Origin of the sequence: Paraburkholderia nodosa, from assembly GCF_001718195.1 — a bacterium.
Taxonomy (GTDB): domain Bacteria; phylum Pseudomonadota; class Gammaproteobacteria; order Burkholderiales; family Burkholderiaceae; genus Paraburkholderia; species Paraburkholderia nodosa_A.
This window is the reverse complement of sequence record NZ_MCNV01000013.1, coordinates 113,793-202,997: the sequence shown is the minus strand read 5'-3', so window position 1 is coordinate 202,997 and position 89,205 is coordinate 113,793. Positions and strand designations below refer to the sequence as shown.

Sequence of the window (89,205 nt, the reverse complement as noted above, 5' to 3'; positions counted from 1 at the left end):
TCCAGGTATTGCCGCCATCGGCCGTGTGGAGCACTTCCCCATCGTGTCCGACCGCCCAGCCCAGCGTCGAGGACTTGAAGGTCACCGCAACAAGATCGGCGCTCACTGGCACGTTCACCTGGCGCCAGTGCGCCGCGTCGTCGTCCGAGACGAGAATGACGCCGCGTGGCCCCACCGCGACCAGTCGCTGGCCGGCCTGGGCAACGGCCATCACGGGTTCGTGTGCAGCGCGTGGGTTGGTGATTGCCGGCGAGTGCATCGGGTCGGCAAACCCCGCATAAACCGCACTGCTCGCGAGGCCTGCTGCCGCCACCAGGGCGAGCCAACGAAACATGGTATTGCGCATTGCGTCTCCTTCACAGTTACTGCCGATCGACTCCGCGAACTGTCCTGGGCTTTATGTAATTTTGGCGTGCAGTGCCGGGTCGAACCGGCACTGCAAGTTTGCTGCGCTTACTGCTTTACCGCCTGCTACCGGATACCGCTTGACTGCATGTGTTCCGGCGTAAAGAAGTCATGCGAAAAGCTGCTATTGAAGAAGACGCCCGGCGATTCGGCCGGATGGCTTCCGAAGATATACACACCGCTATTGAAGTCGTAGAACCAGTTGCCCAGCGAATACGGCACTTTGTAATCGTAGGCAGGCACCGTGGTCTGGAAGCCCCCACGATAGAGCTTGCCCGACTGGTCGTACGCGTCCATCATTCCGCCGCCGCCGTCCTCGTCGAAGTACATCGTCTTCTTGCTGTAGATGTGGCGCGAGCCCGGCTTGAGCGTCAATTCCACGACCCACACCCGGTGCAGTTCCCAACGCACATCGTCGGGATTCACGAAGTGCGGCGTCAGGATCTTGCTCGCAGGCGTCTCGTACTGTTGCTTGTAGTCGTTGTACGGGATGTACATCTCCTTCTTGCCGATCAGCTTCGCATTCCAGCGATCGATCTTCCCGTAGAACAACTGAATGTCGTCCATCGTGATCGCGCCCGAGTAGCCGGGGTTCGGAGTGTCATAGGCCAGGTCTGGCGCGACTCGTACGCGACGCTGACCGGGGTTGTACTCCCACGATTGCTGGTCGTGATCCGCAGTGTCCGTGAAGAACCAGTAAAGCGTGGTATCACCAATCATTCGCGCCGGCGCTACGAAATCATTGTTGATGTACTGCCAGACGGCAGTGCCACCCTTCTTCTTGAATGCATCTTCCTGCTTGAGGTCGAAATACGGGTAGTAAATCGAACTCTTGAATTGCGCCGCGAGGATCGGCGTGCCGCTGGTGTCGACGAGCCACGTCTTTACGTTGTTGCGCTGCGCCGTACCGACGTAGCGCAGTTCCCAGTCCCACATCGCTTCCTGCCCATTGCTGGGCACAGGAAACGGTTTTCCGCCGAATGCGTCTGCCACGAACAGACCGTTCTTTTCGAGCTTCGCACTCTGCGCATTCTTTTCCGAGTTCGCCAGATACCAGTCCGGGTACGAGACGGAACGATGCGTCGGGTAAACATCCATGCGGTACGTCGGGTAGCGCTTGAACAGCTCGAGCGAACTGGCACTCAATTTGTCGGCGTATTGCTGGTAGTTTTGCGCCGTTATCTGCATCGTCGGCTTCTCACCGGCAAACGGATCCGCCCACTTTCCCGAGTCGGGCTTAAAACCCGCCGGCGCCTGCGTAATTCCGCCCGTGTACGCAGGAATCGTCCCGTCCTTGCTGCCGGCAATTTGCGCGCCGAATGGCGTCATCCCGTTCTCGAGCGCGCCAGCCATCGGCGCCATGCAAACAGCCGCTGCAAATGCGAGCGCCTTCATCAACATCAGGTGCTTCTTCAAAGCCTTCACCATCCCTTTCCTGATTAACTCAGAACCAAAAGCAACAACGCTACTTTCGATACCCAACACCCATGTAGAACTTCGTTGCCGAAGCGTCCTGCCCGGCGGGGCCACGCAGGACGCTACTAATTACCTCACTCCTGCATCGGCAGGCAATTAGCGCACACCCGCAGACTGCATGCGTTCCGGTGTGTAGTAGTCGGACGGGAAGCTCACGTTAAAGAGAATCCCCGGCGTCTCGGCAGGGTGACTGCCGAAGATGTAAATGCCGCTATTGAAGTCGTAAAACCAGTTGCCGAGCGAATACGGAACCTTGTAGTCGTAGGCGGGCACCGTCGTCTCGAATCCACCGCGATAGAGCTTGCCCGACTGGTCGTAGGCGTCCATCATCCCGCCACCGCCATCTTCATCCAGGTAGAGCATCTTGCGGCCGTAGACGTGGCGCGCACCCGACTTGAGCTTCAGGTCAACGACCCACACACGGTGAAGCTCCCAGCGTACGTGATCCGGATTGACGAAATGCGGTGTGAGGATCTTGCTCGCCGGCGTTTCATACTGCTGCTTGTAGTCGTTGTACGGGATGTACATCTCCTTCTTGCCCACGAGCTTGGCGTCCCAGCGATCGATCCGTCCATAGAACAACTGGATGTCATCCATCGTGATTGCCCCCGAATACCCGGGGTTCGGCGTATCGTAGGCCAGATCCGGCGCCACCCGCACACGACGCTGCCCCGGGTTGTATTCCCAGGACTGCTGATCATGATCCGCCGTATCCATGAAGTACCAGAAGAGGGTCGTATCGCCAATCAAGCGCGCCGGTGCCGCGTAGTCGTTGTACACGTAATACCAGTTTGCGAGGCCCGCTTTTTTCCGGAATTCATCCTCCTTCTTGATATCGAAGTACGGGTAATAGAGCGAGCTCTTGAATTGCGCCGCAAGGATCGGCGTACCACTCGAGTCCACCAACCACGTTTTCACGTTATTGCGTTGGAGCGTACCGACGTAACGCAACTCCCAGTCCCACAACGCTTCCTGCCCATTCTTCGGCACCGGAAACGGCTTTCCGCCAAATGCTCCAGATAGGTAAAGGCCGTTCTTTTCAAGCTTCGCGGTTTGAGCGTTCTTGGTGGAGTTCTCCAAATACCAGTCGGGATACGAAACGCTGCGGTGAGTCGGATAGACATCCATCCTGTAAGTCGGATAGCGCTTGAATAATTCGATTTCCGACGCACTTAATTTGTCCGCGTATTGCTCGTAGTTTTGTGCCGTGATCTGGAGAATGGGTTTTTCACCGGGAAACGGATCCGCCCATTTTCCTGAGTCCGGTTTGAATGCGGCCGGAGCCTGCGTGATGCCCCCGGTATAGGCAGGAATTGTCCCGTCCTTGTTTCCTGCGATCTCGGCGCCAAACGGCGTCAATCCGCTATCGGCGGCTAGCGTGTATGGCGAAGCCCAGATTGCCGCAAGAACCGCAAGCGCCTTAAGAAGCTTTGGGAATCTTTTCACAGCTGTCTCCATTATCAAAACGTCGTCTGATACGTGATGCCGAGCCACGACTTGTCGCTGTACGGCGCGCCGAGAGCGGTTGCGGCGCCCGCCGTCGAGTACCCCTTCTTGTTCATGTAATAGGTGTAGGTGATGTCCACCTCGTGCTTGTTGTAGATTGTGAAGTCGAGCCCGACCACGAACGTATTCTGGCCTTGCGCCTCGGCGGCCGGCGAGATAACGGACGAGTAGCCCTTCAGGTTCAGATTGACGAACAGCGGCATCGTCAGGTCGACCCCAGGGAATACCTGATACCACTGCGGGCTCGCACCGATCCCTAGACCGGCCCAGAAGCGCGTCGAGCAGTTATTGAATGCAGAATTGCCCGATGCCGAACACTGGCCGGTGGTGTCATAGCTGGAATTCGCAAAATTTCCCGCATTCGACTGCACGCTCAACAACTGATTGAACGAGAATTCCGCCTGCAGGAACATGTTGTCCCACAACGGCGACTTGCCGAACGACTGCGTAACGTTCAAAAGACCATGCAGCGTACGGCCGGTCGGCGCGTCGTTGACCGTCGTCGTGTTGACTGCATTGAGCGGCATGTTCCAGCGGTATGAGACTTCCCCAGCCACGGCGGCATTGCCGATAGCACTATTGAAGCCCAGACCGATCAGGTTGACGTCGTTGCCGTATTTCGCCGTGACGCCCGGCAGATTGGTGCCCGGGAAGAGTTGCGGCCCAGCGCCCGGCACGAGCACGGCCGCCCAAGGCATCTTCATGGCGAAGTGGCGATACGTCAGTTCGTAGGTGGTTGCCAGCGAATCAACACGCCACTTGCCGTCAAGACCGATATCACCGATCTGACCTTTGGTCGGCGGTACACGCGGAATCGCGAACGTGCCCAGTCCGGGAATCGTCGTGTAACTGGCCACCGGCGGCCCATAGAGAATCGGATCCGCACCGCCGAAATAGGTGCCGCCTTCTGGCAGGCGATCGTGGTTCCACTCGAAGGTGTATTGCGCCCCGAGGGTGATCGTATCCGTAATGTTCGTCGTCACGTCAGCCTGAGCCGTCGGCAACACGATTTCCTTCAGCGATGCGCTCGGGCTCTGCGTCAGCTTCATCAGATCGAGCGGCGCCTGGCCAATCGCCACCGAGTTGGCGCCGCCCAACGTAGCAAACGCCGACTGCCCCCAGGTTACCGCCGTACGGCCTAGCTTGACGTTGACAGAATGCCCGCCGAGGTCAAAGGTGTTGAACACGAAGGCATCACGCAACTCGGCGCTCGGTCCCTGGTAATACTTCTTGATGTAGCTTGTGTACTCGTTGTTGGGATAGTTCGGCGGAAATGCAGGATTGCTCGTGTTGTGATTCTTGAACGTCGGGTCGTACCACGCATCCATACTGATGCGGAAGCCCGACGTCTCCTTGTACTTGAAATCGAACTCGCTATAGAGGTTCAGCATCGCCTGGATCGTGCTGAACCTCGGCGTCGACAGATCACCTTCGTCGTAGGTCGGACTGTTCGTGTAGAAGTGATCCGGGTTCTGAAGCCGAATGTCGTAATCCGCACGCACCGTGTTATCCCATTCCATGTCGATGTCCGGGTTCGGCACATCGAAGTGAAATGCATTGGCGTTCGCGCTCCACAACCCGCAAGCCGCCGCGATACAGGTTGCATGCACGCCAAGGCTGATCGCACTTGGCTTCAGGCTCTTCATTTTCATGCGTCTCCTCTTTTCTTTGTCGAACTGCCGCAGAAAAGGCCAAGGCCGTTGGACTGCCGCAGACTTTTAGCTATGAAGCGAAACCGGCCTCCCTACCTCGTCAGCATCGCGTCTCGGGGTCCCCCAAGCGCATCACCAGAATGCGAATGCTGTTCGCAAAGATAAACGCTCGAAACCTGACTGTCAACGCTCGCTCACCCCTATGCGGTACATTTTCTCGAACGCCGTTCACAAACCTGGGTAAACGAGGGTTCGATTTTTGTCATCGGCTTAACTCGGTACATGCATGCCTCGGCCAAGTGGCGCCGACTGCATACGGCGCGCGCGCGTTGTGCCCACGCGTGTTGGCGGCGCTCGCATTTGCGGGGCATTCGCCTCGCCTGTGCGGGTTGGCGATGCGATCTATGGGAGGTTTCGCTGCAACAACCCGGCGGCGGTTCATCAATCGACATGCAGGCCGGACGCGGCCAGGTACCGCCGACCCAAAGCGGTACGCGGTACCGGTCATGGAAGACGCGGCGTTTAGTCTGTCGATTCAATGGTGAACGGAGGAAGAATTGCACGAGCGACCAAAGCGCTTACGGGACCAGGCCGTCTTCCTTGGCAGTCCTTCCATATATGCCGGCTGTCGGCCGCGACTTTCGTGATCCGCTACCCCGTTCCTGCGCGAGAGTGCATTGCTGGTTTTCGGGGAGCAGGAGGGAACACGCGCCAGGCCCCATCGTCATGCCGAAAGAAGAATATCGAAAGCCCCCCCTCCGAGGCGGATGACCGTGCGAGCACACACCTCGTCTGGCTCGAATTCGCGAAGTTATATCGGGTCACGTGCACCGGGGTGGTCGCAGAGGGCGCGAACCATTTTTCGATGAGCGCACGCAAAGAACTTTCTCCAAGTTTCATGCCCTGCTCCTTCAACCGCTCTGTGCGCGCCTCTGACGATCACACTCACGAGTGCAAATGGAGGCACTCACCAGTCAGCCCAGACACCCGGATTCCTCGTGCTCCGGTTGCCGTCGCGAAAGGATCCGTGTGATTGGACGCAAATGTGTCTACTGACTAAATATTAGTAGTCAGCAGACCCATTATCAAGATTCAACCGTACCAGGGGAAATGCCGGTATGGACAAGTCCACCCTATTTTCTAGTAGCATGGGTGATGCTACGGGGCGAGAGCCGCATGTGATCTGGAATCAATTAGTCGTCGGACTACCGTTTATTCGTCGCCTGACTAGCAGTATCATCAGATCAAACTTGCCGCCGTCCGTGTCGAATCGGAAGACGTACCTATCGGGGGCGGGAACAGTTGCCAGTCTTGTTCGTCTCGCCCTTACAACGCGCGCGAGAGGGACAGGAAACGCCAAGGAGAGCACAACAGATGAAAGACCTGACCATCTCATCGGCAGACCTCGACAAGCCGGCAGCAGACGCGCCTCGGCGGCGAGGGAACAGATCTACACGTGTGCCAGCCATCATTGAAGTGGCGATCGAAGTCTTCGCATCGGAAGGCAACGCTGGATTCACGCAACGCCGCATCGCCAGCGACGCAGGCATCCGGCTGAGGACGCTGCAGCACTATTTCAGCACCCGCGAAGAACTATTGCGGGCCACGATAGAGGCATTCACGAATCGCTATTTCGAACACTATCAGGCGATCACGCAGGACAAACACCGGCCACCGGAGGCCCGGCTGGACATGATCGTCGAAGAGGCATTCTCTGTGCTGACGGCACCCGGCGGCAATCGCGTTAGCGCCTTTGTGCTGGAAACCTGGAGCCTGGCTGAACACGAACCGTATCTCCATGCCCTGATGGCCAAATCCACTGCGGATTTCCAGGTTCTTCTCGCGGAACTGATCGCGGAAATCAACCCAACCTTGGCGTCGGCGGAATGTACGCTGCGTGGCGCCCTGCTTCTTTCCCATCTGCAAGGTCTGGTCGTCTTTCTTCGCCGGTCGGGGACGAATACACCCGAGCGGGATTCATTCCGTCACGCCATGAAGGTCGTCTGGCGTGCGCTGAGCAAAGCGTCTCCATGAATCTGAAGTTCAGGTGCGCGCAGCACGGGTAGCGGTCTGCGCGCACCGCCTTCTGCAGATGTGGACGCTCAGCCGGCAACTTTCCACACAAGAGGCAAGTGGTACAGCGTGCCGTTCACCCCTCCGTGGACACCCGCCTTCTCACCCGGCTTGATCTGGAAGTCAGGAATACGCTTAAGCCATTCCTGGAGGAAAACCTTCAGTTCCACGCGCGCAAGGAACGAGCCGGGACAACGATGCGCACCATTGCCGAACGTCGAATGAATCGGCGTGGGCCGGGTAAAATCGACGGTAAGCGGATCGTCGAATTTTCTCTCGTCGAGGCCATGCAGCGTGGTCGGCATGATGATCATGTCTCCCTCTTTGAGCCGCACGCCCTTATATTCGAAATCGTGAGTGATCCGCCGACCCTGGTTGACCACCGGGAAACGCCGTAATAGCTCGTCAACGGCCTTTTGGGTCAGTTCGGGATTGTCGATGAGCTGTTTGCGGTGCGCGGGACTGCCGGCCAGAAAACTGGCGATGAATCCCATTGCGGACGCAACGGTATCGAGGCCGCCGATCAGCACGAGTCCGCACAGACCGCGAACCTCCTCGTCGGTCAAGGCTCGCCCGTCGATTTTCGAATTCACGATCTTGCTGATGAGATCGTCGCCCGGATTCGCGCGCCGTTCGGCGATCTTCACGCCCAGGTACTGGAAGATTGCGCCTAGCGCGCCGAGCTTCTCCCTGGCGTCCACCGGGCGCACCATCTTGTCGGCGAGACTCAGGAGGTACTCGCGATCCTCAGCGGGCAGCGCCACCATGTTCATGAAAATGCCGATCGGCAGATGCTGCGCGAACCCAGAGACGAATTCCACTTCGCCCTTCGGGTAAAAGTCTTCGATCAACTCGATCGCCATTTCGCGCGCTTTTTCTTCGAGCTTGCTGATCGCCTGCGGCATGAACGCGGGCGCGATCAACGCACGATACGCCGTATGCTGCGGAGGATCGAAGAAGATCGGCGGCAACGGCTGATGCTCGACCAGGGGAACGGTGAGCTGCTTCGACGAGAAGTTCTCGTAGTCCTTCAGGATGTGATAGATGTCGTCGCCGCGCGTGGCGATCCAGTGCCCGCCGTTGCGAGGCGTCCAGAAAATGTCGGGAATCCCTTCGGCGTGCAGCTTCTTGAGCGAGAGATGGTAGTCGTCTTCTGCGCCGGGCGGGTGATAGATATCGATATCGAATACCCGTTCCGGCGAAACGTGCGCGGGTACCGGCGCCAGCTCCGGAGTCACGCCATGGCCAGTTGCTGACATAAGGTTGTCTCCTTTCTTCGAATTGACCGCTCTACGCGGTCGGATGAATCGTTCTTGTTGCCATCGAGCCGCAGTTACAGGAACGCGCCGTATAGCTCGATATGGTGCTCGGTGTTTCCCCACGTCATGTCGATGCAGGTGAGGCGCTTTACATACCAACCCACCGCCAGCTCGTCCGTCATGCCCATCCCACCGTGAAGCTGCACTGCCTGCTGCGCGACGAAGCGCGCGCTGCGCCCGATCAGCGCTTTCGCAGCGGTCACAGCGCGATGAGCGGCAACGTCATCGTCTTCGCCGAGCCTGGCAGCCGCAAAATAGACGATCGATTTCGCCTGCTCCACCGCGGTCAAAATATCGGCGGCGCGGTGCTGCAGCGCCTGGAACTTGCCGATGGGCGAGCCAAACTGCTTGCGTGTGCGCAGATACTCGAAAGTCAGTTCGCTCAGCCGCGACATCGCGCCCACGGCTTCGGCGCACAGCGCGAATATGCCTTGATCGACAGCCCATTCGAGCAACGGGTAGCCTTGATCGATCGTGCCGATCACCGCCTGTTGGTCGACTCGCACCCCGTTCAGCACCACTTCCGCGACACGCTGGCCATCCAGTGCGGGAAACCCCTTGACGCTCACACCTTGCGCGCGCGCATCGACAGCGAAGAGCGTGATGCCGTGCTTGTCCGCCTGCTCGCCTACCGTGCGCGCCGAAACCAGCAGAATGTCCGCGCAGTCGCCGTGCAGCACGACGCCCTTGCGGCCATCGAGGATGAACCCGTCGCGCGTTGCCTCGGCCCTCGTCGCGACGTTCCACAAATCGAAACGCGCGCCAGGTTCGAGCGTTGCAAGCGCCGTCTTCAGGCTTCCGTCTGCGATACCGGCCAGCAGCTCCGCCTTGCGCGCCTCGTGTCCCGCGCGCCCGATGAGCTTCGCGCCGATCACAGCCGACGAAACGAACGGCTCCAGCACGAGTCCCCGGCCGAAGGCTTCCATTACGAGCATGGTCTCGACCGGGCCCGTGCCAAGCCCGCCGTGGTCCTGCGGCACGTTCAGCGCGAGCACGCCCATTTCGGCGAGCGTGGACCAGTGCGCATCCGACCAGCCCTGCGGCGTGGCAGCGAGACGGCGCCTCGCCTCGAAATCGTATTCCCTTTCGACGAAACGACCGACCACGTCGGCCAGCATCTGTTCCTCTTCAACCAGCGTGAAGTCCATGGCGTGTCCTCAGATGCCGAGCGCCTGCTTGGCGATGATGTTTTTCTGCACTTCGGTCGAACCGCCGTAGATCGAAATCTTGCGCCAGTCCAGGTAGTGCGCGGCCAGCGCGTTGAGCAATTCGCCGTTCGCGGTTTCGCCCTGCCAGTCCGCCTCCAGCGCTTCGCTTACGAAGGGCACTGCATACGGGCCTGCGCATTCCATGATCAGCTCGGTGAGTTCCTGCTGAATCTCCGACCCGCGGATCTTCAGCACCGAGGCTTCCGGCCCGATGGGGCGCCCTGCGGTTTCAGCGGAGACCACGCGCAGAAGCGACCATTCGTGAGCGATCAAGTCGATTTCCACCTTGGCGATGCGATCGCGAAAGCGCACGTCCTCGATGAGCGGTTTGCCGTGCTTGCGCTCGGTGCTCGCAATCTCCTTGAGACGCCGCATGAAGCGCTTGCAGTTGCCAAGTCCGGCGATATTCGTGCGCTCGTGTCCGAGCAGATACTTCGCGATCGACCAGCCGCGATGCTCCTCTCCGACGAGATTGCTCACCGGCACTTCCACGTTGTCGAAGAACACTTCGTTGACGTCGTGACCGCCGTCCAGCGTGCGGATCGGCCTGACCGTGATACCGGGCGTCGACATATCGATCAGCAGGAACGAGATGCCTTCCTGCGGGCGGCCGCTTCCGTCCGTGCGAACCAGACAGAAAATCCAGTTCGCCCATTGCGCGAACGAGGTCCAGATCTTCTGGCCGTTGACCACATAGAACGATTGACCGTCACGCTCGATACGCTCTGCACGCGTTTTGAGCGAGGCCAGATCGGAACCCGCGCCCGGCTCGGAATAACCCTGGCACCACCAGTCCTCCATCGAGACGATGCGCGGCAGGAAGCGCTCGCGCTGCGCCGCAGTGCCGAACTTCTGGATCACGGGTCCGACCATCGAAAGGCCGAACGGCATCTGGCGCGGCGCGCCAGCGGTAAAGCATTCCTCGTCGAAGATATTGCGCTGCGCGGCATTCCAGGCGGCGCCGCCGAATTGCGTGGGCCATGCGGGGGCGCCCCAACCCTTTCCAGCCAGAATTCGTTGCCAGCGCACGTAGTCTTCGCGCGGCACATGGCGGAAGTTCAGCACGCGATCACGAATGTCATCAGGCAAATGCGTCGCTACGAATTCCCGCACCGTGGCGCGAAACGCCTTCTCGGCGGGGCTTTCTCTCAGGTCCATCGTCAGGCTCCAGTCGCTGCCCGGCAAGTCGCGTTGTCGCTGCCAGGCGCGGTTTCAGGCAATTTCCACGATGCCGTTGTTCAGCACCACCACATCGCGCGCGTCAACACGCGCGCGCAAATGCAGGCGGGTGTCGCTATCCCTCCAGAACTGGAAACGCACTTCTTCGCCCGGATAAACCGGCGAAGTCAGACGCAGGGCGAGCCGCTTCAGACGGGTGGCATCGTTGCCGGCGAAGGTGCGAATCGCGGCGTAGCCCGCCATGCCATAGGTCGCGAGGCCGTGCAGAATGGGGCGGCTGAAACCCGCCTTCGAAGCCACTTCAGGATCCGCGTGCAGCGGGTTGGCATCGCCCGAAAGGCGATAGATCAACGCGGCATGGGCGCCGGTGGAGAAGACGTATTCCGCATCCGGCGCGCGCTCCGGCACCGGCGGAAGCGCTTCGGGCGGCACATCGCTCACGCCCGACTCCGCGCTAAACCCGCCGTCGCCACGCAGAAACGACACCTGGCGGACTTCGGCGAGTTGTTCGCCGCTCGAAACGTCGATGATGTCACGCATGAGCTCGACGATCGCGCCCTTTCCCGCGCCTTTATCGGAGATGCGGCTCACGCGCGTCTTGCTGACGATGGTCGCGGCAACCGGCATCGGCCGCACGAAACGGACGTCCTGCTCACCGTGCACGAGCTTCAGGTAGTCGATGCCCGTACGCGGATCGCGCATCCACGATTTCGGCCACGCGAACGCGGCCGCGCAAGTCGGCATTGCCTGCAGGTCCTTTTCATAGACGTAGCGCAGCTGGTCTGCGTCCAATGGGTCTCCGCCGAGGCCAAGGCCCAGCGAATACAGCATGACGTCGCGTTCGCTGTACGTCTGCGTAACATCTTCGATAGGCCAGTTCTTGACGACTTCGTAGTTCAGCATGAGGGTGTCCCGTAGGTGCTCAGTAGTCCGTGAAGTTTGGCTTGCGCTTCTCGAGGAAGCTCGCCATGCCTTCCTTGTAGTCGTCGCACTGGTTGGCGATCGGCATATCCAGACCGGCCGACATGATCGCCTCGTGGGGCGTCTGGAAAGGCACCTCCCAGACCTGTTCCTTCATGATGCGCATGGAGCGCGGCGAGCAGTAATCCGCCATTTCGCGCGCGTAGGCATAAGTCTCTTCGACCAGTTTCTCCGCCGGGATCGCACGATTCACGAGTCCCATGCGCTCGGCTTCGCGCCCTTTGATCTTGCGGCCCGACAGCAGCAGGTCGAGCGCATGCGCCTGGCCCACGTGGCGCGCGAGGATCCACGCCATGCCGTATTCGGCGGTCAGACCGCGCCGCGCGAATGCCGTGGTGATGGTGGCGTCTTCCGAAGCAAACCGGATGTCGCAAAAGAGCGCGTGAATCAGGCCAATACCGACGGTCGCGCCATTGAGCATGGCGATCACCGGCTTCGGAATGGCCGGGTAATACGAACAACGCGTCTGCCAGTCCGCGCGCTTGCGCATGTCGAACGGACGCGGCAGCTTGGTCATGAGTGCGGCGGGGTCACCACCGAAGCTGTGAATATCGCCGCCCGCGCAAAACGCCTTCCCCGCGCCGGTGAATACGATGACACGCACACCGCGGTCCGTGCCCGCGGCCTGCATTGCCTCGTACACGTCCGTCGCCACCTGGTCGTTCCAGGTGTTCATGTGTTCAGGACGGTTGAGCGTGATCGTCGCGATACGGTCCTTGACGTCGTACAGAATGGTCTCGAAGCGCATGAGATCCCCTCTCGATGATCAGAATGAACGCGGCAGGTCGAGCACATGCTCGGCGACGTAGGACAGAATCAGATTCGTCGAAATCGGCGCCACCTGATAAAGCCGCGTTTCGCGGAACTTACGTTCGACGTCGTATTCGCAGGCGAAACCGAAGCCGCCATGCGTCTGCAAGCAGGCATTCGCGGCTTTCCACGAAGCCGTGGCCGCCAGATGCTTCGCCATGTTCGCTTCCGCGCCGCATGCCTGATGGTTGTCGAACAGTTCACAGGCTCTGTAGCGCATGAGATCCGCCGCGCGCACGTCGATATACGCCTCGGCGATCGGAAACTGGATACCCTGGTTCATGCCGATTGGCCGGTCGAAGACGATACGCTCGCTGGCGTATTTCGATGCGCGTTCAACGAACCAGTAGCCGTCGCCGATACACTCGGCCGCGATCAGCGCACGCTCGGCATTGAGCCCGTCGAGGATGTACTTGAAGCCCTTGCCTTCCTCGCCAATCAGGTTCTCTTCGGGAATCTCCAGATTGTCGAAGAACAGTTCATTGGTCTCGTGATTGACCATGTTGGGAATCGGCCTCACGGTCAGACCGTTGCCGATCGCCTGGTGCAGGTCCACGAGAAAGCACGACAGCCCATCCGACTTCTTCTTCACGTCAGACAAGGGCGTGGTGCGCGCGAGCAGGATCATCATGTCCGAATGCTGCACGCGCGAAATCCAAACTTTCTGGCCGTTGACCACATAGCGGCCGTCTTTCTTCACGGCGGTGGTCTTCAGCTTCGTGGTGTCCGTTCCCGTGGTCGGCTCGGTCACGCCCATCGACTGCAGGCGCAATTCGCCGCTCGCGATCTTCGGCAGATATTTGCGCTTTTGCGTTTCCGAGCCGTTGCGCAGCAGCGTGTTCATGTTGTACATCTGGCCGTGGCAGAACCCCGAGTTGCCGCCGTTGCGGTTGATCTCCTCCATGATCACGGACGCCTCGGTCAACCCGAGGCCGGAACCACCGTACTCCTGAGGAATCAGCGCCGCCATCCAGCCGGCCTTCGTCAACGCGTCGACAAACGCCTCCGGGTACACGCGTTCGTGATCGATGCGGCGCCAGTACTCATCGGGATATTCCTTCGAAAGGTCACGCAGCGCGTCGCGCAGTTCCTGATATTGGTCGGGAGAGGTAATTCGGCTCATGAATGTTTCCGTATACTTGGCTGGACGCGGCTCACGCTGCTGCATCGATCAGCCCGCCGGCATTGGCGAGCTGGGTCAGATGATGTTCGGTCGAGCCGAACTGGATATCGATCACGCTCAGGCGTCGCATGTAGTGGCCGATCTTGCACTCCTCGGTCATCCCGATGCCGCCGTGCAGTTGCACGCCTTGCTGGCCGACGAAGCGGCCCGAGCGTCCGATCTGCACTTTCGCGGCGGACAGGCTGCGATCGCGCTCTCCCGCATCGGGTTCCTCAATCATCATGGTCGCGAAGAGCGCCATGCTGCGCGCCTGCTCCACCATGACCAGCATGTCGACCGCCCGATGCTGGAGCGCCTGAAATGACCCGATGGGTACGCCGAACTGCTTGCGGACCTTGAGATACTCGACGGTTTCTTCGTGCGCGGCGGTCATCGCGCCTACAGCTTCCGCGCTCACCGCGGCGATTGCGTGCGCAACGACTGTTTCAATGAGCGGGAACGCGGCACCCGCGACACCCAGCACGTCGCTATCCGGAACTCGCACGCCGGAAAATTCGATGTCTGCCGCGCTCAGCCGGTCCTGTGTCGGATACACGCGGCGTGTCACGCCCGCAGCGTCGCCCTTCACCACAAACAGGCCGATGCCGTCACGCTCGCGCCTGCCGCCCGACACCCGCGCCGACACCACGAGGAGATCGGCATTGCCGCCATGCAGCACGACGTGCTTGGCGCCGTCGATCACCCATGCGTCGCCTTCGCGCCGCGCAGTGGTCGCCACGTCCGCCAGGTCGTAGCGCGACTGCGCTTCGCTGTGCGCAAAGGCCATCAGCAATTCGCCCTGCGCGATCTGCGGCAGAATCGCCGTGCGTTGCGCCGCGTTGCCGCCAAGGCGCACGAAGCCGCCGCCCAGCACGACCGTTGCGAGGTACGGCTCGACCGCGAGGCCGCGGCCGAGCGCCTCCATGACGATCATCGTCTCGACAGGACCGCAGTTGCTGCCGCCGTATTCCTCATCGAATGAAAGACCCAGCAGCCCCATCTCCGCATAGCGCGCCCATTGCTCGCGGCTGAAGCCGTCCGGCTCCACGAGGTACTTCGCACGCTGCTCGAAACCGTACTCGTCCTTGACGAGACGCTCGACGCTGTCCTTGAGCATGCGCTGCTCATCGGTGAAATCAAAGTCCATAGCCCATGCTTCTCCGCTGTTCGACCGTCGCTCAAAGTCCCAATACCGACTTGGCGAGAATGTTCTTCTGAATCTCGTTGGAGCCGCCCACAATCGAAACGTGACGCGCAAAGTAGTGGTTCGGCGCGATCGTCAGCGCCCATTCGGGCTCGCGAACCGCGTCGCCAAGACCGCGCAGGAAGTCGATATCGAGCGGCAACGCATCCGGCCCCGCCACTTCCAGCAGCAGTTCGGCGGAAAGTTGCTGGAGTTCCGAACCCTTGATCTTCAGGATCGAAGTCTTGGGGTCCGGCACATGGCTCTCTTGCGCACGGCTTTCGGCGATCACGCGCATCTGCGTCATTTCCAGCGCCTTCAACTCCACTTCCACGGCCGCGACCCGCTCCCGAAAGCGCGGGTCGTCCCACAGCACGCCGTCCCCGCAGGGCACGCGCTTCGCGAGGTCCTTCGCATGCCGCACGCGCATCTTCGAAACGCCCACGCGTGCAATGCCGCTGCGCTCGTTGCCGAGCAGATACTTGGCGTAGTCCCAGCCCTTGTTTTCCTCGCCGATGCGATTCGCAACCGGCACGCGCACGTTGTCGAAGAACACCTCGTTGGTTTCGTGGTGGCCGTCGATCGTGATGATCGGGCGCACCGTCAAGCCCGGCGTCTTCATGTCGATCAGCAGGTAGGTAATACCCTGTTGCTTCTTCCCGCTCGAATCCGTGCGCACGAGACAGAACATCCAGTCGGCGTGATGCGCCGTAGAGGTCCAGAGCTTCTGCCCGTTGATGACGTAGTGGTCGCCTTCTCGAATCGCCTGGGTGCGCAGTGCGGCCAGATCCGAACCCGCGCCCGGCTCGGAAAAGCCCTGGCAGAACCAGTATTCGAGGCTCGCGATGCGGGGCAGGAAGTGGCGCTTCTGCTCTTCGCTGCCGAACGCGATCAGCACCGGGCCGATCATGTTCACGTTGAACGACAATGTTTCGGGCGCCGGGGCCATGTGCAGCTCTTCCTTGAAGATGTATTGCTGCACCGCGCTCCAGCCGGTCCCGCCCCACGCCTTGTCCCACGCGGGCGTCGCCCAGCCGCGCTCGTAGAGAATGCGTTGCCAGCGGCGCAGGTCGGCCGCCGAATAGCGCTGCCCCAGGGTGGCCTTGCGTCGAATGTCGGCGGGCAGCGCTTCCTTGAAGAAGGCTCTCACCTCATTGCGGAACGCCAGTTCTTCGTCGGTATATCGCAGATCCATGAGTGTCTCGTTTCGTTTTCTTAGGCTCGCCTGGCGTGTGCCACTCAGGCCAGCGTTCCCGCTTCTTTCAGCTCGCCAATGCGGCCCGGTTCGAGCCACGCAGCCAGCGCGGCGTCGACCGTTGCCGCGTCGGGCGCTTCAGGCGCGGTCGGTTTCGCGGGCACCGTGGTGGAAAAGCGCGGCGCCGGAGCGGGCTGCACGATGCCGTCGACTTCGATGAACGTGCCGCGCGCCTTCAGATGCGCATGCTCGGGTGCCTCGGTCCACGACAGCACCGGTGCGAAGCATGCGTCCGAATGCTCGAGCAGCGTGGTCCATTGCTCGCGTGTGCGGCTCTTGAATTTCAGCGCAAACAGGGCGCGCGCGGCAGGCCAATTGCTTTCGTCAAGCTGAGCGCCGAGGGTTCGCGTGTCGATGTCGAGCAAGCGCAGCAGTTCGAGATAGAACTTGTCCTCGATCGGGCCGATGGTAATCCACTTGCCGTCCGCACATTCGTATACGTCGTAGAAGTGTGATCCGGAGTCCGTGATATTCGTCCCGCGCCCGTCACGCCAGATACCGGCTGCCTGCATGCCGAAGAACGTGGTGGCAAGGTTGGCCGTACCGTCGACGATCGCGGCATCCACGACCTGGCCTGAGCCGCCGTTACGCGCGTGCAGAATTGCCGAGAGCAGCCCCATCGCGAGATACAGCGAACCGCCCGCATAGTCGCCGATCAGGTTCAGCGGTATCGACGGCGGCTGATCGCAGCGCCCGATCGCGTTGAGCACACCGGTGATCGCGATGTAGTTCAGGTCATGCCCCGCGTACTGCGCGAGCGGTCCGTCTTGCCCCCATCCCGTGATGCGCCCATAGGCGAGCTTCGGATTGCGTTGGAGGCAAACCTGCGGACCGAGCCCCAGGCGCTCGGTCACACCAGGGCGGAAGCCTTCGATCAAGGCGTCGGCGCGCTCCACCAGAGAAAGCACGAGTTCGACAGCCTCCGGGTCTTTCAGGTCGAGCGCGATCGTCTTCCGGTTGCGCAGCAACAGGTTGTAGCGCAGCGGGCGCTCGATACCGAGCTTGACCGGCTGGCGACGCTCGATGCGCAACACCGTCGCGCCCAGGTCGGCGAGCAACATCGCGGCCATGGGGCCCGGCCCGATGCCGGCCAGCTCAATGATTCGGATTCCCGCGAGCGGACCCATCGTTCAACCCTTGCGCGCATGGGCGCGCATGGCGTCCCATTGTTCGTCGGTCCAGTCCTGCATGGCACGGAAGGTCGGGCCGCCAACGCCCTGCATCCAGCGGCCGCCGTCGATCACGATCATGTCGCCGGTGATGTAGCCGGACCCATCCGATGCCAGATACGCGTAAAGATCGGCAAGCTCCGTGTGATCGCCAAAGCGGCGCAGCGGAACGGAGCGCTCCTGCGGTTCGACCTGCGAGCCCGGCGGATACAGTTGCTCCCAGGCGCCGGGCGTAGGGAAAAGTCCGGGCGCCACCGCGTTCAGACGGATGCCCTTCGGGCCCCACTCGACCGCAAGGCTACGGGTCATCGCAAGAACGCCCGCCTTCGCCGCGGCGGAGGGCACCGTAAAGGCCGAGCCGGTCATCGTGGGCGTAGACACCGTGCTAATCACGTTGCCCGCGTGGCCCGCGTCGATCCAGCGCTTGCCCGCCGCGATCGTGCAATAGAAGCTGCCGTGCAGCACGATGCCGAGCACCGCGTCCACCGCGCGCGGCGAAAGGCTCTCCGTGCGCGCGATGAAATTCGCCGCAGCGTTGTTCAGCAGCACATCGAGCGGGCCGTCCTGCCAGATCGTATCCATCATTGCCTCGACGGATTCCGCGCTGCGCACGTCCGCCTGCACCGTCGTGACGCGTGCGCCGGGCACCGCGCCGCGAAACTCGTCGGCGGTCGCGTCGAGCACTTCCTTGCGGCGGCCGCAGATGACAAGATCGGCACCCAGTTCGAGATAACGTCGGCCGATACTCTTGCCGAGCCCCGTGCCACCGCCGGTGATCAGGATTCGTTTGTTCTTCAGCAGGTCAGGCGTAAACATTGGCATTGAACTTCCTGTAGAGACAGCAATGAAGAACGTCGGCTTCAGGCGCCCGTGAAAACCGGCTTGCGCTTTTCCATGAAGGCCTTCACGGCTTCCGTGTGATCGCTCGTTTGACGCGCCAGCGGATTGAGATCGGTCTCCAGACGGCATGCGTCCTCGATCGAGTTGCCGGCGTTGACGAGGCTCGCCTTCAGGAGCGCCAGCGTCACCGGCGGATAGCTCGCAAAGCGAGCCGCGGCCTCGATCGCCGCATCGAGCGCGTGTCCGCTCACCGTCAGCTCGCTGACGAGGCCGATGCGGCGCGCCGTGGTTGCATCGATGACATCGCCCTTCAGCATCAGTTCGCGCGCCTTGCCGCCACCCACCTTTTGCGGGAGCGTCCAGAGAATCCCGGTGTCGGGCAGCAGGCCTACCTTGCCGAAGGCACATGAGTATTTCGCCGTCTCGGCGCTGACCACGACATCACAGGCAGCAGCCAGCGAGACGCCCGCTCCGTAGCACGTGCCTTCCACTGCCGCGACGACGGGCTTCGTGCCGGTATAAATCAGCTTGAACAGACGCACGCCCACCGCAATGCGCTCACGCAGCGCGAGCAATGGCGGCGTGGCCGCGTGCATTTCCGAGAGGTCGCCGCCCGCGCAAAAATGACCGCCCGCTCCCGTCAGCACGATGGCGCGCGTATCGGGGTCGTCGTTCATGAGCCGCTGAAACACCTCCGTCAACGCGAGCCGCATCTTCATGGAGAACGCGTTGCGGCGCTCGGGATAGTTCATCGTGACAACGCTCACGTCGCCTTCACGGCGCACCTGCACGACCTCGTCGGCGCCCGCAGTCATTTCCTTCTGCTCGATACTCATCGCATGGGTCCCCGCGCTCATTCACCGGTGAAGACCGGCGTGGTCTTTTCCATAAATGCCTTGCAGGCAGCCTGATGGTCTTTCGACTGACGCAGGATGGGCTGATAGTCGATCTCGGCGCGCAGCGCGCCTTCCATGGTCGTCGCGGCGTTGGTGAGCGACTCCTTCAACAGCGCCACGCCGAGCGGCGGCAAGGCCGCGAGGCCGAGTGCAACTTCAATCGCCCTGGCGCGCGCCGCGCCCGACTCGACCACTTCGTTTGCGAGGTCGATTGCCGCGGCCTTGTTACCGTCGATCTCCGTGGCGAGCGAAAGCATCTCGCGCGCGCGGGCCATGCCAATGCGCTTCGGAAGCGTCCACAGAATGCCGGTATCTGGAATCAGCCCCACGCGCAGAAACGCAGCGCAAAAACGCGCGCTCGACGCTGCGACGACGTAATCGGCCGCCACCGCGAGCGACAGGCCGGCGCCGAAGGCCACGCCTTCCACCGCCGCCACAACGGGCTTCGGACCCGCTTGCATTTCGCGCACCACCATGCACGATTCCGCCAGAATTTCGCGGCTTTGCAGGATCGTGCGCTTCGTCATCTCGGAGATGTCCGCACCCGCGCAGAAATGCTCGCCCGCGCCAGTGAGTACAATTGCGCGCGACTCTGGGTCGTCGACCATGAGACGATGCACCGTGTCACGCAGCAACTGGCGCATCTGGCGCCCCATCGCATTGCGGCGTCGCGGATTGTTCAACGTCACGATCGCGACCGGCCCCTCGCGGGTCACCTCGATCAGCGCCGCCGTTTCGGTTGCTGCCGTTTGTTTTTCGCTCATGTTGGCTCCCTTCAGTCGGCCACGAACACCGGCTTGCGCTTTTCCATGAAGGCGCTCACGGCTTCCTGGTGTTCGCGGCTGCGGCGCAGGATGGGCTGCAGGTTGACTTCGGCTTCGATCGCCTCGTCGAGCGTGCGGATGCCCGTCGCGAGCGCGGCCTTCAGATGCGCGGTGGCGACCGAGGGCAATTCGGCGTACTGTTGCGCCACCTTCAAGGCCGCGTTCAGCGCCTCGCCGGGCTCGACGACCTGATTCGCAAACCCGGTCTCGCCCGCTTCTACTCCGTTGAACTCGCGCGCGCTCAGCATGAGTTCACGTGCGAGGCCGCCGCCCACGCGTTGCGAGAGCGACCAGTAGAGCCCCGTATCGGGCAAAAGCCCGACTTTCACGAACGCGCTCGCATAGCGCGCCGCCGACGATGTGACGACGTAGTCGCAAGCCGCTGCGAGCGAGAGGCCTGCACCAAACGCAAACCCTTCGACCGCGGCAACAACCGCTTTCGGGCCTTCGACCATCAGTCTGAAGATATCGAGCGGCAGTTCATTGCGTTGCCGGTACTCGAGCACCTTGCGCGTCTGCATCTCCGAGATGTCGCCGCCCGCACAAAACGTATTGCCGGCGCCGGTCAGGACAATTGCGCGGCAACTTTCCTCGTGATGCATCAGACGATAAAGTTGCGCATACAACGTCTGACGCATCTTCAATGAAAATGCGTTGCGGCGTTGGGGGTAATTCAATGTGACGATCGCGATTGCGCCGTCTTGCTGGACCTGGACGATCTCTGTCGCGTCGCTGCCGATCTCTTCGCTCATCTGTCCGTCTCCCATGCAACACTGTTGACCGTGGCCTGTGCGGCCGCCGTGTCTTACAGCGTTTCCTCAGTTCCGAGAATCACCGTGGCCTGGCTCGAGAGCACGCCGCCGTTGCCGTGTGCGATGGCCAGCTTCGCGCCGGGAATCTGGCGTTCGCCGGCGCGCCCCGTCAGCTGCCGCATCGACTCTTCGATCAGGAAAAGCCCATACATGCCGGGGTGAACGCAGGACAACCCGCCGCCGTTGGTATTCACCGCGAGCCGGCCGCCCGGCGCGATGGCCCCGTCCGCGACGAAGCGGCCGCCTTCGCCCTTGGGGCAGAAGCCGAGGTCTTCCAGGAACAGAATGGTGTTGATCGTGAATGCGTCGTACAGCATCGCGACGTCGATATCGCTTGCCTTCACGCCCGCCATTTCATACGCGCGCCGGCCCGATTGCGCGGCCGCCGTCACCGTGAGATCGGGCATGCTCGCAATTTCGCGGTGTGACGTGGCCGAAGCCGCGCCGAGCAGATAGACGGGCTTGTCGGTCAGATCGCGTGCGCGGTCGGCGCGCACCATGACGACGGCCGCCGCGCCATCCGTCACGAGGCAGCAATCGCGCACGGAAAGCGGGTCGGATACGAGACGCGCGCCCATCACGTCATCGATCGACAAGGGCGTGCGCATGTACGCATCCGGATTGAGCTGCGCCCATTTGCGCGCGGCGACGGCCACCTCGGCCAGATGTTCGCGCTTCGTGCCGAACTGGTGCATATGCCGCGCCGCCGCGAGCGCATAAGACGAGACCGGATTCATCGGCTTGTACGGGCTCTCCCACGGCGAGGGACGCGACGACTGCACGAGCTTGCCCGCCGCGCTGCGCTGGTTGCTCCCATATGCGATCAGCGCGACGTCGATCTGGCCCGTACACAACGCCATCGCCGCAGTGTGTGCGTAAATCTCGAACGCCGAGCCGCCGCTTCGGTTGTTATCGGTGAACTTCGGGTTAATACCGAGGTACTCGGCAAACGTGAGACCCGAGAGCATGTCGTCGGGCGTGCACACGAACAGGCCATCCACATCGCCGGGCGTGAGCCCTACCTGGGCCAGCGCGTCGACGCAAGCGCGCGCAGCAAGGTCCATCGACGACAACCCAGGTGCTTCCCCCATCCCATAAGTGGCGCCTGCCACCAGTGCGGTACGCCCGCGCAAGTTGAATTCCATTCGATCTACCTTTCATCAGGTGCGACCGGCTCTTGACGGCCGGTTGCGGGTTAGCGGGCGTCAGGCTGGTTCGAATACGAGCAGTGCCGCATCCCCCCGGTAGACGATCTTCGCCTGCACGGGCATGCCAATGCGCACGGCCTCCGGCTCGATGCCCTCAACGCAGCTGAGCATGCGCACACCTTCTTCCAGATCGATCACTGCGACGTTGTAGCTCGGCGTGGGCGACTTCTGGCGCACGACCGTGGTGGAATAAACCGTGCCTTTCCCGCACGCGTCGACCCATTCCAGATCGCGCGCCCCGGTGACCGGCTCGGCCACGCGCGGATAGAACACATAGCGGCCGCTGCTGCGGCTGCGCTGGATCATCAAGCGGCCCTCGGCCAGAAACTTCTGATAGTCGACTTCAGGACAAAGAGAGTCCATTCCCCGCTCCTCCAAATCGTTTTTGCCTTAGGGCTCCCGCGAATCGAGCCGCTATGTCGGGCCAAAATGGAACAAATAACCGAACACTGTTCTAAATATTAAACGCATCGGAAGCGTGCTGTCAACGGTGGGAAAGCCCTGTCGTGCCCCGCCCCACAAGGCTGACACTACATCCCGGCGAAATTCCGGACGCACCTCGGACAAACCCGCGCCAGCCGGTTTCTGCGCTTGACGGCCACCTGATCCATCGTTTACTTTATCGAACATTGTTCAACATTTTGAAGAGACCGGGGTGATTCGGGAGTGGTCAGCGGGGCAACCTGGCCCGCTCCGAAAGACGAATCCTGGCCCGATCCGGAAAACCGCCAGTAAGAGAGCTCGAAGTGACATACGAACTAACAGACGACCAGGTTCAGATCCGCGATCTCATCCGTCGCGTCGCAAGGGAGCGTGTGGCACCGCGCGCCGACGAGATCGACCGTACGGCCGAGTATCCGCATGACATGTATGCACTGCTTAAGGAACTGGGCCTCTTCACGTTGCCGTTTCCGGAAGCGTATGGCGGCGCCGGCAGTGTGATGTCGGCCTGTATCGCCGTCGAGGAGTTTGGGCGAGTTTGCTACAACACCGGCTATTTGCTGGTCGTGCAATGGACGCCCTTTGGCGCCATTCTCGAAGGAGGCACGGACGAACAGAAGGCACGCCTTCTGCCCGGACTCGCATCCGGCGAATTGCGCGGCGCGCTCTCGATTACCGAATCTCAAAGCGGCTCCGACGTATCCGGCATTCGCACCACAGCGCGCCGCAAGAACGGCGGCTATGTGCTCAACGGCTCAAAAATCTGGTGCACGAACTCGCATATTGCCGACTTCATTCTCGTCGCGGCAAAGACGCTCGATGAGGAAGGGCAGCCGCTGGGGATCAATCTTTTTATCGTCGATCGCAACACGCACGGGCTCACCATCGGTAATGAAGAAGACAAGATGGGCGCGCGAGGCGTAGCGTCTTGCCCCCTCTATTTCGACGACGCCTTCATTCGCGCGGAAGACCGTCTCGGGCCGGAAGGCGGCCAGGGATTCAAGGTGGCCATGGAAGCGCTCAACACGAGCCGCCCCATCGTTGCCGCGCGCGCGGTCGGCATTGCGCAGGGGGCGATCGACCATGCCGTCAAATTCATTCAGGATCGCGTAGCGTTCGGCCAGACCATCAGCAACTTCCAGGGTGTGCGCTGGATGATTGCCGACATGGTCACGCAGACCGAAGCCGCGCGCCAACTTGTCTACCGCACCGCGTCGCTCGTCGACGCGGGCGTAAGCGGACGCGAACTCGCTCCAATGGCTGCGATGGCGAAGATGTTCGCATCGGATGTCGCCATGAAGGTCGCGACTGACGCCGTACAGCTTTTTGGCGCTGCCGGCATCTCCAACGAGTACCCGATAAACCGGTATTTCCGCGACGCAAAAGTTGTTCAGATCATTGAGGGCACGAATCAAATCCAGCGCAACATTGTCGCGGACAACGTGCTGGGCCGCATCAAGAAGAACTGAAAAAGACAGTTGAGCTAACAAGCGAGCGACAACAACAGAGGACAGGCAATGGAAGAAGTCGAAACGGTTGGTTTGGGTATCCACTGGGAGGACCTGCCCGTTGGACGCAAGTTCAAGACCGTGGGCCGCACAGTCACCGAAACGGACGTCGTGAATTTCGTATCGGTGACTGGCATGCTGGAAGTGCTGTTTACCAACACAGAGTTTCTAAGGGAGCAGTCCGCGATCAAGGGACGCGTCGCGCCGGGAGCACTCGTGTTTACGCTCATGGAGGGGCTGCTCACGCAGGCCACCATGCAGGGCGTCGGCTTCGCGTTCCTCAACATGGAGCTGGATATCAAGGGTCCCACCTACGTGGGCGACACGATTCATGTGGAATGCGAAGTCATCGAATGCCGGCCCAGCAACGGGCGTCCAGGACTGGGTCTCGTACGCACGCGTAATCGCGTGATCAAGCAGGACGGCACGGAAGTGATGGTGTACACGCCGCTCAGACTCGTGAAGGGCAAAGAATACAAGGCCTGAGCATGGAAAATCCACAACAACCCCTCGAACGGGCCACGGGCCCGTTAGCCGGTGTGCGCGTGATCGACCTGACCATCAACGTGCTCGGTCCGGTCGCCACACAGCTGCTCGGCGACATGGGTGCGGACGTCATCAAGATCGAACCGCCCGAAGGCGACCAGAACCGCAAGAACGGCCCCGGCCGCAATCCCGACATGGCCGTGTTCTATACGATCATGAACCGCAACAAGCGGAGCGTGATCCTGAACCTCAAACAGGCCGAGTGCCGCGAAGCGCTGCTCAAGCTTGTCGAATCGGCCGACGTCATCGTGCACAGCATGCGTCCGAGCGCCGCCGAACGGCTCGGCATCGGCTACGAAGCCGTACGGGCGCGCAACCCGCGCATCGTCTACGCGTCGGGCGCCGGCTACCGCATCGACGGCCCCTACAAGGATCGCCCCGCCTTCGACGACGTGATCCAGGGCGAAACCGGCATTGCCGCGATGAACCGTGACGCTGACGGCTCGCCGCGCTACTTCCCCACCGTGATCGTCGACAAGTTCTGCGGTTACGTGCTGGCCTCCTCAATTGGCATGGCGCTCTATCACCGCGAGCGTACCGGCCTCGGTCAGCTCGTCCATGTGCCGATGTTCGAAACGATGCTGCAGTTCAATCTTTTCGAGCATCTCTGGGAAGGCGCGCTGGGCTCCAATGACGGCACGGGCCTCGGCTATCCGCGCATGTTCTCGCCGTATCGCCGCCCGTATGCGACGAAGGACGGCCATATCTGCCTGCTTGCGGTGAACAACGAGCAATGGCGCCGCGTGCTGTGCGCGATCGATGCGGCGCATCTGCTGGATGACCCGCGCTTTTGCCACATGACCGAGCGCATGCGCAACATCAACGAGTTGTACCGCATCGTTGGCGACGCCATCCGCAATAAGACCACGGCTGAATGGAACGCCATTTTTGCCTTGGCGGACGTTCCGCACGGTCCCGTGCGCGACCTGAAAGACCTGATGCACGACGCGTACGTCAAGGAAACCGGCTTCTTCCAGCGCTTCGATCACCCGACCGAAGGCGACATGGTCATGACCTCGATCCCGGTGCATTTCTCCGAGTCGCCCGGCAACGTTCGCTATCTGCCGCCGAATCTCGGCGAGCACAGCATCGAAGTCCTGATCGAAGCGGGCTATAGCGCAAGCGAAGCCAGCGCGCTCGTCGCCCGTGCCACGGGAAAAGGCCAAGCCGTTACGGAAGCGTTGAGCAAAGACTAACTGGCGCGAACGCGCCTCGCACATCACGGAGGGGAACCAATGAAGGGGCTCAAGGAGAAGGTCGTCATCGTAACCGGCGCCGCGGGCGGGATCGGAACCGCCATCAGCAAGCGATTCGGCGAGGAAGGCTCGACCGTCGCGCTGTTCGATCTGAACGAAGAAGGCGCAGCACGTGTCGCGGCAGAAATCGAGGCGGCGGGTGGCAAGGCGCGTGCGTACCGTGTCGACATCACGGATCACGAAGGCGTGCATGCCGCGGTGGCCAAAGTCGAGGAAGACCTCGGTCCGATTGAGGTCCTCGTCAACAACGCGGGCTGGGACATGGGTTCGTTCTTCCTGCAAACGGAGAAGCCGTTCTGGGACAAGGTCGTCGCGATCAACCTGTACGGCCCGCTGAATATGCACCACGCCGTGTTGCGCCGCATGGCTGAGCGCGGCCGTGGCCGCGTCGTGAACATCTCGTCCGATGCGGGACGCGTGGGCTCCTCGATGGAAGCCGTCTATTCGTTCTGCAAAGGCGGTCTCATCGCGTTCACGAAAACCATGGCGCGCGAAATGGCGCGCCAGCATATTCCCGTCAACGTCGTGTGCCCCGGCCCCACCGCGACCCCGCTGCTCGACAACCTCGCGCAAGGTGAGAAAGGCGAGCGCATCAAGGCGGCGCTCGTGAAGGCCGTGCCTTTCGGCCGCATGGGCGAACCGGGCGATATCCCCGGCACGGTTGCCTTCCTCGCGAGCGACGACGCCGCTTTCATCAGCGGCCAGGTCATCAGCGTGTCTGGCGGCCTGACGATGGCCGGCTAACCGCGTCTCGAACCTGCTCAATAAACAACATCGGAATACGACATGGAATTCAGGGACATTATCTACAAGGAAGCGGATGGCGTCGCGACGATCACCATCAATCGCCCCAACGTCTATAACGCGTTCAACGCCAACACCTGTGAAGAACTGATCAAGGCCTTCGGTCTCGCGGGATGGAACAAGGACATCGGCGTCGTGGTGCTCACCGGCGCCGGCGAAAAGGCGTTCTGCACCGGCGGCGACCAGTCCGGCGACGGCTACAACGGCCGCGGCACCGTGGGCCTGCCGATCGAGGAACTGCAAAGCATTATCCGCGACATTCCGAAGCCGGTGATCGCACGCGTGAACGGCTACGCGATCGGCGGCGGCAACGTGCTCGTGACGATCTGCGACCTCGCGATCGCTTCCGAAACCGCGATCTTCGGCCAGGTCGGCCCGAAGGTCGGTTCGGTCGATCCGGGTTTCGGCACCGCGTACCTCGCGCGCATCATCGGCGAGAAGCGCGCACGGGAAATCTGGTACATGTGCCGCAAATACAGCGCGAAAGAGGCACTCGACTGGGGTCTCATCAACGCAGTCGTGCCCCCCGAGCAACTCGATGCCGAAACGAAAAAGTGGTGCGACGAGATTCTGCAGATGAGCCCCACGGCCATCGCGCTGGCGAAGCGATCGTTCAATATCGATACCGAGAATATTCGCGGCATCGGTGCGTTCGCAATGCAAGCGCTCGCAATGTATTACGAAACCGACGAGTCCAAGGAAGGCGGCAATGCGTTCCGCGAAAAGCGCAAGCCGGAGTTCCGCAAGTACGTGAAATAAGACGAAGCAAAAAATGCGGCGACGCGCCTGCCTGCCGTCGCCAGCCCACCTCATTTCAATTTTCGCGCGTGTACGTCGATAGTGAGGCACCCGTAAACGCTCATTGCCTCGGCCAAGACTCATGGTAAATGGAGGTCGGTGTCTGCCCGTCATTTTCCACTGCACGGCGGCCAAAGACCGGACTGGATTTCGGATAGCCATCATGCTCCATGCGCTGGGCGTCTCGCGCGATACGATCTATCGTGATTATCTGAGGAGCACACGCAATGGACTCTTGCACGAATCCGCTGCGCAAGCGATGGCCATCCATTTCGGTGCAGCACTCGATGCGTCGATGATCGATGTTGTAGCCGGCGCCGATGCGCTCTATCTCGATGAGGTTTCTCGGCGATGGCCGCCAGCCACGGCTCGGTCGAGCGTAACCTCGAAGCGCTGCCCGACTCGACCCGTCTCAACTACATCGGTTGCGCGACGCCCTGCTGGAGTGAAGGAGAAGGTGGCTGGAACAGCGACCGCGCTGTCCCCGCGAACCTCAACGACCGCCGATCTCGATCCACCGCCCGCTACGGCCGGATTCGATCACCGCCTCCACCACCCGGTGCGCGTGCGTGGCTTCCTCGAAGCTGGGTGACGGTGCCCGTTTTTGCTCGATGGCCTGGAGCATGTCGTGAAACATCCATCCCATCGACACCATATACGAAGGCGCGTTCTCCTTCGAGAACCCAGTTCCAGGCACCTCGAAATAGCGTGCGGGCGTTTCGAGCCACTCGCCTGCCGCAGTACCGAATTCGAATGGCTCCGGCTTTCCCGCGTAAAGACGCGACGAAACCCCATCGCCAAACGTGGGATCGACATAGAGCAGGCGTCCTTTCGTTCCCCAAAGTTCTGCGCGAATGCCCGGACCGTCGGCCACGGCCCAACTCGTCTGGACCGTGCCTAGCGCGCCGTTTTCCATGCGCAGCACGCTACAGCCGAGATCGGCGGTGTCCGGCGTGAATACGCTGCCGTCCGGCAGGCGCCATTGCTTGAGGCCCGTTGTGTCCGAACCGGCGGCCGCCTTCACCCGCCCGAGCAGCGGCATGAGCAGCAGCACCATGTGGCTGCCGAAATTGCGCCATGCGCTGCCACCGCTTTGCGCATCGGCAAGCCACTTGTAGGGCGAGACGCCGCCGCCGGGATAGGACGCGTGGGGATAGATGAAACCATCGTGGTTGCGCAGCGGCTGAAGCAGCTGAAAATTGAATCCGAGCGGTTCGCCGAGGAACCCTTCTGCGATCAGCGCCTGCATGTGCATCGCTGCGGGCACCCAACGAAACTGTGCATCGACGACCCCAACCAATCCTTTCTTCGCCGCGAGTTCGCTCTGCGCAACGGCATGCTCCGTATCGACCGCAAAGGGCAGCGCGTCATACACGTGTTTGCCGGCGTTGAGCGCAGCCATGACCATGTCGTAGCGATATGCAGGCCTGCTGCCGACATCGATGATGTCGAGCGTCGGATCGGCGACGAGATCGGCGACGTTCCAATACGCGCGCGGCACGCCGAATGCCTGCGCCGCCGCTTCGGCGGTCTCGCGGTGCGCGGTGCAGACCGCCGCCACCTCCACATCCCGCAGCAGCCGCCAGGCGCTGCCGTGCACTTTCAGGCTCCAGTTGGCGCCGATGATGCCGATTCTGCGTGTCACGATCGCTTCTCCATGTCTTGCTTCCGATGGGTTTATTGCACTCACGTCTGCACTCCGACATCGACGCGCAGTCGCTGCAGTTTCATGCTCTTGATAAGCCACTGGCCGTCGATCTTCTCGTAGGTCTCGACATAGTGGCCGTAGCCATGCAGCGTGCGATTCGGATACGCCGACTTCGCCCCCCAGCGCAACATGTCTTCCATTGCCCAGGTGCCGTTGGCCGTGGTGCTCGATGTGATATCGATCTCGGGGCAATGGCCGTGATGAACGCTTACGCATCCGGCAAGCGGGACACTGACCGCGCGCACGATGTTCTCCCTGCCCGCAAGAATGCATCCCGGGACATCGTCGCTGATGTCGAGTTGGCCATCAGGCGCGAACACTGCGCCGAATGCTTCCCAGTGCTTCGTATCGACACAGCGCAGATAACGCGCTTTGAGCTGCTTGATTTCCTCGATTGCAAGGAGTCGTTCGATGTCGGTCACGCAGGTTCCTCCATGGATCGACGTCTTCGGCACATTGCTTTGATACCCTTGAGAAACAATAGCACCGTCGGTACCATTATTCAATACGCGGATTCTGCCGTGTTCTTCGCTCACTCACATCCCAATGAAAGGAGAAGTCGATGGAATTTCTGGATCGCAGGGGCGCACTCGAAGGGCGCAGAGCCGTGTTGATTGGTGGTGCGGCAGGAATTGGCAAAGCGGTCGCGCTTGCGCTCGGCGAGGCCGGCGTTGACATCGCGTTTTGTGACATCGATGACGAAAGCATTGCAAGCACATCGGCGGCGCTAAGGGAGATGGGACGCCGCGTGTTCGACATGCATGCGGACGCCACACGAAGTGACCAACTCGCGCAGTTCTATGGCGAGACCGCGCGCTTCTTCGACGGTATCGATGTGCTTGTCAACGTGGTTGGCGGCACGTGCATGCAGCCATTCATGGAACGCGCGGAGCGCGATTGCGCCGACGACGTTCAGCGCAATTTTGGCTACGTAGTCGAATCGATGCGTCACGCGGTGCCGCTATTACAGCGCAGCGGGCGCGGCGGATCGATCGTGAATTTCACGACCATCGAAGCACATCGCGGTGCCGGCGGTTTTGCCGTCTACGCGGGCGCGAAAGCGGCAACGACGAACTTCTCGAAAGCGATGGCATGGGAACTCGGCCCGCACGGAATACGCGTGAACCTGATCGCGCCCGATACGACGCCCAGCGCGGGCAACGCCGCAGCCATTCCCGAACCATGGCGCTCGCTCAACGCCGACGCCCCGGCCGAATGGTGGGCGAAGGCCTTTCAGATGTACATCCCGCTGCAAACGCCTCCTGCCGCGGACGACCTCGCCAATGCCGTGCTGTTCCTCGCATCCGACCTCGCGAGGTCGATCACAGGTCAGGTACTGCACGTGGACGGCGGTGCCGCAGCCGCCCTCGGCATGTTGCGCTGGCCTTACGACGAAGGCGCGACGCTCCCCGTTCCCATGGGCGGCACGTTGTGCAAACTGTTTGGTTAGCGCCGCAGCGCAAGCTCTCACTTATTTCCGTGCAGACGCACGCGGCAGTATGCCGTCCAGAAACAGCGTGAGCGCAAACTCCAGCGCGCCTCGCCGCTCGTTCTCGCGAGGCGGCTCGCCGAGGAAGCTGGCGAGACCGCCACTCGTCAGCGCGCCGAAACACGCAGCGGCCGCACGCGGCTCGGCAACAGCGATCTTTCCGTTGCGTGCCAGCGTAGCGAGATAGTCGGCGATGGGAGCCAGCGCCCTATCCTGCTGTTCTACGACGTGCCCCAGCATGTCGCCCAGTTCTTCCCTCGCCTCACTTACCGCCCGCCACATCGCGCGTATGCTCGGATCGGCGTGATAAGACTGAATGATTTCGCCGTAATCGCGCAGAACCGAGCGCGGCGAGCGGCGAGCATCGGTGGAGACCTGGGCAAGCGGATCGAGGAGCAGCGGAACGCCGCGCTCCATCGCCGCGCTCAGCAGACCGGCCTTGCTTCCATAGCGCCGGTAGATCGTGGACTTGCTCGCGCCAAACGAGGCCGCAATGCCGTCCATGGTCGCGGCTCGATAGCCCACGGCCATGAACTGCTCCAGTGTGTGATCGAGCAGTTCGTCCTGGCGCTTCGCCGCGTCGGCCTTGAATGGGCGCCCCCGCTTCGCACCTGGCAAAGCCTCGTCCTCAAGCGTGGCCTGCGGCCTTTTCACTGCGTTCATGGCGTGCCGATAGAGATTGCGTATGCATTACAGGTATTGAAACCAGTACGCCTGAGATTGTAGCCCAGGGGCCACGTGTGCCGGACCTGCCAGACCCCTGCACGCTCTATCGTCGCCATGACAACTTTCTACGTCATCAGTTTGCCCAGCCGGTCCGACGCAGCTACCGCGTCGTCGATCATCTCGTCGAAGATGGCTTCGACGTTCCTCACCGCATCGGCAAAGACCGCCGCGTGGCCGTAGTCGATCATGCCCTTGCGGGTGTCGCCAGTCACGTAGGCATCGTGTGCGAGCGCGCCCATCACGTGAGGACGGAATTGCTCGAATTCGGTCACCTGCGCGCGATCCAGCTCCAGGACCGCCTCAGCGCTCTCGTTGCGCAGCACGCGGTGGTGATCACGGATCGCAGACTTGACCACGACGCTCTCGCTGCCGTCGCCCGCCACCACCTTCGCCTTGACCTCGGGATGAATCCACAGCTCCTCTGCAACCATCATGCGCGTGCCCATGATGACGGCGTCGGCCCCCATCGCCAGCACGCCTGCAAGCTGGCGCCCCGTACCGATGCCGCCGCCAATCACGACAGGCAAGCCAACTTCCCGCGGCGCCTGCGCGGCCTGCACGATACTGCCGATCTGATAGATGCCGGGGTGGCCGCCGCATTCGTTGCCGACGACGATCACACCGTCGACGCCCATCCGCACGGCCGTATGTGCATAGCGCACAGCGGGCACCTTGTGCAAAACCTTGATGCCCGCCTCTTTGAGGATGGGCACGACCGCTTCCGGACTCGCGCCCGCCGTTTCCACGCAAGCGACTTTCTCTTCGATCAGAATGCGGATCTGTTGCTTGACGCGCTCCACGCCACTCGCTTGCCGTGATATGTAGAGATTGACGCCGAAGTTCTTCGCACCGCTGAGTTCACGGCAGGTCCGCAACTCGTTGCGAAATTCGTCGGCATCGGGAAAGCCGGCGCCGACGATGAACCCCATGCCGCCTGCGTTGACGACGGCGGCGACGTATCGAGCGTCGGACACGCGTGGCCCGAGACCGCCGCAAAGAATGGGGTGGCGAATGCCGAGCAGATCGGTGATTCGCGTCTTGAACATCTGTGGGCGCACGATGCGGTTTCCTCGCGCAAATCAGCGAAACGAAATCGTGTGGCCACCGTCCACCGCGATCGTCTGGCCATTGATATAGCCACCCGAGGGCGACGCCAGAAGCACGGCGAGCCCGGCAATCTCCTCGACTTCGCCGAAGCGTTGCGACGGATTGCGGCCACGGTACCATTCGACCATCGCCTCGTCTTCCCATTGCGAACGCGCCATCTCGGTCTTGAATGTGCCCGGCGCAATGCAGTTGGCAGTGACCCCCTTCGCTGCGAATTCCATCGCGAGGTTTCGCACCAGTTGCATATCGGCGGCCTTGGTGAGCCCGTAGGTTCCCGTCACGGCGTCGCCGAACAGACCGACCACCGATGCCACCGAAATGAAGCGGCCATAGCCGCGCTCGATCATGCCCGGCATGGTCATCTGCGCGAGCCAGATATTGCTCTGCACGTTGACTTGCATGAACTTGTTGAACGTTTCGTCCGGCAGATCGCGGATCCGATCCAGGGATGAATTGCCGCATTGGCCATCACGATATCGACTCTGCCCCACTTGCCGTTCGCTGCCTCCACGAGATTTTGCAGCTCGGCCTTGCGCCCGATGTTGCAGGCAAACGGCATCGCCACCCGGCTGCCGATCTTTTCGTTGATGGCTTGCGCGGCGGTTTCGCACGCGTCGGCGTTACGGCCGGAAATGACGACCTTTGCACCGTGCTCTGCCATGCCGAGCGCGCTGGCGTACCCAATGCCGCGACTCGATCCCGTGATGATGGCGACCTTATCGGTCAAGTCGAAAAGCGAAGAGCCCATGCGTACTCCACATAAGAATGGGGTGCCGATGAAGGAGAATCACCGTGCCAATTAGCCCTGTTTGCGTTTCTGCTGAGCGATGAACGCCGAGGCAATCTCGTGATGCTCATCGCTGAGCGTTGCCGCAAGCTGCCGCGCAAGCGTCGTGTCGAGCATCTGCGCGGCACTGCGATGGAGGTGGAGATTCATCAGCTTCTTGGTTTCGCGCAGCGCGTGACGCGGTTGCTTGAGCAGCTTTTCGGCAAGCGCCAACGCTTCGTCCATCAGCTTGCCCGGCTCCACGACGCGGTTGGCGAGTCCGTATTCAACCGCCTGCTGCGCAGTGATGCGATCGCCCGTAAAGATCAGTTCCTTCGCCCGCAGCAGGCTCGTGTAGAGCGGCCACGCTACGGAAATACCATCGCCCACGACTAGACCGATGTTGATATGCGGTTCGGCCAGAAACGATTCCTCGGTCATCAGAACGATGTCGCACAACGTGGCCATCGTCGCGCCCCACCCCACCGCAGGGCCGTTGACCGCTGCGATAATCGGAATCGGTACGTCGATGAAACCGTGTATGGTCTGGCGTGCGTTCTCTTGAACCCGCCGGGCGAACTCGGGGTCGTCGAGCGTCTTGACGAAATGGTTCATGTCTCCGCCTGCGCTGAATGCCCGCCCCGCACCCGTGAGAATGGCCACGCGCGCCTCGGGATCGTCAGCGAGCGCCGCGAATAGCTTTGGATAGCTAAACAACATCTCCGTAGTCGACGCGTTCAGATCGTCGGGCCGGTTGAGCGTGATGATGCGCAGGCCGCCATCTGCCGTGACTTGAATATCGTCTGGAAGGCCGTATAGATTTGTCATGTTTGGCGCCGTAGGGCCAGAGTTGCTGGATGAGCCGGCGCTACCGCGCCCGGGTTACGCGCCTTGTTCGGCGAATCGATTATTTCTGAACTTGCCACGCCATGCTGCCGCGTTGCTTTCGTTCCGCCAGCGCGGCCTTCTCGATGCGCAAGGCATCCTGGAGTGTTGCCAGCGCGCCCTGATCGATCACCTGCTTGACGGTTGCGACGAGGTCGGGACGACGGCTCGCAATCGTCTTCGCAACCGCCTTTGCCCGCTCCATCAACTGATCGTGACCCACCACCTCGTTCACAAGACCAATGCGCAACGCGGTTGCCGCGTCGATCGGCTCGCTCGTCAGGCTGATCTGCTTGGCCCACCTCGGGCCCACGATATAGGGCAGCCGCGCTGTCATGCCGCCGCCTGCGAGCGCGCCGATTTTCGTATGCGTGTCGGCAAAGCGCGCTCGCTCGGACGCAAGGATGAAATCGCATCCCATTGCAAGCTCGAACCCGCCGGTAACGGCGGCGCCGTTCACCGCCGCGATCACCGGCTTGGTGATGTGCGGCCACACGTCGATCATTTCTGCGACTTGCGCGCGCGGCGCATTTGGCGCGGAGAAGTCATTGAGGTCGAGCCCCGAGCAAAAGGCCGGATCGGCGCCCGTCACAATCAGCACGCGCAGGCTTTCGTCGGCTTCGAAGCGGCGCAGTGCTTCGACCAGCGCTTCGGTCAACGCAAGGTTCAGCGCATTGCGCGCCTCGGGCCGGTTCAGTGTAAGCGTGAGAACGGCGTCCTCACGCGTCGTGCCGAGCAGATCGGTTCTTGTTGCGTCCATGGCAGTGCCTCGATAAGGTTCAAGCCGTCGCCGCCAATGCCTCGTGTTGAATCTGGCACGCGTAGCGATTCAGGTGATAGTCCATGTTGCCGAACAACGCGTCGAGCACGAGATGGCGGCGATAGTGATGACCTACCTTGTATTCGTTCGTGATGCCATAACCGCCGTGCAACTGAATGCCTTGCTGCGTGACGAACTTCGCACTGCGCGTGGTCTGCGCCTTGCAGCCTGAGATCTCCACGCTTCGCTTCGTGCTGTCCTCGCTGAGCGCAAGCAATGCACGGTGCAGTGTTGCGCGCGCCTGCATGGCATCGATCGCCATGTCGGCCATACGGTGTTGCAGCGCCTGGAAGCTGCCAATAGGAACGCCGAACTGCTTGCGTGTTTTCAGGTAGTCCGAAGCGAGTTCAATGGCGTCTTCCATATCGCCCACCAGTTCCGCGCAAATCGCAACGATGGCTTCGTCAACTGCGGCCTGTAGTCCTTCGTAAGCGCGCCCTGGCTCGCCGACGACATCGGCATCTGCCACGATCACGCCATCGAGCAGCAGATCGGCCGACGGCGTGCCGTCGAGCAGCGCGCACGTCTTGAGCGTCACGCCCGCCTGCTTCGGATCGACGAGAAAAATACCGATGCCGTCCTTGTCACCGGCCGCACCCGCGGTGCGAGCGACGACAAGCAGCCGGTCGGCAACGGGTGCACCTACCACGAGCGTTTTGTAGCCGTCCAGGCGCCAGGCGCCGTCTGCCGTCTTCTGCGCCGTGGCCGTGACGTAGTGCACCTGGCCTCGCGCCTCGCGCTCGCTGTGCGCGACCGCATAAACGGCTTCGCCGGAGACGATTTCCCCGAGCATGGTTTCGCGCTGTCCTTCGCGCCCGCAGCGCGTGACGAGCGAGGCCGGAAAAACGCCACACATCACGTAGGGTTCGAGCACCAGTGCGCGCCCGATCTGCTCGGCCACGATGGCGCTCTCCACCGGCGAGAAACCGAGCCCGCCCATTTCCTCCGGCACCGCGATGCCAAGCCAACCCATTTCTGCGAGCACGCGCCATGTCTCACGCGAGAAACCGCCGCGTTGCGAAGCCAGATTGCTGCGATGTTCGAACGTATAGCTCTTTTGCACGAAGCGCTGCGCGCTTTCCTGCAGCATCCGCTGTTCGTCGCTCAACTCGAAGTCCATGCTGCACCCTCTATCTACCGGCAATTGATGCGATCACCCGTAACGGGGATCGACGGCTGTTCCTGGATCGACGCAGGCGTCACAGGTCGAACATCGCCTTCGCGATGATGTTGCGCTGGATTTCGGCCGTGCCGCCGTAGATCGTGCACGCGCGCCGGTAGAAAACCTCGGCGGCGAGGCCCGGCGCGTATTCGGGCCCGATAAACGACGCGTCGCGCAGTGCATGTTCCTCGTTCGGATCGGGGTAGAACACGGCGCCGTAGTCGCCAATCACCTCCAGCAACATTTCCGTGAGCTTCTGGTGAAGTTCCGAGCCTCGCACCTTGAGCATGGACCCGATTGCCATGCCGCCGCTACGCTCGTCGATCCCTTGATGCAGAATCTTCTGCACCGCCATATCGATCGCCCGAACCTCCAGTTCATGCTGCGCGAGACGCGAGGCAAACGTGGGGTCCTGGATCAATGGCCTGCCCGCCACGCGCTCGCGCGACGCGTAGTGCCGGATCTTGCGCAGATAACGCTTGAGCGCCGGTGCTTCGGCGCCGAGGAACGCACGTTCGTTAAAGAGCAGAAACTTCGTATATCCCCAGCCTTTGTTCACTTCGCCGATCAGGTTTTCGGCGGGCACGCGCACGTTGTCGTAAAACACTTCGGCCAGGTGATGACAACCGTCGAGCGACCCGATGGGCCGCACTGTGACACCCGGCGTCGCCATGTCGAGCAGGAGGAATGAAATGCCCTTCTGCGGCTTCGCTTCGCTGTCCGTTCGTACCAGCACGAAGTTCCATTGGCCATAGGCGCCAAAGCTCGTCCAGATCTTTTGTCCGTTGACGATGTAGTGGTCTCCATCGCGAACCGCCGTCGTGCGCAGCGACGCGAGATCGGAGCCCGAACCCGGCTCCGAAAAGCCCTGCACCCAGAACACTTCGCCGCGCTGAATCGGTGGAAGAAAGCAGCGCTTCTGCTCTTCGTTTCCGAACTCGCAAATCACGGGTCCGACGAGCGATACACCCGCCTGATTCTGCGTTGGAGCGCCCGCCAGATAGCACTCTTCCTCGAAGATGTAGCGCTGCATCGCGGTCCAGCCCGTGCCGCCATCGGCGACGGGCCAATGCGGCACCGACCATCCGCGTGTTTCATGCAGAATGCGGGTCCAGCGCTGCGAATCGTCGTCGCCTGCGAGGAAGCCCTGCTGGCCGCGAAACGCCATATCCGCCGGCAGGTGCGCTTTGAGAAAAGCCCGCACTTCTTCGCGGAACGCAATGTCGGCGGGGTCTACGCGAAAGTCCATATTCTTTAGCTTCCAGCGTTTTCGATACGTTGAACAGGATCTGCTTCGGCAGCGCCGGCATTGCCGACCAGCGTGCGCGGCGTGGGCGGCATGCGATAAAGCTCCTCTACGACGCCGCGACGCCGCTCGAGCACGTTGCGCTGGCTAATCGCGCTCTTCGCGCTCAATTCACCGCTGTCGAGCGTGGGCTGCTCGCTTTCGAGCACAATGCGCGTGATACGGGCAGAACTGCCGCCGGGCCGCGCAGCGAGTTTGTCGATGCCCTTCTGGAAGAACGCCAGCACACCACGGCTGTTGACGATCTGATCGACGCTCGGCGTGAGTTCGTGAAGGTCGTCGCACAGCGCACGGCACGCTTCGATGTCGGGGAATACGAGCGCAGTCAGGTAATCGCGGTCGTGCCCCGCAATGACAATGTCGCGCGCATACGGGCCGAAAATGTTCAACGCGTGCAGACGCAACTCGGCGACGTTGACCCACGTGCCGGTGGACAGTTTAAAATTTTCCGCAATGCGGCCATCGAAGCGCAGGCCGAGTTCGATACGCTGCGGGTCGATGAACGTTGCGGCGTCACCGGAGCGGAAATAGCCCTCCTCGTCGAACGAGGCGGCGGTGCGCTCGGGATCTTTCCAGTACCCGGGCGTGACACAGTCGCCAAGGAAGCGGATTTCCAGCTTTGCGCCAACCGGCGCCACCTTCACTTTGACGCCGGGCACGGGCAATCCCGCGATCGCCTCGCGCCGCGGATCCCAGGCTGCCGACATCGGCGTGGGGCCCGCTTCCGTGCCACCGATGCCCGACATGATGAGCACGCGCTGGCCTATCGTGCGTACGGCGAGTTCGTCGAGTTCGGCCCAGATGTACTCCGGCAGACTTGCGCCGCCGTAGTAGATCAGCGCGAGCTTGCTGAAGAATTTCTCGCGCAATGCCTTGTCGGCCTGAAGATGCGGAATGAGCGAGGCCAACCCTTGGGGCGTATTGAGGTAGACCACCGGCGCGATTTCACGCAACGCCTGCACAGTCGGGCCAATTTCCTCCGGCGTTGGCTTGCCGGGGTCCAGGTAGTACGTGCCCCCGCCGTACAGCACCATGCCGAAGTTATGTGTGCCGCCGAAGGTGTGATGCCACGGCAGCCAGTCAACGAGATCCGGCGGGCCGTCCTGAAGAAACGCGAACACCTGCGCGACCTGCTGGCGATTGCTGCACAACATGCGCTGCGGGTAGATCACACCCTTCGGTGCGCCCGTCGTACCCGAGGTGAACATGATCTTGCCCACCGTGTCCGGGCCCACTGCGTTGAACGCCTTTTCGACATCGGCGGTAACCGGCGTCTTCAGCCACTCCGCGACACGCGAACCGGCCCGGCCCTCCGGCAACGGGCCGACGACGACGCACTCCACGTCACCGAATACCTCGCGCAATGCGCGGCCATACTGCGCGCCGTCGTCCGCGAACACGAGCCCAGGTGTGCACACGGCCGCCAGTTGCTTGAGCTTCGAAAAGTCCTGCGATAAAAGCGAGTACGCGGGCGTGACCGGAATATAGGGAATGCCGACGTGCAATGCGGCAAGCGCAAAGAGCGCATGCTCGAAGCTTCGATCCGAAAGAATCATCAACGGACGCGACTGGGACAAACCGCGATCGAGCAGCGCCTGCCCCAGCGCACGCGCATCGTCGAACGCCTGCTTATAGGTGAGGGACTCCCAGGACTTGCCGTCCGGCGTGCGGCGCGCGAGCAGCGCGCGCTCGGGCGTAACACTCGCCCAGTGTTCGAGCCGCTCCGTCAAGCGGACGGGATACGGTTCGAGCGGTTCCTTCAGTGCGTACACCACGCTGCCATCGGGTCTGCGCTCGACAATCGCTTCCATGCTGCCAAGGCGAATCGGGCGAAACGGTACATCCATGAGGGCATCGTGCGAAGCCGTACCTGCATCCATCTGAATCGTCCTGTTGTTATCTGGCAGGCCATGTCCTGAGAGCGTTCGCATCATCTTCCAGCAGACGCAATTCTTGCAGCTCCATAGCAACCAATAATTGAACGTTGATCATCATGTTGAACTAGCATAACGCGAAATCGAACGGACGTCTATCCGGTTGTCACCCGCAAGGAAGGTCAGATGCGCAACTCGCATCTGACGCGAATACGCGTCGAAATGCGCGGCTCGATTGCATCCTTGCGCACTGCACAATAACGTGGACATGAAACAAGAAATGCGCTACTTTATGAATGTCATTCATATTGTTAAACGCGATGCGCAGGTCGTAGCCGAGCGCCGGATCAAGGAGCCATCATGTCGGATGAGGTTGTCGTCACCGCTGCCGTTCGCACGGCGATTGGAGATTTTGGTGGTGCCCTGGCGAGCGTTCCGCCTACGCAACTTGGCGCGACGGTCGTTCGCGCGCTGCTCGACCGCACGAATCTGCCGGGCGACGATGTCGGCCACGTGGTGTTCGGCAATGTGATCCATACGGAGCCTCGCGACATGTACCTCGCGCGCGTGGCGGCGCTCGAGGGCGGCGTGAGTGCGGACGCCCCGGCGCTGACACTCAACAGGCTGTGCGGCTCCGGCCTCCAGGCCATCATTTCCGCCGCCCAGGCCATCGCGCTCGGCGAGACCGAAATCGCCATCGGCGCAGGCGCGGAAAGCATGTCGCGCGCAGCGTACGTTGCCACTAGCGCGCGTTGGGGCTCACGCATGGGCGACATCCGCCTGATCGACATGATGGCCGGCGCGTTGACGGACCCGTTCAGCGCTTGCCATATGGGCGTGACGGCGGAGAACGTCGCGAAGAAGTACGGCGTTTCGCGCGACGACCAGGACCAGCTCGCCGTCGAGTCGCACCGGCGCGCCGCACGAGCCATACATGATGGCCACTTCCGCGAGCAAATCGTGCCTGTAGCACTCCGCACGAAAAAGGGCGACAGCGTGTTCGATACGGATGAGCATGTACGGCCCGGCACGACCGCCGCGGATCTCGCCAAGTTGCGTCCCGCATTCCAGAAGGACGGGACCGTGACGCCCGGCAACGCGTCTGGCCTCAACGACGGCGCTGCGGGAGTCCTGCTGATGGCGCGCCGCGCTGCCGAGCAACGCGGCCTTCGTCCACTCGCGCGGCTCGTGTCCTGGGCTCACGCAGGCGTCGATCCTCAATACATGGGCATTGGCCCGGTGCCTGCAACACGCAAGGCATTGCAACGCGCGGGCTTGACCGTGGCGGATCTCGACGTGATCGAAGCGAACGAAGCATTCGCCGCGCAGGCTTGCGCCGTCGCGAAGGAGCTGGAATTCGACAGCGCCCGGGTCAATCCAAACGGCTCGGGCATCTCGCTCGGCCATCCGATCGGCGCGACCGGCGCCGTCATTGCGGTGAAAGCGATTCACGAGCTGCACCGCTGCGGCGGCCGCTATGCGCTCGTCACGATGTGCATCGGCGGCGGCCAGGGCATCGCAGCAGTCTTCGAACGCATTTAGCGCTACACGCAAGCGGCTATTCATTGAATCAGAGGGAGTGACGTGGTACGCCCCGAACAGCTGCTCGACGCGCAGCGCCAACCCGTTTCACCGCGCCCGGCGGCAACGATGCTGTTGCTGCGCGACGCTCAATACAAAGGTGCGCCGGCCATTGAAGTGCTGATGACGCGGCGCTCGGCGCAAGCGAGCTTCGCACCGGGCGCCTTTGTCTTCCCTGGTGGCGCGATCGATCCGTCCGATGCACGCATCGCCGCGTGCGCGTCACGACGCGGCACGCAAGACGAAGCGCAGGCAGTTCAGGCTGTGGCCGCCATACGCGAGACATTCGAGGAGCTAGGCGTGTTGCTCGCGCGGCGAAGCGATGGCGCGTTCGTCGACGACAGCGATATGGCGACGCTCGACCGAAGCGCGGCGATCGGGGAACATTGCGCGCAGCGAAGCCTCACGCTCGCCGCCGACTGCATTTATCCGCTTGCGCATTGGATCACCGACCGCGACCTGCCTCGGCGCTTCGACGTGCAGTTTTTCGTGGCGCGCATGCCTGCCGGACAAACCGCTGTCGCGGATGGCGCCGAGCAATTCGAACCGGTGTGGGTCAATCCCTCCGACGCCCTCGCGCGCCACGCTGCGGGCGACTTCGCCATGATCTTCCCAACCGTGCGCACGCTCGAACGCCTTCGTTCGTTCGACTCGGTCGAAGCGTTGCTTGCGGCATGCGCCGGTGAAAAACCGCTGTGGAGCAGTTGTCCGCGCGGTGGCCTGAAAGCCGGCAACGTCGTGCGTTGCATGGAAGGCGACGCGCCGTACGGGGAGCTTCGCCTCGTGTGCCCTGACGGCCAGGTACTTCACGCGCTCGACTGGCGATCAACCGAGGCCGTCCCGCTGCTGAAAAACGTGATGCGGCTGACCGTCGCGAACGGCGGCATGATGACGGGACCCGGCACGAATAGCTATATCGTCGGCACAGCGGCAACCGGCTTCATCGTGATCGATCCGGGGCCTGACGATCGGGCGCACCTCCAGCGCATTCTCGCCGCAACGGGTGGCGACATACGCATGATCGTCTGCACGCACTCGCACGCGGACCACGCGCCCGGCGCGCGGCCACTGCAAGCCATGTGCGCGAACAAGCCAGCGATCCTCGGCCTGCCGTCCGGGTCCTTTGCGAGGGCGAGCAGCCATTTCGTACCGGACCGCGAACTGCGCGACGGTGAATGGCTCGCGCTTGCCTGTGACGGCGAGACACATCGATTGCTTGTCGTTCCGACACCGGGGCACGCGAGCAACCACGTGTGCCTCGTCCTCGTCGAGGACGGATTGCTATTCAGCGGAGACCACATCCTGAATGGAAGCACGACCATCATCGATCCGCCCGACGGCAACATGACTGCGTACCTCGCGTCGCTGGACCGGCTGGACGCGATCTGCGCCGAACATGAGATCGACTTCATTCTGCCTGCACACGGCTACGTGCTCGACCGAGCGCGTGAGCAGATCGCGCGCCTCAAGGCGCACCGCATGGCGCGGGAAGCAAAGATCGCGCAGGCAGTGAAGACACTGCCGAACGGCTCGATCGATGACTGGCTACGCCATGCTTACGACGACGTACCGGCAAAGCTCTGGCCAGCCGCGGCCCGCTCGCTGCTTGCTCATCTCGAACGGTTAGACGAACAAGCCCCGCGTTGCTGAATGCAAACTGCCTGCGCGCGCCCGTTTTCAATCCGGGCACGGGCAGACGATTCGAAAGGCGCCTTAGCGCACGCTCAGTTATCTTCTGCAAATGCGGCCAGCCGGCCGTGAATGAGTGCGCGCGCCTCAGCAACCATCCGGCTCACGAGTTCCGCGCAGGTGGGAATATCCTCGATCAGCCCGATCGCGAGACCGGCAGGGAACGTCCCATCTTCCGTATCCCCCGTTTCGTACATACGCTTTCCGCGCTCGCCACTCACGAGTGGTTTGAGATCCGCGAACGTCGCGCCTTCCTTGTATTCGAGTTCCAGCACCTTCTCCGCAACTGAATTTCTGAAAATGCGCGAGGTGTTCTTCAGCGTGCGGAAAATCAGCGCCGTGTTGCGCTCGTCGTTCTCGACCAGCCTGCGCTTGACGTTCTCATGAATCGGCGCTTCCTGCGTGGCCATGAATCGCGTGCCCATGTTGATGCCGTCCGCACCGAGCGCGAGTGCGGCGACCATGCCGCGCGCGTCGGCAATACCGCCCGATGCCAGCATCGGAATACGCAGCTTCGCGGCGACCGCGGGCAACAGAATGAGGTTGGGCACGTCGTCTTCGCCTGGGTGGCCGGCACATTCGAAGCCGTCCACGCTCACGGCGTCACACCCCAATGCCTCTGCTTTCAGCGCGTGCCGCACGGAGGTGCATTTGTGGATGACCTTGATTCCCGCAGCCTTGAACGCCGGCATGTGCGGCTCGGGATTACGCCCCGCCGTCTCGACCACCTTCACGCCGTTCTCCACGATCGCTTGCACGTACTCATCGTACGGAACCGGTTTGATCGTCGGCAGAATCGTCAGGTTCACCGCGAACGGCTGGTCCGTCATCGATCGAACGCGGCCAATCTCGTTGCTCAGCGCCTCCGGCGTGGGTTGCGTGAGCGCGGTGATGGTGCCGAGCGCACCGGCGTTCGAGACGGCAGCGGCCAGTTCCGCGCGGCCCACCCACATCATGCCGCCTTGAACGATGGGATATCGAATCCCAAGCAACTCTGTAATGCGCGTTTTCATGTACTGATCCTGTGATGTAAGTGCAACCTGCTTCTGCAGCGCGCGGCACGTCGAGCGAGGTACACGCGTTTGTATTTACGAACACCGTGCAATTATATACACTTTATTCACGTTGCCGATACGGGTGCGCAGCACACGCGCACGCGCGTCGGATTGCACGAGGCATGAATGATCAGGAGAGTTGATGAACACGCGAGACAAAGAAATTGGCACTGAGGTAGCGTCGGTTCGCCCGACGCGAGATCAGGCGGAAGAAGCCGTGCGAACGCTTATCCGATGGGCGGGCGACGACCCCCAAAGAGAAGGTCTCACTCAAACACCCGCACGCGTCGCGCGCGCGTATCGCGAGTTCTTCTCCGGATACGAATCCGATCCGATGCAGATTCTTGCTACGACGTTCTCCGAAGTGGATGGCTACGACGAGATGGTGGTGCTAAAAGACATCCGCTTCGAAAGCTATTGCGAGCACCATATGGTGCCCATTATCGGGCGCGCACACGTTGCTTACCTGCCCGAGCATCGTGTGGTCGGCATCTCCAAGCTTGCTCGCCTCGTCGACGTGTATGCCAAGCGTCTGCAGATTCAGGAGAAGATGACCGTTCAAATCGCCGATGCGTTGAACACGGTGTTACAGCCCAAGGGAGTTGCCGTGATCCTCGAAGCCGCGCATCAGTGCATGAGCACGCGCGGCGTGCATAAACCCGGCGCTTCGCTGGTGACGAGCCGGATGCTGGGTGCGTTTCGCGACGATCCCTCAACGCGCCGTGAGTTTCTGTCGATCGTAGGCCACAGCACGAACATGCCGCTGCCCCATAGCTAAAAAGCCAACGTCGGCTCCACGCCGACGTTGGCTTGCATGAGATGCTGGTTATTCGTGACGAGCTTCGCGCGACGCTTACGCAAGCCCCTAAACCTCGCTGGGCTGACGTGTCGTGAGAGGCCGCTCGTAAGAAACGTCTTCGCGATTTCTCGAACTCACGCCATTGCTCATCAAGATTGCGCGCCAGGCAGCAGGCACTACGGCAGGCGTGAGCTCGTTGATCGCCTCCGAGATACAGACGCGGGCGGCAATCGCCCACACGCCATTGCGCTTTTCGAAGCGGTCGATATAGCGCCCCACCGCAAGCGTGTCCGGCTTGACGCGATTCTCGCCGAAGAAAAGCCAGTACGTTTCCCCGTGCGCTTCGTTGCCCTGCAGCTCGACACTGTGATTGAAAACCATGTGGTGGTGCGAGAGCTGATGCTCGGCATGGTACGCAAAGGCCCAATCTACGAATTCCTTTGCATTACCAACGAATGCGCCGTGGTCATCGATCCCGTCCGGATGGTACGCTGACAGCGTCAACTCACGGTCCATGCGGTCGACCCCGCGGCAATAGCGGTGCACGCATTCGAGTATGGCCTGTTTGTCCAACAGCGCTTCCACGCGTGCGCTCAGCACTTCGTTCATGGTTTCTACCGTTAGTAAGTCATAGCGACGAAAAAGACCACCGCGCCGATCACCGCGCCAATGAAGCAATACCCTTCACCTGTCGACAAATCGGTTTCCTCTTCCTGCGCGCGACTCGCAATCGCACACCCAACGAGGCCCGCGAATGCCGTTGCACCGAGCACGGCAATCGTCATCACAACGTCGAACAGCGCCGAACGGCCCAACTCTTCCATGCGCAAGTCGCGTTGCAGCAGCCAGATCGCCGCTGCCGAAATCGACAAGAGGATAAGCGGGAGCCATACCTTGCGCGCCTCTCGAGCGCGCTCGCCAGGCATCGTTTTCATCGTGCCGCCCCCTCCATGCGCAGCTTGCCGAAGATACGGTGCGCCATCGCACCTAGCGCACGCGCCGCCCAATTCGATTGTTTTGCACGATCCGATTCGTCCGACGAGGGAGGATGGCTGCCAGCAGGCTGGCGCCGATGGTGGAACGTGTAGTCCGCGAGAGGGCCACGTAAATCGCTGTCGAGCAGGTACATCGCATGTCTCCGATCAGGCTTGTGCCACGCGGGCGCATTCGCGGCGCCTCTATGTCGACATCGTAGGTGACGAAGTTCCGTTATGCAACAACTCGTTCAATTAACTGTGTCGGTGTTTTCACCAGCCGCCAGGGCGTAGCGTGCAGCGTATGCGCGAGCGCAAGCTACGCACACGGTCAATTGTGCGCAACGGATCGTATGCAATTTGGGCAAAGCAAAAGGCAGCCCAGGCCGCATCGCCGATGCGGCCTCGCAACGCGAAAAACGGGCCGCCGAGGGGCGATCAGGAAACCTGGAAACCGCCGTCGACAGCCAGGAGCTGGCCGGTGACATAGTCCGATGCCGGCGAGGCAAAGAACAGCACGGCGCGCGCGATATCGGAGGCGACGCCAATGCGGCCCAGGGGCATACGGCCGGGCTGCGTAATCGGGCCGCTTGCCTGATGGACCTTGGTCGATGCAGCTGCGCCCTCGGTCGCCACGCCGCCGGGCAACACTGCGTTCACACGAATTGCGTCTGCTGCAAATTCGAGAGCTGCCACTTTGGTGAGGTTATTGACGCCCGCCTTCGATGCGCCGTAATCGCCGTTGTCGAAGATTACGGGCTGCAGCGAAGCCACCGACGAGATATTGATGATGGAACCGCCGCGCTTGGCCGCTTGCATGCGCTTGATCGCTTCGCGCATGCAAAGGAAGGTGCCGCGCAGGTTCACGCCGAGAACCTTGTCCCACTTCTCGGCCGACGTTTCGAGGAATTGCGTCTTCGGATAGATACCCGCATTGTTGACGAGAATGTCGAGACGCCCGAGCTTTGCCTGAACGGTTTCGTACATCGCAAGAATCGAAGATTCATTGCCGATGTCCACCTTGACGGCGATCGCCTTACCTGAAGCGCTTTCGATTTGTTTGACCGTTTCCTGCGCCGCTTCCTCGTTCAGGTCCGCCGCGACCACAGCGGCGCCGGCCGACGCCAGCAACAGCGCCGTCTCGCGGCCGATACCCGAACCTGCCCCTGTCACCACCGCCACTTTCTGATCGAGACTGAAAAGACTCGCCACATTCGTGCTCACTGCTCCTCCTTTGGCTCGCCATGCGAGCGGGTTGTTTTGTGAACGTCATTCGCAAAGATAAACACCCCATCGTGGGGTGTCAAGGTGAACGCAGAAACGAATGGCGCGAGGAGCAGCGAGAATGAATCGGTTCAACGGCGCGGCTGCGCGCGTCACACCGGAGTCGGCGACGCGATCTCGCGCATGATGTCGAGCATCGCGCGGTGCCAGGGCTTGTGGGGTCTATCCGCCCACACCAGCGACACTTCCGTTTCGCCAGATGCCGGGACATCTTCTATATCGACGTAAGCAACGCCTTCCACAGGCAAGTATCGCGCCGAGTCCAGCATCAAACCGACACCCAGCTCGTGAGCGACGAGGTTGAGCATCGTATAGGGGTGGCGAGCCTGCTGGGTCACTCGCGGCGACAAGCCCTCCTCGCGCCGTGCTGCTTCGAACGCGGCGAACAGCGGTTGCGACATCTGCTGAGGGAACATGATGAGGGGATATCGAGCGAGATCCGCGATGCGAATCGAACGCTGCGTCGCGACCGGCCATTTAGCGGGAACCGCAGCCACCACGCGCAGGCGCTCGATCACCACGCTTTCCAGACCCGAGACGTCCGCCGCGCTGGTTACGACCACGCCCAGGTCGATGCTGCCGTTTTTCACGCTCGCGACAGTCAGGGCACTACCACGCTCGATCAACCGGACATCGACACCCGGCCATTGCTTGCGCAGCCCCTGAATGGCGAGCGGCATGATGCGTAGGGCGCACATCGGCACGAACGCCACGCTCAAGCTCGCCAGTTCATCGGCTGCCTGACGCACCCGCCGCTCGGCCAATTCCGCCTGCGCGATGAGCGGCTTGGCTTCCGCGAGCAAGGCGGATCCCGCGGGCGTGAGGGTCACACCGCGCGGCGTGCGTTCGAGCAGCTTGATGCCAAGCTGTTCCTCCAGCCGCATGATCGACTGGCTGAGCGGCGGCTGAGCCATGCCAAGGCGTGCAGCCGCACGCCCGAAGTGCTGGGTCTCCGCAACCGCTACAAAGTGCCTGAGATGCCGCAATTCCATGGCTTGATATGACTTCGATATCGAGGGTGCCGCCAGCATATCGCCTTTGTCCTATTGCGGTGCACTGCGGATGAACCCTGGTCACATTGTTGAACGCAGGTGGTATCGGGTGCATACGGACTTGACGTAGACCTGCGTTAAACATACATTTTTGAATATCGTTCTAAATTATGAATAAAACGAGCCGCCCGGATGAACTGGAAGAGGCATGGGGCAAGAGAACATTTCGAAGCGTGAATACGAACTGCAAGACGGTTCGTTGGTCCGGCCTCCTCGAGGCGCCGAAAGCTTCGCGCCCGCGCGCGTGGCCCCATCTCCATCCACACGCGTTGCGCCACCCTGGCAGCCTTCACGGCGCGGTCGATATCGCTCACGCTGCCGAGGGGCACGACGGCTTGAGGCCGCCCTGTTGAAGGGTTGACATGTTCGACGCTGGCTGCGCCGTCAGCTTCGACGAATGCACCGCCGATATAGAGGCGCCCGGGGACGTCGAGCGGGCGCCGGTGCGATTGGGAAAGTGCCGTGTGCCGTTCCATTGTGCGTTTGACTGCTACAGGCAGGAGACGCGTGCAGGAACCGGCGCCGGTCACGCGCCGTCGAGGTCAGTCGTGTCGTCTCCTGAGCATTTTCGTGGTCGGCCTGGCGCGCGCAGCGCGGGCCGCCTCTGATAAATTCGATTCTAGCGTCGGCTCAGGCTCTACACTGCTTACTAAACGGAACATTTAGAGTGACTTTTTTTCATTAATCGACGATGCCAGAAATCCGGAATCTGCAGCCTTTCGTTCAGGCCGTCCGTTGCGGCAGCTTCATCGCGGCGGCAACCCGCCTACAGGTCACGCCGCCTGCCATCAGCAAGAGTATCGCGGCGCTGGAGCGTGAACTCGGCGTGCGCCTTTTCAACCGGACCACACGCAAGTTGAGCCTCACGAGCGAGGGGCGGCAGTTCTATCTACGGGTGGCGCCGTTGTTGAATCAGCTCGACGAAGCCGTCGCCGATGTGCGGCGCAGTCCCGAGCATCCGGAGGGCATGATCAAGGTATCCGTCACGCCGACGTTCGGGAGGCATTGCCTGACTCCGGTGATCGCGGAATTTCTGCAACGCTATCCGCTCGTCGAAATCGATATCAGCTATGACGAAATTGCGCCAAGCCTCGTCAACGACGGCGTCGACGTCAGTATTCAGCACGCGCGGGGACGCGGAACCAATCATGTCTGCCGTCCGCTGTGCGACTACCCCATCGTACTGGTCGCGAGCCCGGGCTATCTGGAACGCAAGAGCGTTCCTCAAACACCGGAGGAACTGGCGGAACACGAATTCGTCGGCATCCGTATGCCGTTCGGACTCGCCGCGCTTCATCTCGAACGCATGCCAGGAAGTACGCGAAAGCGCGGCGCCCGGAAGGACAGGACATTCGTCCACCATCCCCGCGGGCGTCTAACCGTGGCAGGCCAACCGGACACCGGCCTCGTCGCAGCGCTCAGTGGCGCAGGGATCACGCCGTCTTCCGTGCCCGTGGTGCTACCGTATCTGCGTAGCGGGGCACTCAAGATCGTGCTTCCCGAATACCGGGTGCGCGGCGACGAGGCTGATGGCACGGGGCCGCGCATTTACGTGCACTACCCCCACCGCCAGTATCTGCCCGCGAAAGTCAGGGTTTTTGTGGATTACCTGCTCGAACGGTTTCGTTCGACCGATACCGGCAAAGCGGAACTCGACACCTTTGCCGCCTGAATGCCGGGCAGCTTCATTCTTCATTCGTGGGCGGCACCGCGCCGTCGATACGCGGAAGGACTCATCGCAACGTATTTGTGGAAGATGTTGCGAAACGCGCGCACATCTGAATAGCCCACCATGACGGCGATCTGCTCGATTGAGACCTGAGTGTTGCGCAGCATGCGCTTTGCTGCCTCGATTCGCAATGAGCTTGCATAAGCCCGCGGCGTCATGCCGAGGCTTCGTGTGAAGCGGCGCAGCAACGTAGCGTGACTGACGGCCAGCACGTCCGCCAGTTCGCTGATCCTGAAGTCCTGGGCGAAACGCTGTGCGAGCCAGAACTGCGCGCTGCTTACGAGCGGATCGTCGCTCGACAGGCGGCCTTCCTCGCGCTCGCCATCCGTGCCTGTCGTCGAGGCGAGCCATTGAGCGGTATGCGATGAAATCGCACGATCGACGAGGCGCGCCACGAGTTGCCATTCGCTTGCCGGCACGCTGCAGGTGTGCGCACCTGCGTGCTCCGCGATCGTGGCGCCTGTGTCCACGCGCACCTTGGGATAGCGCGAGCGCAGCACGCCCCTGAGCACGCGCGGGACAGCCGCAGGGCCACCGTCGAGAAGGCCTGCCTGAGCGAGCAGCAATACCCCTGTGCCGCTTGCGGCCAGTACCGCGCCCCGGGAACGTTGCCAACGCAGCCACTCCGTCACCGGCTGTGCGTGGTCGAGCAGCGTAACGAGCGCCTCTTCGCTGGCCACCGCAAAGGCCGGGACGTAGACGATGCTGTACTCGGCGTCGCCCAGCAAGTCGCCGTCACCATCCATCTTCCGGCCGCCGGCGAACTCCAGACCGCCCGCGGTGGCGCTCAACAGTCGCACCTGCGTCTTCATCGTGTGGCGGTATGGCGGCGCGAACTGCGTAAATACATGTCGCGCAATAAGCGCGAATCCATCCACCAGCGCGCCTACGCTCGACAGATAGGTGCCCGGCAGCACGAGCGCGGCAACGTCTTTCACTGGCTCAGTCGGCGTGGCGGGCCTGCGAATTTCGATCCCCTTATATGCAGAATTTGATCCTCTTTCGCGGCGATCTTAGCACGCATCATCGTCACCATTGTCAGCAAAAAGAATGGCGGGAAGAGCGGAGCCGCTACCCGCCACCCATAGCCGCGCCGCTGCGGTAAAACAGGAGACGCAAATGAAGAGCCTGGAAGAGAAACACGCCTATGGTTTAAAGGTATTCGGCGAAATCATGGGTGAGGAAAAGGCAGCCGGCCTGCGGGCCGCAAGCGAGTCCAACGGCTTCGGCGCCGATATTTCACGCCTTGCCGTCAATTACGCATTCGCGGACGTATGGGGCGACGACAAGCTCGAGCGCAAACAGCGCAGCCTCGTGACGCTCGGCATCCTGATTGCCAACCGCCAGACGCTCGAACTGAAAAACCACGTCCGCATTGCAGTACGCAACGGTCTGAGCGCACGCGAACTGGAAGGCGTGCTTATCCAGGCGCTGCCGTATGCAGGCTTCCCGGCTGTCGCCTCTGCCACCACGGCCGTACTCGAGACGCTGCGGGAACTGGGTATCGACACTACCACCCGCACTTCGGAAGAACGCGGATTGCTGTGAGACGTCGGCAAAGCGCCCCTGCGACCAGAGGAGACAATTTGTGAGCACACCAATCGTGGATATCGTGCCGACGATGCGCGAGTTCAACGTTTCGAACGATCTGCTAGGCGATCACGCCGCGCTGCAAAAACGCTGGGACGAAGACGGCTACCTGTTCTTCCGCGACGTACTGGACCACGAGCCGCTCGAACGCATGCGCGCGCTGCTCGTTGACCACCTCGATCGCAACGGTTTCGTAGACCGTAACGATCGGGACGTGCGATGGACCGGCAAGGAGCGCGAAAATTTCAGCTTCTTTCCCGTGAAGGAAATGAATGAGCAGCGCGCCGCGCGAACCGTGATGGAAGATCCCGCAACGCGCGCATTCTTCCAGCGGCTCTTCGACGTACCGCTTTATTGGGTGCCGTTTACCGAATACCGCACTTCGCCGCCCGCCATCGACAAAAGCCGCACACGCTTCGACTTCATTCACGAAGATGCGATCTACAGCGACCGCCTCGACTTCATCATTTGCTGGATTCCACTCAGCGATATCGATGCGCAAGTCGGTGGGCTGGCCGTTGCGGAAGGGCTGCACAAGCTTCCGTGCCTCCATAAGAAGGACGGCGACAAGATCATTCCCATCGATCTCGCGAGCGTGCCCGAGGACGCATGGCGCCGCACGAACTACCGCCTGGGCGACGTGCTGTTGATGAGCCGGCGCACGCCGCATTCCGGGCTCAGCAATCATTCCGACCGCTTCCGCCTATCGCTCGACACGCGGATCCTGCCGCAAGGCGGCAGTTTCCCGTTCGCACCGCGGCTGCCCTATGTGGGCACGCTGACGTCTATCGCGTCTGACCAGATCGTTGTGCGCGACGCGGATGGCGAGCATGTCTTGCGGCTCGACGAAACGAGCTATTTGCGCGGTTTCCAGGGCAACCGCGTGCGCGGCGACGAGATTGCCGACGTTTATCAGCCGGGCTGCGAAGTGATCGTCGCCCATGAAGGCGGCCTCGTTCAAACGCTGCGGCCGCAGCATTGATCGTCCATCACAGCGGAAAGACGACGCTTCGTCTTTCCGCTTCGCGTCCTTCAGCGCACGGGCATTCACCCAACGTATTTTTCTGAACGTCGTGCTAATATTAGAATAACGACACAATTCCAGGCCATTCTGGGATGACCTGTCGCCTGGCTAGTGACTTCGCGCGCTATGCGCCCGGCCACGACACGGCTGGCATTTCTCTGTAGTTCGACCACCGGAAAAATCATGGCCGATTCATCCGACGTGATACTCGTCATCGGCGCTACTGGCGCGCAAGGGGGGGCCACCGCTCGTCGCCTCCTTGCGGCTGGACGTACAGTGCGCTTCCTGACGCGAGATCCAGACTCGCCTGCTGCCCGGGCACTCATCGAAATGAATGCGCAGGGCCTAAGGGGGGATCTGGACGACCGCGAGTCGCTCGACAAAGCAATGGAGGGCGTCCGCTCCGTCTTTTCCGTTCTCCTCCCCGATTTCGATCGCAGCGACAGGGAGCGTCGCCAGGGTTTCGCGCTCATCAACGCAGCGCGCAACGCGGGCGTCCCGCAATTCGTTCATACCTCCGTGGCGCAGGCAGGCAATCATTTGACGTTTCCGGGCTGGAACGAGCAGCGCTGGAATCAAAAATACTGGACGGACAAGTGGGACGTCGAAGAGGCCGTTCGCTCTGCGGGCTTCGAATCATGGACGGTCTTGCAACCGGCATTCATGATGGACAATCTTGCTGAGCCGAAAGCGGGCACGATGTTCCCGCACCTGCGCGAGGGCTTGCTGCTCAGCGCGTTGCTGCCCGCCTCCCGGCTCGACTGGATCGCCGCCGACGACGTGGGTGCGCTCGCAGCCAGCGCGCTCAACGACGCGCAACGCTGGCATGGCGAGACTGTGCCGCTGGCTTCGGAGAAGCTCACGATGTCTGAAGTGGGATCTCGCCTCGGTCAGGTCCTTGGCACACAGATTCGCGTTTCGCACGTCTCGCCGGACGAAGCGCGAGCAAAGGGCCTCGCACCGGGGTGGGTGAACGCGCAGGAATGGATCAACGCGGTCGGGTATCGCGTCGACATCGATTCGCTCTCCGAACGTGGCATCCAGCTGACCTCGATGACAGACTGGATCGACGCAAATCGACAGCACATCCCGCTTGCGTGACAGGTGTGCGAAACAATCCTTGAGCAATGGAAGAGCCGCAATGAATGTCTGTGCCCCCTCCTGGTTCGATCTCGCCATGAGCCAGCCACGCCGCTCTCACTTCACCGAAGCCGGCGGGGTCGCAGTGCACTATGTCTCCTGGAACGCCGCAGACACAGGCAAACCTCCGCTCGTCTTCGCGCATGGATTTCTAGGACACACGCATTGGTGGGACTTCATTGCGCCGTTCTTCACCGACCGCTTTCGTGTGTTCGCTCTGGATTTCAGCGGCATGGGTGAAAGCGGCTACAGGCAGGAATACAGCGCAGACATTTTCGTGCGCGACCTCGTAGCCGTCGTGGATGCAATCGGCTCCGGTCCGTGCGTCGCGGTCGGCCACAGCTTCGGCGGATCGCGTCTCCTGCAGGCGTGCGCGACTTTTCCCGATCGTCTCTCGCATGCCATCGTGCTCGATTCGTATTTCATGCTACGCGGTGACAGCTTGCCTGCCGTGGAACGACGCCCGCCTCCACGCCCCTATCCGGACTGGCAAACCGCCGTCAGCCGGTTTCGCCTCATCCCCGAGCAGGATTGCGGGCCGTGGCTTCTCGAACATCTCGCGCAGACATCGCTTCGCCAAACCGCCGACGGCTGGGTGTGGCGCTTCGACCCGAAGCTTCGGGAGCTCCAGCCGGTCGAAGGCGAGGAAGACCTGCTGACCCGCATCACGGTTCCCGTCAGCTACGTTCACGCCGAGTGCAGCAGCGTGGTCAGCGCGGATCGCGCGCGCCACATCGTAGCGGCAATTCCCGGCGCGAAGGGACCCATCACGATGCCGCGCGCAGGCCATCACATGATGCTAGACCAGCCGCTTGGGCTGGTCAGCCTCTTACGGGCGTTGCTGGCATGAAACCCGACACAACTGCAACCTGGTCGAGCGAGTTGCCCCTCTCGGCGCTGATAGCGCGCGCCGTCGAACGGCACGGCGCTACGCCGCTCCATTTTCATACCCAGGGCGGCGCCTATACGTGCACCACGCAGTCCCTACTGCACGACGCGAGAGAAATCGGCAAGGCGCTGCGAGCGATCGGCCTGCGTCGAGGCGATGTGATCGCGATACAGCTCCCCACGCAACGCGAGACTGCGCTTCTGTATCTGGCTGCACTCGAAATCGGCGCCGTGCTCGTACCGATCGTCCACATCTACGGTCCAGCCGAAGTCGGCTTCATCCTGCGGCAGTCGCGCGCCCGATTTCTTTGCGTACCCGACGTCTGGTGCGGCACGGACTACCTGGAGCGTGTCGCCGCGCTGGGCGACCCACCCGATCTGGAGCGCGTTATCGTCGTTGGCGATCGGGCGCCCGCGAATGGCATCACGTTCGACGCGCTGCAACGACTCGCGGCGACAACGCACGATCGGCATTCTGTGGATACGCCGATGTCGGAAGACATCTGCCTGCTGCTGTACACCTCGGGAACGACGGCTTCTCCCAAGGGCGTACAGCACTCGCATCGAACCGTTGGCGCAGAGTGGCAGATTCCGTTCATCGACGGGCCAGGGCCATACCTCACGCCCTTCCCTGCCGGGCATATCGCAGGCTTCAATTTTCTGTTGCGCCCGTTCGTCACCGGCACGGAGATGGTGTTCATGGATCGATGGGACGCCTCACTCGCCGCGCGACTCATTGAACAGCACCGGGTACGCCTTTCGGGCGGCACGCCGTTCCATCTTCAAGGACTCCTTGATGCCGCTCATCGTGACGGCCGCAGCCTGGCGTCGCTCGTGTCTTACGGTCTGGGCGGCACGGGCGTCACGCCCGAGCACGTCGCCCTCGTCGATCGTGCCGGATTTAAGGGAACACGCGCTTATGGGTTGACCGAACACTCGACGGTGAGTGTTGGCTGGGCCGATTCGCCTTTTGAAATTCGAGCCAACACGGACGGGCGCGTTCAGCCCGGCTCTCAGGTGCGCGTTGTCGACGAGTTGGATCGCGACCTGCCTGCGGGACACGACGGCGAGATTCTCATCAAGGGACCGGAGTTGTTCGTCGGCTACACCGACCCGGCACTCAATGCGGCGGCATTCACTCTCGACGGATGGTTCCGGACTGGCGATATTGGCCATCTCGACGAAAGCGGCTGCCTGACCATTACTGACCGAAAGAAGGACATCGTGATTCGCGGTGGAGAAAACATTTCGTCGCTCGAAGTGGAGCGTGTGCTTGCCGCTCATCCCGCAGTGCGCGATGTCGCCGTCGTGGCCCAACCCGACGCCCGGTACGGCGAAAGAGTCTGTGCCGTAGTCGTCCTGCACGAACACACGGCACTCGACCTGAACGCAGTTCAGACCCACTTTGCCGCCGCGGGTGTGGCGAAGCAAAAGACCCCCGAGCATCTTTGCATCGTTGCAGAACTACCCCGCACGCCATCGGGAAAAGTGCGTAAAGGCGACCTGCGCAAGCAGCTTTCTACGTAACAGCAGTTCAGTCGGCACTTATCGCGCGTGATTGTCCTGGCGGGACTTGAAAAAGCGATCTCGCTGCCTCGACACCTCTTCGGACGCGGCGAGTCGATCGTAAATCGCACGCGCGGCGGCCAGGCCCGCCTCGAAATCAGTCGACTCGGCGGCTGCAGCGATGGCATCCAGGCACTTGCTCTCTATCGCATCGCCACAGGCAAGACGTGCACGCGCCTGAGCGATAACGGGAACCGGATCGTGATCCGGCAATGGCAGCCGACTTATCAATGGCAACGCCGCGCTGCCGATCTTCTCTCGCGCCAGTTCGATCGCCAGGCGCAACACGTGCTGCTCATCGCCCTCGACGATTCGGTCGAATAGTGCTGTTCCGGCGAACGTACTCGCGGTCACGATCTGCGCGCCAAGAATGAATTCGATCGATTCTGCGAGGCCCAGCAGACGCGGCAAACGCTGCGTCCCGGACAACGGGATCACACCAAGCCTGCACTCCGGCAGTCCGATCTGCGCATTGCCCGCGACAAGCCGGTAATGGCAGACCAGCGCCGTTTCCAGCCCACCGCCAATGGCGAATCCGTGAATAGCGGCGACAACCGGCTTCTCGCTCGCCTCGATCACCGGATGAACGTGCAGCGATAACGCGGGGGCTGCCGCCGCAGCGGCCGTGCCCAATTCGCGGATGTCGCCGCCTGCCGAGAAGCCACGACCGCAGCCTTTGAGCACGATCGCTCGAACTTCCGGATCGTGCCGCGCCGCTTCGAACGCAGCGACGAGCCCGCGACGAACTCCGAGGCCCAGCCCGTTGACCGGCGGGTGGCCCATCGCGACGACGGCCACGTCGTCTTCTACGTAATACTCGACGTTCTCGAAGCGCTGAGCGTTCCGGTTGTTCATCGATCGTTCGCCAGCCAACTCGGCATATCCGTCGGCCACGGATCCGCATATACCGCGTGCACACCCATTGCGGTCGTGTAGGCAAGATTCAGTACATTGCAAAACGCGACGAAGGCCAGCACGCGCAGCGCCGTGCGAACCGCAGAATGGCACTCGAGACGATCGACGCCTCGTTCGATCGCCGTGTAACCGTTGTTGTCGACGCTCATCAGTAGGAACGCAGAAGCCACGAAGGCGGACGGAAACAGCAGGAACTCGTAAACCGGAAACTGGTAGTAGTGACCGCCCCAGAAGGAAACACGCTGAAACGCGCCCGGCCATGCGTCGAATCCCATGAAGCGGCTGGCGGCGATATCGAGCAAACCCATCGTCATCCAGATGGCCGCAAAGCCCGCGAGCGTGAGTCCAACGTTACCTGCACGGGGCCAACGCTTGCGGACCGCACGCATCGCCCATAGCGCGACCACTGCGGTACCCGTGAAAGTGTAGAAATAGCTCGGTGCGTCTATCAGGATGGGCTCAGCAATGCGCGCATGTGGCGATTGCCAGAACGGAATGAAACGGCACCAACAGCCATAATTCAATGCATAGGCGTTATAGGTGAACATCGGACGAAGAAAGTCCAGCCACGGATCAAGCCAGTAGGCAGAGAGCCAGCCGATCATCATGAGACGCACCGCGTCGATGCGGCGGCTTTTGACGATTCCGTAGACGAACCATATTGCCACCGGAATCAACAGCAACACGCTGACCCATTGGTAATGGTCGATCGTCGCCTTCACGGATTCCGGAATCGTGTCCGTGCCCACATCGACGGGGCGAAAGTCCTCCGAACGAATCCATGCCACGTAGGCATAGATTTGCGCAAACGCGAAAAGCGCACCGAGCGCAGCCCACGCATACACCCTGTGCCAGGTCGTACTGCGCCGAGCGACCATCTCCGACATGCTTGCCTCCTCATCATCACACCATTCACATTTGTGAATGATGGTCTAAAAAATGTACCCTGCTGAGGAGGCAACGTCAAGCGCAATACGCAATGCCGGCTTCGATAGCGGCACGCCTGGCCGTGTCATTCAACGCCCCGAAGGTTGTTATCGGCCGATAAGGTCATGAATCTCGTGATCGAGCGCAGCCATTGCGAATCGCGGGGCAACTGCGCAATTGTTGACTTCCACCTGCCATTCCACCGGGTTCACGAGCCAGAAGAACAGCCCGTAGACGATGTGCCGCCGATACGCCTCGAGCGCGGTTTCAAATGACGGCGGCTCCTTCACCCCGTAAAACGCAAGCCGCTCGAGATAGTGCTCCAGCAACGCACGTTCCCATCGCGGTCGATCCGCAATGTCCAATGCTGAGATCAGGAAATACGTGACATCATGCGCCCACGGTCCGCGTCGATACGACTGCCAGTCGAGAAAACCGGGCGTGCCGTCGCGGTCGAAATAGAGATTTCCGAGGTGAACGTCGCCGTGGAGAAGCGTCATCGGCCCGATTCGGTCGAAAGCGCGCAGATCGAGCAACGCGCGCTCCATCCAGTCCCGATCGTGAAACCGCTTTGGCACGGCAGCCCCGCGCGGCAACTGCGTATAGCTTGCGAAAACATCGGGTTTCAACTGGCCCCAGTGATACGTGCCTGACTCGCCGTCGGGGAGCGGGTCCTGCGGCGCCAGCCAGGCCAGTTCACCACCACTATCGAGTTCCGGCGATTGCCAGAACTGGGCGTGCCAACGTGCCTGCGCGTCCAGATTCGCCGCGGCCTGCGCAAATGTGAGCGGCTTTTGCACGCGGCAGAATTCAACGTTCCGCGAGCGTAGATCTTCGAGGATCACGATAGACTGCCCGCTTCGAGCGTCCGTCTCTGCGTAAAAGCAGGCCGGTACGTTCGCGTGCATGTGAGGATGGACTTCCTTGAAGAACCTCGCCTCGTATTCGTATATGTAGGCGTTCAGATTCCGATATTCTGGAACGAAACCGGCCTTCACGATCAACGACTCCGGCAGGCCTAGCTCGCGACCCCTTGCGTTGTAGCCAGGATGCACCCTGACTTTGGTAGCGGTTCCGTACATCACATCGCTCACTGCGAGTGATTCGACCGTCACGCCCTCATGACCGCGCGCGAGCGCCGACGTCAGCCACGACGTCGTGATTTCCTCGACGTGTAAGGGGAGCCTTTCGGGAGCCGGGTTCGATATGTTCGCAACAAGCATGTTGACGCGCTCCTGAGCAGTGCATGTTAGTTCGCGCATGTTGCGCGGCACCTCCAGACGCTCGCAACAGGGGAAATCCCGGCTGGCGTCATTGTTTTAAATATAGAACACCGTACACGTTTGCGTACATACTTTCCCTCCGGTACCGGCCTGGCAATCGCCTCGCCGCCCTGAAGTCTCGCCGTCTCGCGCGCTCAGATTTGATGAAAATTATTCACTCTGATTGTTCCATACGGTAACCATTGTGCGTCGTGGGTTGTCGCTAGAATGCAGAAAAATCGACAAACCTTCAGGAGACAACCCGATGACCACGACCGTGCTTGAACGGCTATTCGGCATCAGCGGAAAAGTCGCTGTCGTGACCGACAAGGGACGCAATTCCAGTATCGATATTGCCCCTGTGCTGGCCGAAGCCGGCGCGAAGGTCGTGATCGCGGATCGCAGCGCGGCACACATGCAGCCTGTCGTCGACAGAATCCTTTTGGCAGGCGGGGATGCTGTCGCGATCGAGACGGACGTGGAGCGCGAAGCCTCTGTGATCGCGTTGTTCGAACAGGTGAAGGCCACTTGGGGCAGCCCCGACATCGTGGTCAATTGCGCCGCGATGACCAATAACGGACCGCTCACGGATTTCACCGAAGCGGCCTGGGACGAAGTCATGTCGATCGACCTGAAGTCCGTTTTCTTTTGCATGCGAGAAGCAATCAAGCACATGCTCGCCGCGGGCAGGGGTGGCCGCATCGTGAACGTGACCACTATGGGAGCGATGCATGCAGTCCTCAACGGCAATGGCGCTTACGGCGCCGCGCGAGCCGGCGTAACGGGCTTGGCTCGCTCCGCGGCGCTCGACTATGCCTCCGAGCAGATCCTCGTCAACTGCGTGCTTCCAGGCGCCGTGCCCGGCAAGGTTCAGTTTCATCCCGACATGCAGGCACGCCTGAAGAAAGGAAAGCTCACGGGCCCCGGCACGGATGCAGAGCGACGCTTGCCGCTTGGATGGGGAGATCCCGCCGACATCGCGGCGGCGGTCTTGTACCTCGTGGGCCCGTCGGGCCGCTATATGACGGGCCAGTCGATTACGCTCGACGGCGGATTTCTGATTAGCTGAAGGCCCGCCAGGAAGCACAACTCTGAGCGACTACTCACACGGAGCATTCCATGTTTAGCGAAAACCCGATCGGCGCGCGCCTCGCGCAGATTTTCAATCTCACGGGAAAGACTGCCGTCGTTACCGGCTCTGCGCAAGGTCTAGGCCGCGAAACAGCGCGACTGCTTGCTGAGGCGGGCGCCAATGTCGTGATCGCCGACCTGAACCCGGATGTCGCGTCCGCAACTGCGGCGGATATCGAGGCAAACGGTGGCATTGTATTGCCATGCAAGGTGGACGTTGCGGACGAAGCTTCCGTCAAGGCGCTCTTTGCAGCCATCGATGCAAAATTCGGTGCCGTAGACATTCTCGTCAACAACGCTGCCCACCGTTCGAAGGCTGAGTTTTTCGAAATGTCTGTGGAGCAGTGGGACCAGATGCAGGACGTCACGCTACGTGGCACTTTTCTGTGTTGCCGCGAGGCGATTACGCGCATGAAGGAAAAGGGCGAAGGTGGCTCGATCGTCAACATCTCCTCCGTCGGTGCGCTTCGCCCGACGTTGTGGGGTGTCAACGCCCACTACGACGCCGCGAAGGCCGGCGTGGACAGCATTACGCGAACACTGGCCAGCGAATTTGCGGTCGATGGAATTCGCGTCAATTCGATCCTGCCTGGCGGTATGGCCAGCGAGGGCGGCAAAAACATCAGCACCACGTTCAGGATACGCGGGCCGATCGTGGGCGCTGGCCGCGTTCCTATGGGGCGAATGGCCGCCCCAATCGAAGTCGCCCAGAGTGTGTTCTTTCTCGCAAGCCCCGCAGCGAGCTACGTCACCGGCCAGATCATCGCTGTGGACGGCGGCTTCACGGTCAGCTAGGCAACCGCCGCAACGATGTGCGCGCAGCAGTAAAAACTTAGGATACTGAAATGCCAAGGATTACGTTCATCGAGCATGACGACACGGAGCATACCGTCGAGGCGAATGCCGGCCAGTCGTTGATGCAGGCAGCCATCGAAAACTCGGTGCCTGGCATCCTCGCCGATTGCGGGGGCTACTGCAATTGCGCGACATGTCACTGCTATGTCGACGACATGTGGGCCGCAAGGATTCCACCCGCGAAGCACGCCGAACTGGATATGCTGAGCGGCGCCATCGATGCGAATAGCAACAGCCGGCTCGGTTGCCAGATTCGGGTGACCAATGAACTCGACGGATTAGTCGTGCGGTTACCCGCTTCGCAAACCTGATCAAAGCAACCGGTGAACACTCGTTCGCGGAGAACTCACATGTCCCATATCGCTGTCCCTCTCGTACCGGTTCCCGATCATGTACCTCAAGAACTCGTCGTAGACTGGGATTTCAGCAAGCCTCCCGGCGGCGAAGCCGACATTGTCGGCGCGTGGAAGCGCCTTCACGATGGTCCGGACATTGTCTGGACGCCGTACAACGGCGGTCACTGGATCCTCACACGAGCGGCGGATATCGAATTTGCGCAGCGCAATCACGACCCGTTCTCGATGCACGAGATCACGCTTCCCGCCAGCACGACGATGCAGATCTTGCCTCTGTCGGCCGACCCTCCCGAGCACGCAGATTATCGTGCGCTGATCAACCGCTTCTTCGCGCCGAAGGTTATTCGTGACATGGAGGGCGAAATCCGGGAACTGGCGGTCTTGCTTATCGAAGGTTTAAAGAAGAAAGGCCGTTGCGAATTCATGTCCGATTTTGCAATGAAGTTCCCGATCACCATCTTCATGCGACTCGTGAATCTCCCGCTCACCGATCTGGACGACCTGCTTGCGTGGACCGAGGCAAGCGTTCGAGCGAATGACCCAGAGCGTCGTGAGTGGTCGCAGCGCATGCTGTTCGGCTACCTTGAGAATATCATTCGCGATCGCCAAAAGGAGCCGGGAGCGGATCTGATCAGTGCAATCGTGAATGGAACGGTATTCGGACGACCTCTCACTGAGCAGGAAATACGCGGCATGATGGTCAACGTCATCTTTGGCGGACTCGACACTGTCGCGTCGACCATGGGTTTTGCCGTGCTCTATCTCGCGCGCAACCCAGCACATCGTCGCCAACTGGCGGAGCACCCGGAATTGGTGGGCAACGCCGTCGAGGAACTGCTGCGCATGTTTGCACCATCCAGCACAGGCCGTGTGATGACTCGCGACTTCGAATATAAGGGTGTCCGCTTCAAGGCGGGAGACCGGGTGTACGTCCGCCCACTGTTGCATGGCATGGATGAACGCAAGTTCCAGTGCCCAATGCATGCCGATTTCGCGCGCGCGAATGCATCCCAACATGCAGCCTTTGGCAACGGCCCCCATCGCTGTGCAGGGGCGCTGCTGGCCCGAAACGAGATTCGCGTTTTCCTTGAGGAATGGTTCCGGCGCATTCCCGATTTCGAACTTGATCCCGCAGGGCAGATTGGCTTTGAAGGGGGAATGGTAAATTGTGTGACACGCGTGCCGCTCGTTTGGAACTCCGATGTCCACCAGCTCAGCGCATAACGTTCGGAGTAGCCATATGGCGCTACGCCGTCATGCCACCTCGGCCATCTCCAGCCTGTTCGCCAGCGCGTCGCGGATCAGCGCGACCGGCCGCACGAGACGCCCCGGCAGCGCCCCGTGTACGAGCCAGACATTCAGGCCCGAGCGGAAGTCGGTCGCGTCGATGATCTGCAACTGGTCGCGCAGCGGGCTGCGCGCGAGCGCCTGCGGCGCGGCGAGCCCGACGCCCATGCCGCGCGCGACCAGCGAAAGCTGCAGTTCCGAACCGAAGGCCTCGACCGCGACGTTGAACGGCAGACCCGCCATGCCCATGGCCCGGCTCAGCGCCGAGCGCATCCCGCAGCCGTCCTGATTCAGTACCCACGGATGGTGCGCGAGCGCCGCGAGCGTGGTGGGCTCGTCGGGCAAACCAAACGAGCGCGCCGCGACCACGAGGGTCGGCGTGTAGCCGAGTTGGGTCGCGACCACGCCCTCCGGCGGCATCACCGCGGCGGGCAGCAGAATCACGGCCGCATCGAGCCGTGCGCGCTCGACCTCGTCGAGCAGGCCTGGCGACCAGCCCGCCCTCACGCGCAGCGTCAGCTTGGGAAACTCGCCGCGCAATTGATCGACGGGCTGTTCGAGCGCCAGTTCCGAGAGAAACGGCGGCACACCGAGCTTGAGCTCGCCGACCGGCTCGCTCTCCGGCGAGGCGACCGACATCAGGTCGTCGACCGCACGCAGGACCGAGCGCGCGAGGCCGTATACCTCGTTACCCGCGGCCGTGGGTTTGAGGGGCTTGCTCTGGCGATCCAGAAGCTCGATGCCGAGCGTCGTCTCAAGGTTTTGCACGCGGCGCGTGAGGCCCGGCTGCGTCAGGAACAGCCGCTCCGACGCCCGCACGAGCGAGCCGCTTTCGACCACCGCCACGAAGGCTTCCAGATCTCGAGTGTTCACAACGACTCCGCATAAAGATTATTGTGATAATTCAATTGTCGCATAACGTAACAATCCCTACGATACCTGGACCTGCCACGTTGCGGAGCCAATCGATGGAGCACCCTGCTGAAACCTGTACGCGTCCGATGGCGCGCGAGGCCGCCCCCACGAGCCACGCCAATCAGGCGACGCACACCACCCTCACCCTACCGATGACGCTATTCTTCGCCGCCGCAGTCGGCGTAATCGTCGTCAATCTGTCTGCGGCCCAGCCACTCGCCGGGCTCGTGAGCCATTCGCTGCGTTTGCGCCCGGAATTCGTCGGCGCGGTCGCCATGCTGCCGCAGCTCGGCTACGCTGCCGGTCTGCTGCTGCTCGTTCCGCTCTGCGATTTGCTGGAAAACCGGCGCCTGATTTTCCGCACGCTGCTTGCGTGCTCGGTCTTTCTGGCCCTCGCGGCACTGGCGCGCTCGGGCCCGCTCTTTCTCGCCGCGGCATTCCTCGCGGGCGCGACCTCCAGCGTGATCCAGATGCTCGTGCCGATGGCCGCCTCGATGGCGCCTGAAAGCCAGCGCGGGCGGGCCGTCGGCAACGTGATGAGCGGCCTGATGCTGGGCATCCTGCTCTCACGGCCGCTCGCGAGCCTGATTGCGGGAACGCTGGGCTGGCGTGCGTTCTACGGCATCGAAGCGGGGGCGGATGCCCTGCTCGCCGTGGTCCTCTTTCTGCGCACGCCGCGCCGCATGCCGAGCGTGACGGCGCGCTACGCCGATCTGCTTTATTCGCTCTGGACGTTGCTGCGCACCGAGCGGGTTCTGCGGCGCAGCGCCTTCCTCGCGGCACTTGCACTAGGTGCCTTCTCGGCGTTCTGGACCGCCGTCGCGCTGCTGCTGTCGCAGCCGCCGTTTTCGCTCGGCATGAACGGCATTGCGGCGTTCGCGCTAGCGGGCGCGAGCGGCGCGATCGTCACGCCGCTCGCGGGCCGGCTGGGCGATCACGGCGTGGGGCGCGCGGTTCAATACGCCGCGCACGCGACGATGCTCGGCGCAGTCCTGCTGTTAGGCGTGGCGGGCGCGGGCTGGGGCGGTTTTGCACCCGCCGCGCATCCCGCGCTGGCGCTCGGCCTGCTCGTCGTGGGCGCGGCTGCGCTCGATGCCGGCGTCATCGCCGACCAGACGCTCGGGCGGCGCGCGATCAACCTGCTCAATCCCGCCGCGCGCGGCCGGCTCAATGCGATTTTCGTGGGGATGTTCTTCATCGGCGGCGCCGCGGGCGCGCTCATGGCCGGCGCGGCGTGGGCCACGGCGCGCTGGAGCGGCGTGTGCCTCGTTGCCCTCGGCTTCACGGTTGCGGTCATCGCGCTGGGCTTCGTTTATCGCGCGTCGCCGGCTTCTGCCCGCTAGCGGCCTGCCTGGCAGGTGGTCCAACGAAAAAGCCGCGGCTGATCCGGCCGCGGCTTTCCTGTGCCTGTGTCAAACCGTCATGCGCGCAGCGATACGCTCACGTCTGCTGATCCGACCCATCCGCGGGTTGCGCGGTGTTGTCGTCGGCGGGCTTTTCGTCTTCCTTCTTCTCGACTAGCTGCTCGACTTCCTTGGCGCCCTCGAAACCGGCAACCGCGGCGGCGGCCTTGGTCAGAAAGCCTGCGTTCGGATCGAGCTTCTCGGCGCCTTCCACAGCGGCAACCGCACCGGCAATTTCACCCACCTTGTCCAGAATGCCCATTTCATCCCTCCAGTTGAAACCCGCTCCGGGCTGACGAGGCGATGTCTCGCCTCCCGTGCGCCGCACCTTCCATCCAGCGAGCGCGCCGCTTCATTGTGTGCCTGCTCGATGGCCGTATCAATCACTAACTCATTAATCTGACAATAATTAACGATGTGATACACGAACATATATTGCGATGCGTCAATTGTTTGACTATAGTGAGGTTGTCTCCTCCATGTCTCCATTGGCATGGTTCAAGCCCGCATTCGCTGCGGGCTTTTCTTTTTCCCGCCCCGCATTCTCGTGGCACGCCGGATCACCTCTGGCCTGCTGGCCGCGGCCAGGCTCGCGCCTTCCGCTGGCATAATCGTCCCTTCGCCGTTTTCCAGCCCTCTTTGATCTCGCCGCTGCAATGAATCTGCATACCTGGTGGCTGTTCCTCGTCACCGTCTTCGTCGTCTGCGCCATCCCCGGTCCCAACATGTTGCTCATCATGTCGCACGGCGCGCAGTACGGACTGCGCCGCACGAGCGCGACCATGGCCGGCTGCCTTTCCGCACTGGTTCTGATGCTCGCCGTTTCGGCGGCCGGGCTCGGCGTGTTCCTGCAAGCGTGGCCGACCATGTTCAACGCGCTGCGCTTCATAGGCGCCGCGTACCTCGTCTACCTGGGCGTCAAGGCGTGGGGCGCACCCGTGCCCGAGGCCGCCGCCGATGTTGCAGAACGTGTGGCCGCGCGCCCCGTGCGCTCGCCGCTCGCGCTCTATCGCAACGGCTTTCTCGTCGGCGGCAGCAACCCGAAGGCGATCCTCTTCGCGGCGGCGCTCCTGCCGCAGTTCATCGACGCGACCCGGCCGGTGCTGCCGCAGTTCGGCGTGCTCGTTGCAACCTTCGCCGTGTGCGAAGTGAGCTGGTATCTCGTCTACGCGGGTTTCGGCACGCGCATCGGCGCGACGCTCAAGAGCCGCCGTGTGGCAAAGGCGTTCAACCGCGTGACGGGCGGGGTGTTCGTCGGGTTTGGCGCGATGATGGCATTGATTCGGCAGTAGGGCTCGCGGGGCGGCGCGATGGTCTTGGCGCGCTTTCCCGAATGCAGGCACCAGGTCGACCGGCCAGTAGTCGCTGGTCCGACCTGTGGAGATGAGTAACGCTTCCACTCACGCGCAAGTTAATCTGGACTACTACGGATAGGTGACTACCTGCTGCAGACCGAAGAGACTCGCACCGCACGTCGGCGAGGCCAGGGTTTTCCCACGTTATGCGAGTCTCGCATAGGGACATGCCACCTCCGCATCGTCCTTTTTTTGACCGCTTCTACCATCCGGTCTGACTCTGGTGTGACGCGGGGTCCATCCCGCTACCAATCGAATTCGGAGTCGTGGGATCGCCCGCTTTGTTCAGTTGAACCGCAACGTCGAAGTCGACGATGGCAAGAGCGGATTTGTCGCGTCGCTCGATCTCAATCCTGAGAAGGCCCGTTTGCTGACCCAACTGCTGATCGCCAATGGGATCACGTCGCCCGACCAGGTACAGGCAGCGTTTTCTGCGACTTACTGATCGCAACCGATGAGGATTGCGTCTGCATTGGGTCAGTGCGGGCGCAATTCGCGTCGACACCATCGCGGACCTTCGCCAGGTCAGACGCAGTCCTCGACGCGACCTGGTGCAACGGTACCGGCGTAAGATCGGAACTTCCCGAAAACGCCATTTCACGTCCCAGAAGGCGGGCCATACGTATGGAAATCAAGTGGGTCGAGGACTTCATCGCCCTTGCTCAATACCAGAGCTTTTCACGCGCAGCGGAGTTCCGCAATGTGACCCAGTCCGGGTTCAGCCGGCGCATTCAATCGCTGGAGCAATGGGTCGGGGCGGAACTGATCGATCGCAGCAGCTTCCCTCCCGTGCTGACGCCCGCAGGTCAACTCTTCCGCGAAGTCGCTGAAGATATCCTGAACAAACTCTTCGATACACGCGCCATCATCCGGACTGAAAAACGGATCGGCGGCAAGAGCCTCCAGATTGCCGCCGGCCACACCATCGCGCTGAATTTTCTGCCTGCGTGGCTCAAGGCGCTTTCCGCCCACTTCGGGGACGTGCGCGCGCGCGTGGTACCGGCCAATGTGCACGACTCGATCCTGTCGCTCGTGAATGGCAACTGCGAACTGATGTTCGCCTACCACCACCCTGAACTGCCCTTGCATCTCGATCCCGCGAGGTATGAGCATCTCACTGTGGGTATCGACACGCTCATGCCTGCCAGCAGGCCAAACCTGCGTTCCGCGCCGACGTATCGACTGCCCGGAACAGCAAAACAGCCATTGCCTCACATTTCATACACGGAAACGAGTTATTTCGGCCGCTGCCTTGCGGTGCTGCTCGCTCGAGCGCCCTCTGCGCCTTCCTTGTTGCTTCACTATGAATCGGACATGGCCGAGGTGCTCAAAAAAATGGTCATGGAAGGCGAAGGGATGGCATGGCTGCCAAAGAGCGCGATAGCCGCGGAACTGGATGCGGGCGAACTAGTCCCCGCAGGCCCGACGCACTGGAATCTGGATATCGAGTTGCGCGTCTACCGCGACGCTTCGAATCGCAGCGAGTTTCTCGATACGCTCTGGCAGCATCTTCGCGCAGTTCTACAGACCGGCGTCTAGGGTTTTCCCGCGTTATGCAAAATTCGCATATGCACATGCAACAACAGCATCATCGCTTACTTTGGCACCCCTAATATGCCTCCCAACGCTTGACCGAGGTCGCAGTCGATCTCGCTCCAGGCGTCTCTCAACACCGGTCATGTCTCGACCACCTTGTGTCACTCAAGGACAGACGGAAATGAAAAATCGCCTCACCGTTTATATTGCCGTTGGCATGATACTGGGCGTCATTGCGGGCTACGCGTGCCACGCCAGCACATCTGACCCGGCGACACTCAAAGCCATTGCAGGATACTTCTCGATCATCACGGACATCTTCCTGCGTCTCATCAAGATGATCATCGCGCCACTGGTATTCGTCACGCTGGTGTCCGGCCTCGCCGGCATGGACAGCGGCCAGGACGTCGGCCGCATCGGTTTGCGTTCGGTGGGCTGGTTCGTTTGCGCATCGCTGATTTCGCTTACGGTAGGCCTCGTCTTCGCCAATCTCCTGCAGCCGGGGGCCGGCCTGCACATGGTGGCGGGTACAGGTGAAGTCGATACCGGCCTGAATACCTCGGCGCTGAACTTCAGGGACGTCCTGACCCACGCCTTTCCGACCAGCCTGCTCGACGCCATGGCGCGTAACGATATCCTGCAGATCCTGGTCTTCTCTGTCTTCCTCGGCCTGGGTCTGAGCGCAACAAAGCGGGACGCGCGCGTCAAGGTCGTGATCGAGATCATTGAAGGCATGGTGCCCGTCATGCTGCGCGTGACGAACTACGTCATGCGTGCGGCGCCGTTCGGCGTGTTCGGTGCGATCGCTTCGGCGGTGACGCTGCGCGGCCTCGACGTCATCTACACGTATGGCAAGCTGATTGGCTCCTTCTATCTGGGGCTGGTCGTGCTGTGGGCGATCCTGGTTTTCGTCGGCTATCTGTTCCTCGGCCGTCGTGTCGGCGCGTTGCTCAAGGCAGTGCGTGAACCCGCGATGATCGCGTTTGCGACGGCGAGCAGCGAGGCGGCCTATCCGCGGCTGACCGAGCAGCTGGAGCGCTTTGGCGTCGACAAGAAAGTCGTCGGCTTCACGCTGCCGTTGGGCTATGCGTTCAATCTGGACGGCTCGATGATGTATCAGGCGTTTGCGGCCATCTTTATCGCCCAGGCGTTCGGGGTCGACATGCCGATCTCGCAGCAATTCTTCATGCTGCTCGTACTGATGCTCAGCAGCAAGGGCATGGCCAGCGTTCCGCGGGGCTCGGTGGTGGTGGTTGCGGCAGTGGCGCCGATGTTCCATTTGCCGGTCGAAGGGGTCGCCATGGTGCTTGCGATCGACCAGATCCTCGACATGGGCCGCACGATGACCAATGTAATCGGCAACAGCGTGGCGACCGCCGTGATCGCGAAATGGGAAGGTGCGCGCGAGAGCAAGGCTTCCGACTTCATTGAGGATGGCGAACAGATTTTCGGTCCGGCGCAAGGTGGAGCGAAATGACTTCCGATGTCGCCGGTCACAAGCCCAAGTTCGGTATTGTCGGCGGCCTGGGGCCGCTGGCAAGCGCAGATGTCTTCTTCAAACTGGTGAAGGCGACGCCCGCATCGACTGATGCCGAGCACTTCGACGCAATCTTTCAGCAGTCGCCTTTTCCCAACTCGGGCTCCGGAAGCACCGCGACGACGGAACGCAAGCTCTATATCTTCGAGATGATCCGGGACTTCGAGAAGCGCGGCGTAACAACGGTCGTGCTGCCGTGCTTTCTCAGTCACACCTTCATCGACGAACTGCGCGCGAACACGCGCTTGCAGATCGTGGACATGATCGAGGCGGTTCGCAGCCATGTTCGGCGCAAGTTCCCGGGCGCAAGCCGTATCGGCATACTCGCCTCCGACTACACGCGGGAAAAGCGCTTGTTTGAACGGTACTTTGCGCCCCGCGAGTTCGAAGTCATCCACCCCCGATGCCACGAAGAATTCGATCCGGTCACGGAAGCGGTATATGGATCGGACGGCATCAAGAGTGGCAACCTGCGCGGGCGTCCGGTCGAACTGCTGCGCGAGGCTTGCCGCGATCTGATCGCGCAAGGCGCCCAGGTGATCGTGCCCGGCATGACGGAAATCGCCCTGGTCGCGGACGAAATCGGCCCGCTGGGCGTACCGCTCGTCGATGCCAACCTCGCGTACGCGCAGTACGTCGTCTCTGGCGGTTACGGTTCGCCGTCGCACGCCTTCAAGGTTGGGGTCGTGGGCGGCGTGGGCCCCGCGGCGACGGTCGATTTTCTGCAGAAGATTGTCCGCAATACACGCGCCACGCGCGACCAGGACCACATCAAGCTGCTGGTCGAACAAAACCCGCAGATTCCGGATCGCACCGATAATCTGATTGGCGACGGCGCGGACCCAACGGTCTCGCTGTACGCGACGTGCAAGCGGCTCGAAGACGGCGGCGCGGACATCATCGCGATTCCGTGCAACACCGCGCATGCATTCGTCGAGCGGATCCAGCCGTACCTCAACATTCCGATTGTGAACATGTTGACGGTCACGGTTGGCTATCTGCGCACGACGTATCCGGCGCTTCGTGATGTCGGTGTGCTAGCGACATCGGGCACGATCGAGAGCGGGGTCTATCGAAAGGCGCTGGAATCGCAGGATCTTCGTCAGGTCGTGCCCTCCCCTGCGCTACAGGAGCGCGTGATGGAAGCCATCTACGGCAAACATGGCGTCAAGGCGGGATTGACGACGGGGCAGTGTCAGGAGGACATCGCCGCCGCGATGGAAGGACTGATTGCCGAAGGCGTTGAAGTCGTCGTCCTTGGGTGCACCGAACTCCCGCTCCTTTTGACCGGGAGTGAATTCGTGGGCAGCGGCGGCGCGCGCGTCAGGCTGGTTGATCCCACCGACGTTCTCGCGCGACGATGCATCGCGTACGCATTGTCGGCCGACGCGACCCTCGCTTGACCCGAATACTCTCCAACGGAGCAAAGCAATGTCCAATCGTTCTGAACGCATCGAACACGATCTTCTCGGCGACCTCGCCGTGCCCAATGAAGTCTATTACGGAGTCCATACGCTTCGTGCGCTCGCCAATTTCCCGATTACCGGCATTCCAATCTCGACTTATCCGAATCTGGTCAACGCCCTGGCGTTTGTGAAAGAAGCCGCGGCGATTGCGAACTGCGAGTTACGGCTGCTCCCCGAGCACAAGATGAAGGCCATCGTTCACGCGTGCCAGCAGATTCGTGAGGGGGTTGCGCACGACCAATTCGTCGTCGACGTGATTCAGGGCGGCGCCGGCACGTCGACCAACATGAACGCGAACGAGGTGATCGCCAATCTCGCGCTCGAACATCTTGGCCACGAACGAGGAGACTACGCGGTACTGCACCCAAACGAAGATGTGAATCTGGGGCAAAGCACCAACGACGTTTACCCGACTGCACTGAAAATCGCCACGTATATGGGCATCGCGCAACTGGTCGATGCGATGGGTGTCCTGCGCGCGTCGTTCGAACGGAAGGCAGTGGAGTTTCACGACGATCTGAAGATGGGGCGAACCCAGTTGCAGGACGCGGTCCCCATGACCCTGGGACAAGAGTTCAGCACCTTTGCGGTCATGCTCGAAGAAGATCAGGAACGTCTGCGGGAAGCGTCGAAACTGATTTGCGAAATCAACCTGGGCGCCACGGCGATCGGCACGGGCATCAATACGTCGCCCGACTATGCGCCGCTCGTCTGCCGCCATTTGGCCAGTGTCACCGGTATCCCTGTGACGACGTCGCCCAATCTCGTGGAGGCGACGCAGGACGTCGGCTCGTTCGTGCAACTGTCGGGCGTGCTCAAGCGCGTGGCGGTCAAGCTCTCGAAGACCTGCAATGACCTTCGCCTGCTTTCGAGCGGCCCGCGCGCAGGCCTTGGTGAAATCAACCTGCCGCCGGTTCAGGCGGGCTCCAGCATCATGCCGGGCAAGGTCAATCCGGTCATTCCGGAGGTCGTGAACCAGATCGCATTCGAAGTCATCGGCAATGACGTGACGGTCAGCTTTGCTGCGGAGGCCGGTCAATTGCAGTTGAATGCGTTCGAGCCGGTCATTGCGCACAGCCTGTTCAAGAGCGTTGCGCACCTGCGTGCGGGATGTCTGACCCTGGCATCGAGGTGTGTCGACGGGATCACGGCCAATCGCGAGCGGCTTCGTTCGCTCGTTGAAAATTCCATCGGCATCGTGACTGCGCTGAATCCGTACATCGGCTATGCGAATGCGACCCAGGTAGCCCAGGAAGCGCTCGTATCGGGAAGGAGCGTCGCCGATATTGTCATCGAGAGAGGCTTGCTCACGCGGGCGCAACTCGAAGACATTCTCAAGCCCACGATGCTGACGCAGCCGAGGCATCACCTGCCGCTTGCGTAGTTAGCGTACGCCGCCAGGCGAACACCGCCAGCGTATTCTAGTTGCGGCCTTGCGTACGGTAGAGTTCGTTGGCGCGCGTAAGATGGGCGCGCATCGCCGCCTCGGCGGCGTCGCCGTCACGGGCGGCGATCGCATCGACGATGCGTTGATGCTCGGTGAGTGTGAGTTCCTCGACGCCCGGCGCGCGCACGAGCGGCTGGTAGTATTCGCCCGCCCAGCGGAACAGCGACTCCACGATCGAGGGAAAAATCGGGTTGCCGCTGATCTTCGCAATTTCGCGGTGGAACGCCATGTCCCTCTCGATGAATTCCGCGAGATTGACCATGGACGCGCGATGCTGCGCCACGCTCAACTGAAGTCGCGCAACGTCTTCTTCCGTGGCCCGCTCGGCCGCCATGCGTGCGGTGCCGGTTTCGAGAAAAAGCCGCGCGTGCTTGAGGTGCTCGAGCATGTCCGGTTGGGTGCGCAGCAGATGCAGCGCGCCGCCAGCGATCTGGGCAATCAGGCGGTCTGCGGTCGGCACGACCACGCGGGCGCGCTCCCCATGCACGATCTCGACGATGCCGGAACGCTCCAGCGCCTGCAGTGCTTCGCGCACCGCCGGCCGCCCGACGCCGTATATCTCCATCAGCTCGCGCTCGGACGGTAACTGCGCGCCGGGCGCGATCTCGCCCGCACGAATGCGTTCCATGAGTCGATCGACGACTTCCTGATATAGCTTGCGACGTGGAATGATCTCGCCCATTGCAGTGGTACTGTAAACGTCTGGTGTAATGACAATACCACACCACGCCGCCGGCCACCACGTCACCGCTGGATCACTCCTGCCCTTCGCGCACGGCACCAAAGAAGTCGGCCTGGCCGATCTGTCCGCCCTTGAGCACGATTTCGAGACCGTCGCGCGCAGCAGCGCTCGACCACGCTCTGCACAGCGGCGCACCGGGCGCCACGCCCGCCGTCACGCTGAGCGCGTCGATGCCCAGCGCGCCGGCGACCTCGCCCGAACTGTCACCACCCGCAACGACCACGCGCGTGACGCCGGTGCGATCGAGCATGCGCCGCATCACCGCCGCGAGCGCGCGGCCTACTTCGCGGGCGGCGTCCTGACGCGTGCGTCCGCAGCGCCGCGCGATCTCGTCGAAGCCGCGCACGACCAGGTCGTCCGGGCCCTCCGCGCTGTGGACGACGGCGCTGCTTCCGCTGATGATGGCTTGCGTAGCGGCACCTGCGGCCCGTTCGATTTCAGCGGGGCCCGCTTGCGGATCGAGGGCACGCGCGAGGTCGAGCCGATCCACGTGAAAACCGTGCTGGCGTGCCCAGCCAATCTGCGCCGCGGTGACCGGCGAACAACTGCCGCTCACCACGCCAATCGCATCGACCGGGCTCGCCGCGGGCAACGACGGCGCAGCGGGCAGCCAGCCTCGCGAGCGCCAGTACGCGGCAAGCGCGTACTGGAGGCCCGATGACGAAGCCGTGAACACCCCTTCGCCGCGCGCTTCCCAAACGAGGCGGCCCGCTTCTGCCAACGTTTCGTCGTCGAGCACATCGATCAGCACGACGGGGGTATCCTCCGCCGATAGCATGCCCACGCGTGAGGCACCGTCCCCGGCGCGCAACTGAAGCATGTCGATGAGTTCGATGCGGCGCGACGTCTGCCGCGCGAGATGGCGGCGTAGATCCGCTTCGTCCATCGGCGTCACGGGGTGGCGCGACATCGTCGGATGACGGTCGAGGCGATAGCCGACGCCATCGACGGCTGCGAAGAGGTTGCCGAACACTTGATAGCGTTTCAGGCGCGGTGCGCCGATCACCATCGGCGACCAGTTTCCCGGCATGTACTGCGTGCCGATGTCGACCGCGGCGCCAATCGAACCCACCTCGGGCGACGAATCGAACGTGGAACACACCTTGTACTGCAGCACCGGCGCGCCGAGCGCGGCGAGGCTCGCGAACGCTTGCGGCAGCGCTTCGCGCATCCACGCGGCACTGCGCCCGCGCGACGATCCCGCGATACCCACGCAGCGCGCCTCGGGAAAGCGCGCGAGCGCCTCGGGCGTTGGCGTGTCGAGAAACAGGATGGTGGGGATGCCCGCGGCCGTCATGGCCTCCATCGCATCGGTCGACCCCGTGAAGTCGTCGCCGTAATAGGCGAGAAGCAGGCCCTCGGGCAGGGATGCGTTGTTTGTTTCAGCCATCCCGTTGCTCACTTCCAGAAGCCGAGCGCCGCACGCAATGACGGATGCCTCTGCGCGTGCTGCTCCAGCGGTACGCCTTCGATGGCGGCGCACCAGGCTTCGCGCAACGCATCGACGCCTGCGGCCACACCCTGCGGGTGACCGAAAATGCCGCCGCCCGCCGTATGGATGAGATCGGCGCAGCCGAGTGCAGCGTAGGTATCGGCGGCCTGCAGGCCGGTCTGCCCCGAGCTGAAAACAGGCATGGCCGGCATGGGGGCGCTCGCCATCACCGGTGCGAGCACGGCGCGCGCCGCAGCGATCACGCTGTCGTCGGGTTCGCTGAACTTGTTGCGCAGGCCGTTCACGTGCATGTGGTCCGCTCCGGCGAGACGCCAGATCATCTGCCACGGCGCGTAGTCCCAACCGAGCGCCGGACTGCGCGAGAGGTAGCCCCAGCCCGCCCGATGCGCGTGGATGGGCAACTGCGAATGCCGCCGCAATTCATGCAGGCCCACGATACCCACGGAATTGAGCACGGCCATCACGCACGTTCCGCCATGCGCGAGCACGAGATCGTGACGCCGGCGCATCTGGTCGAGGTCGCCCGTGAGATTGAACGCCACCATCGCCTTCTTGCCGGTGCGATCGGCATGGTCGTTCACGACGCGCATTACGGCCTTCACGCGTTCGTCGAAGGGACAATGGGAGCCGTCGGCCTGTAGTTCGTCATCCTTGATAAAGTCGATGCCGCCCTCCACGAGCTCGCGCACCTGCTGCGCGGTTTCCTCGGGCGAAAGCCCCACGCTCGGCTTGATGATCGTGCCGATCAGCGGACCGTGCGCCACGCCCGTGAGCCGCCGCGTGCCTTCGATGCCGAACGCCGGCCCTGGATAGGCCGCCGCGAACGACTCAGGCAGTCGCAGCCCGGTGAGCCTCAGGCCCGACACCTGGCGCAGCTCGAACAGGTTGCCTGCAACGGTCGACATCAGGTTCGGCAGCGACGCGCCGAAATTCTCCATCGGCCACGAGAGTTCGAGCGTACAGCGCGTGTATGCGTCCGAGCGCATCCCGCCGGGCAGGCTCGGCGCGTCCACGGTTTCCAGCACGTCGAGGCGCTCGACCCGCGCGCCCGAGCGCGCCTTCAGCTCCGGTGTTTCGTTTGGCAGTGCGACGAAAGTGCCGCTCGACTGCTCTCCGGCGATGACGTCGGCGGCACGCCGCGGATCATCGCCGGTCTCCAGCCAGTAAGTCGCGTGAATACGTTCGGTCACGGTGCGATTCCTGTTTCGGGTCAGGTGATGCGGCGAATGCTCTCGGCGATCTCGGCGCGGTCGAATACGCCCTTCCAGTCGTCGCGCATGAGGCGCGGCTTGCCGAATTCGATCGCCTTGTTGCAGGCGTCGGAGAACGCGCCGGGTATCTCGTTGAAGATCACCGCGCTCAGGATGTTCATGTGGCCGAGCAGGAAGTCGCGCGCGGCTTCCCTGGGCACACCGCGCTGGATGGTCTCGTCCATCGCTTCGCGCATCACGTACAGCAGCGTCGCGCAGACCGTTTCGGAGAGACCCGGCTCGAGCATGGCCATCTGATCCACGCTCAGGCGATACGAGCGCAGAATCGGCGCGTAGATCGTTTTCGCCACATCCTCGCCGAGATCGAACGCCGAGTCTGGGCCCTGCATCAGCGCGCTCGTAATCGACTGCTTGGCGTATGCGCCGCCGAAATGATCGTGAAGCGACTTTTCATCGACATCGTAGTTAAAGATGATCGGATGGCACGGATGCGCAACGAAGTACGTGAGATCGGGCCGCTCCGGCAGATGGCCCGCAAACGGCGCGGCCGCGTCGAGCGTCATCACCATCGTGCCGGCCTTCAGCATGGGCGAGATTTCGTGGCTCAGCTTGCCGATCAGCGTATCGGGCACGGCGAGGATGACGACCTGCGCGCCGTCGAGCGCCGCTTCGACCGACACGCACTCTATGTTCAGTTCATCCTTGAGGCGCTTGCGCCCCGCTTCGCCGACTTCCACGTGCGCCACGCGATAGTCCGACTTCTGCAAGTTGCCCGAAAGGCGAAAGCCCATCTTTCCGCCGGCGCCAAAGAGCGCAATTTTCTCTTTCATGTTCATCCTCCTTGCCAGGTCCGTGAGTCCAGCTTCGATCAATTCGCGGCGAGCGCGTGCTCGCGCTCACGCGATGCGCGCGGCTCGCGGGCAAAGGCCAGCGCGAGCACGGCGCTCAGCAGCATCAAGGCGCCGACAACGAACATCGGCGCGTGGTAAGAGCCGGTTGCATCGTGCATGGCGCCCGTCACGTAAGGCGCGACGAAGCCCGCCACGTTGCCGACCGTGTTGATGAGCGCGATGCCCGCGGCCGCGCCCGCGCCCGAGAGCGAGCGGGCCGGCAGCGTCCAGAAGCACGGCAGCGCGGCGAACACGGCGCAGGCCGTCACCGTGATGACGGCAATGCTTGCTGCCGGCGACTTCATGTAGAGCGCGACCGGAATGCTCAGCGCGCCGAGCAGCGCGGGAATCCCGACGTGCCAGCCGCGCACGCCGCGACGCGTGGCGTCGCGGCTCCAGACGAAGAGCGCGATGGCGGCGGGCAGATACGGAATGGCCGTAATGAGCCCCTTCTGGAATACGTTGAAGTGCGTGCCGAACTGCCCTTCGAATCCGCCGATGATGGTCGGCAGGAAAAACGCGAGCGCATAAAGGCCGTAGACGAGCCCGAAGTACATCAGCGAAAACATCCACACGCGAGGGCTCAGCAGGGCCGCCCCCGCATGCGCGCCGTGACGCATCGCGCCCGCTTCTTTCGTGCGCGCCTCCGCTTCGAGTTCCGCGTTGAGCCACGCCTGTTCGTCGCGTGTGAGCCAGCGCGCCTGCGAGGGACGGTCGCTCAGATAGAACCATGCGATCACGCCCACCACGATGGCCGGCAAGGCCACGCCGATGAACATCACGCGCCACCCCGCGAGCCCGAACCACCCATGCGCCCCGATGAGCAGCGCGGCGAACGGCGCACCGATCACGATGGTGAGCGGCTGCGCGAGATAGAACAGCGCGAGGATATGGCTGCGATGGCGCTGCGGCACCCAGTTGCTGAGAAAGAGGATCGCGCCGGGGAAAAACCCCGCTTCCGCCACGCCCAGCAGGAACCGCAGCACATAGAGCGAGGTCGCGCTGTCGACCCACGCAAGCAGGAGCGCGACCACGCCCCACGTCACCATGATGCGCGCGAGCCAGCGGCGCGCGCCGTAGCGATGCAGCGCCAGGTTGCTCGGCACTTCGAGAAAGATGTAGCCGATGAAGAACACGCCCGCCGCGAATCCGAACTGCGCCGCGTCGAGACCGAGGTCGTGCGCCATGCCGTTCGGGCCGGCAAACGAGATCGCGGTGCGGTCAAGGAAGTTGATGAAGAACATCAAGGCGACGAACGGCACGAGGCGCAGCGAGACCTTGCGGATCGTCGGACGTTCGAAAGCGGATTCGGCTTTACCTGAAACGGCTTGCATGCGTTTGCTCCCGCGAGTGATCCGATGTTGATTAACAGATCATATGTGCTGGTATGATGAGTAGACCATCTTGCCGGAACGACTACACCTGGTATTTCCACCGACATGCCTGTACGCCGCGGCGCTTATGCGCCGCGGACGCTACGTCAACACCGCGCGCGAAGAGGCGAACACACAGGCAAACGGCCGCAGCGTCACCGCAACACCGGGCGACAGCGTCCATGGCCCGGGTGCGTCGGCCCCCCCGCCCAACGTGCATTCGTCGAGGCTCGTCGCCTGCAGCGATGTGGGTATCGCCTCGTCGAATTCGAGCTGAACCTCGCGTGGCTCGCTCGTCAGATTGGCCAGCACGAGTTCGATCGCGCCGTCGGCGTGGCGTCCTGCGAGGCACGCGATACGGGCGACATGGCCGCTTCGCGTGACGTGCAGGCGCGACGCTCCCGCCATACGAGCCAATGCCTTCGCGACATCGAGAACCGGATAGCGCGCGGGCGTGTGGCCTTCCACATCGGCAAGCCCGCGCGGCCCTGTCAAGGCACCGAGCGTGAGCGTTTCGATTCCCGCGCCTTCGAGCGCGGCCGCATATCCGGCGAGCCAGGCGGCACCGAATAACGCGCGCTGGCGCGGATCGTTGGCGGCCATGGCCACGCGTTCGCCTCCGGGATTCGGCATCACGCGCGAACCGTATGGGTTCTGTCGCATGCCGATCGAGACCGGCCCGATCGCGTAGGGCTGCCCACCGATCAGCGCGCGGCAAGAGCGTGTGATGTGGCGAATGGTCTCGAGCGTCTGCATCACGCTGCGGTCGTCGGCGGCGTGCACGATGGGACACGTCGCGTGGGTAACCCAGTCGACCAGGTCGAGCGGCGGCCGCTTGCGGTTCAGCTCCGTGAAGTAGCTCAGCATGCCGCCGCCAAGGCGTAGCCTGGGGAACGCACGGCGCGCCTCGCGATAGACTTCGTCGAGCGCGGGACACGGCAGGCTCACGCTGCCCGGCGGGTTCGACTGCCGATGCACGGCCGGGCTCACCACGATGCCCGTCAAGGCGAGGCCCGCCTGGTCGATCTGGGCGGCGAGGCACGAGAGTTCCACATGCGGCGCCTCGATACCGGGCAAGGCAAACTCCAGCACGGCTGCCACGCCGCTTTCGCGCTGCAACTGTGCAAAGCGTCCAAGCTCGGCCACGCCATCGCCCGCAAGCGGGTCGTAGCTCAGCGTCAATTGCTGCGGCCCGAGTTCTGCAAGCAACACGAGATTCGCGAGCGCCGCTGCGGCATCGTGTGTGGCAATGGCTACGCCGATCGCCGGCATGGTTTCGTGCTGCCCGAGATTGCCAGAAGCGATTTCGATCTTGTCGGCACGCGCCTCTCGTGTGGCTTCTGCTTTCCCCGTCGCCTGACGCGTACCGGCCACGCTTAGCGTCACCGTCTGCGCGAACGCTGCGCCCTTTTCCAGCGTATAGGGCCACGGCAGTTCAAGCGGGCGTGAATAGGTCTTGAACGAAGCATCGGACCAGTTGCGCTGGTCTTCCATCTCGAACACGTCGCCCGTGAAGGTGCAACGCACCGTCAATCCATTCGACAGATCATGTTCGATTGCCGCGATGTCCTTGAAGGGCTGCCACGGATCGATCAGTGCCGGGAAGGCCGCGCTTTCACGACTGCCGTCGCCGTGCTCCACGCGCGCGGGCGCACCGGCTACGCCGTCGATGGGATGGAGCACGCAAAATCCGCAGCGGGCCGCCAGAAAATCGGCATGCGCGGTGACGTCACAACGAAACGTGAGGGCGCCGTTGGCTGAACACGCCATGGCAAGCGCATAGCTGAGTGCGTGTCCTTCCGGATTCGCACAGCGCGCGTCGTACGCAACGTGAAAGCCGCCCGCCGTCTCTTCGACATCGATGCGTTCGATGTCGGGGCGGCACGTGCCCCAGTCCTTGTCCCGCACGAGAAATGACACGGCGCGTATGACTTCGGTGCCTTGATAGCGGATGTCATGCAATGCGCCGTCGATCAGCCACGCCGACCACGGTCCCGCTTCGAGGCGGCGCCCCGGGGTCACCGGCTGCTGCGTGCCGTAGTAGATCGCGTTGCTCATACCATTGCTCATGACGCCGCCTCTCCCGGCACGACGCTGCGCCGCTCGCGCGCCGAAAGATACGTGGCCTCCACAAGCTCCAGCGTGCGCAGATTATCGCTACCGCTCGTGGCCGGCTCGACGCCGCGCCGCAGGCAATCCACCCAGTGCGACTGGATGCTGAACACGCTGCCCTGGATCGCCACCCAGGGCTCGCTCGTCCACGAGAGCGCACGCGGTGCGACGTTGCGCAGCTCGGAACCTGCTCGCGTGTGGATCTGCAGCTGGTAGTCGGCAAAGAGCCGCAGAGAACCCTCGGCGCCGTCGACTTCGATGAGCGTCTGCGGAAAGAGCTCGCGCGGCAACCGCGTCGCGTAGCTGCAATCCACCACGCTGCTCATGCCGTTTTCATGCGCGAGCAGGATCGTCGCGACGTCCTCGCCGCGAATCGAGGGATTCACGCGCGCGGTCGTGGCGCTCACGCGCGCCACGTCGCCGAACAGGAAGCGCGCGACGTCGAGAATGTGGATGCCGAGATCTTCGACGATAAAGCGCTCGCCCTGCGCCAGATAGGGCTGGCCGCTAAACACATCGTATGCCGAACGAAACGACACGCGCCCCCAGAACGGCTGCCCGATCGCCCCCTCGCGCAGCACCCTTCCCACGGCCTGGATCGCGCTCTGCCAGCGAAAGTTTTCGTGAACCATCAGTGGCACGCCGGCCTCGTGGCACGTTTGAACCATAGCGCGCGCATCGGTGAGCGAGGAAGCGAACGGCTTCTGGCAAATCGTCGCCACGCCGGCCGCCGCCGCAAGCTCCACGAGCGCGCGGTGACTCGGCACGGTGGTCGCGATATCGACGAAATCGAGCCGCTCTTCACGCAGCATCGTGGCCGCGTCCGTGTAACGCCGTTCGATGCCAAACCTGTCGCCGACTTCGTCGAGGCGCGTACGGTTCGCGTCACACAGCGCGACGATCCGTGCGCCGTCGATGTCCTGCCACGCATGCAGATGATTGAGCGAGAAGAATCCGCAGCCGATCAACGCGCCCTTCAATTGCGCCGGTGCCGCACTCGTGATCACACTCATCGGTCACGCCCCCGTTGCGGCCTGCTTTTGCAGCGCAAAGCGCTGCTGCGCGCGCCGCTGGATCTGGTCGACGACCACCGCCGCCACGATGACGACGCCCTTGATCACCGTTTGCCAGAACGAACTGACACCCATCATCACGAGCCCGTCCGAAAGCATGCCGATCACGAACGCACCGACGATGGTGCCGCCGATCTTGCCGCGTCCGCCCGACATCGACGTGCCGCCCAGCACGGCCGCCGCGATCGCGTTGAGTTCGAATGTCTCGCCGCTCATGGGGTGCGAAGCGACGAGTTCGGAAGAAATGATCAACCCGACGATCGCCGCGCAGAAACCGGAAAACATATAGACGAACATCTTCACGCGATTCACGCGCACGCCCGAGAGCTGGGCGGCGCGCTCGTTGGCGCCAACCGCGTAGATCTGCCGGCCGAGCGGCGTGCGCGCGGCAATGTACGCGGCGACCACGCCCACCACGACCAGCAACCATACCGTGAGCGGAATGCCGAGTATCGTCGCGCTGCCGAGAACCGGAAAGCCGCTGGTACCGTAGGCGGGATTGCCCGTGAGGTTCGGGAAGGTCTCGCCGCCCGAGGACAGCAACGCTGCGCCTCGCGCGATATAGAGCGTGCCGAGCGTCGCGATGAACGGCGCGACGTTCAGCCGGGTGATGAGCAAGCCGTTGATCGCGCCTACCAGCACGCCCACGATCAGCGCCACGACGATCACGGCGGGCACGCTCAGAAAGAGCGTGTACTCGCTGCCGATGGGAATGCCCTTGAGGATGAGCCCGCCCGCCACCATGCCCGTGAGCCCCACGACCGAGCCCACCGAAAGGTCGATGCCGCCCGCCACGATCACGAACGTCATGCCGATCGCGAGAAAGGCGTTGAGCGCGACGTGCCGCGACATGATGAGCAGGTTCTCGATGCTCAGAAAGTTATGGGCGGCGAACGAAAAGAAAACCACGACCGCGAACAATGCGATGAACGTACGCAGCTTCAGCAGCAGGAGCAGCGGCGCCTCGCTGAAGCTCGCTCCGGGTGCCGTGCTCTTGATGGCCAGCGACATGAATGCTCTCCAGATGAATGCAGGCTAAACGTTGGAACCGTGACGACCGTTGAACGCGCTTGCTCAAGCCGCCTGTTCGTGCGCAGCATGGGTGGCATGCGCCGTCCTGTGCCCGACTGCGGAGGCGGCGACGAGCGCGTCCTGCGTAGCGTCGGCGGCATCGAATTCAGCAGTGACACGGCCGTTCGACATCACGAGAATGCGATCGGACAAGGCCATCACCTCTTCGAGATCGGACGTCACGAACAGCACGCCCAGTCCCCGGCCGGCCAGGTCGCGCATGACCTTGAAAATGTCCGCCTTCGCGCCGACGTCGATGCCGCGGCTGGGCTCGTCCATCAGCAGCACTTTTGGCGTGGTCATCAGCGCACGCGCGATGACCACCTTCTGCTGGTTGCCGCCGGAGAGCGAACTGACCGGCAGCCGCCAATCGGCGACCTTGATCGCGAGGTTGCGAATGTAATCGAGCACCGAGCGCTGCTCGCGCCGCGGATCGATGTGGAAACCTCGCGCATGTGCCGCGAGACTCGAGAGCGTCATGTTCTCGGCAATCGACATGATGGGCAGCAGCGCGTCGGCCTTGCGGTCCTCTGGAATGAGCGCAAGGCCCTGCACGACGCGTCCCGCGATCGGCTTGCCGTCGAGCGCCTTGCCGTCGAGCACCACGCTGCCGGTTGCGTGCGCATGCACGCCCAGAATGCATTCGAACAGTTCGGAGCGCCCCGCCCCCATCAGTCCGTAGATGCCGACGATCTCGCCCGCGTGAAGCGACAGCGAGACGTGATCCACGAGCAAGCCGCTGCCCTTGCGCGGCAGCGTGACGTCGCGCAGCGTCAGCACCTCGGCGCCGCGCGTGTGGCCGACGGGGCGCGAAAAGTCCTTCGTTTCGCGGCCCACCATTTGCCGCACGATCCACGGCACGTCGATCTGCGCCATCGGCTGATGGCCCGTGATGAGGCCGTCGCGCAGCACCGTGATGTAGTCGCCGATCCTGACCAGTTCTTCGAGCCGGTGCGAGATGTAGACGATCGACACGCCCTGCGCCTTCAGCTCCGCAATCACGCGAAACAGCACGGCCACTTCCGCCGCGCTGAGCGCCGAGGTGGGTTCGTCGAGGATCAGCACGCGCGCATCGTGGGCGAGCGCCTTCGCGATCTCCACGAGCTGCTGCTGCCCGATGCGCAGATCCTCGACCAGCGTGTCGGGGCTGAGGTCGAGTTCGAGCCGCGCGAGCAACTCGCGCACTTTCTCGCGCTGTGCGTCGGCGTCGATATCGATGCCGACACGCGTGATTTCGTGCGCGATGAAGATGTTCTCGGCGATCGTGAGGTTCGGAAACAGGTTGAGTTCCTGAAAGACGATGCCGATGCCGAGGCGCAGCGCCTCTGCGCTGCTAGCCGGTGCGACAGGCTTGCCGTCCAGCACGAGCTTCCCGCTGGTCGGCTGCTCCGCGCCCGCGATGATCTTCATGAGCGTGGATTTTCCCGCGCCGTTCTCGCCCACGAGCACATTGACTGCGCCCCGTCGCACCGAGAAGTTCACACCCTTCAGTGCAACCGTGCCGGGATAGACCTTGGTGACGTCCTCGACCTGGAGGATTACGTCGGCATTGCTGGCATCGGTCATGACTTGCCCCCGACCGTGACCGCGAGCGGTACGATCTCCGGCTGGTCGCTCGACGAGTCGTACGAGAACGCACCCGTCACCGTAATCGGCTTGCCTTTGAGATCGTTGCGCGGCAGCGGCTTCATGACGTGATTCGCCGCGTACGCATTGAGCGCCGTGCCAAACTGCGCATACTCGATCTGGTTGCGGAAATTGCTGAACGAAATGAAATCGAGCGAATCGCGCAGCGTGGTCCCGAGCACCGTCGGACCGATGTCGACAATCACGGTGGCCTGCCCGCTGCCATCAACGTCCACGCCCACGGTGCCCTGACTCGACTGTGTGTCCACGTCCACGATCGTGCCGTGCAGCGTGGTCGGAAAGTTCCACGGCGCGCCATCGTCCTTGCCGCGGTAGCCGTACTTGTGGCCGGCGGCGTCGGGGTCCGCCTTGATGGCATCGCGCAGCGTCCGATAGTCCACTGCGCGCTTTTCGATGTCGGGCACGATCTTCGCATTCCACATCGACGCCACCATGGCGTTCGGGTCGTAGCCCGCCGACGCATAGTTGTCGTGCGATCCACCCGAGCCCTGCAGGTCACTGTTCTTCACCAGCTTGCAGCCGTGCAGCGCACCGCTCGCCACCACGGCAATGACCGCGTACCGAAGCACTCCCATGCATAACCCCATCTGGTTACGGATGTCGTTGCGGAGCGCGCCGCGCCCCGCTCGTGCAATGCTTGTGCTACCGATGCGCGCCTTAACGCAAGGCGAACATGTCGAGCTTGCTAGCGTTCGTCTTCGTGATGAGCGAGCAGTTGATGAGCTGCTTTTCGGGCTTGCCCGTCGCGCCGGTCTTCAGATACTTGTCGGCCTGATCGACCGCGTCGTTGGCCGCTTCGGCCGCTGGCTGCAACACCGTCGCGCGGATCTCGCCACGCTTGATCGCGTCACGCACATCATTGCTGCCGTCGAAGCCCACCACGATGATGTCGTTGCGCTTCGCAGCTTTCAACGCGGCTGTTGCGCCCATCGCCATGGTGTCATTGCCGGCTATCACGCCCTTGATGTCGGGGTGACTCTGCAGGATCGATTCCATTACCGAATAGGCTTCAGTCTGACTCCAGTTCGCCGATTGACGCTCGACCATCTTCATGTTCGAAAACTGGTCGATCACATCGTGATAGCCCTTCGAGCGGATGCCGGCATTAATATCCGCCTCGCGGCCGACGAGCTCCACATAGTTGCCTTTCTCGCCCATCGCCTTGACGAAGGCGCGCGCGCCGAGCTGCGCACCCTGGTAGTTATTCGAAACAATCTGTGAGATCGCGATGCCAGTCGCGTTGATTTCACGATCGATCAGGAACGCGGGAATTTTTGCGTCCTTCGCCTTCTTGACTGCGGCGATGGACGCCTCCGAGCCGGCGTTGTCGAGAATGATCGCCTTCGCCCCGCGGGCGATGGCGGTGTCGATGAGTTGTGATTGCTTATTGGCGTCGTCGTCGTGGACCAGCACGATGGTGTCGTAGCCGAGCGCCTTGGCGCGCGCGTTCGCCGTGTCGGCTTCCGCCTTGAAGAAGGGATTGTCGTGAGAGGGGGTGATGATGGCGATGAGATTGGCCGCTTGCGCGACGCCCGCCGTGCCGAGAACCGCAAATGACATCAACGTCGACGCAAGCCAACGCCTGGGTGCCTTCATGATGCTGTCTCCTGTCTGGTTAAACGCCTTTGTCTGACTACAACCAGCTGACGGTCGTGATTGCCTTTCAACACTCATCACTTATGCCATCATGATGTCATCATACCAGTAGGCAGGAACTCCGCTATGTTTTTAGATCCAGGGTTTTCTCTCATCTCGCACAAGTGGCAGAATCGGCACTTATCTCCTGCCCAGGTTAAAGATTGATGGGTCCAGGGCCCGCTCGGCGCGCGGCCCGCTTGCGCGCCCATCGCGCGCCTTCTACGCTTTTTATTCCACTTCCCGCTTCCGGCCTGCAATGAAGTCCCATCGGCATACCATCTTCACGGCGCTCCTCGCGGCCGCCCTGTTCGGCATCACCACCCCGCTCGCCAAGGCGCTGCTCGGCAGCGTGTCGCCGTTCATGCTCGCGGGACTCTTCTATCTCGGCAGCGGCTCGGGGCTCGCAGCCGTCCTGGTGTTACGCCGCTTGTCGGCGCGCCGCAGCCACTCAGCCGCCACGCAGGAGCCCGCACAGAACCCGCTGCGCCTGGCCGAATTGCCATGGCTTGCCGGTGCGATTGCCGCGGGCGGCGTGGCGGCGCCCGCCCTGCTCATGCTCGGCCTGAACACCACGCCCGCCGCCACGAGCGCGCTGCTGCTGAACCTCGAAGGCGTGCTGACGGCGCTCATCGCCTGGGTCTGTTTTCGCGAAAACTTCGACGCGCAGATCGCGCTAGGCATGCTGGCGATCGTGGCGGGCGGCGTGCTGCTCTCGTGGCCCGGCGCGCATGCCGGCGCCGTGTCCGGCATCGCGCCCGGCGCGCTGCTCGTCGCGCTCGCGTGCCTGTGCTGGGCCATCGACAACAACCTCACCCGCAAGGTCTCCACCAACGACGCGATGGTCGTGGCCTGCACCAAGGGGCTCGTGGCCGGGCCGGTGAATATCGGCATTGCGCTCGCCGCGGGCGCGCACTGGCCCGCCTGGCCGGCGGTCAGCGGCGCCATGGCTGTGGGTTTCGCGGGCTATGGCGTGAGCCTCGTGCTCTTCGTCGTCTCGCTGCGCCATCTCGGCACGGCGCGCACCGGCGCCTATTTCTCCGTGGCGCCGCTCTTCGGCGTGGCGCTGTCACTGCTGCTGTGGCCGGAGCGCCCGGCGCTCGCCTTCTGGCTCGCGCTCGCGTTGATGGCGTTCGGCGTATGGCTGCACGTGCGCGAACGTCACGACCACCCGCATACGCACGAACCCCTCGAGCACACCCACGCGCACCGGCATGACGAACACCATCAGCACGAGCACGATTTCGCGTGGGACGGCTCGGAGCCGCACACGCATGCGCACCGTCACGCGCCGATCACGCATAGTCACGCGCACTATCCCGACGTGCACCATCGGCACGCGCATTGAGGGCGGCACGCGTCGCGGTGCTTCCCTCGCAAACGACGTCAAGATTTCCCAGGACCGCCGCGCGTGGCACGCGCACGATGCACTCGTCACACAAAACGAAGGAGACAAGTGCGATGGCTACTGTCTACCGGGACGTTCCCGTTGAAGCCTCGGCGCAAGATGTCTGGGCCGCGCTGCGCGATCCCGCCACCGTCGACCGCGTGTTCGCCGGCGTGCTGACCAATGCGCGCATGGAAAACGACGTGCGATGGGTGACGTTCGTCGACGGCACCGTGATCGAGGAACGCGTGATCGGCGTCGACGATGCCCGCATGCGCCTCGCCTACACCGTGTGCGGCGGACGCTTCGAGCATCATCACGCGACGCTTCAGGTGATGCCGGACTCATCCGATTCGCCCCAACGTTGCCGCGTGGTCTGGATCAGCGACTTCAAGCCCGACGAGCGGATCCAGATGGTCGAGCCGCTCACGGATGCGGGCTGCGCGGCGCTCCAGCGCAATCTGGCCCGGAGTTGAGGGTGGCGGCCGGGCGGAAGTCGTCTACTGTCTGAAAAGACGCAGCACGCCCGCCCGCGCTTCTGCGCCGCGCGTCCTGGAGGCCGGTATCGGTCATGGCAATGGTCGGATTCTTTTGCGGGCGCGCGGGCCAAATTCGATTGCGGTTGCCGGGCTCGACAGTTAGTTGCGCAAATGAGGCGCAGCCGGACTGACAAAAGGCAACCCAGGCGCCGAGTTGCCGCGAAACACACTGTGCGACGGCGCCCATACCGGCACGCCAATTGCGGTCGGAATAGTGCCAGATGAGTCGACACCGGGAGCCGCAATGCGGGTAGGTAAATTAACGTTGGCCGTGCGCTGCATCGCCGTCTGCGCGGGCCTTGCTGGAACGCCCGCGGCACACGCCGCCGGCACCTTCGACGGCGACTGGAACGTGACGCTCACGTGCCCCAAGGGCGCCGGCGACACACCGGCTTACCGATATCAATTCCCCGTCGAAATCCAGCAAAACGTCCTCCACGGAGAACACGGCGAACGGGACGCGAGTGGCTGGCTCACGCTGGACGGCAAGCTCGAACCGGACGGTTCTGCCACACTCGTCGCCCAGGGCCTGACTGCCACATCGCCGCACGCCAACAATCGAGCGCCCTATTCGTATGAGGTCAGCGCGCAGTTCGACGCGACTTCAGGCAGCGGCTCGCGCACGACCGCACGCAAATGCGAATTTGTGTTCGTAAAGGAATGACTGGCGAGGATGGCTGGCGGCCTGAGCGAATTGGCGCCAGAAAAGAAAAAGCCCGCTGAGAGAGCGGGCTGAATCCATATCAGGAGGAGACATGGAGGAGACGGGTTAAGTATAGGGTTTTCCCCTAATCTGCGCAACTGCTTTTTTCACGATCTTGCCGCGGCCTGTTTCGACCTCAATCGGCGCGCTTCTCCCGATGAACCGCGCCGAAATGGAACGCAAGAAAAAGCCCGATGACGAGCGCGCCCGCGAGCAGCGCCGCGACGTCCTCGCGCGTTGCAGGTTGCTCGAGACGTCCAGCGCCCAGCGCGATTGCGATCGCGATATTCACGAAGCCCCAAACCACGTTCACGATGGGCGACGAGTCGCCCCGCCCTCGGGGACGGGCGAAGGGCGTGGGAAAAGGCAGCCCCTGCAGGCCGGAAGCCAGATGTGGAATCGCGTTGCAAAAGAACGCGCCAGCGAAAAAGAGCCACACGTACGGCATGTCATAACCTCGAACGTTCAAACGGGAAGGGGCAGCGTGATGGCGGCAACGGCGGGCGGCAACGGCGGCGATCGCCGCCGCGCCGAAATGCGAGGACAGCCTCGCAAATCATGGTAGTGGGTAGCCTCTCATAAGTCAATTGACCGGCGAGCAGTCGAGACACACCCTCATTTACGCGTGTTCTTGCGTCCGGCCGACAAAGGCATCCCTGCGTGCTAATATGCGAGGAATTCCTCTCATATCCTCGCATTTGAAGATAACGCCATGACGTCATCCACACCCGTTGCGCAAGCCGCTCGCGGCATCGAGCCCAAACGCGAAAGGGGCCGCCAGCGCGTGGCCGCGATCCAGGACGCCGCTGTCGCCGTTTTCACGGAGAAGGGTTACGACGCCGCCACCATGACCGAAATTGCGGCGCGCGCGTCGACGGCGATCGGTTCGCTGTACCGCTTCTTCCCGACCAAGGAGGCGCTGGCCGAAGCACTGTTGCTGCGTTACGCCCAACAGGCGAAGAACGGACTCGCCGAACTGGAGCAACAGGTTCCGGAGATGACGCTCGCGGCCGTCGCCGATGCGCTCGTCGATTTCATGCTGCTGTTGCAATCGCAACGCAGCTTTGCCGTTGCACTCGTCGACGCCCGCAGCGGCAGCGACGACCATCGCAGGCGCTTTCGCGAAGCGATGCGCGGCGGCGTTGCCGACATCCTGAGCCGCGCGATCGCGCATCTGAAGCCGGCCAAGGCAAAAGTCATGGCGATCGTGCTGATTCACATGCTCAAGGGCGTCGCCAGCATCGCCAACGAAGAGCCATCGGCGCGCGCCGTGCTGATGGCCGAACTGCGCGATCTCGTGCGCCTGTATCTCGTTGCGGCTGCGCAGCGCGCCGACGGCAAATAGCCGCCACCGGGAAAAGCGGCTTCAGGCGCGCATGATCTTTGTGCGCTACCATCGCTGCATGTCCGAACCACCGCTACCCGCACGCGCGGCTGCCGTGCCGCTTGCCG

General features: G+C 62.3%; 85 protein-coding genes and 2 pseudogenes (1 of these 87 cut by a window edge). 33 read left to right on the top strand and 54 right to left on the bottom strand.

Features of this window, described 5'->3' with window-relative positions; translation table 11 throughout:
• The 4 genes from BFD71_RS22575 to BFD71_RS22560 all read right to left on the bottom strand — a co-directional run.
• Nucleotides 1–346: WD40/YVTN/BNR-like repeat-containing protein (locus BFD71_RS22575; protein WP_256094875.1), on the bottom strand; the 346-nt coding region annotated here is incomplete at its 3' end.
• 125 nt (nt 347–471) lie between these two features.
• A complete protein-coding gene (locus BFD71_RS22570) occupies nt 472–1,833 on the bottom strand; it encodes a DUF1329 domain-containing protein (RefSeq protein ID WP_176732938.1) in 1,362 nt (453 codons plus the stop codon).
• A 144-nt stretch (nt 1,834–1,977) separates the two neighbouring features.
• Complete coding sequence (locus BFD71_RS22565) at nt 1,978–3,327, bottom strand: DUF1329 domain-containing protein (protein ID WP_069266532.1); 1,350 nt, start codon at nt 3,325–3,327, stop codon at nt 1,978–1,980.
• Nucleotides 3,328–3,341: 14 nt separating this feature from the next.
• On the bottom strand, nt 3,342–5,039 hold the full coding sequence (locus BFD71_RS22560) for a DUF1302 domain-containing protein (protein WP_256094873.1): 1,698 nt from the start codon (nt 5,037–5,039) through the stop codon (nt 3,342–3,344).
• A 1,374-nt stretch (nt 5,040–6,413) separates the two neighbouring features.
• Between BFD71_RS22560 and BFD71_RS22555 the strand changes: the two genes are divergently transcribed.
• A complete protein-coding gene (locus BFD71_RS22555; protein ID WP_069266531.1) occupies nt 6,414–7,073 on the top strand; it encodes a TetR/AcrR family transcriptional regulator in 660 nt (219 codons plus the stop codon).
• Nucleotides 7,074–7,141: 68 nt separating this feature from the next.
• Here BFD71_RS22555 and BFD71_RS22550 read toward each other — a convergent pair whose 3' ends face one another.
• From BFD71_RS22550 to BFD71_RS22480, 15 genes are all read right to left on the bottom strand, one after another.
• On the bottom strand, nt 7,142–8,371 hold the full coding sequence (locus BFD71_RS22550; protein ID WP_069266530.1) for a cytochrome P450: 1,230 nt from the start codon (nt 8,369–8,371) through the stop codon (nt 7,142–7,144).
• Between the two features lie 74 nt (nt 8,372–8,445).
• Nucleotides 8,446–9,579 carry an acyl-CoA dehydrogenase family protein gene (locus tag BFD71_RS22545; RefSeq protein ID WP_069266529.1) on the bottom strand — a complete coding sequence of 378 codons (1,134 nt, stop codon included), beginning with the start codon at nt 9,577–9,579 and terminating at the stop codon, nt 8,446–8,448.
• A 9-nt stretch (nt 9,580–9,588) separates the two neighbouring features.
• The gene (locus BFD71_RS22540; RefSeq protein WP_069266528.1) at nt 9,589–10,797 is read right to left on the bottom strand and encodes an acyl-CoA dehydrogenase family protein; all 1,209 of its coding nucleotides are present in this window, start codon (nt 10,795–10,797) and stop codon (nt 9,589–9,591) included.
• A gap of 54 nt (nt 10,798–10,851) precedes the next feature.
• Nucleotides 10,852–11,721 (bottom strand): MaoC/PaaZ C-terminal domain-containing protein, encoded by an 870-nt coding sequence (locus BFD71_RS22535; protein WP_069266527.1) that lies wholly within the window; start codon nt 11,719–11,721, stop codon nt 10,852–10,854.
• Between the two features lie 19 nt (nt 11,722–11,740).
• Nucleotides 11,741–12,547: an enoyl-CoA hydratase gene (locus BFD71_RS22530; RefSeq protein WP_069266526.1), complete on the bottom strand. Its 807-nt coding sequence runs from the start codon at nt 12,545–12,547 to the stop codon at nt 11,741–11,743.
• An 18-nt stretch (nt 12,548–12,565) separates the two neighbouring features.
• Nucleotides 12,566–13,732 (bottom strand): acyl-CoA dehydrogenase family protein, encoded by a 1,167-nt coding sequence (locus BFD71_RS22525; protein WP_069266547.1) that lies wholly within the window; start codon nt 13,730–13,732, stop codon nt 12,566–12,568.
• 31 nt (nt 13,733–13,763) lie between these two features.
• Nucleotides 13,764–14,918, bottom strand: coding sequence for an acyl-CoA dehydrogenase family protein (locus BFD71_RS22520; protein ID WP_069266525.1), 1,155 nt, complete (start codon nt 14,916–14,918; stop codon nt 13,764–13,766).
• Between the two features lie 31 nt (nt 14,919–14,949).
• The gene (locus tag BFD71_RS22515) at nt 14,950–16,149 is read right to left on the bottom strand and encodes an acyl-CoA dehydrogenase family protein (RefSeq protein WP_069266524.1); all 1,200 of its coding nucleotides are present in this window, start codon (nt 16,147–16,149) and stop codon (nt 14,950–14,952) included.
• A 44-nt stretch (nt 16,150–16,193) separates the two neighbouring features.
• Complete coding sequence (locus BFD71_RS22510) at nt 16,194–17,336, bottom strand: CaiB/BaiF CoA transferase family protein (protein WP_083245403.1); 1,143 nt, start codon at nt 17,334–17,336, stop codon at nt 16,194–16,196.
• 3 nt (nt 17,337–17,339) lie between these two features.
• Nucleotides 17,340–18,194 (bottom strand): SDR family oxidoreductase, encoded by an 855-nt coding sequence (locus BFD71_RS22505; protein ID WP_069266522.1) that lies wholly within the window; start codon nt 18,192–18,194, stop codon nt 17,340–17,342.
• 44 nt (nt 18,195–18,238) lie between these two features.
• On the bottom strand, nt 18,239–19,054 hold the full coding sequence (locus BFD71_RS22500) for an enoyl-CoA hydratase/isomerase family protein (RefSeq protein ID WP_256094871.1): 816 nt from the start codon (nt 19,052–19,054) through the stop codon (nt 18,239–18,241).
• A gap of 17 nt (nt 19,055–19,071) precedes the next feature.
• The gene (locus BFD71_RS22495) at nt 19,072–19,878 is read right to left on the bottom strand and encodes an enoyl-CoA hydratase/isomerase family protein (RefSeq protein WP_069266520.1); all 807 of its coding nucleotides are present in this window, start codon (nt 19,876–19,878) and stop codon (nt 19,072–19,074) included.
• 11 nt (nt 19,879–19,889) lie between these two features.
• Nucleotides 19,890–20,690, bottom strand: coding sequence for an enoyl-CoA hydratase/isomerase family protein (locus BFD71_RS22490; protein ID WP_069266519.1), 801 nt, complete (start codon nt 20,688–20,690; stop codon nt 19,890–19,892).
• Nucleotides 20,691–20,743: 53 nt separating this feature from the next.
• Nucleotides 20,744–21,895 carry a thiolase gene (locus tag BFD71_RS22485; RefSeq protein WP_069266518.1) on the bottom strand — a complete coding sequence of 384 codons (1,152 nt, stop codon included), beginning with the start codon at nt 21,893–21,895 and terminating at the stop codon, nt 20,744–20,746.
• 60 nt (nt 21,896–21,955) lie between these two features.
• The gene (locus BFD71_RS22480) at nt 21,956–22,321 is read right to left on the bottom strand and encodes a Zn-ribbon domain-containing OB-fold protein (protein ID WP_069266517.1); all 366 of its coding nucleotides are present in this window, start codon (nt 22,319–22,321) and stop codon (nt 21,956–21,958) included.
• A gap of 383 nt (nt 22,322–22,704) precedes the next feature.
• Here BFD71_RS22480 and BFD71_RS22475 point away from each other — a divergent pair, with 383 nt between their 5' ends.
• From BFD71_RS22475 to BFD71_RS39305, 6 genes are all read left to right on the top strand, one after another.
• Nucleotides 22,705–23,868 carry an acyl-CoA dehydrogenase family protein gene (locus BFD71_RS22475; RefSeq protein WP_069266516.1) on the top strand — a complete coding sequence of 388 codons (1,164 nt, stop codon included), beginning with the start codon at nt 22,705–22,707 and terminating at the stop codon, nt 23,866–23,868.
• A gap of 48 nt (nt 23,869–23,916) precedes the next feature.
• Nucleotides 23,917–24,393: a MaoC family dehydratase gene (locus tag BFD71_RS22470; RefSeq protein WP_069266515.1), complete on the top strand. Its 477-nt coding sequence runs from the start codon at nt 23,917–23,919 to the stop codon at nt 24,391–24,393.
• Nucleotides 24,394–24,395: 2 nt separating this feature from the next.
• A complete protein-coding gene (locus BFD71_RS22465; RefSeq protein ID WP_069266514.1) occupies nt 24,396–25,649 on the top strand; it encodes a CaiB/BaiF CoA transferase family protein in 1,254 nt (417 codons plus the stop codon).
• Between the two features lie 39 nt (nt 25,650–25,688).
• Nucleotides 25,689–26,453 (top strand): glucose 1-dehydrogenase, encoded by a 765-nt coding sequence (locus BFD71_RS22460; protein ID WP_069266513.1) that lies wholly within the window; start codon nt 25,689–25,691, stop codon nt 26,451–26,453.
• Nucleotides 26,454–26,495: 42 nt separating this feature from the next.
• Complete coding sequence (locus tag BFD71_RS22455; RefSeq protein ID WP_069266512.1) at nt 26,496–27,272, top strand: enoyl-CoA hydratase-related protein; 777 nt, start codon at nt 26,496–26,498, stop codon at nt 27,270–27,272.
• Between the two features lie 121 nt (nt 27,273–27,393).
• Complete coding sequence (locus BFD71_RS39305) at nt 27,394–27,903, top strand: tyrosine-protein phosphatase (protein WP_083245402.1); 510 nt, start codon at nt 27,394–27,396, stop codon at nt 27,901–27,903.
• Here BFD71_RS39305 and BFD71_RS22450 read toward each other — a convergent pair.
• Both BFD71_RS22450 and BFD71_RS22445 read right to left on the bottom strand, forming a co-directional pair.
• Entirely contained in the window at nt 27,805–28,956 is a 1,152-nt protein-coding gene (locus BFD71_RS22450; protein WP_069266511.1) for a Gfo/Idh/MocA family protein, read from the bottom strand. The genes BFD71_RS39305 and BFD71_RS22450 overlap by 99 nt on opposite strands.
• Nucleotides 28,957–28,997: 41 nt before the next feature.
• Nucleotides 28,998–29,555: a nuclear transport factor 2 family protein gene (locus tag BFD71_RS22445; RefSeq protein ID WP_256094870.1), complete on the bottom strand. Its 558-nt coding sequence runs from the start codon at nt 29,553–29,555 to the stop codon at nt 28,998–29,000.
• A 26-nt stretch (nt 29,556–29,581) separates the two neighbouring features.
• Between BFD71_RS22445 and BFD71_RS22440 the strand changes: the two genes are divergently transcribed.
• On the top strand, nt 29,582–30,469 hold the full coding sequence (locus BFD71_RS22440; RefSeq protein ID WP_069266509.1) for an SDR family NAD(P)-dependent oxidoreductase: 888 nt from the start codon (nt 29,582–29,584) through the stop codon (nt 30,467–30,469).
• 21 nt (nt 30,470–30,490) lie between these two features.
• Here BFD71_RS22440 and BFD71_RS22435 read toward each other — a convergent pair whose 3' ends face one another.
• The 8 genes and pseudogenes from BFD71_RS22435 to BFD71_RS22400 form a co-directional block, all read right to left on the bottom strand.
• Nucleotides 30,491–31,171: a TetR/AcrR family transcriptional regulator gene (locus tag BFD71_RS22435; protein WP_083245401.1), complete on the bottom strand. Its 681-nt coding sequence runs from the start codon at nt 31,169–31,171 to the stop codon at nt 30,491–30,493.
• A 128-nt stretch (nt 31,172–31,299) separates the two neighbouring features.
• Nucleotides 31,300–32,280, bottom strand: a complete 981-nt coding sequence (locus tag BFD71_RS22430) for an NAD(P)H-dependent flavin oxidoreductase (protein ID WP_256094869.1) — start codon at nt 32,278–32,280, stop codon at nt 31,300–31,302.
• 33 nt (nt 32,281–32,313) lie between these two features.
• Nucleotides 32,314–33,002, bottom strand: a pseudogene (locus tag BFD71_RS22425) (SDR family NAD(P)-dependent oxidoreductase).
• Nucleotides 33,003–33,140: 138 nt separating this feature from the next.
• Nucleotides 33,141–33,935, bottom strand: coding sequence for an enoyl-CoA hydratase/isomerase family protein (locus BFD71_RS22420; protein ID WP_069266507.1), 795 nt, complete (start codon nt 33,933–33,935; stop codon nt 33,141–33,143).
• Nucleotides 33,936–34,014: 79 nt separating this feature from the next.
• Entirely contained in the window at nt 34,015–34,752 is a 738-nt protein-coding gene (locus BFD71_RS22415) for an enoyl-CoA hydratase (protein ID WP_069266506.1), read from the bottom strand.
• Between the two features lie 19 nt (nt 34,753–34,771).
• A complete protein-coding gene (locus tag BFD71_RS22410; RefSeq protein WP_069266505.1) occupies nt 34,772–35,932 on the bottom strand; it encodes an acyl-CoA dehydrogenase family protein in 1,161 nt (386 codons plus the stop codon).
• Between the two features lie 79 nt (nt 35,933–36,011).
• Nucleotides 36,012–37,223, bottom strand: a complete 1,212-nt coding sequence (locus BFD71_RS22405) for an acyl-CoA dehydrogenase family protein (RefSeq protein WP_069266504.1) — start codon at nt 37,221–37,223, stop codon at nt 36,012–36,014.
• Between the two features lie 5 nt (nt 37,224–37,228).
• Nucleotides 37,229–39,160, bottom strand: a complete 1,932-nt coding sequence (locus BFD71_RS22400; protein ID WP_083245400.1) for an AMP-binding protein — start codon at nt 39,158–39,160, stop codon at nt 37,229–37,231.
• A gap of 354 nt (nt 39,161–39,514) precedes the next feature.
• Between BFD71_RS22400 and bktB the strand changes: the two genes are divergently transcribed.
• Nucleotides 39,515–40,696: a beta-ketothiolase BktB gene (gene bktB / locus BFD71_RS22395; RefSeq protein ID WP_069266503.1), complete on the top strand. Its 1,182-nt coding sequence runs from the start codon at nt 39,515–39,517 to the stop codon at nt 40,694–40,696.
• A gap of 42 nt (nt 40,697–40,738) precedes the next feature.
• Entirely contained in the window at nt 40,739–42,385 is a 1,647-nt protein-coding gene (locus BFD71_RS22390; RefSeq protein ID WP_069266502.1) for an MBL fold metallo-hydrolase, read from the top strand.
• Between the two features lie 74 nt (nt 42,386–42,459).
• On the opposite strand, the gene BFD71_RS22385 is transcribed toward BFD71_RS22390, so the two are convergent.
• Nucleotides 42,460–43,437: an NAD(P)H-dependent flavin oxidoreductase gene (locus BFD71_RS22385; protein ID WP_069266501.1), complete on the bottom strand. Its 978-nt coding sequence runs from the start codon at nt 43,435–43,437 to the stop codon at nt 42,460–42,462.
• A gap of 184 nt (nt 43,438–43,621) precedes the next feature.
• On the opposite strand from BFD71_RS22385, the gene folE reads away from it, so the two are divergent.
• On the top strand, nt 43,622–44,257 hold the full coding sequence (folE, locus tag BFD71_RS22380) for a GTP cyclohydrolase I FolE (RefSeq protein ID WP_069266500.1): 636 nt from the start codon (nt 43,622–43,624) through the stop codon (nt 44,255–44,257).
• A gap of 87 nt (nt 44,258–44,344) precedes the next feature.
• Here folE and BFD71_RS22375 read toward each other — a convergent pair whose 3' ends face one another.
• The 6 genes from BFD71_RS22375 to BFD71_RS39295 form a co-directional block, all read right to left on the bottom strand.
• Nucleotides 44,345–44,887 carry a nuclear transport factor 2 family protein gene (locus BFD71_RS22375; protein ID WP_069266499.1) on the bottom strand — a complete coding sequence of 181 codons (543 nt, stop codon included), beginning with the start codon at nt 44,885–44,887 and terminating at the stop codon, nt 44,345–44,347.
• Between the two features lie 11 nt (nt 44,888–44,898).
• The gene (locus BFD71_RS22370) at nt 44,899–45,213 is read right to left on the bottom strand and encodes a hypothetical protein (protein WP_069266498.1); all 315 of its coding nucleotides are present in this window, start codon (nt 45,211–45,213) and stop codon (nt 44,899–44,901) included.
• Entirely contained in the window at nt 45,210–45,407 is a 198-nt protein-coding gene (locus tag BFD71_RS39300) for a hypothetical protein (RefSeq protein WP_083245399.1), read from the bottom strand. The genes BFD71_RS22370 and BFD71_RS39300 overlap by 4 nt, the downstream gene beginning before the upstream one ends.
• A 283-nt stretch (nt 45,408–45,690) precedes the next feature.
• Entirely contained in the window at nt 45,691–46,476 is a 786-nt protein-coding gene (locus tag BFD71_RS22365; protein ID WP_069266497.1) for an SDR family NAD(P)-dependent oxidoreductase, read from the bottom strand.
• A gap of 152 nt (nt 46,477–46,628) precedes the next feature.
• Nucleotides 46,629–47,528 carry a LysR family transcriptional regulator gene (locus BFD71_RS22360; protein WP_069266496.1) on the bottom strand — a complete coding sequence of 300 codons (900 nt, stop codon included), beginning with the start codon at nt 47,526–47,528 and terminating at the stop codon, nt 46,629–46,631.
• Between the two features lie 137 nt (nt 47,529–47,665).
• The gene (locus tag BFD71_RS39295) at nt 47,666–48,064 is read right to left on the bottom strand and encodes an aldehyde dehydrogenase family protein (protein WP_141710769.1); all 399 of its coding nucleotides are present in this window, start codon (nt 48,062–48,064) and stop codon (nt 47,666–47,668) included.
• 215 nt (nt 48,065–48,279) lie between these two features.
• Between BFD71_RS39295 and BFD71_RS22355 the strand changes: the two genes are divergently transcribed.
• Nucleotides 48,280–49,260 carry a LysR family transcriptional regulator gene (locus BFD71_RS22355; protein ID WP_069266495.1) on the top strand — a complete coding sequence of 327 codons (981 nt, stop codon included), beginning with the start codon at nt 48,280–48,282 and terminating at the stop codon, nt 49,258–49,260.
• 20 nt (nt 49,261–49,280) lie between these two features.
• On the opposite strand, the gene BFD71_RS22350 is transcribed toward BFD71_RS22355, so the two are convergent.
• Entirely contained in the window at nt 49,281–50,255 is a 975-nt protein-coding gene (locus BFD71_RS22350) for a GlxA family transcriptional regulator (RefSeq protein WP_069266494.1), read from the bottom strand.
• Nucleotides 50,256–50,436: 181 nt separating this feature from the next.
• Between BFD71_RS22350 and BFD71_RS22345 the strand changes: the two genes are divergently transcribed.
• The 5 genes from BFD71_RS22345 (at nt 50,437) to BFD71_RS22325 (ending at nt 55,486) form a co-directional block, all read left to right on the top strand.
• Complete coding sequence (locus BFD71_RS22345) at nt 50,437–50,865, top strand: carboxymuconolactone decarboxylase family protein (RefSeq protein ID WP_069266493.1); 429 nt, start codon at nt 50,437–50,439, stop codon at nt 50,863–50,865.
• 40 nt (nt 50,866–50,905) lie between these two features.
• Entirely contained in the window at nt 50,906–51,889 is a 984-nt protein-coding gene (locus BFD71_RS22340; RefSeq protein ID WP_069266492.1) for a phytanoyl-CoA dioxygenase family protein, read from the top strand.
• 168 nt (nt 51,890–52,057) lie between these two features.
• The gene (locus BFD71_RS22335) at nt 52,058–53,032 is read left to right on the top strand and encodes an NmrA/HSCARG family protein (protein ID WP_256094867.1); all 975 of its coding nucleotides are present in this window, start codon (nt 52,058–52,060) and stop codon (nt 53,030–53,032) included.
• Nucleotides 53,033–53,108: 76 nt separating this feature from the next.
• The gene (locus tag BFD71_RS22330) at nt 53,109–53,921 is read left to right on the top strand and encodes an alpha/beta fold hydrolase (protein ID WP_256094866.1); all 813 of its coding nucleotides are present in this window, start codon (nt 53,109–53,111) and stop codon (nt 53,919–53,921) included.
• Nucleotides 53,918–55,486 carry an AMP-binding protein gene (locus tag BFD71_RS22325; protein WP_069266489.1) on the top strand — a complete coding sequence of 523 codons (1,569 nt, stop codon included), beginning with the start codon at nt 53,918–53,920 and terminating at the stop codon, nt 55,484–55,486. The genes BFD71_RS22330 and BFD71_RS22325 overlap by 4 nt, the downstream gene beginning before the upstream one ends.
• A gap of 18 nt (nt 55,487–55,504) precedes the next feature.
• Here the strand turns inward: BFD71_RS22325 and BFD71_RS22320 are convergent, their stop codons facing one another.
• The 3 genes from BFD71_RS22320 to BFD71_RS22310 all read right to left on the bottom strand — a co-directional run bounded on the left by BFD71_RS22320 (nt 55,505) and on the right by BFD71_RS22310 (nt 58,641).
• A complete protein-coding gene (locus BFD71_RS22320) occupies nt 55,505–56,380 on the bottom strand; it encodes an enoyl-CoA hydratase-related protein (protein WP_069266488.1) in 876 nt (291 codons plus the stop codon).
• Nucleotides 56,377–57,327 (bottom strand): spirocyclase AveC family protein, encoded by a 951-nt coding sequence (locus BFD71_RS22315; protein WP_069266487.1) that lies wholly within the window; start codon nt 57,325–57,327, stop codon nt 56,377–56,379. The genes BFD71_RS22320 and BFD71_RS22315 overlap by 4 nt, the downstream gene beginning before the upstream one ends.
• Before the next feature lie 147 nt (nt 57,328–57,474).
• The gene (locus BFD71_RS22310; RefSeq protein ID WP_256094865.1) at nt 57,475–58,641 is read right to left on the bottom strand and encodes an ecdysteroid 22-kinase family protein; all 1,167 of its coding nucleotides are present in this window, start codon (nt 58,639–58,641) and stop codon (nt 57,475–57,477) included.
• 172 nt (nt 58,642–58,813) lie between these two features.
• Between BFD71_RS22310 and BFD71_RS22305 the strand changes: the two genes are divergently transcribed.
• The 4 genes from BFD71_RS22305 to BFD71_RS22290 are packed head-to-tail and all read left to right on the top strand — an operon-like array spanning nt 58,814 to nt 62,195.
• Nucleotides 58,814–59,698: an SDR family NAD(P)-dependent oxidoreductase gene (locus tag BFD71_RS22305; protein WP_256094864.1), complete on the top strand. Its 885-nt coding sequence runs from the start codon at nt 58,814–58,816 to the stop codon at nt 59,696–59,698.
• 50 nt (nt 59,699–59,748) lie between these two features.
• Complete coding sequence (locus BFD71_RS22300; RefSeq protein WP_069266484.1) at nt 59,749–60,555, top strand: SDR family NAD(P)-dependent oxidoreductase; 807 nt, start codon at nt 59,749–59,751, stop codon at nt 60,553–60,555.
• Nucleotides 60,556–60,605: 50 nt separating this feature from the next.
• Nucleotides 60,606–60,926 carry a 2Fe-2S iron-sulfur cluster-binding protein gene (locus tag BFD71_RS22295; protein WP_069266483.1) on the top strand — a complete coding sequence of 107 codons (321 nt, stop codon included), beginning with the start codon at nt 60,606–60,608 and terminating at the stop codon, nt 60,924–60,926.
• 39 nt (nt 60,927–60,965) lie between these two features.
• On the top strand, nt 60,966–62,195 hold the full coding sequence (locus tag BFD71_RS22290) for a cytochrome P450 (protein ID WP_069266482.1): 1,230 nt from the start codon (nt 60,966–60,968) through the stop codon (nt 62,193–62,195).
• A 30-nt stretch (nt 62,196–62,225) separates the two neighbouring features.
• On the opposite strand, the gene BFD71_RS22285 is transcribed toward BFD71_RS22290, so the two are convergent.
• Nucleotides 62,226–63,131, bottom strand: coding sequence for a LysR family transcriptional regulator (locus BFD71_RS22285; protein ID WP_069266481.1), 906 nt, complete (start codon nt 63,129–63,131; stop codon nt 62,226–62,228).
• A 95-nt stretch (nt 63,132–63,226) separates the two neighbouring features.
• Between BFD71_RS22285 and BFD71_RS22280 the strand changes: the two genes are divergently transcribed.
• Nucleotides 63,227–64,516: an MFS transporter gene (locus BFD71_RS22280; protein ID WP_069266480.1), complete on the top strand. Its 1,290-nt coding sequence runs from the start codon at nt 63,227–63,229 to the stop codon at nt 64,514–64,516.
• A gap of 97 nt (nt 64,517–64,613) precedes the next feature.
• Here BFD71_RS22280 and BFD71_RS22275 read toward each other — a convergent pair whose 3' ends face one another.
• Nucleotides 64,614–64,838 (bottom strand): hypothetical protein, encoded by a 225-nt coding sequence (locus tag BFD71_RS22275; protein WP_028205419.1) that lies wholly within the window; start codon nt 64,836–64,838, stop codon nt 64,614–64,616.
• Between the two features lie 394 nt (nt 64,839–65,232).
• On the opposite strand from BFD71_RS22275, the gene BFD71_RS22270 reads away from it, so the two are divergent.
• From BFD71_RS22270 to aspA, 6 genes and pseudogenes are all read left to right on the top strand, one after another.
• Entirely contained in the window at nt 65,233–65,868 is a 636-nt protein-coding gene (locus BFD71_RS22270; RefSeq protein WP_069266479.1) for a LysE family translocator, read from the top strand.
• Nucleotides 65,869–66,220: 352 nt separating this feature from the next.
• A pseudogene (gene ansB, locus BFD71_RS39290) lies at nt 66,221–66,376 on the top strand (L-asparaginase 2); the annotation flags it as partial.
• Between the two features lie 179 nt (nt 66,377–66,555).
• Nucleotides 66,556–67,470 (top strand): LysR substrate-binding domain-containing protein, encoded by a 915-nt coding sequence (locus BFD71_RS22265; protein ID WP_069266478.1) that lies wholly within the window; start codon nt 66,556–66,558, stop codon nt 67,468–67,470.
• Nucleotides 67,471–67,648: 178 nt separating this feature from the next.
• Nucleotides 67,649–68,944: a dicarboxylate/amino acid:cation symporter gene (locus tag BFD71_RS22260; RefSeq protein ID WP_069266477.1), complete on the top strand. Its 1,296-nt coding sequence runs from the start codon at nt 67,649–67,651 to the stop codon at nt 68,942–68,944.
• Nucleotides 68,941–70,407, top strand: coding sequence for an aspartate/glutamate racemase family protein (locus BFD71_RS22255; protein WP_069266476.1), 1,467 nt, complete (start codon nt 68,941–68,943; stop codon nt 70,405–70,407). Before BFD71_RS22260 ends, BFD71_RS22255 begins: the two co-directional genes overlap by 4 nt.
• A 28-nt stretch (nt 70,408–70,435) precedes the next feature.
• Entirely contained in the window at nt 70,436–71,854 is a 1,419-nt protein-coding gene (gene aspA, locus BFD71_RS22250; RefSeq protein WP_069266475.1) for an aspartate ammonia-lyase, read from the top strand.
• Nucleotides 71,855–71,891: 37 nt separating this feature from the next.
• Here the strand turns inward: aspA and BFD71_RS22245 are convergent, their stop codons facing one another.
• The 11 genes from BFD71_RS22245 to BFD71_RS22195 form a co-directional block, all read right to left on the bottom strand.
• Nucleotides 71,892–72,599, bottom strand: a complete 708-nt coding sequence (locus BFD71_RS22245; protein WP_069266474.1) for a transcriptional regulator NanR — start codon at nt 72,597–72,599, stop codon at nt 71,892–71,894.
• 73 nt (nt 72,600–72,672) lie between these two features.
• Nucleotides 72,673–74,049 (bottom strand): 3-oxo-isoapionate kinase OiaK, encoded by a 1,377-nt coding sequence (gene oiaK / locus BFD71_RS22240; protein ID WP_069266473.1) that lies wholly within the window; start codon nt 74,047–74,049, stop codon nt 72,673–72,675.
• An 8-nt stretch (nt 74,050–74,057) separates the two neighbouring features.
• Nucleotides 74,058–75,302 carry a ribulose-bisphosphate carboxylase large subunit family protein gene (locus tag BFD71_RS22235; protein ID WP_069266472.1) on the bottom strand — a complete coding sequence of 415 codons (1,245 nt, stop codon included), beginning with the start codon at nt 75,300–75,302 and terminating at the stop codon, nt 74,058–74,060.
• 20 nt (nt 75,303–75,322) lie between these two features.
• Nucleotides 75,323–76,153 carry a phosphogluconate dehydrogenase C-terminal domain-containing protein gene (locus BFD71_RS22230; protein WP_069266471.1) on the bottom strand — a complete coding sequence of 277 codons (831 nt, stop codon included), beginning with the start codon at nt 76,151–76,153 and terminating at the stop codon, nt 75,323–75,325.
• Nucleotides 76,154–76,191: 38 nt separating this feature from the next.
• Entirely contained in the window at nt 76,192–77,547 is a 1,356-nt protein-coding gene (locus BFD71_RS22225; protein ID WP_069266470.1) for an MFS transporter, read from the bottom strand.
• Nucleotides 77,548–77,688: 141 nt separating this feature from the next.
• Nucleotides 77,689–79,656 (bottom strand): D-apionate lactonase, encoded by a 1,968-nt coding sequence (apnL, locus tag BFD71_RS22220; RefSeq protein ID WP_069266469.1) that lies wholly within the window; start codon nt 79,654–79,656, stop codon nt 77,689–77,691.
• Entirely contained in the window at nt 79,653–80,711 is a 1,059-nt protein-coding gene (locus BFD71_RS22215) for a Gfo/Idh/MocA family protein (protein WP_069266468.1), read from the bottom strand. The genes apnL and BFD71_RS22215 overlap by 4 nt, the downstream gene beginning before the upstream one ends.
• A 3-nt stretch (nt 80,712–80,714) precedes the next feature.
• Nucleotides 80,715–81,782: an ABC transporter permease gene (locus BFD71_RS22210; protein WP_069266467.1), complete on the bottom strand. Its 1,068-nt coding sequence runs from the start codon at nt 81,780–81,782 to the stop codon at nt 80,715–80,717.
• A 63-nt stretch (nt 81,783–81,845) separates the two neighbouring features.
• Nucleotides 81,846–83,408 (bottom strand): sugar ABC transporter ATP-binding protein, encoded by a 1,563-nt coding sequence (locus BFD71_RS22205; protein ID WP_069266466.1) that lies wholly within the window; start codon nt 83,406–83,408, stop codon nt 81,846–81,848.
• The gene (locus BFD71_RS22200; RefSeq protein ID WP_069266465.1) at nt 83,405–84,064 is read right to left on the bottom strand and encodes a DUF2291 family protein; all 660 of its coding nucleotides are present in this window, start codon (nt 84,062–84,064) and stop codon (nt 83,405–83,407) included. The genes BFD71_RS22205 and BFD71_RS22200 overlap by 4 nt, the downstream gene beginning before the upstream one ends.
• Before the next feature lie 82 nt (nt 84,065–84,146).
• A complete protein-coding gene (locus tag BFD71_RS22195; protein ID WP_069266464.1) occupies nt 84,147–85,085 on the bottom strand; it encodes a D-ribose ABC transporter substrate-binding protein in 939 nt (312 codons plus the stop codon).
• Nucleotides 85,086–85,383: 298 nt separating this feature from the next.
• Between BFD71_RS22195 and BFD71_RS22190 the strand changes: the two genes are divergently transcribed.
• The 3 genes from BFD71_RS22190 (at nt 85,384) to BFD71_RS22180 (ending at nt 87,714) form a co-directional block, all read left to right on the top strand.
• Nucleotides 85,384–86,472 (top strand): DMT family transporter, encoded by a 1,089-nt coding sequence (locus BFD71_RS22190; protein WP_069266463.1) that lies wholly within the window; start codon nt 85,384–85,386, stop codon nt 86,470–86,472.
• A gap of 113 nt (nt 86,473–86,585) precedes the next feature.
• On the top strand, nt 86,586–86,987 hold the full coding sequence (locus BFD71_RS22185; protein WP_069266462.1) for an SRPBCC family protein: 402 nt from the start codon (nt 86,586–86,588) through the stop codon (nt 86,985–86,987).
• A 217-nt stretch (nt 86,988–87,204) separates the two neighbouring features.
• Complete coding sequence (locus BFD71_RS22180; RefSeq protein ID WP_176732936.1) at nt 87,205–87,714, top strand: hypothetical protein; 510 nt, start codon at nt 87,205–87,207, stop codon at nt 87,712–87,714.
• 175 nt (nt 87,715–87,889) lie between these two features.
• Here the strand turns inward: BFD71_RS22180 and BFD71_RS22175 are convergent, their stop codons facing one another.
• Nucleotides 87,890–88,201, bottom strand: coding sequence for a hypothetical protein (locus BFD71_RS22175; RefSeq protein WP_069266460.1), 312 nt, complete (start codon nt 88,199–88,201; stop codon nt 87,890–87,892).
• Between the two features lie 264 nt (nt 88,202–88,465).
• Between BFD71_RS22175 and BFD71_RS22170 the strand changes: the two genes are divergently transcribed.
• On the top strand, nt 88,466–89,098 hold the full coding sequence (locus BFD71_RS22170; protein ID WP_069266459.1) for a TetR/AcrR family transcriptional regulator: 633 nt from the start codon (nt 88,466–88,468) through the stop codon (nt 89,096–89,098).
• Between the two features lie 58 nt (nt 89,099–89,156).
• Nucleotides 89,157–89,205 carry the 5' end (the start) of a Pr6Pr family membrane protein gene (locus BFD71_RS22165; RefSeq protein WP_083245406.1) on the top strand. Its footprint extends 695 nt past the window's final position, so only the first 49 of its 744 coding nucleotides appear in the window; it begins with the start codon at nt 89,157–89,159; its stop codon lies beyond the right edge, outside the window.

What these genes read in the sequence shown, in the direction of transcription:
- BFD71_RS22570 (WP_176732938.1), bottom strand. Translation starts at nt 1,833, where the DNA reads ATGGTGAAGGCTTTGAAGAAGCACCTGATGTTGATGAAGGCGCTCGCA.
- BFD71_RS22560 (WP_256094873.1), bottom strand. Translation starts at nt 5,039, where the DNA reads ATGAAAATGAAGAGCCTGAAGCCAAGTGCGATCAGCCTTGGCGTGCAT.
- BFD71_RS22555 (WP_069266531.1), top strand. Translation starts at nt 6,414, where the DNA reads ATGAAAGACCTGACCATCTCATCGGCAGACCTCGACAAGCCGGCAGCA.
- BFD71_RS22550 (WP_069266530.1), bottom strand. Translation starts at nt 8,371, where the DNA reads ATGTCAGCAACTGGCCATGGCGTGACTCCGGAGCTGGCGCCGGTACCC.
- BFD71_RS22545 (WP_069266529.1), bottom strand. Translation starts at nt 9,579, where the DNA reads ATGGACTTCACGCTGGTTGAAGAGGAACAGATGCTGGCCGACGTGGTC.
- BFD71_RS22540 (WP_069266528.1), bottom strand. Translation starts at nt 10,797, where the DNA reads ATGGACCTGAGAGAAAGCCCCGCCGAGAAGGCGTTTCGCGCCACGGTG.
- BFD71_RS22535 (WP_069266527.1), bottom strand. Translation starts at nt 11,721, where the DNA reads ATGCTGAACTACGAAGTCGTCAAGAACTGGCCTATCGAAGATGTTACG.
- BFD71_RS22530 (WP_069266526.1), bottom strand. Translation starts at nt 12,547, where the DNA reads ATGCGCTTCGAGACCATTCTGTACGACGTCAAGGACCGTATCGCGACG.
- BFD71_RS22525 (WP_069266547.1), bottom strand. Translation starts at nt 13,732, where the DNA reads ATGAGCCGAATTACCTCTCCCGACCAATATCAGGAACTGCGCGACGCG.
- BFD71_RS22520 (WP_069266525.1), bottom strand. Translation starts at nt 14,918, where the DNA reads ATGGACTTTGATTTCACCGATGAGCAGCGCATGCTCAAGGACAGCGTC.
- BFD71_RS22515 (WP_069266524.1), bottom strand. Translation starts at nt 16,149, where the DNA reads ATGGATCTGCGATATACCGACGAAGAACTGGCGTTCCGCAATGAGGTG.
- BFD71_RS22510 (WP_083245403.1), bottom strand. Translation starts at nt 17,336, where the DNA reads ATGGGTCCGCTCGCGGGAATCCGAATCATTGAGCTGGCCGGCATCGGG.
- BFD71_RS22505 (WP_069266522.1), bottom strand. Translation starts at nt 18,194, where the DNA reads ATGTTTACGCCTGACCTGCTGAAGAACAAACGAATCCTGATCACCGGC.
- BFD71_RS22500 (WP_256094871.1), bottom strand. Translation starts at nt 19,054, where the DNA reads ATGAGTATCGAGCAGAAGGAAATGACTGCGGGCGCCGACGAGGTCGTG.
- BFD71_RS22495 (WP_069266520.1), bottom strand. Translation starts at nt 19,878, where the DNA reads ATGAGCGAAAAACAAACGGCAGCAACCGAAACGGCGGCGCTGATCGAG.
- BFD71_RS22490 (WP_069266519.1), bottom strand. Translation starts at nt 20,690, where the DNA reads ATGAGCGAAGAGATCGGCAGCGACGCGACAGAGATCGTCCAGGTCCAG.
- BFD71_RS22485 (WP_069266518.1), bottom strand. Translation starts at nt 21,895, where the DNA reads ATGGAATTCAACTTGCGCGGGCGTACCGCACTGGTGGCAGGCGCCACT.
- BFD71_RS22480 (WP_069266517.1), bottom strand. Translation starts at nt 22,321, where the DNA reads ATGGACTCTCTTTGTCCTGAAGTCGACTATCAGAAGTTTCTGGCCGAG.
- BFD71_RS22470 (WP_069266515.1), top strand. Translation starts at nt 23,917, where the DNA reads ATGGAAGAAGTCGAAACGGTTGGTTTGGGTATCCACTGGGAGGACCTG.
- BFD71_RS22465 (WP_069266514.1), top strand. Translation starts at nt 24,396, where the DNA reads ATGGAAAATCCACAACAACCCCTCGAACGGGCCACGGGCCCGTTAGCC.
- BFD71_RS22460 (WP_069266513.1), top strand. Translation starts at nt 25,689, where the DNA reads ATGAAGGGGCTCAAGGAGAAGGTCGTCATCGTAACCGGCGCCGCGGGC.
- BFD71_RS22455 (WP_069266512.1), top strand. Translation starts at nt 26,496, where the DNA reads ATGGAATTCAGGGACATTATCTACAAGGAAGCGGATGGCGTCGCGACG.
- BFD71_RS39305 (WP_083245402.1), top strand. Translation starts at nt 27,394, where the DNA reads ATGGTAAATGGAGGTCGGTGTCTGCCCGTCATTTTCCACTGCACGGCG.
- BFD71_RS22440 (WP_069266509.1), top strand. Translation starts at nt 29,582, where the DNA reads ATGGAATTTCTGGATCGCAGGGGCGCACTCGAAGGGCGCAGAGCCGTG.
- BFD71_RS22435 (WP_083245401.1), bottom strand. Translation starts at nt 31,171, where the DNA reads ATGAACGCAGTGAAAAGGCCGCAGGCCACGCTTGAGGACGAGGCTTTG.
- BFD71_RS22430 (WP_256094869.1), bottom strand. Translation starts at nt 32,280, where the DNA reads ATGTTCAAGACGCGAATCACCGATCTGCTCGGCATTCGCCACCCCATT.
- BFD71_RS22420 (WP_069266507.1), bottom strand. Translation starts at nt 33,935, where the DNA reads ATGACAAATCTATACGGCCTTCCAGACGATATTCAAGTCACGGCAGAT.
- BFD71_RS22415 (WP_069266506.1), bottom strand. Translation starts at nt 34,752, where the DNA reads ATGGACGCAACAAGAACCGATCTGCTCGGCACGACGCGTGAGGACGCC.
- BFD71_RS22410 (WP_069266505.1), bottom strand. Translation starts at nt 35,932, where the DNA reads ATGGACTTCGAGTTGAGCGACGAACAGCGGATGCTGCAGGAAAGCGCG.
- BFD71_RS22405 (WP_069266504.1), bottom strand. Translation starts at nt 37,223, where the DNA reads ATGGACTTTCGCGTAGACCCCGCCGACATTGCGTTCCGCGAAGAAGTG.
- BFD71_RS22400 (WP_083245400.1), bottom strand. Translation starts at nt 39,160, where the DNA reads ATGGATGCAGGTACGGCTTCGCACGATGCCCTCATGGATGTACCGTTT.
- bktB (WP_069266503.1), top strand. Translation starts at nt 39,515, where the DNA reads ATGTCGGATGAGGTTGTCGTCACCGCTGCCGTTCGCACGGCGATTGGA.
- BFD71_RS22385 (WP_069266501.1), bottom strand. Translation starts at nt 43,437, where the DNA reads ATGAAAACGCGCATTACAGAGTTGCTTGGGATTCGATATCCCATCGTT.
- folE (WP_069266500.1), top strand. Translation starts at nt 43,622, where the DNA reads ATGAACACGCGAGACAAAGAAATTGGCACTGAGGTAGCGTCGGTTCGC.
- BFD71_RS22375 (WP_069266499.1), bottom strand. Translation starts at nt 44,887, where the DNA reads ATGAACGAAGTGCTGAGCGCACGCGTGGAAGCGCTGTTGGACAAACAG.
- BFD71_RS22370 (WP_069266498.1), bottom strand. Translation starts at nt 45,213, where the DNA reads ATGAAAACGATGCCTGGCGAGCGCGCTCGAGAGGCGCGCAAGGTATGG.
- BFD71_RS39300 (WP_083245399.1), bottom strand. Translation starts at nt 45,407, where the DNA reads ATGTACCTGCTCGACAGCGATTTACGTGGCCCTCTCGCGGACTACACG.
- BFD71_RS22360 (WP_069266496.1), bottom strand. Translation starts at nt 47,528, where the DNA reads ATGGAATTGCGGCATCTCAGGCACTTTGTAGCGGTTGCGGAGACCCAG.
- BFD71_RS39295 (WP_141710769.1), bottom strand. Translation starts at nt 48,064, where the DNA reads ATGGAACGGCACACGGCACTTTCCCAATCGCACCGGCGCCCGCTCGAC.
- BFD71_RS22355 (WP_069266495.1), top strand. Translation starts at nt 48,280, where the DNA reads ATGCCAGAAATCCGGAATCTGCAGCCTTTCGTTCAGGCCGTCCGTTGC.
- BFD71_RS22345 (WP_069266493.1), top strand. Translation starts at nt 50,437, where the DNA reads ATGAAGAGCCTGGAAGAGAAACACGCCTATGGTTTAAAGGTATTCGGC.
- BFD71_RS22335 (WP_256094867.1), top strand. Translation starts at nt 52,058, where the DNA reads ATGCGCCCGGCCACGACACGGCTGGCATTTCTCTGTAGTTCGACCACC.
- BFD71_RS22330 (WP_256094866.1), top strand. Translation starts at nt 53,109, where the DNA reads ATGAGCCAGCCACGCCGCTCTCACTTCACCGAAGCCGGCGGGGTCGCA.
- BFD71_RS22325 (WP_069266489.1), top strand. Translation starts at nt 53,918, where the DNA reads ATGAAACCCGACACAACTGCAACCTGGTCGAGCGAGTTGCCCCTCTCG.
- BFD71_RS22320 (WP_069266488.1), bottom strand. Translation starts at nt 56,380, where the DNA reads ATGAACAACCGGAACGCTCAGCGCTTCGAGAACGTCGAGTATTACGTA.
- BFD71_RS22315 (WP_069266487.1), bottom strand. Translation starts at nt 57,327, where the DNA reads ATGTCGGAGATGGTCGCTCGGCGCAGTACGACCTGGCACAGGGTGTAT.
- BFD71_RS22300 (WP_069266484.1), top strand. Translation starts at nt 59,749, where the DNA reads ATGTTTAGCGAAAACCCGATCGGCGCGCGCCTCGCGCAGATTTTCAAT.
- BFD71_RS22295 (WP_069266483.1), top strand. Translation starts at nt 60,606, where the DNA reads ATGCCAAGGATTACGTTCATCGAGCATGACGACACGGAGCATACCGTC.
- BFD71_RS22290 (WP_069266482.1), top strand. Translation starts at nt 60,966, where the DNA reads ATGTCCCATATCGCTGTCCCTCTCGTACCGGTTCCCGATCATGTACCT.
- BFD71_RS22280 (WP_069266480.1), top strand. Translation starts at nt 63,227, where the DNA reads ATGGAGCACCCTGCTGAAACCTGTACGCGTCCGATGGCGCGCGAGGCC.
- BFD71_RS22275 (WP_028205419.1), bottom strand. Translation starts at nt 64,838, where the DNA reads ATGGGCATTCTGGACAAGGTGGGTGAAATTGCCGGTGCGGTTGCCGCT.
- BFD71_RS22270 (WP_069266479.1), top strand. Translation starts at nt 65,233, where the DNA reads ATGAATCTGCATACCTGGTGGCTGTTCCTCGTCACCGTCTTCGTCGTC.
- BFD71_RS22265 (WP_069266478.1), top strand. Translation starts at nt 66,556, where the DNA reads ATGGAAATCAAGTGGGTCGAGGACTTCATCGCCCTTGCTCAATACCAG.
- BFD71_RS22260 (WP_069266477.1), top strand. Translation starts at nt 67,649, where the DNA reads ATGAAAAATCGCCTCACCGTTTATATTGCCGTTGGCATGATACTGGGC.
- BFD71_RS22255 (WP_069266476.1), top strand. Translation starts at nt 68,941, where the DNA reads ATGACTTCCGATGTCGCCGGTCACAAGCCCAAGTTCGGTATTGTCGGC.
- aspA (WP_069266475.1), top strand. Translation starts at nt 70,436, where the DNA reads ATGTCCAATCGTTCTGAACGCATCGAACACGATCTTCTCGGCGACCTC.
- BFD71_RS22245 (WP_069266474.1), bottom strand. Translation starts at nt 72,599, where the DNA reads ATGGGCGAGATCATTCCACGTCGCAAGCTATATCAGGAAGTCGTCGAT.
- oiaK (WP_069266473.1), bottom strand. Translation starts at nt 74,049, where the DNA reads ATGGCTGAAACAAACAACGCATCCCTGCCCGAGGGCCTGCTTCTCGCC.
- BFD71_RS22230 (WP_069266471.1), bottom strand. Translation starts at nt 76,153, where the DNA reads ATGAAAGAGAAAATTGCGCTCTTTGGCGCCGGCGGAAAGATGGGCTTT.
- BFD71_RS22225 (WP_069266470.1), bottom strand. Translation starts at nt 77,547, where the DNA reads ATGCAAGCCGTTTCAGGTAAAGCCGAATCCGCTTTCGAACGTCCGACG.
- apnL (WP_069266469.1), bottom strand. Translation starts at nt 79,656, where the DNA reads ATGAGCAATGGTATGAGCAACGCGATCTACTACGGCACGCAGCAGCCG.
- BFD71_RS22215 (WP_069266468.1), bottom strand. Translation starts at nt 80,711, where the DNA reads ATGAGTGTGATCACGAGTGCGGCACCGGCGCAATTGAAGGGCGCGTTG.
- BFD71_RS22210 (WP_069266467.1), bottom strand. Translation starts at nt 81,782, where the DNA reads ATGTCGCTGGCCATCAAGAGCACGGCACCCGGAGCGAGCTTCAGCGAG.
- BFD71_RS22205 (WP_069266466.1), bottom strand. Translation starts at nt 83,408, where the DNA reads ATGACCGATGCCAGCAATGCCGACGTAATCCTCCAGGTCGAGGACGTC.
- BFD71_RS22200 (WP_069266465.1), bottom strand. Translation starts at nt 84,064, where the DNA reads ATGGGAGTGCTTCGGTACGCGGTCATTGCCGTGGTGGCGAGCGGTGCG.
- BFD71_RS22195 (WP_069266464.1), bottom strand. Translation starts at nt 85,085, where the DNA reads ATGAAGGCACCCAGGCGTTGGCTTGCGTCGACGTTGATGTCATTTGCG.
- BFD71_RS22190 (WP_069266463.1), top strand. Translation starts at nt 85,384, where the DNA reads ATGAAGTCCCATCGGCATACCATCTTCACGGCGCTCCTCGCGGCCGCC.
- BFD71_RS22185 (WP_069266462.1), top strand. Translation starts at nt 86,586, where the DNA reads ATGGCTACTGTCTACCGGGACGTTCCCGTTGAAGCCTCGGCGCAAGAT.
- BFD71_RS22175 (WP_069266460.1), bottom strand. Translation starts at nt 88,201, where the DNA reads ATGCCGTACGTGTGGCTCTTTTTCGCTGGCGCGTTCTTTTGCAACGCG.
- BFD71_RS22170 (WP_069266459.1), top strand. Translation starts at nt 88,466, where the DNA reads ATGACGTCATCCACACCCGTTGCGCAAGCCGCTCGCGGCATCGAGCCC.